At 57.6% G+C, this 113667-nt stretch carries 110 protein-coding genes (2 of these 110 running past the window's edge); 56 read left to right on the forward strand and 54 right to left on the reverse strand.

Annotated features, from left to right (window positions below):
* Positions 1-759: the 5' portion of an argininosuccinate lyase gene (gene argH / locus QWI16_RS13130; protein WP_302713831.1), read on the reverse strand. 630 nt of this gene lie to the left of the window's left edge; the window shows 759 of its 1389 coding nt (coding positions 1-759); its start codon is at positions 757-759; its stop codon lies off the left edge, out of view.
* Positions 760-874: 115 nt separating this feature from the next.
* On the opposite strand from argH, the gene QWI16_RS13135 reads away from it, so the two are divergent.
* From QWI16_RS13135 to QWI16_RS13165, 7 genes are all read left to right on the forward strand, one after another.
* A complete protein-coding gene (locus QWI16_RS13135) occupies positions 875-1969 on the forward strand; it encodes a sensor histidine kinase (protein WP_302713832.1) in 1095 nt (364 codons plus the stop codon).
* 4 nt (positions 1970-1973) lie between these two features.
* Positions 1974-2696 carry a LytR/AlgR family response regulator transcription factor gene (locus QWI16_RS13140; protein WP_302714202.1) on the forward strand — a complete coding sequence of 241 codons (723 nt, stop codon included), beginning with the start codon at positions 1974-1976 and terminating at the stop codon, positions 2694-2696.
* Positions 2697-2795: 99 nt separating this feature from the next.
* On the forward strand, positions 2796-3743 hold the full coding sequence (gene hemC / locus QWI16_RS13145) for a hydroxymethylbilane synthase (protein WP_302713834.1): 948 nt from the start codon (positions 2796-2798) through the stop codon (positions 3741-3743).
* The gene (locus QWI16_RS13150) at positions 3740-4525 is read left to right on the forward strand and encodes a uroporphyrinogen-III synthase (protein WP_302713836.1); all 786 of its coding nucleotides are present in this window, start codon (positions 3740-3742) and stop codon (positions 4523-4525) included. Before hemC ends, QWI16_RS13150 begins: the two co-directional genes overlap by 4 nt.
* A gap of 45 nt (positions 4526-4570) precedes the next feature.
* Entirely contained in the window at positions 4571-5725 is a 1155-nt protein-coding gene (locus tag QWI16_RS13155) for a uroporphyrinogen-III C-methyltransferase (protein WP_302713838.1), read from the forward strand.
* Positions 5722-6951 (forward strand): heme biosynthesis HemY N-terminal domain-containing protein, encoded by a 1230-nt coding sequence (locus QWI16_RS13160; RefSeq protein ID WP_302713840.1) that lies wholly within the window; start codon positions 5722-5724, stop codon positions 6949-6951. The genes QWI16_RS13155 and QWI16_RS13160 overlap by 4 nt, the downstream gene beginning before the upstream one ends.
* Positions 6948-7295, forward strand: a complete 348-nt coding sequence (locus QWI16_RS13165) for a cupin domain-containing protein (protein ID WP_302713842.1) — start codon at positions 6948-6950, stop codon at positions 7293-7295. The genes QWI16_RS13160 and QWI16_RS13165 overlap by 4 nt, the downstream gene beginning before the upstream one ends.
* A gap of 27 nt (positions 7296-7322) precedes the next feature.
* Here the strand turns inward: QWI16_RS13165 and QWI16_RS13170 are convergent, their stop codons facing one another.
* The 4 genes from QWI16_RS13170 to QWI16_RS13185 form a co-directional block, all read right to left on the reverse strand.
* The gene (locus tag QWI16_RS13170; protein WP_302713843.1) at positions 7323-8855 is read right to left on the reverse strand and encodes a cytochrome-c peroxidase; all 1533 of its coding nucleotides are present in this window, start codon (positions 8853-8855) and stop codon (positions 7323-7325) included.
* 147 nt (positions 8856-9002) lie between these two features.
* Positions 9003-9245, reverse strand: coding sequence for a DUF5062 family protein (locus QWI16_RS13175; protein ID WP_302713844.1), 243 nt, complete (start codon positions 9243-9245; stop codon positions 9003-9005).
* A 17-nt stretch (positions 9246-9262) separates the two neighbouring features.
* The gene (locus QWI16_RS13180) at positions 9263-9865 is read right to left on the reverse strand and encodes a CPBP family intramembrane glutamic endopeptidase (protein WP_302713845.1); all 603 of its coding nucleotides are present in this window, start codon (positions 9863-9865) and stop codon (positions 9263-9265) included.
* Between the two features lie 227 nt (positions 9866-10092).
* Positions 10093-10272, reverse strand: coding sequence for a hypothetical protein (locus QWI16_RS13185; RefSeq protein ID WP_302713847.1), 180 nt, complete (start codon positions 10270-10272; stop codon positions 10093-10095).
* A gap of 22 nt (positions 10273-10294) precedes the next feature.
* Here QWI16_RS13185 and QWI16_RS13190 point away from each other — a divergent pair, with 22 nt between their 5' ends.
* On the forward strand, positions 10295-12496 hold the full coding sequence (locus QWI16_RS13190; RefSeq protein ID WP_302713849.1) for a PQQ-dependent sugar dehydrogenase: 2202 nt from the start codon (positions 10295-10297) through the stop codon (positions 12494-12496).
* Between the two features lie 28 nt (positions 12497-12524).
* Here QWI16_RS13190 and QWI16_RS13195 read toward each other — a convergent pair whose 3' ends face one another.
* Positions 12525-13055, reverse strand: a complete 531-nt coding sequence (locus QWI16_RS13195; RefSeq protein WP_302713851.1) for a P-loop NTPase family protein — start codon at positions 13053-13055, stop codon at positions 12525-12527.
* Between the two features lie 177 nt (positions 13056-13232).
* Between QWI16_RS13195 and QWI16_RS13200 the strand changes: the two genes are divergently transcribed.
* Together QWI16_RS13200 and QWI16_RS13205 are read left to right on the forward strand one after the other, a co-directional pair.
* Positions 13233-14165, forward strand: coding sequence for an alpha/beta hydrolase (locus QWI16_RS13200; RefSeq protein ID WP_302713853.1), 933 nt, complete (start codon positions 13233-13235; stop codon positions 14163-14165).
* Positions 14166-14451: 286 nt separating this feature from the next.
* Entirely contained in the window at positions 14452-16620 is a 2169-nt protein-coding gene (locus QWI16_RS13205) for a TonB-dependent siderophore receptor (protein WP_302713854.1), read from the forward strand.
* A 54-nt stretch (positions 16621-16674) separates the two neighbouring features.
* Here the strand turns inward: QWI16_RS13205 and QWI16_RS13210 are convergent, their stop codons facing one another.
* Entirely contained in the window at positions 16675-17514 is an 840-nt protein-coding gene (locus QWI16_RS13210; protein ID WP_302713855.1) for a 3-keto-disaccharide hydrolase, read from the reverse strand.
* Positions 17515-17607: 93 nt separating this feature from the next.
* Entirely contained in the window at positions 17608-18642 is a 1035-nt protein-coding gene (rsgA, locus tag QWI16_RS13215; RefSeq protein WP_302713856.1) for a ribosome small subunit-dependent GTPase A, read from the reverse strand.
* 281 nt (positions 18643-18923) lie between these two features.
* On the opposite strand from rsgA, the gene QWI16_RS13220 reads away from it, so the two are divergent.
* Positions 18924-19313, forward strand: coding sequence for a septal ring lytic transglycosylase RlpA family protein (locus tag QWI16_RS13220; protein WP_302713858.1), 390 nt, complete (start codon positions 18924-18926; stop codon positions 19311-19313).
* A gap of 4 nt (positions 19314-19317) precedes the next feature.
* Entirely contained in the window at positions 19318-20037 is a 720-nt protein-coding gene (locus tag QWI16_RS13225) for a 3-keto-disaccharide hydrolase (RefSeq protein WP_302713859.1), read from the forward strand.
* A gap of 72 nt (positions 20038-20109) precedes the next feature.
* On the opposite strand, the gene pdxR is transcribed toward QWI16_RS13225, so the two are convergent.
* Positions 20110-21558 carry a MocR-like pyridoxine biosynthesis transcription factor PdxR gene (pdxR, locus tag QWI16_RS13230; protein WP_302713860.1) on the reverse strand — a complete coding sequence of 483 codons (1449 nt, stop codon included), beginning with the start codon at positions 21556-21558 and terminating at the stop codon, positions 20110-20112.
* Between the two features lie 129 nt (positions 21559-21687).
* On the opposite strand from pdxR, the gene QWI16_RS13235 reads away from it, so the two are divergent.
* From QWI16_RS13235 to QWI16_RS13285, 11 genes are all read left to right on the forward strand, one after another.
* Entirely contained in the window at positions 21688-22470 is a 783-nt protein-coding gene (locus tag QWI16_RS13235) for an aldolase (protein ID WP_302713862.1), read from the forward strand.
* 27 nt (positions 22471-22497) lie between these two features.
* Positions 22498-23382: a 4-hydroxy-tetrahydrodipicolinate synthase gene (gene dapA, locus QWI16_RS13240; RefSeq protein ID WP_302713863.1), complete on the forward strand. Its 885-nt coding sequence runs from the start codon at positions 22498-22500 to the stop codon at positions 23380-23382.
* A 299-nt stretch (positions 23383-23681) separates the two neighbouring features.
* Positions 23682-24092 (forward strand): transposase, encoded by a 411-nt coding sequence (locus QWI16_RS13245; protein WP_302713865.1) that lies wholly within the window; start codon positions 23682-23684, stop codon positions 24090-24092.
* Between the two features lie 260 nt (positions 24093-24352).
* The gene (locus tag QWI16_RS13250; protein ID WP_302713867.1) at positions 24353-24640 is read left to right on the forward strand and encodes a hypothetical protein; all 288 of its coding nucleotides are present in this window, start codon (positions 24353-24355) and stop codon (positions 24638-24640) included.
* 123 nt (positions 24641-24763) lie between these two features.
* Complete coding sequence (locus QWI16_RS13255; RefSeq protein WP_302713869.1) at positions 24764-25045, forward strand: hypothetical protein; 282 nt, start codon at positions 24764-24766, stop codon at positions 25043-25045.
* Between the two features lie 386 nt (positions 25046-25431).
* Positions 25432-26151 carry an HNH endonuclease gene (locus QWI16_RS13260; protein WP_302713871.1) on the forward strand — a complete coding sequence of 240 codons (720 nt, stop codon included), beginning with the start codon at positions 25432-25434 and terminating at the stop codon, positions 26149-26151.
* Between the two features lie 521 nt (positions 26152-26672).
* Entirely contained in the window at positions 26673-27689 is a 1017-nt protein-coding gene (locus tag QWI16_RS13265; RefSeq protein WP_302713873.1) for a T6SS phospholipase effector Tle1-like catalytic domain-containing protein, read from the forward strand.
* 146 nt (positions 27690-27835) lie between these two features.
* Positions 27836-28144: a hypothetical protein gene (locus tag QWI16_RS13270; RefSeq protein ID WP_302713874.1), complete on the forward strand. Its 309-nt coding sequence runs from the start codon at positions 27836-27838 to the stop codon at positions 28142-28144.
* A 72-nt stretch (positions 28145-28216) separates the two neighbouring features.
* Positions 28217-28657: a sugar 3,4-ketoisomerase gene (locus QWI16_RS13275; RefSeq protein WP_302713876.1), complete on the forward strand. Its 441-nt coding sequence runs from the start codon at positions 28217-28219 to the stop codon at positions 28655-28657.
* A gap of 115 nt (positions 28658-28772) precedes the next feature.
* Positions 28773-30002, forward strand: coding sequence for an FAD-dependent oxidoreductase (locus QWI16_RS13280; RefSeq protein WP_302713877.1), 1230 nt, complete (start codon positions 28773-28775; stop codon positions 30000-30002).
* Positions 30003-30098: 96 nt separating this feature from the next.
* Complete coding sequence (locus tag QWI16_RS13285; protein ID WP_302713878.1) at positions 30099-30422, forward strand: hypothetical protein; 324 nt, start codon at positions 30099-30101, stop codon at positions 30420-30422.
* Positions 30423-30561: 139 nt separating this feature from the next.
* Here QWI16_RS13285 and QWI16_RS13290 read toward each other — a convergent pair whose 3' ends face one another.
* The 4 genes from QWI16_RS13290 to QWI16_RS13305 all read right to left on the reverse strand — a co-directional run bounded on the left by QWI16_RS13290 (position 30562) and on the right by QWI16_RS13305 (position 34138).
* Positions 30562-31602, reverse strand: a complete 1041-nt coding sequence (locus QWI16_RS13290) for an alpha/beta hydrolase (RefSeq protein ID WP_302713880.1) — start codon at positions 31600-31602, stop codon at positions 30562-30564.
* A gap of 107 nt (positions 31603-31709) precedes the next feature.
* On the reverse strand, positions 31710-32924 hold the full coding sequence (locus QWI16_RS13295) for an AraC family transcriptional regulator (RefSeq protein WP_302713882.1): 1215 nt from the start codon (positions 32922-32924) through the stop codon (positions 31710-31712).
* A gap of 108 nt (positions 32925-33032) precedes the next feature.
* Positions 33033-33806, reverse strand: a complete 774-nt coding sequence (locus tag QWI16_RS13300; protein WP_302713884.1) for an SDR family oxidoreductase — start codon at positions 33804-33806, stop codon at positions 33033-33035.
* 5 nt (positions 33807-33811) lie between these two features.
* Entirely contained in the window at positions 33812-34138 is a 327-nt protein-coding gene (locus QWI16_RS13305) for a nuclear transport factor 2 family protein (protein WP_302713886.1), read from the reverse strand.
* A 94-nt stretch (positions 34139-34232) separates the two neighbouring features.
* On the opposite strand from QWI16_RS13305, the gene QWI16_RS13310 reads away from it, so the two are divergent.
* Positions 34233-34577: a winged helix-turn-helix transcriptional regulator gene (locus tag QWI16_RS13310; protein ID WP_302713887.1), complete on the forward strand. Its 345-nt coding sequence runs from the start codon at positions 34233-34235 to the stop codon at positions 34575-34577.
* A gap of 101 nt (positions 34578-34678) precedes the next feature.
* The gene (locus QWI16_RS13315) at positions 34679-34957 is read left to right on the forward strand and encodes a hypothetical protein (protein WP_302713888.1); all 279 of its coding nucleotides are present in this window, start codon (positions 34679-34681) and stop codon (positions 34955-34957) included.
* A 95-nt stretch (positions 34958-35052) separates the two neighbouring features.
* On the opposite strand, the gene QWI16_RS13320 is transcribed toward QWI16_RS13315, so the two are convergent.
* From QWI16_RS13320 to pelA, 7 genes are all read right to left on the reverse strand, one after another.
* A complete protein-coding gene (locus QWI16_RS13320; RefSeq protein ID WP_302713890.1) occupies positions 35053-35820 on the reverse strand; it encodes a ThuA domain-containing protein in 768 nt (255 codons plus the stop codon).
* 175 nt (positions 35821-35995) lie between these two features.
* Positions 35996-37462 carry a 4-hydroxy-3-polyprenylbenzoate decarboxylase gene (ubiD, locus tag QWI16_RS13325; protein ID WP_302713891.1) on the reverse strand — a complete coding sequence of 489 codons (1467 nt, stop codon included), beginning with the start codon at positions 37460-37462 and terminating at the stop codon, positions 35996-35998.
* Positions 37463-37561: 99 nt separating this feature from the next.
* Positions 37562-38821, reverse strand: a complete 1260-nt coding sequence (gene rho / locus QWI16_RS13330) for a transcription termination factor Rho (protein WP_302713892.1) — start codon at positions 38819-38821, stop codon at positions 37562-37564.
* 371 nt (positions 38822-39192) lie between these two features.
* On the reverse strand, positions 39193-39522 hold the full coding sequence (gene trxA / locus QWI16_RS13335; RefSeq protein WP_302713893.1) for a thioredoxin TrxA: 330 nt from the start codon (positions 39520-39522) through the stop codon (positions 39193-39195).
* 215 nt (positions 39523-39737) lie between these two features.
* Entirely contained in the window at positions 39738-42146 is a 2409-nt protein-coding gene (locus tag QWI16_RS13340; protein ID WP_302713894.1) for a response regulator, read from the reverse strand.
* A 78-nt stretch (positions 42147-42224) separates the two neighbouring features.
* The gene (gene hemW, locus QWI16_RS13345; RefSeq protein ID WP_302713895.1) at positions 42225-43391 is read right to left on the reverse strand and encodes a radical SAM family heme chaperone HemW; all 1167 of its coding nucleotides are present in this window, start codon (positions 43389-43391) and stop codon (positions 42225-42227) included.
* Between the two features lie 64 nt (positions 43392-43455).
* Positions 43456-44652 carry a pectate lyase gene (pelA, locus tag QWI16_RS13350; RefSeq protein WP_302713896.1) on the reverse strand — a complete coding sequence of 399 codons (1197 nt, stop codon included), beginning with the start codon at positions 44650-44652 and terminating at the stop codon, positions 43456-43458.
* A gap of 355 nt (positions 44653-45007) precedes the next feature.
* On the opposite strand from pelA, the gene QWI16_RS13355 reads away from it, so the two are divergent.
* Complete coding sequence (locus QWI16_RS13355; protein ID WP_302713897.1) at positions 45008-45406, forward strand: winged helix-turn-helix transcriptional regulator; 399 nt, start codon at positions 45008-45010, stop codon at positions 45404-45406.
* 88 nt (positions 45407-45494) lie between these two features.
* Positions 45495-46175 carry an FMN-dependent NADH-azoreductase gene (locus QWI16_RS13360; RefSeq protein ID WP_302713898.1) on the forward strand — a complete coding sequence of 227 codons (681 nt, stop codon included), beginning with the start codon at positions 45495-45497 and terminating at the stop codon, positions 46173-46175.
* 57 nt (positions 46176-46232) lie between these two features.
* On the opposite strand, the gene QWI16_RS13365 is transcribed toward QWI16_RS13360, so the two are convergent.
* The 9 genes from QWI16_RS13365 to QWI16_RS13405 all read right to left on the reverse strand — a co-directional run bounded on the left by QWI16_RS13365 (position 46233) and on the right by QWI16_RS13405 (position 55947).
* Entirely contained in the window at positions 46233-48608 is a 2376-nt protein-coding gene (locus QWI16_RS13365; RefSeq protein ID WP_302713900.1) for a TonB-dependent receptor domain-containing protein, read from the reverse strand.
* A gap of 107 nt (positions 48609-48715) precedes the next feature.
* On the reverse strand, positions 48716-49318 hold the full coding sequence (gene rdgB, locus QWI16_RS13370) for an RdgB/HAM1 family non-canonical purine NTP pyrophosphatase (protein ID WP_302713902.1): 603 nt from the start codon (positions 49316-49318) through the stop codon (positions 48716-48718).
* Positions 49315-49806: a DUF4426 domain-containing protein gene (locus QWI16_RS13375; protein ID WP_302713904.1), complete on the reverse strand. Its 492-nt coding sequence runs from the start codon at positions 49804-49806 to the stop codon at positions 49315-49317. The genes rdgB and QWI16_RS13375 overlap by 4 nt, the downstream gene beginning before the upstream one ends.
* A gap of 21 nt (positions 49807-49827) precedes the next feature.
* Positions 49828-50415: a methionine biosynthesis protein MetW gene (gene metW, locus QWI16_RS13380; protein WP_302713906.1), complete on the reverse strand. Its 588-nt coding sequence runs from the start codon at positions 50413-50415 to the stop codon at positions 49828-49830.
* Positions 50416-50417: 2 nt separating this feature from the next.
* Complete coding sequence (gene metX, locus QWI16_RS13385) at positions 50418-51563, reverse strand: homoserine O-succinyltransferase MetX (protein ID WP_302713908.1); 1146 nt, start codon at positions 51561-51563, stop codon at positions 50418-50420.
* 90 nt (positions 51564-51653) lie between these two features.
* Positions 51654-53642 (reverse strand): dynamin family protein, encoded by a 1989-nt coding sequence (locus QWI16_RS13390; RefSeq protein ID WP_302713909.1) that lies wholly within the window; start codon positions 53640-53642, stop codon positions 51654-51656.
* Between the two features lie 141 nt (positions 53643-53783).
* Positions 53784-54371: a YggT family protein gene (locus QWI16_RS13395; protein ID WP_302713911.1), complete on the reverse strand. Its 588-nt coding sequence runs from the start codon at positions 54369-54371 to the stop codon at positions 53784-53786.
* Positions 54368-55204, reverse strand: coding sequence for a pyrroline-5-carboxylate reductase (proC, locus tag QWI16_RS13400; RefSeq protein WP_302713913.1), 837 nt, complete (start codon positions 55202-55204; stop codon positions 54368-54370). Before proC ends, QWI16_RS13395 begins: the two co-directional genes overlap by 4 nt.
* On the reverse strand, positions 55201-55947 hold the full coding sequence (locus QWI16_RS13405; RefSeq protein ID WP_302713915.1) for a YggS family pyridoxal phosphate-dependent enzyme: 747 nt from the start codon (positions 55945-55947) through the stop codon (positions 55201-55203). Before QWI16_RS13405 ends, proC begins: the two co-directional genes overlap by 4 nt.
* Positions 55948-56035: 88 nt before the next feature.
* Here QWI16_RS13405 and QWI16_RS13410 point away from each other — a divergent pair, with 88 nt between their 5' ends.
* Both QWI16_RS13410 and QWI16_RS13415 read left to right on the forward strand, forming a co-directional pair.
* Positions 56036-57070 (forward strand): type IV pilus twitching motility protein PilT, encoded by a 1035-nt coding sequence (locus QWI16_RS13410; protein WP_302713917.1) that lies wholly within the window; start codon positions 56036-56038, stop codon positions 57068-57070.
* Positions 57071-57133: 63 nt separating this feature from the next.
* Positions 57134-58279, forward strand: coding sequence for a PilT/PilU family type 4a pilus ATPase (locus QWI16_RS13415; RefSeq protein WP_302713918.1), 1146 nt, complete (start codon positions 57134-57136; stop codon positions 58277-58279).
* A gap of 30 nt (positions 58280-58309) precedes the next feature.
* Here the strand turns inward: QWI16_RS13415 and ruvX are convergent, their stop codons facing one another.
* The 4 genes from ruvX to gshB all read right to left on the reverse strand — a co-directional run bounded on the left by ruvX (position 58310) and on the right by gshB (position 61311).
* Positions 58310-58744: a Holliday junction resolvase RuvX gene (gene ruvX, locus QWI16_RS13420; RefSeq protein ID WP_302713920.1), complete on the reverse strand. Its 435-nt coding sequence runs from the start codon at positions 58742-58744 to the stop codon at positions 58310-58312.
* Complete coding sequence (locus QWI16_RS13425; protein ID WP_302713922.1) at positions 58737-59327, reverse strand: YqgE/AlgH family protein; 591 nt, start codon at positions 59325-59327, stop codon at positions 58737-58739. Before QWI16_RS13425 ends, ruvX begins: the two co-directional genes overlap by 8 nt.
* A 107-nt stretch (positions 59328-59434) precedes the next feature.
* Positions 59435-60349, reverse strand: coding sequence for an energy transducer TonB (locus QWI16_RS13430; RefSeq protein ID WP_302713924.1), 915 nt, complete (start codon positions 60347-60349; stop codon positions 59435-59437).
* A complete protein-coding gene (gene gshB / locus QWI16_RS13435; RefSeq protein ID WP_302713926.1) occupies positions 60346-61311 on the reverse strand; it encodes a glutathione synthase in 966 nt (321 codons plus the stop codon). Before gshB ends, QWI16_RS13430 begins: the two co-directional genes overlap by 4 nt.
* Positions 61312-61641: 330 nt before the next feature.
* Between gshB and pilG the strand changes: the two genes are divergently transcribed.
* The 9 genes from pilG (at position 61642) to QWI16_RS13480 (ending at position 74435) form a co-directional block, all read left to right on the forward strand.
* Entirely contained in the window at positions 61642-62037 is a 396-nt protein-coding gene (pilG, locus tag QWI16_RS13440; protein ID WP_302713928.1) for a twitching motility response regulator PilG, read from the forward strand.
* A 57-nt stretch (positions 62038-62094) separates the two neighbouring features.
* On the forward strand, positions 62095-62457 hold the full coding sequence (gene pilH, locus QWI16_RS13445) for a twitching motility response regulator PilH (RefSeq protein WP_302713929.1): 363 nt from the start codon (positions 62095-62097) through the stop codon (positions 62455-62457).
* A 57-nt stretch (positions 62458-62514) separates the two neighbouring features.
* Positions 62515-63057 (forward strand): chemotaxis protein CheW, encoded by a 543-nt coding sequence (locus tag QWI16_RS13450; RefSeq protein WP_302713931.1) that lies wholly within the window; start codon positions 62515-62517, stop codon positions 63055-63057.
* A 118-nt stretch (positions 63058-63175) separates the two neighbouring features.
* Positions 63176-65371 carry a methyl-accepting chemotaxis protein gene (locus QWI16_RS13455; protein WP_302713932.1) on the forward strand — a complete coding sequence of 732 codons (2196 nt, stop codon included), beginning with the start codon at positions 63176-63178 and terminating at the stop codon, positions 65369-65371.
* A 33-nt stretch (positions 65372-65404) separates the two neighbouring features.
* On the forward strand, positions 65405-66268 hold the full coding sequence (locus QWI16_RS13460; RefSeq protein WP_302713933.1) for a CheR family methyltransferase: 864 nt from the start codon (positions 65405-65407) through the stop codon (positions 66266-66268).
* Between the two features lie 12 nt (positions 66269-66280).
* Positions 66281-72424, forward strand: a complete 6144-nt coding sequence (locus tag QWI16_RS13465) for a hybrid sensor histidine kinase/response regulator (RefSeq protein WP_302713935.1) — start codon at positions 66281-66283, stop codon at positions 72422-72424.
* A gap of 1 nt (position 72425) precedes the next feature.
* Complete coding sequence (locus QWI16_RS13470; protein ID WP_302713937.1) at positions 72426-73436, forward strand: chemotaxis protein CheB; 1011 nt, start codon at positions 72426-72428, stop codon at positions 73434-73436.
* Entirely contained in the window at positions 73414-73893 is a 480-nt protein-coding gene (locus QWI16_RS13475) for a chemotaxis protein CheW (RefSeq protein ID WP_302713938.1), read from the forward strand. Before QWI16_RS13470 ends, QWI16_RS13475 begins: the two co-directional genes overlap by 23 nt.
* A 14-nt stretch (positions 73894-73907) precedes the next feature.
* The gene (locus QWI16_RS13480; protein WP_302713939.1) at positions 73908-74435 is read left to right on the forward strand and encodes a hypothetical protein; all 528 of its coding nucleotides are present in this window, start codon (positions 73908-73910) and stop codon (positions 74433-74435) included.
* Between the two features lie 93 nt (positions 74436-74528).
* Here the strand turns inward: QWI16_RS13480 and QWI16_RS13485 are convergent, their stop codons facing one another.
* The gene (locus QWI16_RS13485) at positions 74529-75254 is read right to left on the reverse strand and encodes a 16S rRNA (uracil(1498)-N(3))-methyltransferase (RefSeq protein ID WP_302713941.1); all 726 of its coding nucleotides are present in this window, start codon (positions 75252-75254) and stop codon (positions 74529-74531) included.
* Between the two features lie 100 nt (positions 75255-75354).
* Here QWI16_RS13485 and QWI16_RS13490 point away from each other — a divergent pair, with 100 nt between their 5' ends.
* A complete protein-coding gene (locus QWI16_RS13490) occupies positions 75355-75903 on the forward strand; it encodes a glutathione peroxidase (RefSeq protein WP_302713943.1) in 549 nt (182 codons plus the stop codon).
* 7 nt (positions 75904-75910) lie between these two features.
* Here the strand turns inward: QWI16_RS13490 and QWI16_RS13495 are convergent, their stop codons facing one another.
* Genes QWI16_RS13495 through sugE form a run of 5 tightly spaced genes read right to left on the reverse strand, consistent with a single transcriptional unit; the run spans position 75911 to position 77700 of the window.
* The gene (locus tag QWI16_RS13495; protein ID WP_302713945.1) at positions 75911-76096 is read right to left on the reverse strand and encodes a zinc ribbon domain-containing protein; all 186 of its coding nucleotides are present in this window, start codon (positions 76094-76096) and stop codon (positions 75911-75913) included.
* The gene (locus tag QWI16_RS13500; RefSeq protein ID WP_302713946.1) at positions 76096-76668 is read right to left on the reverse strand and encodes a porin family protein; all 573 of its coding nucleotides are present in this window, start codon (positions 76666-76668) and stop codon (positions 76096-76098) included. Before QWI16_RS13500 ends, QWI16_RS13495 begins: the two co-directional genes overlap by 1 nt.
* Before the next feature lie 25 nt (positions 76669-76693).
* On the reverse strand, positions 76694-77002 hold the full coding sequence (locus QWI16_RS13505) for a hypothetical protein (protein ID WP_302713947.1): 309 nt from the start codon (positions 77000-77002) through the stop codon (positions 76694-76696).
* Positions 77003-77007: 5 nt separating this feature from the next.
* Positions 77008-77376 (reverse strand): PH domain-containing protein, encoded by a 369-nt coding sequence (locus tag QWI16_RS13510; RefSeq protein ID WP_302713949.1) that lies wholly within the window; start codon positions 77374-77376, stop codon positions 77008-77010.
* Positions 77377-77385: 9 nt separating this feature from the next.
* On the reverse strand, positions 77386-77700 hold the full coding sequence (gene sugE, locus QWI16_RS13515; protein ID WP_302713951.1) for a quaternary ammonium compound efflux SMR transporter SugE: 315 nt from the start codon (positions 77698-77700) through the stop codon (positions 77386-77388).
* A 148-nt stretch (positions 77701-77848) separates the two neighbouring features.
* On the opposite strand from sugE, the gene QWI16_RS13520 reads away from it, so the two are divergent.
* The 4 genes from QWI16_RS13520 to QWI16_RS13535 all read left to right on the forward strand — a co-directional run bounded on the left by QWI16_RS13520 (position 77849) and on the right by QWI16_RS13535 (position 82515).
* Positions 77849-79423, forward strand: coding sequence for a cation:proton antiporter domain-containing protein (locus QWI16_RS13520; protein ID WP_302713954.1), 1575 nt, complete (start codon positions 77849-77851; stop codon positions 79421-79423).
* Positions 79424-79443: 20 nt separating this feature from the next.
* Entirely contained in the window at positions 79444-80142 is a 699-nt protein-coding gene (locus tag QWI16_RS13525; protein ID WP_302713956.1) for a response regulator transcription factor, read from the forward strand.
* Positions 80126-81361, forward strand: a complete 1236-nt coding sequence (locus tag QWI16_RS13530) for a sensor histidine kinase (protein ID WP_302713958.1) — start codon at positions 80126-80128, stop codon at positions 81359-81361. Before QWI16_RS13525 ends, QWI16_RS13530 begins: the two co-directional genes overlap by 17 nt.
* Positions 81362-81432: 71 nt before the next feature.
* A complete protein-coding gene (locus tag QWI16_RS13535; RefSeq protein WP_302713960.1) occupies positions 81433-82515 on the forward strand; it encodes a type 1 glutamine amidotransferase domain-containing protein in 1083 nt (360 codons plus the stop codon).
* Positions 82516-82541: 26 nt separating this feature from the next.
* Here QWI16_RS13535 and QWI16_RS13540 read toward each other — a convergent pair whose 3' ends face one another.
* The 7 genes from QWI16_RS13540 to ftsY form a co-directional block, all read right to left on the reverse strand.
* Entirely contained in the window at positions 82542-83363 is an 822-nt protein-coding gene (locus tag QWI16_RS13540) for a CPBP family intramembrane glutamic endopeptidase (protein WP_302713962.1), read from the reverse strand.
* A gap of 4 nt (positions 83364-83367) precedes the next feature.
* Complete coding sequence (gene trmB, locus QWI16_RS13545) at positions 83368-84066, reverse strand: tRNA (guanosine(46)-N7)-methyltransferase TrmB (RefSeq protein ID WP_302713964.1); 699 nt, start codon at positions 84064-84066, stop codon at positions 83368-83370.
* A gap of 9 nt (positions 84067-84075) precedes the next feature.
* Positions 84076-84450 (reverse strand): DUF423 domain-containing protein, encoded by a 375-nt coding sequence (locus QWI16_RS13550; protein WP_302713966.1) that lies wholly within the window; start codon positions 84448-84450, stop codon positions 84076-84078.
* Positions 84451-84530: 80 nt separating this feature from the next.
* Positions 84531-85391, reverse strand: coding sequence for an RNA polymerase sigma factor RpoH (gene rpoH, locus QWI16_RS13555; RefSeq protein ID WP_302713968.1), 861 nt, complete (start codon positions 85389-85391; stop codon positions 84531-84533).
* A 179-nt stretch (positions 85392-85570) separates the two neighbouring features.
* Positions 85571-86569 (reverse strand): permease-like cell division protein FtsX, encoded by a 999-nt coding sequence (gene ftsX, locus QWI16_RS13560; RefSeq protein WP_302713970.1) that lies wholly within the window; start codon positions 86567-86569, stop codon positions 85571-85573.
* The gene (gene ftsE, locus QWI16_RS13565) at positions 86566-87234 is read right to left on the reverse strand and encodes a cell division ATP-binding protein FtsE (protein WP_302713972.1); all 669 of its coding nucleotides are present in this window, start codon (positions 87232-87234) and stop codon (positions 86566-86568) included. Before ftsE ends, ftsX begins: the two co-directional genes overlap by 4 nt.
* Positions 87231-88286 carry a signal recognition particle-docking protein FtsY gene (ftsY, locus tag QWI16_RS13570; RefSeq protein WP_302713973.1) on the reverse strand — a complete coding sequence of 352 codons (1056 nt, stop codon included), beginning with the start codon at positions 88284-88286 and terminating at the stop codon, positions 87231-87233. The genes ftsE and ftsY overlap by 4 nt, the downstream gene beginning before the upstream one ends.
* 75 nt (positions 88287-88361) lie before the next feature.
* Between ftsY and rsmD the strand changes: the two genes are divergently transcribed.
* Together rsmD and coaD are read left to right on the forward strand one after the other, a co-directional pair.
* Positions 88362-88955 carry a 16S rRNA (guanine(966)-N(2))-methyltransferase RsmD gene (gene rsmD / locus QWI16_RS13575; protein WP_302713975.1) on the forward strand — a complete coding sequence of 198 codons (594 nt, stop codon included), beginning with the start codon at positions 88362-88364 and terminating at the stop codon, positions 88953-88955.
* 46 nt (positions 88956-89001) lie between these two features.
* Positions 89002-89478: a pantetheine-phosphate adenylyltransferase gene (gene coaD, locus QWI16_RS13580; protein ID WP_302713976.1), complete on the forward strand. Its 477-nt coding sequence runs from the start codon at positions 89002-89004 to the stop codon at positions 89476-89478.
* 16 nt (positions 89479-89494) lie between these two features.
* Here the strand turns inward: coaD and QWI16_RS13585 are convergent, their stop codons facing one another.
* Positions 89495-90361: a transporter substrate-binding domain-containing protein gene (locus tag QWI16_RS13585; protein WP_302713977.1), complete on the reverse strand. Its 867-nt coding sequence runs from the start codon at positions 90359-90361 to the stop codon at positions 89495-89497.
* A 212-nt stretch (positions 90362-90573) separates the two neighbouring features.
* Between QWI16_RS13585 and QWI16_RS13590 the strand changes: the two genes are divergently transcribed.
* A complete protein-coding gene (locus tag QWI16_RS13590; protein ID WP_302713978.1) occupies positions 90574-91719 on the forward strand; it encodes an AGE family epimerase/isomerase in 1146 nt (381 codons plus the stop codon).
* On the opposite strand, the gene QWI16_RS13595 is transcribed toward QWI16_RS13590, so the two are convergent.
* Positions 91716-92717, reverse strand: a complete 1002-nt coding sequence (locus QWI16_RS13595) for a LacI family DNA-binding transcriptional regulator (protein ID WP_302713979.1) — start codon at positions 92715-92717, stop codon at positions 91716-91718. The two genes, QWI16_RS13590 and QWI16_RS13595, sit on opposite strands and share 4 nt — an antisense overlap.
* Before the next feature lie 280 nt (positions 92718-92997).
* Between QWI16_RS13595 and QWI16_RS13600 the strand changes: the two genes are divergently transcribed.
* The 5 genes from QWI16_RS13600 to QWI16_RS13620 all read left to right on the forward strand — a co-directional run bounded on the left by QWI16_RS13600 (position 92998) and on the right by QWI16_RS13620 (position 99999).
* Complete coding sequence (locus tag QWI16_RS13600) at positions 92998-94866, forward strand: sodium:solute symporter family protein (protein WP_302713980.1); 1869 nt, start codon at positions 92998-93000, stop codon at positions 94864-94866.
* Positions 94867-94982: 116 nt separating this feature from the next.
* A complete protein-coding gene (gene mgp130 / locus QWI16_RS13605; RefSeq protein ID WP_302713981.1) occupies positions 94983-96164 on the forward strand; it encodes a 4-O-beta-d-mannosyl-d-glucose phosphorylase Mgp130 in 1182 nt (393 codons plus the stop codon).
* Complete coding sequence (locus tag QWI16_RS13610) at positions 96161-97378, forward strand: AGE family epimerase/isomerase (RefSeq protein WP_302713982.1); 1218 nt, start codon at positions 96161-96163, stop codon at positions 97376-97378. Before mgp130 ends, QWI16_RS13610 begins: the two co-directional genes overlap by 4 nt.
* 50 nt (positions 97379-97428) lie before the next feature.
* The gene (locus QWI16_RS13615) at positions 97429-98742 is read left to right on the forward strand and encodes a glycoside hydrolase 5 family protein (protein ID WP_302713983.1); all 1314 of its coding nucleotides are present in this window, start codon (positions 97429-97431) and stop codon (positions 98740-98742) included.
* A gap of 33 nt (positions 98743-98775) precedes the next feature.
* On the forward strand, positions 98776-99999 hold the full coding sequence (locus tag QWI16_RS13620; protein WP_302713984.1) for a glycoside hydrolase family 27 protein: 1224 nt from the start codon (positions 98776-98778) through the stop codon (positions 99997-99999).
* Positions 100000-100183: 184 nt separating this feature from the next.
* Here QWI16_RS13620 and QWI16_RS13625 read toward each other — a convergent pair whose 3' ends face one another.
* Together QWI16_RS13625 and QWI16_RS13630 are read right to left on the reverse strand one after the other, a co-directional pair.
* Positions 100184-101905 (reverse strand): bifunctional protein-serine/threonine kinase/phosphatase, encoded by a 1722-nt coding sequence (locus tag QWI16_RS13625; protein ID WP_302714203.1) that lies wholly within the window; start codon positions 101903-101905, stop codon positions 100184-100186.
* Positions 101906-101997: 92 nt separating this feature from the next.
* Positions 101998-103473, reverse strand: coding sequence for a NarK family nitrate/nitrite MFS transporter (locus QWI16_RS13630; protein WP_302713985.1), 1476 nt, complete (start codon positions 103471-103473; stop codon positions 101998-102000).
* A 294-nt stretch (positions 103474-103767) separates the two neighbouring features.
* On the opposite strand from QWI16_RS13630, the gene QWI16_RS13635 reads away from it, so the two are divergent.
* The 3 genes from QWI16_RS13635 to QWI16_RS13645 all read left to right on the forward strand — a co-directional run bounded on the left by QWI16_RS13635 (position 103768) and on the right by QWI16_RS13645 (position 107638).
* The gene (locus tag QWI16_RS13635) at positions 103768-105525 is read left to right on the forward strand and encodes a DUF1631 family protein (RefSeq protein ID WP_302713986.1); all 1758 of its coding nucleotides are present in this window, start codon (positions 103768-103770) and stop codon (positions 105523-105525) included.
* A 21-nt stretch (positions 105526-105546) separates the two neighbouring features.
* Positions 105547-105906: a PilZ domain-containing protein gene (locus tag QWI16_RS13640; RefSeq protein WP_302713987.1), complete on the forward strand. Its 360-nt coding sequence runs from the start codon at positions 105547-105549 to the stop codon at positions 105904-105906.
* A 157-nt stretch (positions 105907-106063) separates the two neighbouring features.
* Positions 106064-107638, forward strand: a complete 1575-nt coding sequence (locus QWI16_RS13645) for an MFS transporter (protein ID WP_302713988.1) — start codon at positions 106064-106066, stop codon at positions 107636-107638.
* 383 nt (positions 107639-108021) lie between these two features.
* On the opposite strand, the gene QWI16_RS13650 is transcribed toward QWI16_RS13645, so the two are convergent.
* The 3 genes from QWI16_RS13650 to QWI16_RS13660 all read right to left on the reverse strand — a co-directional run bounded on the left by QWI16_RS13650 (position 108022) and on the right by QWI16_RS13660 (position 110525).
* The gene (locus QWI16_RS13650; protein ID WP_302713989.1) at positions 108022-108378 is read right to left on the reverse strand and encodes a cupin domain-containing protein; all 357 of its coding nucleotides are present in this window, start codon (positions 108376-108378) and stop codon (positions 108022-108024) included.
* A 195-nt stretch (positions 108379-108573) separates the two neighbouring features.
* Positions 108574-109821 carry an ABC transporter permease gene (locus tag QWI16_RS13655; protein WP_302713990.1) on the reverse strand — a complete coding sequence of 416 codons (1248 nt, stop codon included), beginning with the start codon at positions 109819-109821 and terminating at the stop codon, positions 108574-108576.
* Complete coding sequence (locus QWI16_RS13660) at positions 109818-110525, reverse strand: ABC transporter ATP-binding protein (protein ID WP_302713991.1); 708 nt, start codon at positions 110523-110525, stop codon at positions 109818-109820. Before QWI16_RS13660 ends, QWI16_RS13655 begins: the two co-directional genes overlap by 4 nt.
* Before the next feature lie 70 nt (positions 110526-110595).
* Here QWI16_RS13660 and QWI16_RS13665 point away from each other — a divergent pair, with 70 nt between their 5' ends.
* Complete coding sequence (locus QWI16_RS13665) at positions 110596-111150, forward strand: DUF3299 domain-containing protein (protein ID WP_302713992.1); 555 nt, start codon at positions 110596-110598, stop codon at positions 111148-111150.
* A 63-nt stretch (positions 111151-111213) separates the two neighbouring features.
* On the opposite strand, the gene QWI16_RS13670 is transcribed toward QWI16_RS13665, so the two are convergent.
* The gene (locus tag QWI16_RS13670; protein ID WP_302713993.1) at positions 111214-111627 is read right to left on the reverse strand and encodes a DUF4174 domain-containing protein; all 414 of its coding nucleotides are present in this window, start codon (positions 111625-111627) and stop codon (positions 111214-111216) included.
* A gap of 207 nt (positions 111628-111834) precedes the next feature.
* Between QWI16_RS13670 and QWI16_RS13675 the strand changes: the two genes are divergently transcribed.
* A protein-coding gene (locus QWI16_RS13675) for an acyltransferase family protein (RefSeq protein ID WP_302713994.1) crosses the window boundary here: on the forward strand, positions 111835-113667 show its 5' portion. The gene runs 69 nt beyond the window's last position; 1833 of the gene's 1902 nt are visible here — the first part of the coding sequence; it begins with the start codon at positions 111835-111837; its stop codon lies beyond the right edge, outside the window.

Raw genomic sequence — 113667 nt, forward strand, 5'->3', positions numbered from 1 at the left:
TGTCAGCAAAATGCTGGCAAAGGCGCAAAACTCAATGGCAAAGTCCCGGTCCGATACCGAGTCCAGGCTGTTGGCCGTGGGGCGGTCAAAACCCAGCAGCTCGGCGGTCATGGCGCGGTCGATCGGGTAGGTGGTACCGGCCAGCGCTGCAGCGCCCAATGGCGATTGGTTCAGCCTTGCCCGGCAGTCGGCCAGGCGTCCGGCGTCGCGAGTGAGCATTTCAAACCAGGCCAGTAGATGGTGGCCAAAGGTCACTGGCTGGGCGGTTTGCAGGTGGGTAAAGCCTGGCATGATTGTCTCGGCCTCGCGCTCGGCGACATCGAGAATACCGGTTTGCAGGCGCTTGAGCTCGGCGGCAATGATGTCGATTTCATCGCGCAGATACAGGCGGATGTCCGTGGCCACCTGGTCGTTGCGCGAGCGGCCAGTGTGCAGCTTTTTGCCGGTGATGCCGATTTTGGCGGTGAGCGCCGCCTCGATGTTCATGTGAACATCTTCCAGACTCACTGACCAATTGAACTGGCCAGCGTCGATATCGGCGCGTATCTGCTCGAGCCCGGTGACGATCTGCTGTTTTTCATCAGCGGTGAGCACGCCGACTTTTTCCAGCATTGTGGCGTGGGCAATGGAACCGTTAATGTCGTGGTGATACAGTCGCCAGTCAAAGCCAATGGAGGCGGTAAAACGCTCCACGAAGGCATCGGTCGCTTCAGAAAAGCGCCCACCCCAAGGTTTGGCGGTCTGATCGTTATCGCTCATAGTGTCTCTCGTAGCCAGTGTGGGCAGCGGCAGCACGCAAATACACGGCAGCCGGATGCCGTTAGAATAAAGTGGCGGCATTATAGCCAATAACGACAGGGGCAGTAAGGGAACCATGAGGCAAGCCGGACCAGAAGACAGCACTGAGCACATCGCCAGCGGGCCGCCGCGAGCGAGCCTGTTGCCCAACCTGTGCTCGGTTAACGCGCTCTTTTTACTGGTGGTGGTCGCCGAGCTTCTGGCTGTGCTCCTGGTAGTGACGGATCAGGGCTTGGCCGGACTCAGTTGGGTGCAGCTCGGCTTGGTGTCGTTTTTGGTGCAGTGGGTTGTGCTCGCCTGCGCCGCCGTACTTTGTTTCTTGCGCCCCTACCTGCTGCGCTTTAGCCCCATGGTCGCCGGCGTATTCAGTTACCTGCTGGTGTTGTTGTGCACCGCCTTGTTCTCGGTGGCCGGCCAGTGGTTTCTCAAGGGCCTGGGGCGCGGCTTTATCGACTGGTGGCAGGTCGCTACCCATCTGGTCATTGCCGCAATATTGGCGGGCATTCTTCTACGCTACCTCTACCTGCAGCAGCAGCTCTACTGGCAGCAGCAGGCTGAGCTGCGGGCGCGCATCCAAGCCTTGCAGTCGCGCATAGAGCCGCACTTTCTTTTTAACAGCATGAACAGTATCGCCAGCCTGATTGCCGTGGAGCCGGATTTGGCCGAGCGGCAGGTGGAGGATTTGAGCGATCTGCTTAGAGCGGCGCTGGCCGAATCGGCGCTGGTCAGCGCCGAGCGCGAATTGGAACTGTGCCGCAGCTATACTCATATTGAACAGGCCCGCCTCGGCGAGCGTTTGCAGGTGATCTGGCAGGTGGGGGCTATCCCCCCCAGGGCCGTCTTGCCAAGCCTAGTGTTGCAGCCCTTGGTGGAAAACGCTATCTATCATGGTGTGGAGCCAAGCGCGCGCGGCGGGCAGGTGCGCCTCAGTGCTCACTGCGATGAAAAAACACTGACCATTCAGATCGACAATACACTGCCGGAAGCGCCTCAGCCGTCCCGGCGCCGGGGCAACCGCATGGCGCTGGACAATGTGCGCCACCGTTTGGCGGCCCACTTTGGCAGTGATTGCACGCTGGCGTTTGATCGCAGTGAAGACAGCTTTACCGTTAAAATTACCCTGGCACTCACCGCCTGCGAGCGGGCCAGAAAAAACGAAAGTGAACGCTGACATGTTGGAAGTACTGATTGTTGACGACGAACCTCTCGCCCGCGCGCGTCTGGAGCGAATGATCGGCGAGCTTGAGGGCTACCGCGTGAGCGCCGATGCCGCCGGCGCCGAGCAGGCGATGAAAGCGATTGCCGAGGTGGACCCGGATATCGTCCTGCTGGATATTCACATGCCGGGGGACGACGGCTTGACACTGGCGCGCCGGCTGGGGGAGATGGACGATCCACCGGCGGTGATTTTTTGCACGGCGTTTGATGAACACGCCCTGGACGCTTTTGGTACCACTGCCGTCGGTTATCTGCTCAAGCCTGTGCGCAAAGAGCAGTTGGCAGCGGCGCTGGAAAAGGCGGGGCGGGTCAATAAAATCCAGCGCTCCGCTACCCATGCAGGCCCTGCGCGCAGCAGCATCACCGCCAAAACCCATCGCGGTTTTGAGCGCATCCCTGTGGAGAATATTCGCTTTTTCCTCGCCGACCAAAAGTACGTCACTGTCTACCACACCGGCGGCCAGCATTTGTTGGACAACACCCTGAAAGAACTCGAGGAAGAGTTCGGCGAGCAAATGGTGCGCGTGCACCGCAACGCCCTGGTCGCGGTGCGACACATAGAGGCGCTGGAGCGCTGCGCCGAGGGCGGTTATCGCGTTCGTCTGGCCGGTATTGCCGACACGCCCATGGTCAGTCGTCGTCACGCCAGTGCAGTGAAGGCATTGCTGCAGAGGCTTTAGCCCCAACCCTTTGTTATCATGTAGCCCTTTTGGGCCAGAGAGCTGTCGCGCACCGTCTGAGGCCAGCGGCTCGCCCCCCGTTTTTATCCAGAGAGCACTATGAGCCAAGCGACTTCCCGCACCATACGTATCGCCACCCGCAAGAGCCTGTTGGCACTGTGGCAGGCCGAGTACGTCAAACAGCAACTGCAGCATCACCACCCGGACATCGCGGTCGAGCTGGTGCCGCTCAAAAGCAAAGGCGACAAGATTCTCGACGTGCCCCTGGCAAAGGTCGGCGGCAAGGGCCTGTTTGTCAAAGAGTTGGAGCAGGCCATGCTCGATGGCAGCGCCGACATCGCCGTGCATTCCATGAAAGACGTACCCATGGAGTTTCCCGAGGGGTTGGGCTTGCCGGTGATCTGCGAGCGCGAAGACCCGCGCGATGCGTTTGTCAGCAACCGTTACACCACTATTGACGACATGCCCGCCGGCTCGGTGGTGGGCACATCCAGTCTGCGGCGCCAGTGCCAGGTGCTCGCCAGCCGGCCGGATTTGCACGTCAAATTTTTGCGCGGCAATGTACAGACGCGCCTGCAAAAACTGGATAATGGCGACTATGACGGGATCATCCTCGCCAGTGCCGGGTTGATACGCCTGGAGCTTGAAGCGCGTATAGCCAGCCACCTGACGCCCGAGCAATCACTGCCAGCGGGCGGTCAGGGTGCCGTCGGCATCGAGTGTCGTACCGACGATACCGAACTGCAGGCTTTGCTGGCGCCCCTGCACCACCCGGCCACCGCCGAGCGGGTACAGGCCGAGCGCGCTATGAACCGGCGGCTCGAAGGCGGCTGCCAGGTGCCTATCGCCTGCTACGCCGAGCATGTGGACGAGGGCCTGTGGCTGCGCGGTCTGGTGGGCTCAGTCGACGGGACGAGTATCTTGTTCGACGAGATTCGCGGGCCGGTGGCCGAGGCCGAAGCCATGGGGGTCCAGTTGGCCGAGCGCCTTCTGGCCGCCGGCGCCGACCGCATTCTGGCCGAGGTGTACGGCCGCGAGGTGCAATGAGCGCGGCCCGTGTGTTGATCACCCGCCCCGAGCCCATGGCGAGTCGCTGGCAGCAGTGGCTTGCCAAAGGCGGTATCCAGGCGCAGGTGATTCCCTGCATGGCCATAGAACCCTTAACCGATGAAGACTCGGTTCAGGCCATTAAAAACCGGGTATTGGCGTTTGATCACTACCAAAAGGCGATTTTTATCAGCCGCAACGCCGCCTCTGAGGCGCTTAAGTGGCTGGAAGACTACTGGCCCCAGTGGCCGGTGGGCGTGGGCATTTACGCCGTCGGCGAGGCCACCGCCGGCGAACTGACCAAGGCGGGATTGGCGGTGAATGCGCTGGGCAGCGCGCGCGGCGCCATGAACAGCGAAACCCTGCTGGCCGAGCCCGACCTGCAATCCGTCGCCGGAGAGCGTATTGTTATTTTCAAGGGCCAGGGTGGGCGCGAGACCCTGGCGCGCACCCTGACCGAACGCGGCGCCCGGGTGGATCACTGCGAGCTATACCGCCGGGCGATTCCGCGGGGGGCCGAGGCCTCTTTGCGCCGCTGGTTGGCAAGCAGTAGCGGACAAGCATTGATCATCGCTCACAGCGGTGAGAGCCTGGCGAATCTGTGTCTGCTGGCGCGCCAGGGCGGGTGCGAGAGCGCCCTTTTGCGCCATCCGCTGCTGGTGCCGGGCGAACGGGTCGCTGAGCTGGCGAAAGTGCAAGGGTTTGAACGCATAGCCGTGGCGCTGAATGCCGGTGACGAGGCTATGCTAGAGCAGATAAAACGCTATCAGGCCGAGCAATAATCACGATCAAGGCGGTGCGACACCGCAGGCGGGAGAAGACCAAGTATGGCTGACACTTCAGACACATCCACCGATCTGGCGCTGAGCGAGCAGGAGCCGCCAGCGCCAAAAGACAGCGAAAAGCCACCGGCCGACAAGCCCAAAGCCAAGTCGGGCGGCGGCCTATTGGCGGCCTTCTGCCTGTTTTTACTGGTGGCTCTGGCGGGCGTGGGCGGCTGGTACGGTTGGCAAATGTGGCAGCAACTGCAAGCCTTGCAGGGTCAGCTGAGTGCTGGCGATGCTGAACCGGCAGCGCCGTTTGATCCGGCACCGCTGGAGCGGCAGCTCGCCGAGCTCTACGAACAAATCAACGAGCTGCGCACCGGCGTGCGAGAGCTTGGCAATGCTCAGCCGGCCATTGACGTGGACCTGATTGACAATATGGCGCGCGAGCTGGCCTCGGTGCAAAACCGCCTAGAGTCGCTTTCCGACACCACCCGCGATGATTGGAAACTGGCGGAGGCGGCCTTTTTGCTGCGCCTGGCCAACCAGAAGGTTTTGGTTGAGCACAACAGCGCCGAGGCCCTGGCGCTGACCCGCGCCGCCGATGACATCTTGAAGGGGCAGGATGACCCCAACCTCTTCGCCATCCGTCAGATGCTCGCCCGCGAAATGACCGAGCTGAAAATGATTGAGCCAGTAGACCGCGAAGGCGTCTACGCTCGCCTGCAAAGCGTGATTGACGAGGTGGCTGACCTGCCGCTGCTGGAGTCCTTCGAACGCGACTTACCCGAGGCGTCGGCGGGCGAGGCCCCGAGTGCCGAAGGCGGCTGGGAGACGGTCAAGGCCAGTTTGTTGCACGGCGCCCGCACCCTGGGCAGCCTGATTCGCGTGCGCGATCACGACGAGAGCATTGCACCGCTGATGGCCCCCGAGGAGCAGTGGTTTTTGCGTCAGAACCTGAGACTTATGCTCGAGCAAGCGCAGAGCGCGCTGCTGCGCGAAGAGCCGCGGCTCTACCACCAGAGCCTGGCCAAGGCTGAGCAGTGGCTCGGCGATCATTTTGCCCTCAACCCGCAAACACAGGCGCTGCTCGACACCCTGGGTGAGCTGCAACAGGTACAGGTAGAAGTGGAGCTGCCGGATATCAGTGAGGCGCACAATCTCTTGCGTCAGTATCTGGAGCGGCTGCATCAGGTCGAGGCGGGGGATCGCTCATGAAACGACGGCTGATCCTGCTATTGGTGTTTATGCTGGCAGGCGCGCTGCTCTATCAATTGATGCGCAGCGACAGCGGCTATGTGCTGCTGGCCTACGGTGCCACCACGGTTGAAATGAGCCTCTGGACCGGTCTCGCTCTCTGGCTGCTGGGCTTTGTCATCTTCTATTTTCTGTGGCGCCTATTTCGCGGCGGGCGCAAGGTGGGCAAGTTGTTGACCGGCGAGCGCCGCCTCTCGCCCCGGGCCCAGAGCCGCACCATGGCTGCGCTGGTGGACTTTATCGAGGGCAACTGGCAGGTGGCCCGCAAGCAACTGGTCAAAAGCGCCGGAAAGTCGGTGAACCCACTGGTCAATTATCTCGCCGCCGCGCGCTGTTCATACGAGCTCGGGGATTTTCCCGGCGCGCTCGATCTTCTGCACAAGGCCGAGAAAAGCCGCGGCAGCAGTGAGTTGGCCGTCGCCCTGACGCAGGCGCGCATGCAGCTTGGCAGCAAGCGGTTCGAGCAGTGCCTGGCCACCTTAAAGCGCATCAAACGCCTGGCGCCCGAGCATCCGGTGGTGTTGGATTTGCTCGCGGACGTCTACTGGGCACTGGATGATATCGATGCGCTGGAAGAGCTATTACCCGCTTTGCGCGAGCTGAACGTGCGCTCCGGCGAGGGCCTGAAAAAACTGCAGATAGACGTTTACCTGCGTCAGTTACAGCTGGTGGAAAAGCGCCATCAAAAACAACCTGACGCCGCCGCCTGCAAGCAGGCGCTGGATGACATCTGGGCGCGCATTCCTGCCTCGCTGCACAAAGAGCCGGAGCTGATGGCCGGCTTTGCCGCCGCGCTGCACCGGCTCGGCTGCGACGAGCAGGCCGAACCGCTGCTGACCCAGGCGCTGCAAAAGCACTGGCAGGATGAGTGGGTGGCACTCTACGGTCTGGTACAGGGCAGTGACCCCAAAACGCAGCTGAAGATCGCTAACACCTGGCTGCGCCAGCACGACGCAGACGCCACGCTCCTGGCAACCCTTGGGCGGTTATGTGTGCGCAACCAGTTGTGGGGCAAGGCGCGGGATTATTTCAGCGAGTCGCTCGATATGCTGCCCGCCGCTGATGTCTATGCCGACCTCGCCCGTCTGCTCGATCAACTTGGTGAGTCCGAAGCCAGTGCCCGCTGCTATCGCGAGGGGCTGGAGCACGCCGCGCGCGAGCGCCAGGCGCGAGTGCAGACTCTGTGAGTGCACCGCTGGACAATTTGCTGGCGCAGATACCTGAAGCTCTGCCCCGCGAGTTAAGCGATACACTCTTGGCGGTCTCGGGTGTGCGCATCGAGCGCATTGTCTCCCACGGCCATGCCAGCGAGCCCGGTTTTTGGTATGAACAGAGTGAGCATGAGTGGGTGGTTCTGCTGAGCGGCGGTGCGGTGTTGCGCTGGGAGGATGGGCGCGAACGGGCGCTCGCGCCGGGGGATTTTGTCTTTATTCCGGCCGGTGAGCGCCACCGGGTAGAGGGCACACTAGCCGATGAGCACTCGGTGTGGCTGGCGGTGTTTATCCCGACCAATGAGCCTGCACAGCTCTAAACGACTAACGCTGCAGGCTCACAAGCCTTATAAATAGTTGCCGTCCAGATCCATTCCGTCTAGTCGCATGTCGTCCGGGTCTGGCATGGCCTCATCGGGTATCCAGGGCGCCATGCACTCGCGCACTTCCACGCAGGGGTCGGTAAGTGCCTCCATAAAATTCACCAAGTCCGTGACCTGCCCATCGTCCAGCGACACCACTGGCAAGAGCGATTGCCCACTTTCCAGTAGCGCCAGCCAGTGATTGAGCGCCTTGAGCGAGTTGCGTTCAGCGTGGGTGACCTGCACATTGCCGTCGAGTTGCGCCCAGTCGTACTCGTAAAAGCCGCGCTCCGGATCCAGGTGCTGGCGAATAAACCCTTCCATGGTGGAAAAAGCACCCGCGTGGCCCCAGGGGCCCGTCGCCGTAACGTTGAGCAGTGTCGGTGTGCGGAAAGCGAAGCGATCTTTCTCTTCGCCGGTCTCGCGGAAGCGGCCAAAGTCTTCACTGCCGTCCTCGCCATTGCCCTTGCCGCGGCCGATTTGAATCATCGCCACATTGTGGAATTGCTCGTCGGTAAAAAAGTCGCCGCTGTGGCAGGCCGCGCAGTCGGCGCCGCCTTGCTCCACCGAGCGGTAAAACAGCAGGGCACCGCGTTTTTGTGAGGCGGTCAGAGCCTCTTCGTTACCCTGCACGTAGGCTTTCCAGGGGGTATCGACAAACACTTGCGAGCTCTCGTAGGCGGCGAGGGCATCGGCAACATTGGCAAAGGTAATCACCGACTCGGGCGTGCTCTGGGCATTGCCGTAGGCGGCGACAAACAGCTCAAGCCAGTGGTTGGTGCTCAGGTGGCCGCCGGGCGGATTGCCGTAGCCGCCGAGCCGTTCCTGCAGGTATTGGCGCACCTGCTGGTTGCTTGCCCCGTCAAACCAGCCGAAGTTTTTCATTTCCTCGGGCGAGGTCACCGGAAAGCGCGCTTGCGCCACGGCGAGGCTGGTGCCGGCATCGGGGTCGGCGCTGCCGTAGGCAACATCCGGTGTACGAATGCCCGCGCCATCGGCGCCGCCTTTGCGTGCGGTGCCGCTCAGGCTCTCGACCCGGCCATCGTGAAACAGGACTTTGTCCCACATGCCGATGTTGAAGGTGGTGGGCGCGTTGCGCGGCACGGTGGGGCCGCCGTCAAAGTGATCGCCATCCTGACTGTGCAGGCGGCCAAGTCCGAGCAGATCCTGATACTCGGCGTCCACGCCCACGGACAGTGCCAGGTCATCGCCACCGCCCAGCATCGGGTGATGACAGGTGACACAAGCGGTGTCCATGTCGCCGCTCAGGGCTTTGCTGTAAAACAGCTGCATACCCAGCTGCGCCTTGGGCGAGTCGATGCTCGGCAGCTCGCGGCCGGTGCTTGGGTCGCCGGTAAGTTGGTGGGTGTTGATTTCGGTGCGCAGCTCGAGATCCAGCTGGTTCGGAAGCTCGGACGAAGATGTGGAATCACTGCCGCCGCAGCCGGTAAGACCGACGGCAAGCAATAGCCCCCACACCAGGCCAATCCTGCCCGGCAGTGCATTAACAATGGTCACGGTGGTAAGTCTCTTGTTGGTATTGTGTTTTTTAGTATCACTTTGTAACAGGAGAAGTGTGAACAAGGTCACAAAGTGCTTGGCGCGGCATTTTACCAGCGCCTTGTGGCAATACCAGTACCTTTTTAGGGGGTATCTAAATTCGAGTTAGGGGGTATCCAGCTTTGAGGCCCAGATGGCCAGCTTGTGTTGAATGGATTTTTGCGAGACTTGTTCTTCGGGCAGAGGTTGAATGAGTTTGTCGTGCACCAGCAGGCGATAGATATAGAGCATCCGATCGGCGGCGGAGTCCGTGGGTTCGAATTGGGCGGCGCCGCGCTTTTCGGCGTACACCGAGCCGACCTTGAGGGCTTTTTTGACCAGCTCTTTTTCGTTTTCCAGTTTCTTCACGTCGATTGGTCTCTCGGTCAATGGGTCTGTGTGTTGGGTGAGGGCGGTGAGGCCTGTGAAAAGCCGAGCCACTGTGGGCAGCGGCTGACAATCACCAAGGCAATAAAATCATAGACGCCATGCCAGCTGGCCACCAGTACAAAGCTCTGGGTGGTGTGATAGACAATACCAAAGGCGAGGCCGACCACCAGGGTGACCAGAAAATAAGTCAAAGACAACCAGTGCAGCGCGGCAAACACCAGCGATGCCAGCACAATAGCCACGCTCGGATAACCGAACCCGGCCAGCCAGTTTTGCAGCAGTACGCGAAATAACAGCTCTTCACCCACCCCGGCGAGCAGGGAGATAAACGCCAGCTGCCAGAGCGAAAGCGGCGTAAAGAGTTGTTGCATCTGGCCAATGTGTGGACGCAGTCTGGCCCGAAAGCCCGGTAGCCAGCGCACGCTGAGCGCCATGGCACCATAGGTTGCCAGTGCCGCCAGGCAGCCCCAGAGAAGCGCACCGGCTCCGGCGCTGCCGGGCGGATTAATGACTATAGTGGTAAAGGACAACAGCAGTAGGGCGATCACCGATAAGCCGCCTTCAAACAGGGACATGGTGACAAAGACGCTGTGTTTCATGGCGCGAGTTTAGCAGCAAGAGCGCTCGAGCGTGAACGGGCCGACAGTTTCGGGCGCCTGGGCAGAGTAGCCTGTCATCAGGATATTTGTGGCAACTGGCCTTGGGAGACGATTATGCGCGTATTCATGCTGGTGGGAATTCTGGCTCTGCTGACCGCTTGCGGTGGTTCGGGGGGTGGCTCGGGCAATGATGCCTCGTCTTCAAGCGCCGCTGACAGCTCCGGCAATCAGGCGTCCACCTCTTCATCCAGTGTATCCAGCCAGAGCAGTTCATCGTCTTCGAGCCTGTCCAGCCAGTCGTCTGTGTCTAGCAGTGTATCGTCCAGCGCGTCCTCATCCAGTGTGTCGTCGAGTGTCTCAAGTTCATCGAGTGTGGTATCGAGTGCGTCGTCGAGTGTTTCGTCCACATCTTCAAGTAGTGTCTCCAGTGTGTCGTCTTCAAGCAGCGAGAGCAGTAGCTCCAGCAGCTCCCAGAGCAGTTCGAGCAGTCAATCCAGTGAGCCCCCGCAAGCGGGTCTGGATGTCCGGCCCAGCAACAGCAGCTGCCTGGCTGGTGAGTCGCCCCAGCCGGTCACCGGGGTGGCGCTTGAGCGTGCCTACCCGAATCTGAGTTTCAGTGAGCCGGTGGCGATGGAGTACCCGCCCGGCGACAACAGTGTCTGGTATCTGGCCGAGCAGAGTGGGCGCATTTACCGGTTTGCCAACAATGAATCGGTCACTAGCCGTGAGCTGTTTGCCGATTTGCGCGGGCGCGTGAATGACAGTGCCAACGAGGCGGGTTTTTTGAGTTTTGCTTTTCATCCCAACTACGCTGGCAACGGTGAGGTCTATGCGTTTTACCAAGCCTCAGAGCCCGGCGGTGGTTGCTGCGACTCGGTACTGTCGCGCTTTACCCGCGACGCCGGTACCGGATTGTTGGATGAAGACTCCGAAGAAATACTGATCCGCTACACCGCCCCGTACACCTCCAAAAACCATTTTGGCGGTCGGCTGGGCTTTGGCGCCGATGGCTATTTGTATTTGAGTATCGGCGACGGGGGCTCGGCGGGCGATCCGGATAATCGCGCGCAGAACACGGCCAACCTTTGGGGCAGCATGATTCGCATTGACGTGGACGGCGCCTCTCCCTACGCCATTCCCGCAGACAATCCCTACGCCGATCAAGCCGGCTTTTTGTGCAATACCGACGAGCAAATGCTGCAAAAGCAGGGCGCGGGTGGCAACTGCCCCGAGCTTTATGCCTGGGGGCTGCGCAACCCCTGGCGCTGGTCGTTTGACCGCGCTACCGGTGATCTGTGGCTGGCCGATGTGGGCCAGGGCAGCTGGGAGGAGGTGAACATTATTTCCCGCGGTGGCAATTACGGCTGGCGCATACGCGAAGGCGCGCATTGTTATAACCCCTCCAGCGGTTGCCAGACGGCGGGCCTGATCGACCCTGTGGCCGAAGTGCCCCAGCCCGATTTTCAATCCATCACCGGTGGCTATCGTTACCGCGGCAGCGCCATTGCCTCACTCAGTGGTCGCTATGTGTTTGGCGATTACGTCACCCGGCCGCTCTACGCGCTGACCCGCAGCGGTGGCAGTTGGCGCAGTGAGGTGCTGATTGAAGACACCGGCCAAAACATTGCCTCATTCGCCGAAGACGAAGATGGCGAGCTCTATATCTTGAGTTTTGGCGGCGGTATTTATCGCTTGGTCGAGGGGGGTGAAACCGGTGAACAAATCAATGCCCCCGAAACGCTCTTGTCGGCTACCGGCTGCGTAAACCCTACCAACCCGCGCCAGGCGGTATCGGGTTTGATTCCCTATCAGGTGCAGGCGCCGTTTTGGTCCGATGGCGCCTACAAGCGCCGCTGGCTGGCACTGCCCAATGGTCGCCGCATGAGCGTCGCCAGCGGCCAGGACTGGCAGGTGCCGGCCGGCAGTGTGCTGATGAAACACTTCTATTTGGGCGGTGAGCTGATTGAAACACGCCTGCTAAAACACCACACTGACGGCCAGTGGGCGGGTTACACCTACGCCTGGAACGATACCGGCACCGATGCTGAACTGGTCGAGGGCGGCCTGGTGAGCGAGCGCCAGGGCCAGAACTGGATCTACCCCAGTGGCGCCGAGTGTATGCAGTGCCACACCGAGGCGGCGGGCTGGTCGCTCGGCTTGGAAACGGCGCAGTTAAATGGCGAGTTTACCTACCCGTCCACTGGGCGCAGCGCCAATCAGGTGTTCACGTTAAAAGACATCGGTGCTCTCACCGGTTCCACTAACGCCAGCGCGCTCGCCTATCCGCAAGATAGCAGCGCCGGGCTGGATGAGCGGGCGCGGGCCTACTTGCACACGAACTGCGCCCAGTGCCACCGCCCCGGCGGCGGCACCAACGTGAATATGGATTTGCGCTGGCAAACCGATTTGGGTGACACCCGCCTATGCAATGTGCCGCCGCAAAACGGCACTATGGGTATAGATGGTGCCATGCGCCTGCTGCCCGGCAACAGCGATCACTCGGTACTGGTGTTGCGCATGGCGCTGCGCGATCACGCTGAGCAAATGCCTCCGGTGGGGAGCAATCAGGTGGATACCGAAGGCGAAGCGCTGTTGCGCGAGTGGATTGATCAGTTGCCCGGCTGCAATTGAGCGGTAGAGTTGCAGGCCTCCAGGCCGACTAAGGTGAACACTCTGCCAGAAACGCCTGGCACTGCGTTGGGCTGCGTAAGCGCACACAACGCAGGTGTGCGTATTGCGGGTTTTGTATCAGCGCGCGGTAGCGCTTTTTATTCACCCGGTAGGTTTTCAGCGTCCAAAGCAAAATAGAGTCGCGCGAAAAGAGCATACGCAGATTCTCGCGGTTGCCGCTGCCGGACCAGAGTTCGCGTTGATCTCTCACGCGTAAGACCGCGCGCTTGACGGCCTGCCACATGGTGCGGGCAAAGCCAAAATCCACCCAGATAATCGTGTCGACGTCCTTCCATTTAATCGCTGTGGTGCGGCTATAGTTACCATCCAGCACCCAGGTGTCACAATCGAGTGCTTCGGCGAGCTTGGCAAAAAATTCGTCGTCAGTGCTTTGGGTCCAGCCGGGCTTCCAAAAGAGCGCGTCCATTTCAATGCAGGGGACGTTCAGGCGCTGCGCCAGGGCGCGAGAGAAAGTGGTTTTCCCCGAGCCACTGGTGCCGACGACGTTTATTTTTTTCATGGTGGGCTCCCTGTCGCCAGCGCTATGAATTTGCGCTGTGATATTCGCACTGTGGTATTTTAGTGCCGCAGTATAAAAGGGTTGTGTGCATCTCGCGACTGCGGGATAACGCAGCGGATGCCTGCAAGCTCAACCTGCCCACCAAAACCACACACAATAAAAACAGGAGCCCAAGCCATGAACCACCGTTTTATTTACCCATTATGGATACTCGCGAGCGCGTTGATGTTGACCGGAGCCAGTTTTACTCACGCGACTACGGCCGAGCGCCAGACAATACCGCTTTACGATGGAGCCATACCCGGCTCGGTGGCGAGCGAGGATCTGGAAAAAGTTCGCGACCCCAGTCACCCCGATACGTTTTTACAGCGCGTCACCTACCCAACGCTCACACTCTTTTTGCCCGCGAAAGACAAGGCCACTGGCACAGGCGTGGTGATTTTACCCGGCGGCGGCTACCGGGGCGTGTCCGTCGTGAAAGAGGGCTATCAGGTCGCCGAGCGCTTTAATGAGCAGGGCATTGCCGCCTTTGTTGTTAAATACCGCGACCCATTGGACGCCAACATGGCCGACAAGAAAGTCGGCCCGCTGCAGGACGCACAACAGGCATTGGTGCTGGTCAGAAACAAGGCCGCCGAGTGGGGGATTGACCCGGCCAAAGTGGGCATCATGGGCTTCTCTGCCGGTGGGCACCTGGCCTCTTCGGTGGCGGTGCATTTTAACGACCCGGTACTCAGTGATTGGACGGCCGCTCAGGTAAGGCCGGACTTTCAGATACTCGTTTACCCGGTTATCAGCTTTGATGACAGCATTGCACACACGGGCTCGCGCACGAATTTGCTCGGCGAGCCAGCCGAGCCCCAGTGGCAAGCCTACTTTTCCAATGAAACACAAGTGACGGCGCAGACACCGCCGGCGTTTTTAATCCACGCCAGCGACGACACCGCGGTGGTGGTGGAAAACTCCCTGCGCTACTACGAGGCCTTGCGCGCGAAAGACGTCAGCGCTGGTATGGTGATTCTCCCAAGCGGCGGCCACGGTTTTGGTATGCGCAACCCCATGGATTGGTTTGCGGTGATGAGCGAGTGGCTGGCGGTGGAGGGGTTTTAAAGATCTACCCTGGCATCTAGCTTCTGCCAATTGAGAGGTTTTGGCTCTTTTGCGGACTAATCTGCCGTTGCCCTCTAGCTTGCCAACCAACAGCCCAGCCAATGTAGCTTCGTTCTATGGCAAAAGCGGAGTCTACGTCCGACAATTTTTCTTTTAAAAATCAATCTATTACCTCATGCTCTAGTGAAGAAGCGCAGTATTCTGCGCTTCTTGCTATTGCTACCTAACTGCCAATTTTGTAATAATAATGATAATAATTCGTAATTGCATTTGCTGGGGGGGTGGTATGAAATTCACGCGCAAGTATGGAGCGGGTGCTTTGGTGTTGGCTGGATTGGTTGGTAGTGGCGGTGCCGCTGCCGACTTGCAAGAAGCGGATTCCAGTAAAGAGGTTGCAGCGAATAAGGCGGGTTATGAAGAGATTTTTGTCGAGGGGCGTAACGCCAAGCGTGGCACGACTCTCGGCCCTTGGTCTGGTCGCAGCTTACAGGATACGCCTTACTCCATCAGCGTGGTGCCCGAAGAGCTGATTGAGAACCTCCAGGCGAGTGTTGCGGATCAGGTGTTCAAGTTTAATCCGGTCACTCAGTTCCACTGGCCGCAAACACAAAACGATAATCCCTACGTGTTTTTGCGTGGCTTCCAGACAACCACCTTCGCTCGTAACGGTATTACCCGGCAGAAATGGAACTACGCCCACGGCACCACTATGGAAGAAACGGCCAGGGTGGAAGTGCTGACGGGTTTGTCCGGTTTTCTGTACGGTGGTGGTAATGTCGGCGGCATGGTCAACTTTGTGACCAAGCGGCCTACGGAAGAACGGCTCAACTCCATTACCCTGGGCAATACCGGCGGTGAAAACCTGCTCGCCCACGGCGACTTTGGTGGACAGTTTGATCGCGCAGGGAAGTTTGGCTATCGCGTTAATGTGGTGGCGCAAGACGGTGAAACGCCCATTGAAAACCTCAATCACGAGCGCCAGTTTATCAGCGGCTTTTTTGACTGGCAGGTGACGGACAAATTGGTGCTGGAGTTGGACTTGTCCCGGAGGGAGTACTTTCTTGAGGGACGCAACGCGTACTGGTACATGGCCGATGGTGTTGCAAGGCCCGATGCCGATGAACTGGATACTTCCGTTAGCTGGGGGCAGCGCTGGACCAATCAGGACATTGACTCAGAGCGTGTGGGTGTCAACGCCTACTGGGAAATTACCGAGGGCATTAACTTTCGCGCTGGTTTCCTTGATGAGTACAATGAGCGCCGCGGTGCTCATGCGTCAAATACCATCCAGGCTGACAATACCTATAACCAAGAAATTTACAATAGCGAAAACGCGCCGCAAACTATCTATGGTGAAGGTTACTTTGCCTTCCTGGACTTCGCTTTTAATACAGGCGCGATTGGGCACAACCTGACGCTCGGCTATCAGCTGAGCAAGAGCATCTGGGATCTTTACCCCGATGGCAACACCAATACGGCCGGCAACCCAGCATTTGAGGGGCTCTCCCTGGATGGTCCCACCTACATTGAAGAGCCTGAGTGGGGCAGCCATGGTACTCAACCCGTTTACCAAGCCTATGACCAGAGAACGGAGACGATTTCACTGGGCGATGATATTAGCCTCAACGAGCAATGGTCGCTCTTGGTTGGTATCAGCGACAGCCGTATTTACTACAAAAATTTCAATGCACAGGGCGAAGAAACAGCCAACTATGATGACAGTGAACTCACGCCTACCCTGTCTCTGGTTTACAAGCCCAAGGCGAATATCACCAGCTACTTCAGTTACATCGAAAGTTTGGAGCAAGGCGGTGTGGCCAGTGAAAACTACGGTGAGCGACTGGTGATCAACGCCAACGAGGTCATGTCACCGCTGGTAAGTGACCAACTCGAACTGGGCCTAAAAGCAACGCTGGGGCAAACCCTGTTAACGGCCGCTGTGTTTGAAATTGATAAACCGCTGGAATACTACGAAGTGATTGACGAGACCAGCGCCGAATTTGTTCAGGCCGGCCGCCAAGTTCATTCCGGTATAGAGCTGACCGCTACCGGTGAGCTGATGTCAGGCTTGACTGTGGTTGGTGGTATTACCCTTTTGGATGCGAGGGTAGAGAAAAACGAGCAAAATCCCGAGCTCGAAGGGAAAACACCCCGAGGTGTTTCTGAGCAAATGTACAAGCTCTATTTGGAGTACGATATTACCGGTGTGCCCGGCCTTACGGTGAACGGCGGTGCCAGCTATACCGGTGATTTCTATGGCGATAATGAAAACACCGACCGCATAGATGGTTACGCGTTGCTGGATCTGGGCGCTCGCTATGAAATGTCTCTTGCGAAAAAGCCGCTAACCTTGAGGCTCAACATCAATAATCTCACCGATAATCATTACTGGGCCAACCAGTATTTCCTTGGCGACCCAGGGGCAATAGTTTTTTCGGCAAACGTCAAACTGTAGTAAAGAGCGGCCTTCGGCGAGTCCTTATCCGGATTCGCCGGAGCTGATCTACTCTTAGTGCTGACAGGTTTGTGGATCGTCGGCGACGTAATAGGATTTATAGTTGCTGGCTTTAGGGTCCATACAACCTTTTAAATTCAGTAGCTCGACTTTGCGAAATTCAATGGGCGCGCTTTCCGCTTGCAGGGCGATGTAACCTTCGGTGAGCGGCGTGCCGTCATCGAGCTGCATGCCGCTGTAGCGAATCACTTCTTCACCTTCTACGTAGTGAATGGCCAGCTCGTCGCCGTGCACTTCCACTTCGGCCTCGACCCACTGATCACCGTGATAGGTCTTGCTGGTGGATTCAATAATATGGTCGGTGCGAAACTCGCCCTGGTAGAGCGCGTGCGAACCCGGTGTGACTAAATTCGAGGTGTGGCGCTCTTCCGAGCCGTTGCCGCCGAGCAGTTGCACTTCCATGCACGCGGGGTAGCCTTGCTCCAGTGCCATGCTCTGGGGCGACTGGGCGTGGTACATGATGCCGTTATTGCGCCAGGCCCAGTCGGGCGCGCCTTTGGCCTGCTCGCCGACAAAGCGATACTCCACTTTGACGCGGTAATGGGAGAAGGGTTGGTTGTAAAAAATATGGCCGTTGCGCCCCTTAAACTCATCGTACTGGTCGTAGTTGACGATCAGCTTGCCGTCTCTTACCAAAAAGGTGTCTAACGCATTCTCGTTCAGTGGGTAGCCGGCAATTTTGATGGTCCAGCCGTCCAGGTTCTCGCCGTTAAAGAGCGTTTGCCACTGCGGGGTGTCTGCTGAGTGTGCGGCTTGGTCTGTGGAGGGATTTTGGCTACAGCCAGCGAGGGCGGCGGATAAGGCACAAAAGGCCAGGTGTTTTATCGTGGGCATAAATAAAAAGGTTCCAGGCTATCGTTTTTATAGGTAAGCCCGATTTTATAAGATAAAAGGCGGGTGCACGAGCATAGGCACCCGCCTTTTGATTTATTTACCTTTGTACCGTCGGCTCTCTGCCTGCGTGCGCCGGTAGAGTTTGCCCAGGGCTTTGTCCGCCTCGTGGCGCTCGGCCAGGGTGGCCTCGTTGCGGGCCTGCTCCCGGCTGAGTTTGATAAAGCTCTGATAACGTCGCTCGTCCAGCAAGCCCCGCTCTAAGGCATCCAGCACGGCGCAGCCGGGCTCCTGGTGGTGCTGGCAATCGCCAAAGCGGCAGCGCGCGGCCAGCGAGGTAATCTCGCTAAACGTGGCTTCTATAGCCTCGCTGCCTGTTGCCAGCTGCAGTTCACGCAGCCCCGGCGTGTCGATAATCAGCGCGCCGCCGGGCATCGGCAGCAGGGTGCGGCCGGTGGTGGTGTGCCGGCCTTTGCTGTCGTCTTCGCGAATAGCGCCTGTGGCCTGGATATTGGCGCCGAGCAGCGTATTGGTGAGCGTGGATTTTCCCGCCCCGGAGGAGCCGAGCACGACAATGGTTTGCCCCGGCCGGCACCAGGGCGAGAGCGCGGTGGCACTGTCGGCGTCCAAGCCGTTAATGGTCTCGACGCACAGCAGCGGGTCCAGCTCTTGCACCTGCCGGCGCTTGTCATCGGCCTGGTTGCATAAATCCCGCTTGGTGAGTACCACCACAGGCTCCGCGCCGGCCTCGTGGGTCATTGCCAAATAGCGCTCTATGCGATTGAGATTAAAGTCGTCATTGAGCGAGCAGACAATAAACGCGGTGTCCACATTGGCGGCCAGTAACTGTTCCGCGACTTTGGCGCCGGATGCTTTGCGTGAGAAAACACTGTTGCGCTCCAGTAAGCGGCTAAAGTGGCCGTCGTTGAGCAGCAGCCAGTCGCCCACGGTCAGCACCGGCATGGCCGGTGTGATGGGGAGGGTGACAGTGCCGGTATCGCCCATGGCGAGCAGCTGCGAGCGGTGTACGGCCAACACTCGCACCGGCGCAGTGGCCTCCCACTCGTCCAGCGTCAGTTGTTGTTGAAAAAAAGTGTGCCAACCCAGGTTGGCCAGAGAAATAGCGTCCACAAAAACCCCTTACGGCAATGAAACCGCAATGTAGAAAGACAGGAGCTTTTTACAGCCCCGGTTGAGCAACCGGGCGTGGCGGGTTTAAGCGGCGCGCGCCCGGCCAGGGGTGGATACAATCATCGTAAGACCTCCTCACCGTGAGTAATTGATCGGGAACTTTAGCAGGGTTTTCTCGTCAGGACCATAGTCAGCCGAAGCGGCCGTTGCCACCTGGGTCGCAGCAGCGCCATAAGGTAGACTAGACTTCTTTGAATCGACGGACATCATCAAGAGAGCCTATGCGCCCGAGGCATTATCTTTTTATACTCTTCTTCGCCCTAAGCCTGGTGGCGGCGTGCAGCAGTATTACTGCAAAAAGCTCCGCGCACTTGGTGGGTTATTCCGAGCAGGGCAAGGCCTCGTTTTATGCGGCCAAATATCAGTTTCGTAAAACCGCCAGTGGCGAGCGCTTTAATCAGCTGCTAAACACCGCGGCGCACCGCACCTTGCCCTTTGGCACCAAAGTCAGAGTCACCAATAACATCACTGGCGATGCGGTAACGGTAAAAATTAACGACCGAGGCCCGTTTATCGACGGCCGGGTGATTGACCTGTCGCGATCGGCCTTTGCCGCTATTGCGGATACAGACCTGGGATTGGCGGATGTCACCCTTGAAGTGGTGCGGTAATTCTATGCGAGCCAATTTGGGTGTATGGGTGGGGTTACTCCTCTCATTTTCAGCCCGCGCCGGCAGCGTTGATGTCACCGACAACCCGCAACTGTGGATGAACGTCAGCGCCTTTGGTGAAACGCGTTGGGCGGAGGGTGAGATTCACCTGATCTCTACCGATAACTGGTTTTTGCTCAGTAAAAAGCGTTACCGCGACTTTGAGTTAGAGCTGGAGGTTAAATTGCCACAGCCAGAGGAGTACGTGAACTCCGGCGTGATGTTTCGCGGGCAAATCGCCTATGACCCGGCGATAGAAAGCTACTACGCCTATGGTTATCAAGCCGAGGTGGACCCTTCCGAGCGGCGCTGGAGCGGTGGGCTTTATGAGCAAGCCACCGAGCGCGAGTGGCTCTTTCCGCGGCACCCGGAGCGCTCGGCGCCGGGCGAGCACTTTAAAGCCAATCACTCACCGCAGTGGACGCCGGCAAAAGCCAAAGCCTTTAACCCAGGTGCCTGGAATCACTACAAAATTCGCGCCTTGGGGCCAGAGATCACCGTCTGGGTCAACGGCGTGCTCACCACAGCGGTAACGGACACCAAATTTGCCGAGGGGCACATTGGCCTGCAACACCACGGCAGTGCCGCCTACGCCAGCAGTGGCGATACCGCCAATACCATTCAGTTTCGTCGCATTCGCATCACCCAATTGCCGCCACCTGAGCCGAAAAATCCAAAGCATTAATTTTTTAGGGCTTAGTAACAGGCCCCAGCGCAATTGTTCACTCCATGGCGTGGCTGTGCCGGCATCGTCTTTTTATTCTCGCTTAAACGCCTTCGCCAACAGGGCAATCGCGTGATCAAATTCACCGCTGTTCATGCTGGCATAGCCGAGTCGCAGTGCCGGTATGTCTTCACCGCGCCCCGAGAACCGGTAGCCGGGCAAAATACCCAGGCCGGCATGCTGGGCTCGCGCTTCAATCTCCCGCATGGGAGTGGCCGGGGGAAAGCGCAGCCAGAGGGCAAGCCCGCCGGGCGGAACGGTAAACTCTGCCTGGGGCAGATGCTTTGCCACCTGGCCGACGGCGTGGTCGCGCCTGGCTTGATAAATTTTTAACGCACGGCGGATATGGCGCTTTACCTCGCCGTCGCGCATCAGCTCTTCAACGGCCAGCTCGGTAATGGCATTGCCCTGGCGGTCGATCAGCATAATCTGCTCGGCGCAGCGATCTACGATGGGTCTGGGCGCTACCAAATACCCGACGCGCAAACCGGGTGCGAGCACCTTGGACAGCGAGCCGATATGAATAACGTTTTCGGCCGCCTGCGCGCTAGCCAGTGGCAGCATCGGGCTGTGGGAGAAGTGAAACTCGTGGTCGTAGTCGTCTTCAATAATCGTGAAACCGTACTTAGTCGAGAGTTCCAGCAAGCGCATCCGCCGCTCCACGGGCAGCATTACCGTCGTGGGAAACTGGTGGTGGGGCGTGGTGTAAACCGCGCCCAAGCGGTGTTGTTGGCAAAGCTTTTCCAGGTGGTCTAAATCCATGCCCTGCGCATCCTGCTGCACATCGATCACCGTCAGGCCGCAGGCGCGAAAGGCCTCACGCGCAGGCGGATAGCTCAGGGTTTCCAGCGCGATACTGCGCCCGCTGCCCGCCAGCAGTTGGGCGCTCAAGTAAATGCCCATTTGGCTGCCCCGGACAATACACACTTGCTCGTCCGCTACCGCCATGCCCCGTTCGGCCCGCAACATTTGCGCAACCGCTGCCCGCAAGCGTGCGCTGCCGCGCGGATCGCCATAGGCGAGCTGGTTGGCCCGCGAGGAAGACACAATGGCATGGCGAAAAGCCCGTGATATAGCGTTAAAGGGAACCAGGCGGGTGTCGGGCACGCCGTCGCTGAACTGCAAAAGGGGTTTATCCTCATCGGCGTTTAGCGCTGAGCGGCTGGTTAGTGGCGCCGCCAATGGCTCCTCACTTGGCGGGTTCAGGCTGTGGCTGACATTGGGCAGGGCGGCACTGACAAAGGCGCCCTTGCGCGGGCGCGTTTCTATCCAGCCCTGCGCCAAAAGCTCCTCATAGGCTTGCACCGCCGTTTTGCGGTTAATGCTCAGGGCATTGGCCAGCGCCCGGCTGCCCGGCAGGGCATCGCCCGCCACCAATCGCCCCCGGCGAATCTCCTGAACAATGGCCTGCACAATCTGCAGGTGCAGGGCCAGCTCGCCCTTGCGCTCCAGGGTGATGATCAGCTGCCAGTTACGAAGCACGGTTTACTCCTCCCAAGTCTGGACCCTTATTAATTAAAAAACTGGATGTTTTTCTGGTCCAGAAGCTTGGCGCACTATTGGCCACCAAGAGGCCATTGTCAACCTCGCCACAGCCAGAAGGAGGAGCAAATGACATCCACGTTAAACATGCCAAAGAGTGAACTGGTAAAACAGTCGCAGCAGCTTATGGAAAAAACGCAAGCCGCGCCCACCTGGAGCACGCGCGAAAAGCTGGCGCTCACCTGCCGCATTTTGTTCGACGCCGGTCACGACTCCGGCCTCGCCGGTCAGATTACCGCACGGGCGAGCGCCACTGACACCTACTACACACAGCAACTGGGCCTGGGGTTTGATGAAATCTCGGCGTCCAATCTGCTGCTGGTGGATCAGGACCTTAACCGGCTGGAGGGCGAGGGCATGCCGAACCCGGCCAACCGCTTTCACACCTGGGTCTACCGCGAGCATCCGGCGGTGAACTGCATCATCCACACGCACCCGTTTTACGCCGCCACCCTATCCATGTTGGAAGAACCGCTGGTGGTCTCCCACATGGATACCTGCCCCTTGTTTGACGACTGCGCCTTTCTCGGCAACTGGCCCGGTATACCCGTGGGCAATGAAGAGGGCGTACTCATCTCCCAGGCGCTGGGCAACAAGCGCACGCTTTTGCTCGCTCACCACGGGCTGCTGGTAACAGGAAAAAGCGTTGAAGAAGCGCTGATGCTTGCGCATCTGATCGAGCGCGCCGCCAAGATGCAGCTCACCGCCATGGCAGCCGGTGCCATACAGCCCATTGACCCGGCCCTGGCCCGCGAGGCACATGGCTGGATTTCCACCGAGAAGCGCTACCAGGCGTTCTTTTCTTACTACGCACGCAGAGCGCTGCGCAGCCACCCCGATTGTTTGAACTGACTCAACACCCACTGGAGACACAACGAAATGCAAACCACCACCTTTGAAGGCATTATCACCTACCCAATCACCCCCTTTGATGAGCAAGGCAAGATTGATGTTGCCGCGCTAAACAGGCTGATCGACCGGCTGGTCAGTACCGGCTCCAACGCCATAGCGCCGCTGGGCAGCACCGGCGAAAGTGCCTACCTCAATGACGATGAATGGGTACAAGTCGCCGAGGCCAGCATCAAAGCCGTTGCCAAGCGGCTACCGGTGATCGTCGGCGTATCGGACATCACCACCCAAGGCGCCGTCAGCCGGGCGAAAATAGCTGAAAGCCTGGGGGCGGATGCCGTAATGGTATTGCCCGCGTCCTACTGGAAGCTCTCGGACGAAGAAATCTTCGAGCACTACGCCGCCATCGCCCAGGCGATCTCGGTGCCGATTATGGTCTACAACAACCCGGCCACCAGCGGCATCGACATGACGCCGGAGCTGATCTGCCTTATGTTTCAGTCCATCGACAATGTCACTATGGTGAAAGAGAGCACTGGCGATGTTCAGCGCATGCACAAAATCGCCGCACTCACCCAAGGCGACCTGCCGTTTTATAACGGCAGCAACCCTCTGGCACTGGAAGCCTTTGCCGCCGGTGCCAGCGGCTGGTGCACCGCCGCGCCTAACCTAATTGGCGATTTGCCCCTGCGGCTTTACCGGGCGGTTAAAGACAACGACCTCGACAGCGCACGCGAGCTTTTCTACCAGCAACTGCCGCTGCTGCAATTTATTCTTAAAGGCGGGCTGCCTACCACCGTGAAAGCCGGCCTGGCGCTCAAAGGGTTAAACGTCGGTGTACCGCGCAAACCGCTGAGTCCGCTCAGCGCCTCTAACACCGAACGGCTGGAAACCTTGCTAAAAGCCTTTGGGTAAACTGCCGGAATACGGAGTGGGGGCAGCCCCCTCCGTATTTTGTATAAGCGTATCATTCATGCAAAGCGTCTAAACCACCATTTCAGGCATGTGCAGGTATACAGTGATATTCAGATGTTGCGGCCTAACGTGCACGCATTGCCCGTTGGATGTCCACGCTTTACAGTTTTCAATATACAGAAAAACGTTTATAGTCAAACGCTTAACCAGTTCGGAAGGTGAGATAACAAGACCGCCGTGCGCGATATAATGCGCACGCACGCTTTGCTTCCCCTTCCCAGAACTCAAATACCGATTAAATGGCTGAAAAGTCAAAAGCTTGCGCAGCTCTCCTAAAGTTTTTTCAAGGAGTGATAACGCGCATGCGCGATATACAAATGGCGACAGTGGGGCGGGCACAATCATTTAAGTCTGGCCGTCAATTCTCGGCTTGGTTGGGCCTGGTACCAAGGCAGCACTCAACGGGAGGGAAGCCTCGGCTGATAGGGATCAGTAAACGAGGTGATGCCTACTTAAGACGAATGCTGATACACGGTGCTAGAGCGGTTCTAAGACATATGAACCCACGACGACCGGTCACTGCTTGGCTGAGGCAGCTGCAGACCAGGTGTCATAGAAACACGGTGATCGTGGCGCTGGCCAACAAGTTGGCCCGAGTCGCATGGGCTCTATTAGTGAAAGGCGAGCGATATCGAGAAGTTACCGCTTAGAACTTCGAGGCGATCTTGGTTTGCGCAGGTAAAATTACATTGATGACTAATAGGTACACTAAGGTTCGGTCAACCTGGCCCTAACAACGTTCTTTTAAGAACGCTACAAATGATTAGGTCCGAATCAGCGGCTCTCATCCAGTGATCGGAGCAAGTCTCCAACTAGAATCCGTATAGATGGCTGCAAACCTAAACTGTCACCATATTTTGCTTGCACAAAACGGGGCGTCCATAGATGTTATGCGGCAATAGAGATCTAGATGGAACGTAACGTAAATGACATGATAGATGGCTGGGATATTTCGTTACAGCGAAATGTTCATATGTATACTCATGCTCTATCAATACAAAGTGGACAATCTAAATTCAGCATAGATTGCGAAGATTTACCAACTGAAGAAAAAAACATTGGTATATGGTTGTACACATCAACCATTCCTGAATCAAGAGTTGGTGAGGTACAAAAAGTATTGCTCAAATGGGCAAAGCAATACCCAATTAAGTTTCAAATTTATGCAAGCAAAGATGATTTCGTCACAAACAAGTAAAGCGCATAACAAACGGCTGCATCGGACAAATTTCCGCTGTCACCTTTTTTGCAAAAACACGCAAAAAAGCCACCATCAAAAATTTGCTCGGTGAGCCGGGCGTTACATGCATATGGAGATTGAGTGAATAAGAAACTTCTCACAAAGAATTTTCTTGCTCTTGAAAAGGTATTTTTTCATTTCTATCTGTTATCAATCTCAGATACAAATAAGAGCGCTTTCCTTTCTGCGTCTACTCAATGCAAAAGTATTTTAAATCTGATCGACGAAGATGATTATGAAAAAGCAACTCAAGAGTGGTATACATTAATGCATTTTTCTGATGACTCAGTCCCAATAAGTGAAGAATACTTAGAAAAATATACGCCCCTTAAACAAAGAATAATTAATTCAGGGTTGCAATGATCTATTTAGAATATACAAGGTTTAGCTGTCCAGTATGCAACAAAGCCTTAGATGTATCCAAAATCAAAGATCAAGATTTAATACGAAGGCTTGAAAAGCCTAAATATTTTAATTGCCCTAATTGCAATGAAAAAATTATTTTTAGCCCCCATGCAAACCTATTCCGCGCTGGGCTTGTTGCCGCTTTCATTGGCTCATTCTTTGTAAACTATTTTTTTCAAAACGAGCTCTTAGTATGGTTAATGATACTCATTGGTGTTTCTTGTACGATCTATAGCTTACTTTCAAATAAACTGGTTAGATGCAATGACTAAAACACATGTAACAAGTCAAGTCAGAAGGACGCGCTAAAGCGCGCCTCCGCTTGAGGCGTCAGGCCACAAAGAATGCCGAGTAATATTGAAAGATTAAGAGCTGCCATTGAAGAATGGCTAATTCGTAACGATTTAGACATCGATACAGGATTTTATTCGATTGAAGAGTGGCGCTTGAGAAATGAGGACTATCTAAACGATTCTGATCTGGTTCTTGTATTCGAGGGTGGGCTTCACACAATGCTAAATTTTGGCGGAGACACAGAAGAGTTCGACGATTATATCGAATCATTTGGATACTATTATGAACAAGGACATTCATGGAATATGGGGTTTTACCCGATTCCAGATTATGACTATACCCCGTTAGGAGGAAGTTACTCGCAAAAGCTAAGAGATCCGAGATGGAAAGAAAAATCGAAATTAGTTAAAGAGCGAGCAGGATGGAAATGCCAAGATTGTGGTGGTACAGATAGGTTAGAAACACATCATTGTTATTACACTGTAATGCGCGAAGGTAATGAACCATGGGAATATCCACTTAGTGCGCTAAGGTGTTTGTGTCACTCGTGCCACGAGGATAGAGCAAAAACTGAAAGCCGAATAAGAGCATACATGGCTAGGCTAACCAATGTTCAAATGAAGTCGCTTAAAGAAGGGCTAGATAGTGCCTTTTACTGGTTTGAACCAGATGCCGTTATCGACTTGCTTTCGAAACTTGGGCACAGCGATGAAAAAGTCGTTCTGGCTATAAATGATCTTCTTACGCGAAGAAATGAAACAGGACACTAAAGGCCTAACCAGTGCATCAAGATCGCTCACTCTCGTTCACTGGGACGCCGCTACCGCGGCGCCCCTTATGCAGGTCGTTATACAGATGGTGATCTAAGCGTTAAGTGTATTACGAGTGTCGAGCCATAATTTATGGACAGCGAAGTAAAAATTGGAAGCTATGTAAGGCTGTTAGAGGTGGAGTCTCATTGGTTTGAGTATGAGCCACCTGAATCGTACGAAGTTCTCCAGGATGCTTGTAGAGGCCCTCTTGAGGTAACTGATATGTATGACGGAAAAATTGAACTAAAGCTTCCGGCTACAAAAGATCATGATGGAAAGATCGCTGGTAATTGTATTACTACAATTACTGAAAAAGTCGAATTTGTACGGTAGTAAAAATGAGAATCATCCACTTAGCAAGTCACGGAACGCGAAATGTGAACTTAACCCGCTAAGGCGAACACCTCAGTATCGTGTGAAGTCCAGATAAAAGTGATGTGGATTTTCACTGGCAAACAGAGAATAGGAGAACAGGGAAGATGAAAAGAATAGCGATTTTTGCCGATGGAACATGGAATTCGCCAGAACAAGGCGAGCCAACAAATGTATTGCAAATGGCGAGATCGGTGAGGCCGCATGTTGCAGGTGTCGATCAGGTCGTATTTTATGATTGGGGAGTGGGCACAGATCGTAAGAAGCTATCCGGCGGTATTTCGGGCGAGGGCATAGATAAGAATATCATCGATTGCTATCGCTTTTTGGTTCATAACTACAACAAGAAAGACGAGCTGTATTTTTTTGGTTTTAGCCGTGGTGCCTACACCGTGCGCTCTTTATGTGGGTTCATTCGAAACTGTGGATTGTTGCGTCGTGAACATGCAGAAAAAATTAACGATGCCTATGAGCTCTATCGCAAGCGCACTAAGAAAAGCAGCCCCAACGAGTCCGAGGCAGTTAATTTCCGGAAGAAATACGCTTTAGAAGATATTACGGAAATAGATTTTGTTGGCGTGTGGGATACGGTGGGTGCATTAGGTATACCCGTGCCATTTCTAGGGAGTCTCGATACCAATAAGTATTTATTTCACGATACTGAGCCCAGCAAGATAGTTCGCCATGCCCGGCACGCGGTATCTATTGATGAAAACCGCGAGGATTTTGAGCCGACCCTCTGGGACGAAAAGCCGGGGTTGGATCTAAAGCAAGTCTGGTTCTCTGGCGTGCATTCTGATGTCGGTGGTGGCTACAGAGAAAAGGGGCTAAGTCATTGCGCTAGTGAATGGATGCTGAAAGAGGCCCAATCCACAGGCCTTAAGTTCGAAAAGCATTTTTTGGACGCCTTGGCTCCTGATCACACTGACAAACAGCACAATGAACGTAAACATTTCTATAAGCTTAGACAAAATTTCATCCGCACCATAAGCGGCCCCATCCATCTCTCAGTTAAAAAGCGCTGGGACTCAAATGCGTATAACTACCAGCAGAAGAGTAATGCCATTAGAAAGCTTCTGGAGTCAGTTGACGGGGATTGGTCGAAAGTACCGATAGTCAATTAGTTTTGCTAAATTATAACGGCCATCAAAAAGGCTTCGAAATTCCTATACTTATGGCAAAAACAGATTCTCTTTGGCCGGAGAGGCGCTGTTCGCAACTCGCATCGGCTTGCCAGCTTACACGGCGCTTGAGACGAAGGCTAAACTATATGGCTGGCCAAAAATTTGAACCCATTGATCCACCGATAAAGGTACAAGTTTATTTGTTTCCAACAGAAATCGGCGGTCGCCAAACGCCTGTTGTCCAGGGTGAGAAATTTCGGCCCGATATGTGTTTTGAGAAAAGCAATCAACAGTTTTGGGGGCAGCTGGACGTCACCTTACCAATACCTCCTGGTGGCCGTGGTGAAGCCTTTTTGGTTGGCAGCTATCCCCCTGACCTAAGCGCGAGCTTTAAAAAGGGTAGTGTTATTAAGCTAATTTATCAGCGATGTATCGGTACTGCGACCATACAATGAGACGTGCCTAACTCGAAGAGGGTAAATTGGGTTACCCTATGCCCAATAGATCACAGCAAATGACTTTTCGCTATGCCATCCCATAAAAACACAGCGCCTGGTGACCAGCCAAAGCCAACAATCATTCACTTGGAAGGACTGGCAGATAACCGTGGCTGCTTGTTGCCGGTGGACTTTTCCAGCCTGCCATTTGAGCCTAAGCGTATGTTCGTTGTCAGCGATGTGCCGGTCGGGTGTGTGCGTGGCGGCCACGGGCACCACACGGAGCACCAGTTGCTGATTGCGCTGCAGGGTGAGATCGACGTTGTGACACGCGATAGTTTTGGTGCCGAGGTGTTGCACCCGCTCAATACCCAGACGGTGGCGCTCTACCTGCCGCCCAAGTATGTTGCGTGGCAAAAGTATCTGAGCTGCCATGCCAGCTTGCTGGTGTTGGCCAGTAATTGCTATGATCCTGCGGATTATCTTTATTCAGACCTACCCTTGTCTGATTCGGCATGGGATAGATCTTAACCACCATGACTCCCCTGATAACGGTGTATCTCCCCGCGTGGCAGGGCATAAGCGTGTTTAAACGCGCGATGAGCTGCACTATCGTCCAGCGTATTGCCGGTAGCGGGCAGTGCTGGTGCGCCTGCCCACTGGCTCTCAAGCGATGAAGCGTGTTGCGGTACTCGGTGGCGGCATTATGGGTTGCTGCACTGCCCTGAGCCTCGCCCGCCGGGGCGCGTCGGTCACGCTGTTTGAGCAGCATCCCCGAATCATGGGTGAGGCAAGCCGCTGGAATGAGGGCAAGATTCACCTCGGTTATCTCTATTCCGGTTCGCGGGCGCTGGAAACGGCGAAAAAGGTACTGACCGGTGGCTTGCGGTTTCGGCCGATTGTCGAACAGCTTCTGGAAACCTCTATTGCCCCCTGGATAACCCCGCAAGCCGATAATTACCTCGTACACAAAAACAGCGTGGTGGGCCCTGATGCGGTGTGGGACTATTGCGCGCGGGTGACCGATCTGGTGCTTGCCCACCCGGATGTGGGCGATTATTTGCGTGGTATTTCGCGCGGGGATTTACGCCGTCTCGCCGCCTCTGACATCGACTTTGACTATAACCCTGAGCTGATCTGCCAGGCGATTCGCGTGCCGGAGTATTCCATTGATACCAACCTTTTCGCCGATGCGCTTGTGCGGCGGGTGTTGGCGGAGCCCTCCATTACCGTACTTACCGGGCAAGTGGTGCAAGCGGTTTGCACCGAAGACGAGAAGCTCAATCGCTACGGTGTGCAGACGGATCAAGGCCCGTTTACGGGGTTTGATGTCGTGATCAACGCCTTATGGGCGGGCCGGCCGTCAATCGATAAAACCCTGATGGGGCGCACCGATGTGAGTATGCATCATCGCTATCGGGTTTCCGCGTTTGTGGAATGCCCGCCCGACACGCCGCCTCACGCTTCGGCGGTGATCTGTGCCGGGCCCTTTGGCGACATCAAGCACTACGGCAATGGCCGCTATTATGTGTCCTGGTACCCGGCAGGCTTGCTCGCCGAGGGGCGGGACGCTCAGCCGCCCAAGACACCGCAGTTGTCTGTTGAGGGCGCAGACGCCGTTATCGCAAAGATTAAGGGCGGATTAAAAGACATTCTCCCTGGCGCGGCACGAATACTCCAGCAGGCGGAGAGGGCCGAGGTACAAGGTGGTTGGGTCTACGCCCAGGCGACGGGGAGCCTGGAAGACCCTAAATCGAATTTACACAGCCGGGATAAACTGGGCGTACTTCGTCACGGCAACTATATCTCTGTCGATACCGGAAAGTTTTCTGTGGCGCCCTATCTGGCCGAAGCGATTGCCGAAGCTTTGATTTGAGATCGGGGCGAAAAAAACTGCTTGATGGTTCTCTACTTAATTGAAGCAAGACGATATTATTGGCCTTGGCAATAAGTCATATGGAGTGGTAACGGTATGAAACCTTCTAAAGTATTGATGGCGGCGCTCTTACTTAGCATTTGTGTTGGAGTAAGTGCCGATGGGTCTTTCCGGCTGGAAAATGGAAAGTTAATTCAGGCGGGTGCGAGCAAACAGGAGGTCATATTGATCGCCGGGGCGCCCGCCTACCAAGAGGTAGAAACCATTGCGGTCGATGACGGCTCTGCCGCAGCGCCGTTAAAACGAGAAGTGCTGACCTACCGCCTCTCCAACTCGGCCGGTAGCGCGTCGCTGGTTGTGATTACCGTTGAGAACAACGTGGTGGTGTCCGTGCAGTCAAAACAAGATGATCGAACCTGATCGGTGTGACTGTGTGTTGAACGCTGTACAGCGCTTTTAGTCTTGGTGCACGTGTCGCTTCTCTGCAGTCATTATCGTTTAATAAAAGTTCAGTGCACCGCCTGACACATATTCTGTGCAGGCGGTTTTCAACAGTCTGCTAGGTCTTCAGGCATTTCCCCAAAAAGGGCAGAGCCCGCTCGGCCATACGGCCCTGGAGCCCCCAGTTTCTGTCCCAGGGGCCGCCGCCGTGTTCCTCGGCCATGTGTTCTATGCCGTAGTCGGCCAGCAAACGGGTAAAGTCCTGGTTGCCGTAGACGTGGTCCGGGTTCGGGTCCATACGCCCCCAGTCAAACCCCAGTGCGCACAGCTGCTTCAGGTTGGCGGCGTAGTCGGGCAGCATTTCATTGAGCAGAAAGCCGCGGCGCAGATTGCGGGTGTGCTCAACGTTGACCTGTAGCTTGCCGTCAATGTCTTCCACCATAAGGTCGGCGTAAAACGGCGGCTTGTTGGGGTTGGGCAGGTAGCCCTGGGCCATCAGCATAAACACTTCAGAGTAAACGTTGCTTTTCAGATCATCCCAGCTGGTGGCTGCGTTCATTTGCGCCCAGTCGGGCCGCGAACGCATGAGCACTTCACCTATGCCATTGGCCACCGGGTGCAGGGCATAGACGCTGGCAAAGGTGTCTGGGTAAAACATGGCGAGCTTGAGTGCGCCGTAGGCGCCCAGCATATCGCCACTGAGGGCGCGGCCTTTGGCACTTTTTACGGTGGGGTAACGAGCGTCGATCAAGGGCACCAGTTCATTTTTGATGTGGTCGAGCCAGCGACCGCTCTCACGCGCATTGCCTAGCATGGTGCCCATGGTATTGGTAGTGAGGTCGGGTACGACCGCGATAACCGGTGGAATATCGCCGCGCTCAATGGCTTGGTCGAGTACTTCATTGAATTTATTCACGCTGAAGACCCTGTCGCCAGACCAGCCCAAGTTGTGCAAATAGTAGATAACCGGATAGCGGGCGGAGGGGGTGTAGTTGGCCGGTGTGTACACCATGATCCGCCGGTGTGGGCTGATGCCGATGATGTTCTCAGCCAGCACCGCTGACTCAAACTCAAGACTTTCTACCTTGCCCGCAGCGACGGCCGGCGGTGGCAATAGCAGGGCGATAAGCGTGATCAAAATGGCTAACGTGGGTTTCATGGTGTGCTCCTTAAGACGAGGCTGGATCGGAGCTTTAGGCTAGGCGTAAGCAGGGGGCGGCGCGTCCGGCCCGCGCGGGGCGGACCCTATCCGCTGCCTTGCACGTGTTAGCTGTTGCGGTACTCGCCGGGCGTCATGCCCAGTTCGCGCTTAAAGGCGGAGTGAAAGGTGGATTTGCTGTTAAAGCCGGCGGCAAAGGCCAGCTCGGTAATGGCGCTGGCCGGCTCTGCTTTTAGTTGGTTGGCGACATGTTGAACCCGGTAGCGGTGCACAATTTCATAGAAGCGGGTGTTGAGACTTTCATTGATGACTTGGGTGACGTAGCGCGGAGTTTCGTTAATGTGCTGGCTGAGCAGGCGCAGGCTCAAATCGTCGCGCAAATAGAGCTGGTCAACTTCAAGTGCGTGCTGGATTTTATCGGCGATACGTGTGGCGTCTTTGTCACTCAGCCCCGAGTGGCGGTAGCGGGGTTTTGGGTTACCGGCTTCGGAATCACCGGATGGGCCCAAGGTATCCAAAAGCGCCTGGTCTGCCTGGCTGAGGGGCAGGGTTTGCCGGATAACCAGTAGCAATACGGCGCAGGTGGTGAGGACCTCCACGGCGGTAAACAGCAAGCCGAAACCAAAATCCTCGCCCAGCAGCAGGCAATGTAGCGTGCGCCCCAGGCTGATCAGCCAGTTGGTGGCGACCACCACAACCAGCCAACGCAAAGCCAGCAGTGGGCCTTGGGGCGCTTTGGCAAACAGGGTGCGTACGCTGTGATTGTGGCGCTCAAGCACGCGGGAGATTCGCCGCAGATAGTAGGGCACTTGCAGGGTAAAAATGGCGATGGCAAGCAGCATGGTGCCGTGTATCCACAGTGAGTTGGCCGGTGAGGCCGGCGCCTGAGGGTTGGCGAAGGTCGCCCCCCAGTGGCTCTGCAATAACAGCGGCAGGAGCAGCGCCCAGGCGGCGAGGACGGGGAGACAATGCCCGGGCCAGAGCTCGGTGAGCTGTGGGCGTTTGCGTTCGGTGAGTTCGCGCGCCAGTAACCACAGGCAGGGCGCCACCAGCAAAGACAGGCCCATTACCAGGGTTAGCCAGAGAGCCTTAAACGGGCTACCGGGGTGGAGCATCAGCCACTCGGCGATAAAGCCTGCCAGCTCCAGCGCCAGATAGGCGACGAAAAACCGTGTGCGCAGGGGTGAGCCCGACCGCGCCGCAATCGCTGAGCACAGCGCGCAAACGGCCAGGGCGATGGCAAACAGAGAGCTTTGCACTACCAGCATGGCAAGAGCGTCAAGTGAAAACGAAATAATGCCGCCTTGTTGCAGAGGAATCAACTGTGCTTCCCGCCACCATCGCGGGCGCCGCTAGACGCAAAGCCGCCCCTGCATTCAATCGGGTCTATCTTGAGCCGTTGCACTGAAGTTGAGCCGTACGCACGGCGCTTAAGCCGTAGGCACAGTGCCGCCATCAATCACGTACTCGGTGCCGGTGATGGACGCCGCCAGGGGTGAGGCGAGAAAGGCGATCAGGTTCGCGACTTCAGCGGGTGTAGAGGGGCGTCCCAGCGGAATGCCGCCCAAGGATTCCATAATGATTTTCTTACCGCCCTCAAGGTCGGTTCCCGCCTGATCGGCAAGCCGTTTTATTAAATCCACCGATGCCTCAGTTTCCACCCAGCCAGGTGATACGCGCACTACCCTGACGCCTTTGGGCGACACTTCTTTTGACAGGCTTTTACTGTAGGTCGACAGGGCGGCTTTCGCGGCTGCGTAGGCGGTGGTTGATTCTGGCAACGGCAGCTCGTGTTGAATGGAGGTGACATGAATGATCACGCCAGCGCCCTGAGCAAGCATGGCGGGCGCCAAGGCGCGGTCCAGGCGCACCGCCGGGAACAGGTTGAGGTTAAGCTCCTGTTGCCAGATCTCTTCGCTTAACGCCGTGAAGCCGCCTGCCGGTGCAGCGGAGCCGCCCAAAACATGAATGATGATATCCAACCCACCCAGGCGCTCATTGACCTCATCGGCAAGCGCATTACAGCCCTCGATGGTGGTTAAGTCCGCGCCGATAAACAGCTCCTTTGGAAAGTCCGAGGGCTGCGACCTTGCGGTGGCGAGCACCTTTGCGCCCTGCTCGCGAAAAAGCTCGGTGACGGCTCTGCCAATGCCTTTAGTGCCGGCGGTTATCAGTACGCGTTTGCCGCTAAGTGCTAAGTCCATGCCCATTAGCCAATCTCCAGTGAGTGGATTTTTCGGTCAGCGAGCAGAAAGTGGTAGTTGAGGGATATGGGGCTGCCGGGGAAGTTTCCGGTGACTTTTGCAGTGACCACGGCCGTGTTGTTTTCGTGCACTATGGTGATGGGCTCGGCCGTGTAGTTATATTTTTCCCGTGTTTCGAGCGCCCAGGATTCAATGGCGGTATGGCCCTGATAATGGCCGCCCTCGTCTAGGACAACGGCGTCTTGGGTGAAGCACTCTTTAAGCCGATGTGCAACTGACTGGTTGCTGGCGATGAAATAGGTTTCGATAGGTTCGGGTAAAACAAGTGTCATGATTATTTCCTCCGTTGGTACTCTTGCTCAGGCAAAATAATCTTCCTAGACTTACTAATAATCAAGAACGCACTAAAAAGTAAGTGACGAACCCATGAGAAAGATTTATACCCCGTCTAGCGCGGCGAGCGATGTGTTGGAGGTGATTCAGATATTGGAGGGGCGGTGGAAGTTACTGATTCTCTTCCATCTGTTTGACGGCAAAGTGCAGCGCTATTCCGACTTCGAGAAACTGATTCCGGGGATTTCGCAGAAGATGCTGGCTCAACAACTGAGAAAGCTCGAGGCGGATGGAATTGTGGCGCGCAAAGTCTATCCGCAGGTGCCGCCCAAGGTTGAGTATAGGCTGACCGATTGGGGCCAGGCGCTGTGTCCAGCACTGGACGCGCTCTTGAGTTGGGCTGAGCAAAAGGATCACTTCGCTCCGCCAGCGAGTTAAACCGTTTTTGCGCGTGATGCGCTGTCAAATTTATGGGGGTTCTTTATACGGCTGCACTAGCTACCTGAAGTCGTTCTAAAACCGTTCAAGAGGAGTCAGAAGTGAAACCATATGGACATATTCAGTCGAAGAATCTGAAGGTAATGCTGTTTGTGGCACGTCTGCTCGTATTCTTAAGTGGCGTTTTATGCGTGCTTGGAATCGCGTATTTGATCTTGAGTGCTTTTTCTTTGAACGGCTTTATCGCTGGGCTTGCCGTTGGACTGAAAATAATTCTATTGTCTTTAGCCCTGTTAACGGCATCTTCTATTCTGGCTGCCATCACTTCATTTGAAGAAAGCTATAGGATAAAGGTGCAGTATCTGATCAGCAACAATTGAACATAAGCCTCTAGCCTGCATGGCTAAAGCGCGGTGCTCTGGAAAAACAAAGCCCGCAAAAAGCGGGCTCATTAAACGCCAAAGCGAAATCAGGTCTACTTGCGCATACCTTTACCGGTAGCGGCCCAGTAGAGCCCACCGTAAATGTGCTCCAGAAACAACTTGTCTTCAAAGGTGGCGGGTACGTGGCCGAGGCCCGTGTAGAAGGCGCGGCCGCCGTCGTACTCGTGATACCAGGCAATGGGGTGGAAGTCGCCCATGCCCTTGCCTTTAACTTTACCCCAGTCGGCCGCAGGGTCGTAGGTACTCTCATCAATAGAGAGAATGTAGTTCAACCCCTCTATGCGCTCGGCGCCGAACTCGTAGAACTCATCGGTCCAGAGGAAGGTATCGGGCATGCGCTCCACGCCGGGGAATGTCCGATCGATAACGTCGATTTCCGCGGTTTGAATGGCCGGGTGAATGTGGAAGGTGCGGCCTACCATTTTGGTGTACCAGTCCCACTCGTATTCGGTGTCGGAAGCCGAGTGGATGCCGACAAAGCCTTTGCCGGATTGGATAAAGCGCTCCATGGCGGCTTGCTGCTCATCGTTGAGGATGTCAGCAGTGGTGTTGAGAAACACAATGGCGTCGTAGCTTTTCAGGCGCTCGTCGTTAAAGACGCTGGACATTTCGTGCCATTCGAGCTTGAAGTGATGACGCTCGGCCATTTTCTTCATGGCGGTGACGCCGGCGTTAATGGATTCGTGGTGCCAGCCGCCGGTTTTGGTAAACAGCAGTACACTGAATTGTTCAGCCAGAGCGGGCAGGGCGGCCGTGAGTAGACTGGCCAACAGGGCCAGCCGGGCGGTGAGTTTTTTCATGGCATTCTCCGTTATTGTCTTATCGATCAGGGCGTTAAGTAAAAGTTGTTGTGGGCCCTGGAGCAACCTATTACCGGCCTAAGATAAACGTCACCCGTAGGGCAGACAAGACCGCGGCCGGAACCTTAGCACTTATTAACCTGAGCAGCGGCGCTGTTAACGCACTGGACGCGCGCTAATCAATACCCAGCTCGGGCCATAGCGCGTCGACCCGGTCTTTGACCGCCTGACCCATGACGATGGGTTCGCCCCATTCGCGCTCGGTTTCACCGGGCCATTTGTTGGTGGCGTCCAGCCCCATCTTAGAGCCCAGGCCGGAGACGGGGGAGGCAAAATCCAGATAATCGATGGGGGTGTTTTCCACCAATGTAGTGTCCCGCGCCGGGTCCATACGGGTGGTAATGGCCCAGATCACGTCTTTCCAATCGCGGGCATTGACGTCGTCGTCGGTGACGATCACGAACTTGGTGTACATAAACTGCCGTAAAAACGACCACACACCCATCATGACCCGCTTGGCGTGGCCCGGATACTGTTTTTTCATGGTGACCACCGCCATTCGGTAGGAGCAACCTTCTGGTGGCAGGTAAAAGTCCACAATTTCCGGAAACTGCTTTTGCAGCAGCGGAATAAACACCTCGTTTAATGCCAGGCCGAGCACGGCTGGCTCATCCGGCGGGCGACCGGTGTAGGTGCTGTGGTAAATGGGTTCTTTGCGGTGGGTGATACGGGTAACGGTAAACACCGGAAAGGTGTCCACCTCGTTGTAGTAGCCGGTGTGGTCGCCGTAGGGCCCCTCGGGCGCGGTGTCGTCCGGGGCAATGTGGCCCTCTAAAATAAACTCGGCCGAGGCGGGCACTTGCAGCTCGTTATCGCCTGCTTTGATCACCTCGGTTTTCGCGCCTCTTAACAGCCCGGCGAAGGCGTATTCGCTCAGGGTGTCCGGCACGGGGGTGACGGCGCCGAGAATGGTGGCCGGATCGGCGCCCAGGGCAACGGCCACTGGAAAGGGCTCGCCCGGATGCGCCTGTTGCCACTCGCGAAAATCCAGCGCGCCGCCGCGGTGGCTGAGCCAGCGCATGATCAGGCGGTTCTTGCCGATTTTCTGCATGCGGTAGATGCCGAGGTTTTGCCGCTCTTTGTGCGGGCCGCGGGTAATCACCAGGGGCCAGGTCACCAGTGGACCGGCATCGCCAGGCCAGCAGGTTTGAATGGGTAACTGGTTCAGATCAACCGCATCGCCTTCAAGCACGACATCCTGGCAGGGCGCTTTTTTTAACACCTTGGGCGCCATGTTCAGCACTTGCTTGAAAATAGGCATTTTGTCCCAGGCGTCTTTTAACCCTTTGGGGGGCTCCGGCTCCTTTAAAAAGGCCAGCAGCTTGCCTACCTCGCGCAGCGCAGCCACGGAGTCTTCACCCATGCCCAAGGCCACGCGTTCGGGTGTACCAAACAGGTTGCCCAGCACCGGAATATCGTAGCCCTTGGGGTTTTCAAATAGCAGGGCGGGACCACCGGCGCGCAGAGTGCGATCGCAGATTTCGGTCATCTCCAGATTGGGGTCAACCTCGGCGGTGATGCGTTTGAGCTCGCCGCGCGCTTCCAGCTGAGAGATAAAATCGCGAAGGTCGGTGTATTTCATGGCTAATCCGAGGTTCGGGCGTGGGTAAGAGGCGAAAAGTATAACGAAAAACGGGGAACACCTGGTTCCCCGTTTTTTTGTGAGCCGCTTAGCGGTTCATTACTTTCTCTTCATGGACAGGAAGAACTCATCGTTGGTCTTAAAGTCTTTGAGCTTGTCCACCAAAAACTCGGTGGCGGCTACGTCTTCCATATCGTTGAGCAGGCGGCGCAGAATCCAGGAGCGCTGCAGCTCGTCTTCTTTCATCAACAGGTCTTCGCGACGGGTGCCGGAGCGGCGCACGTTGATGGCCGGATAAATTCGCTTCTCGGCAATCTTGCGGTCCAGGTGCAGCTCGAGGTTGCCGGTACCTTTAAACTCTTCGTAGATGACCTCATCCATTTTCGAGCCGGTGTCGACCAGTGCGGTAGCGATAATCGACAGACTGCCGCCCTCTTCAATGTTACGGGCCGCACCAAAGAAGCGCTTGGGGCGCTCCAGTGCGTGGGCGTCCACACCACCGGTGAGTACTTTACCGGATGAGGGGATAACGGTGTTGTAGGCGCGCGCGAGACGGGTGATTGAGTCCAGCAAAATAATCACGTCTTTTTTGTGCTCTACCAGGCGCTTGGCCCGCTCGATCACCATATCGGCCACTTGCACGTGACGGGCCGGCGGCTCATCAAAGGTAGAGGCGACCACTTCACCGCGCACAGAGCGTTGCATTTCGGTGACCTCTTCCGGACGCTCGTCAATCAGCAGCACAATCAGGTGACACTCGGGGTTGTTGCGAGTGATGGCCTGGGCAATGTTCTGCATCATGATGGTTTTACCGGCCTTGGGTGGCGCGACGATCAGACCGCGCTGGCCTTTACCGATAGGGCTGATCAGATCGATGATGCGGCCGGTCAGGTCTTCGGTAGAGCCGTTACCGGCTTCGAGCAGCAGGCGCTCGTTGGGGAAGAGGGGAGTCAGGTTTTCAAACAGGATTTTATTGCGGGAGCTTTCGGGCTTGTCAAAGTTAATCTCGTTAACCTTGAGTAGGGCAAAGTAGCGCTCGCCTTCTTTTGGTGGGCGAATCTTGCCCGCAATGGTGTCACCGGTGCGCAGGTTAAAGCGGCGGATCTGGCTCGGTGAGACGTAGATGTCATCTGGCCCTGCGAGGTATGAACTGTCGGCCGACCGCAAGAAGCCGAAGCCGTCCTGCAGAATTTCCAATACGCCGTCGCCGTAGATGTCTTCACCGCTTTTCGCGTGGCGCTTGAGGATATTAAAGATGATGTCCTGCTTGCGCGAGCGGGCGAGGTTTTCCTGCCCCGTTTCGCGGGCGATATCAATCAGTTCTTCAATGGGTTTCTTTTTAAGATCGGTAAGGTTCATACAGTTGGACTTAAGGTTGAGTAGATTGTTTATGCAGGGGTTAGGGCCGAGAGGCCTTGGCATTGTTTGGGTTGCGGCGCGATAACGCCTGTTTCAGCCGCGCGTATATTGTTGTTTTGTCGCGCAAACTGCAATTACGTTTTTGTTACAGCGTACCCGGTTCGCCGGATAACCCACAGAGCGATCGACTGAAAGCTGGAGTAAAAATGCAGGGAATCTTTGAATCGGCCCAAATCTGGCGGGTTTGCGTGACGCTGATACTGGGCTGAGCCAACGAGAGCTGTAACAGGTGTTCTGGAGTATAGCGGTAAAAATCCGCAAGTGCAAAGTTTCCTGCAGATGGCTTAACCATCTGCAGGAAAGCGGGTGACTCAGAGCACAGATTCGATAAATTCTACCAGCTGAGGGCGCGACAGGGCGCCGACTTTGGTGGCTTCGACGCTGCCGCCTTTAAAGACGATGAGTGTCGGAATACCGCGAATGCCAAACTTGGCCGGTGTTTCCTTGTTGGCGTCCACGTCCATTTTGGCGATTTTGATTTTGCCCTGATATTGATCCACCAGCTCGTCGAGCACGGGGGCGATCATTTTACAGGGGCCGCACCAAGCTGCCCAAAAATCGACCAGTACAGGCAGGTCAGACTGCAGCACATCGGCGTCAAAGGAATCGTCGGTAACGTGAACAATGGCGTCGTTACTCATAGTCAAAAAGTCTCCAAACCCGCAGTGGGGTGTTTAAGTGTTCTGTGCATTGGCAATGCCCTGCACCAGTAGATGGGGACGGAAGAGCGGATTTAAAGCTCTTCGATAGGGCTGAATAATAAGGACTGGATACAAACCGATCAAGCCGCAATAGGCTATAGCGGTAATATAGCTGGCCTATTGGGTGCTTGGCCGGCTGAATGGAGTGGCGCCGCTCAGGATTCGGCGGCGCGCGAGTCAATGCCCCCGCCGGGCGCCAGGCCGAGTTTATCCAGTGCGCGCGAGAGGTTGTCGAGGGTGATGGGCTTGCACAAAAAGTGATCCATGCCGCAGGCAAACACCGCTTCGCGATGCTCTTCAAGCGCGTGAGCGGTGAGCGCCACAATGGTCGTGGCCGGAAGGCCGTTGCTTTTTTCAAACTCGCGAATGGCGCGGGTGGCGGCAAAACCGTCCATTTCGGGCATTTCGCAATCCATCAGAATCAGGTCAAAAGCGGGTTCGGCGGCCATCACCGCGTCAAAAGCCTCGCTGCCGTTTTCTACCATTAGTGGGTCCACCGAGAGCTTGCTCAACAGCCCTTTGATCACCATGCGGTTCACGGCATTGTCCTCGGCCACCAGGACATTGAGGTGCGCGAGCGAGCGGTGGCTGTCTGGCGCTTTATCGGGGCGAGCCGTGTCGGCGCGGGCGGGCACTATGCCCAGCGCCGCGCACAGCGCAGAAAACAGTTGGCGCTCAATAAGGGGTTTGCGCAAGGTGCGGGTGATGGCGAGGCGCTCAAGTGCCTGAGGGTTGATGGGCTCGTCCGAGCCAGTGAGCAGGATGATGGGTAAATCGTCATCAGAGTGATGGCGGCGAACGCGCTCGGCCAGCTGCAGTCCGGACATGGCCGGCAGCTGCTGGCAAATCACGGCAAAATCAAAGGCGCTGTCCCCATCCAGATGTTCGAGCGCGCTGCTGGCACTCGGCAGGCTGACCAGCTCAACCTGCCACTGGTCGCAAAGTCGCCGTGCCAGCTCGCGCAAGGCCTCGCTGTGATCGACCAGCAGCAAGCGGCGCCCGGCCAGCGCTGTGTCGGTGTCGAGTTTGGCCGCCTGAGTTTGCGAGGGGGCAAAGCAGGCGGTAAACCAAAAACGCGAGCCCTCGCCTTTGGTGCTGGTGACACCAATGTCGCCGTGCATAAGCTCGGTCAGGCTCTTGCAAATGGCAAGACCCAGGCCGGTGCCGCCGTAGTTACGGGTGGTGGAGCTGTCGGCCTGATTAAAGGCGTTGAACAGGTGCACCTGAGCCTCGGGGCTGATACCGATGCCTGTGTCGGTCACTGCAAATTCGAGTGTGGGCAGGGCCGCCGTGGAGCCGCTGGCCTCTTTGACTTCAAGGGTGACCGCGCCGGCGGTAGTGAATTTAAAGGCGTTGCCCACCAGGTTGGTGATGATTTGCCGCAGGCGCGTGGGGTCGCCCCGCAGGCGGGTGGGCGTGTCGGGTGCAATGTGGCAGTAGAGCTCGATGCCGCGTTTGTTGGCGGTGGCGCCAAACAGTTGTATACAGTCTTCCATCAGCGCCTGTAGATCAAACTCGGCGGTTTCCAGCTGCATCTTGCCCGCCTCGATTTTAGAGTAATCGAGGATGTCATTAATGATGTCCAGCAGGGTTTCACCCGAGCGGTGAATCACATCCAGGTAGTGTTTCTGGTTGTCGTCCAACGGGGTGTCGCGCAGCATATCCAGCATGCCGATCACCCCGTTCATGGGAGTGCGAATTTCATGGCTCATGGTGGCCAAAAACTGACTTTTGGCCCGGCTGGCGTCTTCGGCGGCGAGCTTCTGGCGCCGGGTTTCGAGCTTTTCTTCTTTTTCGGCGAGCAGGGCCAGCTCAATGGAGCGGCGCTGCTCAATGTCATCGAGCAGGGTTTCACGCATGTGGTTGATGGCATCGGTGACGTTGTCCAGCTCGTCCGGATGCTTGTCGGTTTTGATCCGGCTGAGGGTGAGCGGGGTGGCCAGTTTGTTCAGATTAAGCTGGCGGGCGTACTGGGCAATGGTGTCCATATGCCGGGTGAGCAAGGTGTGAATCAGCCAGAGAATCAGCAGCGAGACCAGCAGGGTCTTAGTGAACTGAATCAGCGCGATAAACAGCGCGCGCTCCCAGAGCTTGTCGTAAATGCTAGAGAGGTTGGCGGTGATGGTGAGAGTGCCCAGGTGCTGAGGGGCGGTGGTGTCGTCCTGGTAGATCAGGTCGTAGTGTTTGGTGAGAAAGCGCGCCGGGCTTTCGGCGATTTTGTCGGCGTTGATGCCGGGCTTGGCGGCGATCAGGGTTTGGGGCTCGTTGTTCCAGTCCTGCCAGTCCACCTGCACCTGTACCACGTCGATCACATCGAGCACGCTGTAGACCTGAATTTGCAGCTGCTCCTGATCAAAGCCCCAGAGGCTTTTTGTGATGCTCGCAAGGGTGCTGACACGCACTTGGTCCAAGCGTTTTTCCAGCGCCGAGACATCGTCGTTAAAGCTGGCGTACAGCTGCAGGACAATGGCAATCAGGGTGATCAGTGAGCTGCAAAGAATAATGAGCCCCAGCAGGCGGGTCGCGATGGGATTGTCGCGGGCATAGCGGGTAAAGGGCAGCATTGATTCGACAACTTACCTGTTCAATAGCGTTTTTCTAAGTGTAGCAGGCGACGCCAAAAGTGCCGATAGTGTGAAAGACTAGGGTGTGTAGGCTTCGAGCACATCGTTGAGAAAGCGCATGCCGAGTGCCGTGGTGCCGATGCGCCTCTCCTTGGGTAGGACCAAGCCGCGCTGCTGCAGCTGGACCCACTGGGGGTTGAGGGCCGACAGTGCCAGGCCGGTGCGTTCGCTGAACAGAGCGCTCTCGCAGCCGTCGGTCAGGCGCAAGGCGTTGAGCAGAAACTCCAGGCCGCGGGCCGGCACTTCAATGGGCTCGCGCCCGGCAATGGCCGGGTTGGCAAAGCGCCCCGGCCCCTGCCAGGCGGCCAGATAGCGCTCGGGCTGGCGGGTTTTCCACTGGCGAATGATCTCGTCGTTTGCCGGCAGCGTCAGCTTGCCATGGGCGCCGGCGCCTATGCCGAGGTAGTCGCCAAACTCCCAGTAGTTAACATTGTGCCTGGCGCGCGGGCCGCGGGCGTAGGCGGAAACTTCGTAGCGCCGGTAGCCGGCGGCCTCCAGGGTGTCGTGCCCCTCGTCCTGAATGTCGGCCAGAGTGTCCTCACCGGGCAGCTCGGGCGGAGCGTTGTAGAAGACGGTATTGGGCTCAATGGTGAGCTGGTACCAGCTGATGTGCTCGGGACCAAAGTCGATGGCGGTGGTGAGGTCTTGCAGGCCGGCGGCCCGGCTCTGCTCGGGGAGGCCGTGCATCAGGTCGAGGTTAATGTTGTCAAAGCCGGCGCGCCGGGCCGTAGCTAGGGCGCGTTTGGCCGCGGCGCCATCGTGGATACGCCCCAGAGCTTTGAGTTGGGCGTCGGCAAAGCTTTGGATGCCGATGGACAGCCGGTTGACACCGGCGGCGCGAAACCCAGAAAACTTGTCTTGCTCAAAGGTGCCGGGGTTGGCTTCGAGGGTAATTTCGATGTCGTCCTCAAAGCCGATGATGCGCTCGGCGGCCTCCAGGATCCGGCCGATGGCGTCCGCCGAAAACAGGCTGGGTGTGCCGCCGCCAAAAAAGATACTGGTGAGGCGTCGCCCCTGGGCCAGCTCGCTGTCGAGCCGCAAATCCTGGGTCAAGGCCCGAACATAGTCGTCTTCGGGCAGCTGCTCATCGCGCTGGTGCGAGTTGAAATCGCAGTAGGGGCATTTGCGCACGCACCAGGGTATGTGGATGTACAGCGACAGCGGTGGCAGGCAGAGGGCAGACACAAAAGTACCGGGGTTATGAATAGCGCGGCGGCATTATCGCACGGTGAAACGGCCGCGGGGAACGTCAATTGGTGTTGTCAGGGCGAGGCAAGTGTTTGGCGCTCCACGCGGGATAGTCTTTGAGTACCTCTTTGGGCTTGCCTGTGAACCAGGCGTAGCCATCGCGCCGCTCCTGGGAGATCTCGCTGACGTCGTAGTGCACCGAGCCGTCTCGGTCGCCAAACACGGGCCGATTGCTGCCGATCTCACAAAAGCGTGCCCAAATAGGGCCAGCGCCGTCCTTTTTGAACAGTTCATTGTGCCCGCGCGATGTTTGCTCCCACGTGTAATCGTCAATGCGGTTGGTGGCAAACCAGTTGTGCGCGGCGACAATCGCCTGCTTTAGTTCGGTACTGGGCTCGTCCAGTTCCATCAAAAATTCCACCAGCTCGGCGCTTTCGGCCGTGGCCAGCGCCAGGGGTTCAAACTTGCGGGCGTTGAGGGGCGCCAGCGTTTGCGGGTGGTGCTGGGCCCCCCAGATGGTAGGTGTACCATCCACGATCACTTGTGTATCCAGCACCGCCTGGATGCCCCGGTCAAAGCTTTGCCTAGCTTGGGTGACCAGCGGTTCGGGTAGAAAGTCCAGCGGCGGTTGCCGGCGGGCCGCGGCATGGAGCACCTTAAGCAACTTGCCCATGACCTCGTCGTTGTAGGTGATGTAGTCATGGTAGCCGCCGGTGAGAGGAAAGTTCTGCGGCCAGCCGCCACCCGGGTACTGGGCCAGGGTAATAAGCCGCACGGCGCGGGCGACGGCATCGGCGTAAGCGGGTTCGTCAGTGGCCTGATGGGCTTTGGCGAGCAGCCAGATTTGGGTGGTGGTGGCGCCGTTATCAAAAGTGGGGATGTAGTGAGACTCCACGCCGTAGGCCTGCCCTGGCTGGCGAGTCTCCACGCTCATATCGGTACGCTTAGACCAGCCGCCGGAAGGCGTTTGGTAGGAGAGCACAATCTTGGCGATGCGCTGACCCTCGGCTGTGGTAAAAAAGTCCACCGGGGCGTCCGGGTCAAAGCCAAATTTGCTGGTGGGGGGCGCCGGCAAGGGTTCGGTCCGGCCGCTGGATTCGAGCTCCGCCGTCATGGCCTGGTGATCGTATTGGCGCACTTGTTCTGAGAGCCGCTGGTAGGCTTGCGGTGAGCGGGCGGGTTCCAGCGTCGCGAGCTCAAGAGCGCAGGGTGAAACCGACAGGCACGCTAGGGCGATCAGGCAGAACAGGCGTTGCATAGAGAAACTCCGGCGGAGGTGATTTTATGGACGCAAGAATACAGTATGGTCAGGCCAATTATCAATCCTGGTCAGGCAGTGGCGGTGTGTTCGTAAAGCGTGTCGCCTGGCTTCGGTCATGTTGGGCTCCTTGGCGGTGATTCGCGGTCTGTCGATCTTAGCTAAGTTTACCGACGGTCCACGCCTCGCCAACCGCTTTATGTGCATCTATGTGCTTCGCGAAGGGCGGTGCTGCTTGCTTGCCGGACAACTCATGAAAGTTTGGAGCAGTGGAGTCCAAAGGCTATGATAGAGCCTCAGTAAAGATTTTATGGTGCGATGCCGCCTGGGATCGCCACACTACGTTGGATGCATTATGAGTGAATTGCCCAGCCCGGTGTCGGGTACCGCGCCCGACACGCTCGATCCACACCGCAAGCACATTGGCCCGCTGGAAAAAGAGTGTCCGGTGTGGGCGGCCATCAATGTACTGCGCGGTCGTTGGAAACCCTCTATTTTGTGCGAGATCGTCAAGCAGCCGCAGCGCTACTCGGATATTCGCAAAGCCCTGCCGCATATTTCAGCCCAGACCCTGACGGTGCAGTTGCGCGAGCTTGAGGCCGACGGTCTGGTGGTACGCGATGTCTATGCCGAGGTGCCGGTGCGGGTCGAGTATCGATTGACGCCTTTGGCCGAGTCGCTGTCCGAGGTGATGGATGAGTTGGAGCAATGGGGTGCGCGCTACCTGCAAGAACGTGCCGGGTCTGGTCACTAAAACCTGAGTTGCTCAGATAATTGGTTCTGGATGCGCAGAAACGGCCTGTGACACAGTGACGCTACTTTAATGTCACAGGAGACACACCGTGCACAATCTGCTGATCCTTCATTCCAGTGGTCGGGTAAACCGCTCGATTACCCGCCAGCTGGCCTCGCAATTTCGCCAGCAGTGGCAGGACGCCTTTGCCGATGCCCACATCCTCGAGAGAGACTTGGTGGCCAGTCCTTGCAGCTTAGTTGACGAGCCTTGGATTGCCGCTGCTTTTACCCCTGATTCCGAGCAGACCGCTTTCATGCGCCAGCGTCTGGAGCAGAGCAATACGCTTGTGAAGGAGTTGATGGCTGCAGACCATGTCGTTATAGGCGCCCCGCTGTACAACTTCGGTATGCCGGCAGCGCTCAAGGCCTACTTTGATCAAATCGTGCGGGTGGGTAAAACTTTTGCGTTCGATCCGGCGCAGCCGGAGCCCTACACACCCCTGCTCGGGCAGACACCGGTAACCGTGATCATCAGCGCTGGCGACGGCGCCCTCTTGCCTGGCGGGCCGCTCTACCACCTCAATAGTCTTGAACCCCACCTGAAAACCCTGGCGGGATTTATCGGCCTGGCGGAGCCGGATTTTGTACGCGTGGGTTACGACGAGTATCAGGATGACCGGCACCTGGATTCGAAAGAGCGGGCAGCGAAAGCCTTGTCGGATCATGTGCGAACGGTGGTGGCGCGGCGCCGTTCGCAGGCAGGTATGTTGGAAAAAGTAGTGGGGTAATGAAGGGGCTGGACTCAGTAGCCGAAAACTCGAGTTTTCGGCTACTGGTTACCCGGATTAGAAACTCAACTGCACGCTGACCCAAAAGTTGCGGCCGGCGTCTTTGACGTTGTAGTGGTCGGTGAAGATCACTTCGCTTACCGCACCGCGGCCTGTGGCCAAGGTGTAGACGCCGTCGCCATCGAGGTCGACAAAGTCGGTGGAGTAGGCGGTGAAGTCCTCGTCCAATAGGTTGTTGACCCGGGCGAAGAAGGTCAGGTGCTCGGTCAATTCATAGGTCAGCCCCAGGTTATAGAGCTCGTAGTTTTCGTAGTAGCGCGCCTCGTCCAGCACCGTATCCCAGTCGCGGTAGCGATCTGAGCGCAGCTCGGCCTGCAGCGACAGGGTCAGGTTGCTGAGCAGGGCCCAGTCCAGGCTGGCATTGGCCATGTGCTCGGCGGTGTTGGTCAGTGGCTGACCTTCCTGCGGCCCGCTTTTTTGTTCGCTGTCGGTCCAGGTGTAGTTGGCATTAATGGACCAATTGTCACTGATCAGGTAGCGGCCCGCCGCCTCGACACCCTGAATGTCCACCTCGTCGATGTTGATCTTCTGACTGTAGGTGGTGTAACCCAGCGCGTCGTAGCTGCCAAGGTTCACGCAGGGGCGTACGCCGCCGGTGGTTTCACAACTGTAAACGGTGTCGCCTCTGGCGATTTTGTCGTCAAACCGAGTGTTGAAGTAGGTGATGTTGAAGTTGTGTCCCTGCTCGCCAGTCCAGTAGAGCGCGATCTCGCTGTTGACGCTGGTCTCAGGTTCGAGCTCCGGGTTGCCGGCAAAGGGCGAGGTGCCCTGGCCGCCAAAGCCGGTGATGCCGTCGTAGAGATCGGTGGTTTGCGGTGTTTTGTAGCCGGTCGCGACGCCGCCTTTGACTGTCCAGTTATCACTGAGGGTGTAGACACCGTAGAGCCGCGGCGATACCTGGCTGCCGAACACATCGTGTTCGTCGTAGCGCACGCCGGCGGTCAGGGTAAAGGGCGTGATCGGGCTCCAGCTGTCTTCGACAAACAAAGAGTACATCTGCTGTTCCTGCACGCCACCGGGGTTGCCGCTCTCCATGCCGAACACGCCGTCTTCCAGCTCGCCGTCAATCACCTGGCTGCCGATGACCAGCGTGTGTTTACCCATTGCCTCAAAGGGAATGTCAACGCGCGCGTCCAGGGTGTACTGGCTGCTGTTGAGCGGGCGTGCCGGGCGCGGTAGGAACGTGCGCTCGGCGAGATCGCGTCGCTCGTCTTCGCTCATGCCGGCGTAGTCGCCGGTGCCGTCGTACATTTCCTGCAGCAGCAGGCGCTCGGTAACGGTCAGGGGTAGGGTACGGCCATCGTTGGCCGTATCCACGTAAGACAGGGCCACATAGCTGGTGCCAAAGCGCCAGTCGCCATCGTGACTCAGCGACCACCACTCGCGATTAAACTCCTGGTCGGCGGCGTAACCGGCGCGCGGGTTGACCTGGCCGCGGCTGTCTTGCCACAGAGCCTCGATATTGTCCTTGGTGCCCAGCGGGTAGGAGAGGGTGCCGGTATCCGGGTCGATAAAAGGTGTGTTGTCGTACACCTGGCTGGAGTGGTCGTAATCAAAGCGCAGGGTGTTGCTGGCATTGGGGGTGTAGGTGAGGCTGACACCGTACTCCTGGGTCTCGGCGTCGACCGTTCGGCCGCCACCGCCAAAACCGAGGCTTCGGTAGTGCACTTGACCGTTGGGGTCGACAGCGGGCTCAAACTGAGGTGACGAGGCCTCTGAGTCGAAGTAGCTGCCGCGCAGGCCGAGCGCGAGCGTGTTATCGATGAGTGGGCCGGCCGCGGCAAAGTCCGCCTGCGCCGTATTGCCAAAGTCGCTGTTTTCCTGAAAATTGCCGGCCAAGTTAAGCGTGCCGAACCAGCGGTCGGTGACCTTTTTGGTAATGATGTTGATCACCCCGCCCATGGCGTCGGCGCCGTAAAGGGTGGAGGCCGGACCGCGAATCACTTCAATACGCTCAATGGCTTCGGCTGGTGGCATATGACCGAAGGCGTTGCCGCCAAAGTTGTTGGGGTAAATGTCGCCGTGGTTGTTTTGGCGTTTTCCGTCGATCAGGTAAAGGGTGTACTCCCCGGTCAAGCCGCGCATACTGACGCTGCCCTGGCCAGTTTTATCGCGAGTGGTGCCGATATCAATACCCTCTTGATACTTGAGCATATCCAGAAGGTTGACGTGAGGGCGGGTGAGAATCTCGGTTTGATCAATCACCGAGATACTGGCCGGCGCGTCGGTAAGCTTTTGTTCAAAGCCAGAAGCGGTAATGACGATTTCTTCAGTGATTTTGGGCTTTTCGTTCGCGTGAGCCCCTACCGTTGTTATGAATGCTGCTGCGCCCAAGTGGAGCGCTGCTCCGCGATACCCCGTTGTTCTGGCCAAAATCCACTCCCCCAAACTGATAATATTAATAAGGGTGAGAATTATTCACATTTGGGAAGAAATTTCAAGCTCTATGTTAAGTGACAGGCTGGTGGGTGGCGCCGGCCTTAGGGCTCTGTGCGGGGTAGGGCATGTAGAAGTGCGCTCAGGGCGAGCGCGCGGTGGCTGATGCGGCCTTTTTCATCTTTGCCGAGCTCGGCGGCCGAGCACTCGTGGGTGGGAACATAAAACAGAGGGTCATAGCCAAAGCCGCCATCGCCTCTGGAGGCGTTGAGTATGCGACCCTCCCAGCTACCTTGGCAGATCAGTGGGGTGGGGTCCTGGGCATGACGCATATACACCAACACACATTGATAACGCGCCGTGCGTTCGGCGTCGGGCACGCCCTTTAGTGCTTCGAGCAGGGCGGCGTTATTGCGCTCGTTGGTGGCGCCCGGCCCGGAAAAGCGCGCTGAATAAATCCCGGGGCGGCCATTGAGGGCGTCTACCTCTATGCCCGAGTCGTCGGCGAGCGCTGGCAGGCCGGTGCTCTGGCAGGCATTGCGCGCCTTGATGATGGCGTTTTCGACAAAGCTGAGGCCGGTTTCCTCGGCGTCCACCACATCGAACTGCGACTGGGGCAACACCTCAAGCTTGGCGTGCGCCAGCAGTTGCTGAAACTCCTTGAGCTTGCCTGGGTTAGAGCTGGCGAGAACGATGCGCCGGCTCATGAGTCTTCTCCCCGGTAGAGCTTGCGGGAGAAGTTAACCGTAAAGCTCTGTTCTGCGCCCTCGGGGGCCACATCAATGGCAAAGTGATACATCTCTTCGTTGCTGTGTTTGAGAGGTGCAATGTAGTAGGTGGCATTGCCCTCGTCGACCTCGCGAAATTTAAGCGTCTGCAACTGCTGAATCAGGTTTTTTGCCGTGCCGCTTACCTGAGCCGGCAGGCCCAGGCTGGTTTGGCCGCTCTCAGTTTTGGTGACGCTGATGTTGATCAGCGCCTGGTCGCGGGCGCGGGTGATGCCATAGGCCTGCGCCACTTTGGGTGGAACAAAGGCGCTGTTGAAAACACTGAAGTGAACCGTGTAGGAACCAAACTGTTGGCTGCGCTCACTTTGCTCAATCTCTCTCGCTTCGGGGATTTCCCGCTGCGGGTCGGCATGACTGGCGCCGGCCAACACAGCCGTAAGCAGTAATACACCCTGAAAAAAACGCATGACCGTCTCCCGTAAGTTAGTTTATTTACTCAAATGGTATACGGCGGTTTCGCCAAACAAGTTGGGTGCGAGGTTGCCGAGCACCTGCGCCGAGCGCTCATTGACGACCTGGCGATGCAGGACGTTGATGTGCTTTTCCCGGCAGAGCACCTCAAAATCCTTGAAGGTACAAAAGTGAATATTGGGTGTGTCGTACCACTCGTAGGGCAAGAGGTCGGACACCGGCATACGTCCCTTAAACGTCAGGTGAAAGCGCGCTTTCCAGTGGCCAAAATTGGGGAAGGTGACGATGCACTCTTTGCCGACTCTGAGCATTTCATCCAGGACTCGGTGCGGGTAGCGCATGGTTTGTAGCGCCTGGGTCATGAGGACGGTATCGAAGCTGTTGTCTTCAAAGTTTTCCAGACCGCGGTCCAGGTTCTGGTTGATCACATTCACACCGCGGCTGATGCAGGTTTGAATTTGCTGGGGGTCAATTTCCAGCCCGTAGCCTACCACCTGCTTGTTGTCAGCCAGCAGTTTGAGCAAGGTACCGTCACCGCAGCCGAGATCGAGCACGCGGCTTTTTTCGCCAATCCAATGTTGCAGTTGATCAAAATCGAAGCGCATGGTTACTCCGTGGCGATGCTGGCCATGTAGCGGGTGAAGGACTCGCGGTAGTGGTCATTGGGCAGTAAAAAGGCATCGTGACCAAAGGGTGACTCCACCTCGGTGTAGCTGACGTTTTTGTGGGCAGAGATAAGCGCGTCGACAATTTCCCGCGAGCGCTCGACCGGAAAGCGCCAGTCGGTCGTAAATGAGGCGACGTAAAAGTTGCATTGGGCGCGGCGAAAAGCCACAGACGGGTCGTCGTTGTATTCACGGGCCAGATCAAAATAATCCAGCGCCCGGGTCATTAGAATGTAGGTGTTGGCGTCGAAGCTGTCGGAGAAAGTATCGCCCTGGTAGCGCAGATAGCTCTCTACCTGAAACTCCACCAGATCGTCCAGGCCCTGCTCAAAGCTGCCGCTTCGCAGTTCCCGGCCGAATTTTTCACCCATCACGTGATCGGACAGATAGGTAATGTGACCGATCATGCGCGCGACCGCCAACCCGCTTTTGGGGTAGGTGTCGTGCGCCAGGTAATCACCGTCGTGAAACTTGGGGTCGTTGATGATCGCCTGACGCGCGGTTTCGTTAAAGGCAATGTTCTGTGCCGACAGCTTGAGCGCCGAGGCGATCACCACGCAGTGGCGCAGCCGGTCCGGGTACTCCAGAGCCCAGCGCATGGCCTGCATACCGCCGAGACTGCCACCCACCACAGCGGCCCATTGGGCAATGCCCAGTTTGCCCGCCAGGCGTGCCTGAGAGTGCACCCAGTCGCGCACCCGCAGTTTGGGAAAGTCGGCTCCCCAGGCCTTGCCCGTCTCCGGGTTAATGCTACGGGGGCCGGTGGAGCCGTTGCAGCCGCCGAGGTTGTTGAGGCTCACCACAAAGAATTTATTGGTGTCTATGGCTTTGCCGGGGCCGATGTAACCATCCCACCAGCCGGGCTTGCGATCCTCGGTGCTGTGAAAGCCCGCCGCATGATGGTGGCCTGAGAGTGCGTGGCAAATCAACACCGCGTTGGATTTGTTCGCGTTTAACTCGCCATAGGTTTCAATCACCAGCTCGTATTGCTGGAGGGTGCGGCCGCAGGCGAGCGTGAGCGGCTCGTCGAAAACCAGGGTTTGGGGGGCCACCAAGCCCACCGAATCGTCCGGGAAAGGGTGTGTCATGCAAGGGTCTCAGGCTGCGGATCTATGCAGGCAAAGGCGCAAGTCTAAAGTCGCGCCTGCCGGGCTGCAAGTCAGCGAGCCCGGGGCGGATCAGATTTGTGCCTGTTGGCGGGCGCCGTGCAGCGAGACGACTTCGGCACTCGGCGCGGGCCGGGCACTGGGCGCTCGGGTGACTTCCGCAAACAGCGGGGCTAGGTCGTCGCGGGCACCGGTTAAGCTTTGCAGGCTTTTGCCCAGGGTTTGCAGCTGTTCGCTGTGGCTATGGGTCTGACTGCGCAGCTCGCCCAGGCGCATCATATGATGCTCAAGCAGCTGCTTCTGGTGCTGGTTGTGATGGGTCAAGGGGGTGAGCGCCTCGCCGAGCCAGTGATCGATACTGGTTTGCAGGTCGGTAAACAGGGTTTTCACCTCTTTGACTAAGGTGCCGATAAAGCGGTTGATCAGCGTGTTTTTGGTGGCCAGCACACTGCCCAGTGAGCGGCGCAGGCGCTCGGCGTTCGCTTCGAGGTTACGCAGTTGGCGACGCTGGCGGGTAATGTTGAGCTTGTGCTTGGCCGCCATCTGGCTGGACTCAAGGCCGTGCTCGGGTCGCTCGTAGATGCTGTTGAGCACTTTGTTGGCCCGCTCGATTTCGCGCAGCAGGTGGTTGATGCTGGCATCCACGTTTTCAAAAAAATCGCCGATGGCGCGCGACAGACCAACCGTGGTCCAGCTGTCGCTCAGGCGCGCATTGGTTTCATCGATCATACTCTGCAGCTTGTTGCTGGCAATGGGTGCCAGCAGCGAGGTGCGCTGGTTATTGAGCATGCGTTGGCTGGTGCGCAGCGACAGTGATTGCTTGTGATAGCGATGGTGGGCGGCGCGAATTTTTTCGCGCTGGCGCTTGAGTTCGGCATCCACGTCTTGCTCGCGGGCCTGTTGCAGCGCTTCCAATTCCTGTTCGCTCTCTTCAATGCGCCGGTTAAGACTATTGAAGGTGTTGACGATCATTTCATGACTGTTGCTCACCAGCCGGTGGCTGATGATTTGTTGCTGCGAGCGCAAAATGCATTCGGCCAGGCGCTGCTCCAGTTGCGGGAAGTTGCTGCGCAGCAAGGCGCCGCTGCGCCGGCAGGTCTTCGCCACCAGGGCCTGCTTGGCCGACAGTGGCAGCACATGCTCCGTGGCCAGCTGTAAGTGGCGCGCAGTCTGTGCGCGAACCCGCTCAATATTGGCGGCAATTTCGGCCGGCGGGGTCAACTCGTCCCACAGGGTGTCGATTTTGTTGAGCAAGGCCAGCACGGCGGTGCAGTTTTCATCGCGCAGGCCGGCGATGTGATCGCGCCATATGGCCATGTCGCTGGCGCTGACGCCACTGTCGGCCGCCAGCAGAAAGAGGATCGCCTGAGCTTCAGGCAGGGTTTTCAGCGTCAACTCTGGCTCGTTGCCCAGGGCGTTGAGCCCAGGCGTATCGACGATGCGCAGCCCCTCGCGCAGCAGCGGGTGGTCGAGATTGATCAGCGCGTGGCGCCAGGTGGGCACTTGCACCAGGCCCGTCTGGTCATCGGCCTCCAGCTCGCGGGTGTCAAATCCAAGGCGGCCGGCCTCTTGGCGGCTCACTTCTTTACTCGCCGACACTTGGCCGATGGCCTGTGCGAGGGATTCCGGATTGTCCGGGTCAAAGTTGATGGTGAACCAGTTTTGCGGGATGCGCTTGAAGCTTTGCATGCTGGCCGCGCTGCGGCGGGTTTCAATGGGCAGCAGGCGCACGCAGTTGCGCGGTTGGGTTTCATCCCAGAAGATCTCGGTGGGGCACATGGTGGTGCGCCCGGGCTGTGATGGCAGTAGACGGCCCGTTTGTTCGCTGTAGAGCAGGGCGTTGATCAGCTCGGTTTTGCCGCGGGAGAACTCGCCCACGCAGGCGACGGTGAACTGGTCGCCGTCGAGCAGTTTGCGCGCGCGCTGCAAATAGCGCAGGGCGTCGCTCGTGACCATTTTGTGCGCATCGCTCCAGGCACAAAACGCCTCCAGGCGCTTATCCAGTTCGCGCTTCCAGGTATTGTATTGCGCCATTTGCCGATGCAGAGCCTTAATATCCATTTGTGCTGCCGTATCCTGAGCTGATTGTTGTGATCAACGGCCATTAAAGCGCAAATTTACCCGCCGTGCCAGCAGTGGTGCCTCGCTGGCGGACTGGCGGGTGAATTTGGCGGACTTGCGGTCCTGTGCGTCAGCGCCGCTTTAGAACCCGAGCAAAATATGACGCACGCCAAGACTCTGGGCCAGAGCCGGTATCAAAAACTGGTTAAACAGGTTGAGTATCAAGAACAAAAAGATGGGGGACAGGTCAATGGGCCCCAAGGGTGGAATGATTTTGCGAATCGGCGCCATGACGGGCTCAATCAGCTGGCGCAAGAGCATCAGCGCCGGGTTGTGGCTGAAAGGCGCAACCCAACTGGCGATGATGTAGATCAGCATGCCGACAAAGTAGATTTGCACCAGCATTTTCAAAATGCCGATCACGCCCATGGGCAAGACCAGCAAAGGATTGAGGAGCCCGCCCCCGGCCACCAGATAGATCAGCTGGCCGGCAATCCACTGCAGTAGCAGCGCCAGCACCAGTGAGGCCATATCCACCCCATAGACGCCGGGAATCACCCGTCGCAGCGGTAGCAGCAGCGGATTGGTTGCCTTGCTGATGCCCTGGGATATAGGGTTGTAAAAATCGGCGCGCACCAGCTGCAGCAAAAAGCGCAGCAGGATGATCAGCATGTACAGCGACCCGAGTGTGCGGATCAGGTAAATCAGAATTTCCTGCAGGGTGTTCATCGAGTCTCCTCAGTCGGTTGTACCAGTTCTTTGGCCAGCGCCTGCGAGCGGGCAGCGCAATCGCTCATAGCCTGTTGAATAAGCGGGCGCAAACCGCCCTGCTCAAACGCGTGTATGGCCCGCTCGGTGGTGCCGCCCGGAGACATGACTCGGCGCTTGAGCTCATCCACTGGCACATCCACCTTGCCGGCCAGTTGGGCCGCGCCCAGGGCAGTTTGCAGCGTCAGCGCCCGCGCGCTCTCGGGGGAGAGGCCCAGGGAGGTGCCCGCCTCAATCATCGCCTCCATAAAGAGAAAGTAATAGGCCGGGCCCGAGCCGGATACGGCTGTGACTGCGTGCATCAGCGCCTCATCTTCTACCCAAATGCACAGACCTGTGGCCTCGGCAATTTGCTGGGCAAAGGCCCGGTCGCCCGCCTTCGCTTTGGCGTTGGCGAACAGGCCGCTGGCGCCCGCGCCCACCTGCGAGGGGGTATTGGGCATGCTGCGCACGATCGCCAGTGCCTCGCCCAGCCACTGGCTCAAAGCCTGAGTATCGATACCGGCGGCCACCGAGATGACCAATTGTTGGTCCAGCGCGCTGGTCAATTGCTGGCAGGTGTCTTTCAGCATCTGTGGTTTGACGGCTAGGACGATGACCTCGGCCCAGCGAGCCGCTTGCACGTTGTCGGTGCCGACTTCTATGTTCAGTGCCGCGGCCGCTTTTGCAGCGCTGGTATCGCTGCGGGTGGTGGCGCGGATGGCGCTGGCGGGGTAGCCGCCCTCAATCAGGCCCTTGATGATGGCCCCGGCCATGTTGCCGGCGCCAATAAAGGCAATATTCTTAACAATCACGGGTTGTCCTTTGTCGTGGTAGCGGTGGTGTTGGTTGCGCTGGTGGCTTTGCTCTGACGAGGGCCGAACAGGTCAGTGCCTATGCGCACCATGGTAGCGCCGCACTCGACGGCGGCTTCCAGGTCGGCGGACATTCCCATGGACAGGGTGTCCAGCGGGGCCGCCAGGCCGAGAGGCTTGAGTTGCTTGAGTGCCTCGGCCAGCTGGTTGAAAGGCTGGCGCTGTGCTTCGGGTTCGCTCGCCGGAGCCGGTATGGCCATGAGCCCCCGCAGCGACAGGCCCGGCAGTGCGGCCACCGCGCGGGCCAGCGCAGGCAGCTCGGCCAGATGGACGCCGGCCTTGCTGGGCTCGCGGTCGATATTGACCTGCAGACAGATGTTCAGCGGTGGCAGGTGCTGCGGGCGCTGCGCCGAGAGGCGCTCGGCGATTTTCAGCCGGTCGACGCTGTGCACCCAGCTAAAGTGCTCGGCGATGGCGCGGGTTTTATTGGATTGAATGGGGCCGATAAAGTGCCACTCAATGCCGGCCAGATCGGCGAGCGCATGCTGTTTGTCGAGGGCTTCTTGCAGGTAGTTCTCGCCGAAACGGCGCAGGCCCGCGCTATAGGCCTCGCGCACACGCTCCGGGCTCTGGGTTTTACTGACAGCAATCAGCGTGATGTCGCCGTCGGGGCGCGAGGCCGCAGCGGCCGCTGCTTGCAATCGGGCGGTGACATCGGCGAGCTTCTCGTCTATCTTGTGCATCTGGTTTCCGAAATTAATCGCTGCGCCTGGCTCTGGTCCCGGCCTTCACAGAACGACAAAAACTGATTGAGATTAAGGGTTTAGCTGTATGGATATCACGGAGCTCCTCGCCTTTAGCGCCAAACAGGGCGCCTCGGACTTACACCTCTCGGCGGGCCTGCCGCCCATGATTCGTGTGGACGGTGACGTCAGACGCATCAACCTGCCGCCTATGGAGCACAAGCAGGTGCATAGTTTGATCTACGAGATCATGAATGACAAGCAGCGCAAGGACTTCGAGGAATTCCTGGAAACAGACTTCTCGTTTGAAGTGCCGGGGGTGGCCCGTTTCCGGGTTAACGCCTTTAATCAGAACCGCGGCGCCGGCGCGGTGTTTCGTACCATTCCCTCCAAGGTGCTGACCATGGAGGAGCTGGGGATGGGGCAGGTGTTCCGCGATATCTGCGCCGTGCCCCGAGGCCTGGTGTTGGTGACCGGACCCACGGGCTCGGGCAAGTCCACCACCCTGGCGGCCATGATGGATTACATCAACGACAACAAGTACGAACACATTCTCACCATTGAAGATCCCATCGAATTTGTTCACGAATCGAAAAAATGTCTGGTCAACCAGCGTGAAGTGCACCGCGATACCCACGGCTTTTCCGAGGCCCTGCGCTCGGCTCTGCGGGAAGACCCGGACATTATTCTGGTGGGCGAGATGCGGGACTTGGAAACCATTCGTCTGGCGCTGACCGCGGCGGAAACCGGGCACTTGGTGTTCGGTACCCTGCACACCACCAGCGCGGCCAAAACCATTGACCGGGTGGTGGACGTGTTCCCCGCCAACGAGAAGGCCATGGTGCGCTCCATGCTTTCCGAGTCCCTGCAGGCGGTCATATCGCAGACACTGCTGAAGAAAAACGGTGGCGGCCGTGTCGCGGCGCACGAAATTATGCGCGGCACCCCCGCGATCCGTAACCTGATCCGTGAAGACAAGGTGGCGCAGATGTACTCGGCGATTCAAACCGGCGCCTCTGTGGGCATGCAGACCATGGATCAATGCCTGGAAGACATGGTGGCCAAGCGCCTGGTGTCGCGCGAAGTGGCCCGCGAAAAAGCGAAGATGCCGGAAAATTTTTAACAGCGCCGAACGCGGGGCGTTTGCTTTATACAAAAACGACAAACTTATTGCTGAGCGATAATTATGGACTTCGATCGATTACTGCAATTGATGGTGGATAAGGGGGCTTCGGATCTTTTTATAACGGCTGGTGTACCGCCGTCCATCAAACTGCACGGTAAAGTGGTTCCGGCCACGGCGACGCCTCTTGCGCCCGAAAAAGCCCGCGAGCTGGTGCTGTCAGTGATGAATGAAAAGCAGCGCAAAGAGTTTCTGGAGGCCAAAGAACTCAACTTTGCCATCAGCGCCCGGGGCATTGGTCGTTTTCGGGCCAGCGCCTTCTACCAGCGCAACCTCGCCGGCATGGTGCTGCGGCGTATTGAAACCAACATTCCGAAAATTGACGACCTGCATCTGCCGGATGTGATTAAAGATCTGGCTATGACCAAGCGCGGCCTGGTGATGTTTGTGGGCGCCACAGGTACCGGTAAGTCCACCTCGCTGGCGGCCATGATTGGTCACCGCAATCGCAACTCCAAGGGTCATATTATTTCTATTGAAGACCCGATTGAATTTATCCACCAGCACGAGGGCTGTATTATCACCCAGCGCGAGGTGGGTATTGATACCGATTCGTTTGAGATCGCCCTGAAAAACACCCTGCGCCAGGCGCCGGATGTGATTTTGATTGGTGAGGTGCGCTCTCGCGAAACCATGGAGCACGCCATCGCTTTCGCCGAGACCGGGCACCTTTGCTTGTGTACGCTACACGCCAACAACGCCAACCAGGCGCTGGACCGGATCATTCACTTTTTCCCCGCCGACCGTCACCGCCAGTTGTGGATGGACCTGTCGTTGAACCTGCGGGGCATTGTCGCTCAGCAGTTGATTCCGACACCCGATGGTAAGGGCCGCCGGGCGTGTCTCGAGGTGTTGCTCAATACCCCGTTGATGTCGGATTTGATTCGCAAGGGTGAAGTGGGCGAGCTGAAAGAGCTGATGAAAAAGTCTACTGAGCTGGGCATGCAGACCTTTGACCAAGCGCTCTACGCGCTCTACGACAACGGCGAAATCACCTACGAAGACGCGCTGTCACACGCCGACTCGCCTAACGATCTGCGCTTGATGATTAAGCTCGGTTCGGAAACAGACGCTACCTATCTCTCGAATGCGGCGGATTCATTGTCGATTGAAGAGGAAGACAAAGGTCGCGGCGGCAGGATGTTTTGACGGTGGATGTGGGGGAGCGGGTGGCTGGTGCTATTCGCTCCTGGTTGAGCGCTCGCTGAACCAGGTTTCCAAAATAAGCCGTGCAGCTATGGCATCGACGGGATCACTTTTGTAGTGGCCGGAGCCGCCGGCCGCCCGGTGCTCTTGCTTGGCCTCAAAGCTGCTGAGCCTCTCATCCACCATTTGTATCGCCACCCCGAAGCGACCGTGCAGGCGGTTGGCAAATTTGCGCGCCCTTTGGGCAAAGTCGCTGTCGCTGCCATCCATATTCAGTGGCAGCCCTACCAGTACCAATTCTGGCTGCCACTCGTCCAGCAATTTTTTAATGTCGTTCCAATCGGGGGTGCCGTCGCGCGCGCGCAGCTCACCGAGGGCACTGGCACTGCCGGTTGCGGTTTGCCCGGTGGCAACGCCAATACGGCTGGTGCCATAGTCAAATGCCAGCAGGGTGCGAGGCTCAGGCATGGCCGGCGGTGTTGGAGATCAGGTTGAGGTCTATGCCGAGATCCTTGGCGGCCGCGGCCCAGCGCTGCTCGGCCGGCGTGTGAAAGAGAATTTGCTGATCCGCTGCGACGGTCAGCCAGGCGTTGTCGGCAATTTCTTGCTCCAATTGGCCTTGATCCCAGCCGGCATAGCCCAGGGCTACCAGATAGTGGCTTGGGCCTTCACCGCGGGACATGGCTTCGAGGATGTCCTTGGACGCTGTCAGGTAAATCTCTGGTGAGACTTTTAGCGTGGACTGCCATTGGCGGCCGTCCTCTGCCGGGTGCAGTACAAAGCCCCGCTCCACACTCACCGGGCCACCGGCGAGCGCTGGCAGGTGGGCGGAGTCGTGATCAGTGGCCAGCTCCAGCTGCTCGTAAATGTCGCCAAGCGAGAGCTCCATGGGCAGGTTGATGATCAATCCCATGGCGCCGTCATCCGAGTGCTCGCAGATGTAAGTAACGCTGTGGGCGAAGGTGGGGTCACTCATGCCCGGCATGGCAATCAGGAACTGGTTGCGCAGCGAGCCGAGTTCAAAGTTGTTCGTATCCTGTCGTTCGGTCATATCATCAGTATTGGGTCGGAGTGAGACAAACTCAAGTAAAAACAGTGGGGTTTCGCTCGCCTTGGCTGCTTGTCAGGCGCCGTCTTGCCGCGACGGGTCAACAACCTCTAGAGAGCGTTACGAGCGGCGCTGGTGGTTAGACCATCGATCTCGAATGACCAGGTGCGAATGATTTGCAGCTGATCGTACTTTTCCCGCACCTCGGGGGGGATAGGGTCAAAAGGGGCGGCCATGCGGACAATCTGCAGGGCCGCTTCGTCGAGAATCCCCACGCCGGACGACTCCGATAGCTCCAGCTCGCGAATGGTGCCGTTGGCATTGAGGGTCACGGCCATGCGCAGGCTGCCGGTCAGGCGCTGGGCCAGAGCTTGTTGCGGGTAGTTGGCGTTGCCCATCTGCTCGACCTTGCGACTCCAGTTGAGGAGGTATTGAGCCTCGGGAGCGGTTTTGGTGGCCACTGAGGTCAGTCGGCGGATGCGCGGGCGCTTGGCGTATTCCTGGCGCTGGCGGTCGAGCTTGGCCTGGAGGCTGGCGATTTCCGGTGTGATCAGCGGCTGCTCGTCCGGCAGGCCGATGCGCTCGTCCTCTTTTTGTTCTCGCTCTTCATCGCGATTTTGCAGAATACTGCGCTCGGCATCGAGCGTTGTAACCATGCGGGTGTTTTGCTCGGCCGTAGGGGTGGCGGCCTGTATCTGCGGTACCGGGTTGACCTCATTGACGTCGGGCGCGGCGAAGTCGGCCTCGCGCTCGGTGGTCAGCTCCTGGTTGGCCAGTTCGGTGCCGCTCGCCTCCTGGTTGTGCTGGGCGAGAAAACTGGCGTCTTCGGGCGCGCGCTCTGATTGGTGATTGGCCAATGTAATTTCGAGCGTCGGTGCCAGCTCGTCGGGCTGGGGCAGGGTAAAGGTCAGCCCGAAAATCAGCATGGCGTGGGCGACTATGGCAATAAACACGGTAAAGCTCAGCCGGTCGGCACTTTTGACGCTGGTATCGACGCCGACGGCAATGTTGGCGCTGGCGGTCATCGGCCCTGGTCCCGCTCGCTGAGCATGGTTTCAATGGCGCTCATCAGGGCGGCACCGATACGGGTATTGTAGGCCTTGTCGATTTCGCGCACGCAGGTGGGGCTGGTGACGTTGATCTCAGTCAGGTAGTCGCCGATAACATCCAGGCCGACAAACAAAAGGCCGCGCTCGATCAGCTGGTCGGCCACCTGGCTGACGATCCAACGGTCCTTGTCGGTGAGTGGCTGGGCGACCCCTCGGCCTCCGGCAGCCAGGTTGCCCCGGGTTTCGCCCTCGGCTGGAATACGGGCCAGGGCGTAGGGAATGGCCTCGCCGGCGACAACCAAAATACGCTTGTCGCCGTTGCTGATTTCGGGGATGAATTTCTGTGCCATGGTCAGGTGGCGGCCGTGGCCGGTGAGCGTCTCAAGAATAACACCCACATTGGGGTCGCCTTGCTTGCAGCGGAATATGCTACTGCCGCCCATGCCATCCAGCGGCTTAAAGATGACGTCTCCGTGCTCTTTGTGAAAATTCTTGAGCTGGTCCATCCGGGCGCTGACAATCATCGGCGGGCAGCACTGGGGAAACTGGGTGGCAAACATCTTCTCGTTGCAGTCGCGCAGGCTGCGGGGGTCATTGACGACCATGGCGCCCTGGCGCTGGGCGGCCTCGAGAATGTAGGTGCTGTAAATATAATCTGTGTCAAAGGGCGGGTCCTTGCGCATCAGGATCACGTCCAGCTCCCCCAGCGCAATATCCTCCGGGGCTCCCAGCTCGTACCAGCACTCAGCGCTGTCGAAGACTTTCAACGGCCGGGCGCTGGCTCGCGCCCGATCCCGTGCGAGATAGAGGTCGGCCGGCTCCATATACACCAAGTCGTGGCCCCTCTCGGCGGCGGCCAGAAGGAGTGCGAGGGTGGTGTCTTTGTAGTAGGTGATGCTTGCGATGGGGTCCATCACAACGCCGATGGTCAGGCTCATGAAACTGCGTCCGGCTTGTGTTTGGGGGATGGCGTCGGGCGGCTTGTTTGGGCAGCCCTCGTGCGATGCTAAAGTTATCCGCTTGCACGGCCGCGCGCAAGCCCTCAATTGCCATAATCGGGAGTAATATCAAACTGCAAAATCCGTATATTTATGTATATATTCAGCCATTTATAGATAAAGCTTAAAAACTATGTTAAAAGTTGGTCATATAAATTAACCCGACGGGTTTATTGCGGGCGGGCCAAATGCGTATTAAGGTGCCTGAACTGTGAGCCGTGTCGCACTTTGGCGTTTCCTACACAAAAAACAGCGCAAAGGTCAGCATGTATGGACGTTAGCTTGGAAAGTCTCAAAATAATGGTGATCGACGACAGTAAGACTATTCGTCGCACCGCCGAAACCCTGCTGAAAAAGGCCGGTTGTACGGTTATCACCGCGACGGATGGCTTCGATGCCTTGGCCAAAATCGCCGACTCCCGCCCGGACATCATCTTCGTCGACATCATGATGCCGCGCCTGGATGGCTACCAGACCTGCGCCCTGATTAAAAACAACACCGAATTCAAGTCCACCCCGGTGATCATGCTCTCCAGTAAAGATGGCCTGTTTGATAAGGCCAAAGGCCGGATTGTGGGGTCGGATCAGTATTTGACCAAGCCGTTCAGCAAAAGCGAGTTGCTGGGGGCCATTGAAGAGCACGTAAAACAGGCTCAGGCGTCCTGATCGGGACCCGTAAAAATTTTAATAATTGCTTGATAGACTGAGACATTTGGGGATCCTATGGCCAGAGTACTTATCATCGACGATTCGCCTACCGAAACTTATAAACTGACCACCATGCTGGAGAAGAGCGGCCACGCCGTACTCACAGCACCCAACGGGGAAGAGGGCGTGGCTCTGGCGAGAAAAGAGCTGCCCGATGTGGTGCTAATGGACATTGTCATGCCGGGCTTGAACGGCTTCCAGGCGACCCGCCAACTGACCAAAGCCCCAGAGACCGCCAATATTCCGGTGATTATCGTTACCACCAAAGACCAGCAGACCGACAGAGTCTGGGGCATGCGCCAAGGTGCGCGCGCTTATCTGGCCAAGCCGATTACAGCCGACGTGCTGATGAATGCCATCAACGAGGTGATCGCCTAACGCATTCGGCGACCTGAGGTGCGGGTCGTGCTGCAGCGCTAACAACGGATTCGGATTATGTCAGAGCAGTCGAGCGCATTCCTGGCCCTGGCCCAGCTGGCCCAAAGCAGTCGCAACGCGGCGCGCGGCCTGCCGGCACAGTTGGACGTCCGCGAGCAGTGGAGCGGCGTCGGCTTTACCTTGCTGGGTAGCCACTTTGTCGCGCCCATGGACGAAGTGGCCGAAATGCTGGAAGTGCCCAGTTTTACCCACTTGCCCGGCGTTCAGCCCTGGGTGCGCGGCGTTGCCAACGTGCGCGGCCGCCTGCTGCCACTGTTTGATATGGCGGCTTTTTGCGGCGGTCGCCTTGTCGGTGGTCGCAAGCGCCGGCGGGTGCTGGTGCTGGAGACTGAGACCCTTTACACCGGCCTGATCGTGGATCAGGTGTTCGGTATGCAGCACTTTCCCGCCGATGAGTTTCAGGGGGAGTCGGGCGATCTGGTTGAGGCCATCCGGCCCTATGTGCGCGGCAGCTATATCGGTGAAGAGCATCAGTGGAATGTGTTTCGCCTGTCGCAACTTGCGCAGGATCAGCGTTTTATAAACGCCGCTAAAAACTGACTGCCAAGGCAGTCGCAATTTAATTGAGAACAAGAGGGATTTTGGTCGCAGGCTCGGCGAGTCGGCCATTTGCCCATCTACCTACAACAAGTTACAAAAGTCGGTCGGGAGTGAGTCAATGAAAACTGAGTCCAGAACTATCGCTGCGACGATTAAGAGCAATCCCGCGATTGTTCTAGCCGGCGTGCTCTTCGTGATCTTTTTGATCGCGGCGGCCGTCGTGTTTACCATCGTCCAACGCAACGCTGACAACGATCAGCGCTACCTGCAACAGACCGCGGAATTGCGGGCCCAGGCATTCCGGCTCACATCGCTCGCGCGCGATGCCACCGCCGGTAACGAAGAGGCGTTTACCGAACTGTCCTCGGTGGTGGATACCATGTCCGCCACTTGGGAAACTCTGCGTACGGCCGACCCCAAAACCCGCACGGTACTGACCGAAGAGTTCGGTGATTACGGTAGTCTCTGGGCTCAGCTAAAAGGCAATGCCGAGACCATTCTTGAAAACCAGGAAAACATCGTCTTCCTGAACCGGGTGGGTAACGAGCTGAACGATAACCTACCCACTCTGCAGTCCCAGCACAATATCATTGTGGAAATTCTGCTAGAGAGTGAGGCCCCCGCCGAGCAAGTGTCCCAAGCGCAAATGCAATCCTGGCGCGCCGAGCGTATCGGTCGAAACGTGGATAAAATGCTCCGCGGTGGTGATGAAGATGCCACCAAGGTTGCTGACCAGTTTAACCGCGACGCCAACATCTATGGTCGTGTACTTAACGCGATGCAGCAGGGCGATGAAATGATTGGCATCTCGCGGGTAACCGACCCCGACGCGCGTGCCAGTCTCGAAGAAATTGCCACTTTGTTTGAAACCGTCAGTGGTTCAGTACAAACCATTTTCGAAGGGGCCCCGGCGCTGTTTGAATCGCGTCTGGCCGAAGAGACCATTCTCGACCTGGCGCCGCAGCTGCTGCAAGCGCTGAGTGATATCACCGACACTATTGCCTCGCTCGAAACCGAGCGCCCAATGAACGATGCCGTATGGCTCGGTTTGGTAGCCGCAGCGGTGCTCTGCGTGGGTGTGATTGGTGTGTTGGTGTTCCTCGGTACTCGTCGCCGCCTGGCTGTGACAGCCGAAACCAACGAGCGCAACCAGACGGCTATTTTGCGACTGCTGGACGAACTGGCCGACCTCGCTGACGGTGACTTGACCACCACCGCCACGGTAACCGAGGACTTCACCGGTGCCATTGCCGACTCTATTAACTACACCATTGACCAGCTGCGGATTCTGGTGGCGCGAATCAACGATACGGCAGTAAATGTATCGGCTGCCGCCCAGGAAACCCAGCAAACCGCTCTGCACCTGGCTGAGGCCTCTGAGCATCAGGCACAGGAAATTGCCGGCGCGTCGGCGGCTGTTAACGAAATGGCCGTGACCATTGATCAGGTATCGGCCAACGCCTCCGAATCGGCGGCGGTAGCGGAACGAGCGGTATCCATCGCCAGCAACGGCGCCAAGGTGGTACAGAACACCATCCACGGTATGGATACGATTCGCGAACAGATTCAGGACACCTCGAAGCGGATTAAGCGACTGGGTGAATCGTCACAGGAAATTGGTGACATCGTATCGCTGATTAACGACATTGCTGACCAGACCAACATCCTCGCCCTTAACGCCGCGATTCAGGCCTCTATGGCCGGTGACGCGGGCCGCGGCTTCGCGGTGGTTGCGGATGAGGTGCAGCGCCTTGCGGAACGCTCGGCCGCTGCCACCAAGCAGATTGAAGCGCTGGTAAAAACCATTCAGAACGATACCAACGAGGCGGTTATCTCGATGGAGCAAACCACCTCTGAAGTGGTGCGCGGAGCGCGCCTGGCGCAAGACGCCGGTGTGGCTCTGGAAGAAATTGAGAACGTATCCACCAGCTTGGCTGAATTGATTCAGAACATCTCCAACGCCGCCCGTCAGCAAGCCTCTTCGGCGGGCCATATCTCCAACACGATGAACGTGATTCAGGAGATCACCACTCAGACGTCTGCCGGTACCAGTGCTACGGCCCAGTCGATTGGTAATCTCGCCGCCATGGCCATGGATCTGCGCGAATCCGTTGCCGGTTTCAAACTGCCTGAAGAGGACAGCGGTGAAACTCCGAGCTATGGGGCTACGCCCGCTATGGGCACATCGATAGCACCGGACTACGACGATGTCGTGGATCTTGAAGAGTCCGACGTGGTTGATCTCAGCGATGAGGTGGAGATTGATATTGATGACGACGATCTGGATGTTACCGCCAACCGGCAGACGGTGTAACTGACGGCCGCAGGGCGTCGGGCAGACTGATCTATGGGCTGGTCTTTGCGGACAATTGCCGATCTCAGCGACAGCGAGTTTGGCCAGTGGAGCAAGCTGTTGGAGGAGCGGGCCGGTATCCAGCTCACCTCTATGCAGAAGTCACTGCTGCAATCGCAACTGTCTATTCGCATGCGCGAATTGGGGTACGACAGTTATAGCGATTATTACTCGCTCGTCACCGACGGTTTGCAGGGGCGCCTTGAGTGGTCCATTCTTATCGACCGGGTAGCGGTTAAAGAAACCAGTTTTTTCCGTCATCGCGCCTCTTTCGAGTACGTTCGCCGCTACCTGCAAGACAAAATCAATAATCGCCAATTGACCGACAGCTTCGATCTGTGGAGCGTAGGCTGCTCAACCGGGGAGGAATCCTACTCTCTGGCGATGGTTGTCAACGACTGTTTTGAGTTGGCGCAGCTCGACCCCTACTACGGCATTACCGCACTGGATATCAGTTCAACGGCACTGGCAAAAGCTCGCTTGGGCCGCTATTTGCCACGCGCTATTGAACAGATGACCGCCGAAGAAGCCAAACGTTATTGCACTGTGTGCAACGACGGCAGCTACGAAATTGTGCGCAAATTGCGCGACAGAGTCTGCTTCACGCACGGTAATGTGTTGCAAATACGCGACATGCCGGAAGTTCAAATGGACGTGATTTTCTGCCAGAACCTGCTGGTGTATTTTCGCCGCTGGCTGCGCCGCGATATTCTCAATTCGTTGGTAGAGCGCCTCAAGCCCGGCGGCATCCTGATTATCGGCCTCGGTGAGGTGGTGGATTGGGAACACCCCAAAGTGACGCGGGTGAATAACGAGACGATCCAGGCCTATATCCGGCACGAGCAAAAAAAACAATGAGGAAGGCGCTAGATGGCTGACAATCGCAACTTTGCGGCTCTCGACTGGGTTATTCATGAAATAGCCGAGACGCTCAAGCAAGCCAGACAATCGCTGGAGTCCTATGTACAGGACACCAACGACAAGGCCCGGCTGCGGTTTTGTCTGACGCATATCCATCAGGTGCGAGGTAGCTTGCACATGGTGGAGTTCCATGGCGCTGCCATGCTGGCCGAGGAAATGGAACAGCTCACCCAGGCTATGATCAACGACAGTATTGCCAACCCCGGAGAGGGGGCGGAAGTGCTGATGCGGGCCATTTTGCAGTTCCCTGTCTACCTTGATCAAGTCAAGTCCACCCGCCGGGATAATCCGCTGGTGGTCCTGCCGCTGCTTAATGATTTGCGCACTGTGCGCGGAGAATCCCTGCTTTCGGACACCAACCTGTTTATGCCGGATTTGGCGCCGGCGAGAGTGGTCACTGGCGAGCGCATTGAGCTATTGCAAGACGATGCCCAGTTCAAGGCAACGGTGCAAAAGCTGCGGCAAATGTATCAGTACGCGGCGGCGGGTTTTATTAAATCGGTGAACGCCGATGAAAACCTCTCATACCTGCAAAAAGTATTTCAGCGGTTGTACCGCCTGACGTCGGGAACGGCGCGTCAAAGTGTCTGGAAAATTGCCGTTGCTCTCGCCGAGGCTTTGGAAATGGATGCGGTGGAGTCCAGCGTCTCGGTGAAAAATCTGCTGCGCCGTCTCGACCGCGAAATCAAGGTGTTGGCGGTTCACGGCACCAAGGCACTGAATGCCCATACCGACGAAGAGTTGCTGAAAAATTTGCTCTATTATGTGGCGCGCTCTGGCAAGCACGCCCCGGGCTTTCACAGCGGCTCGTTTTTAAAGCAAGTCTACGATCAGTACAGTCTTGAGTCCGCGCTGCTTGAAGGAAAAGAAAGCGGTGATAGCGACAACAATATGCTGGCCTCTCCCGACCCCGAGGCGATGCGCTCAGTGGTCACCGCCCTGAAAGGCGAGCTCGAGGGCGTGAAGCACGCGCTGGATCTGTGTCTTTCCGGAGCTGATGCCCGCCAACCCCTGACCGAGGCGGTCGGCATTATCAAGCGTGTCGCCGATACCATGGCGGTGTTGGGAATTGGTGAATTGCGCCGCGCGGTGCTCGACCAGGGCGCTGCTCTGGAGATGGCAGCGGGCTCCGACACGGCACTGTCGAGCGATCAGCTTATGTCGGTGGCCAGCCGCATCATCGACATTGAGGGCGAGCTTGATGTCCTCGCCGCCAATGCGGGAAAGAGCCCGGGAAAAACCGTCAAAGATCAGGCCGGGATTACCCTGTCCGATGCCAAAGCGTCGGTCATGCGCGAATCGCGCAATGGTCTTGAGCATGCAAAGGATGCGATTGTCGAATACATCGCATCGCAGTGGAATCGCGAGCACTTAGCTAATGTGCCTCAAATGCTGCGAGACATTCGCGGCAGTTTGGAAATGGTGCCCTTGCCGCGGCCTGCACGTATTCTCGGAGCCTGTGCCCGCTACATTGAAGAGCAGTTGCAGCAAAACGAGTTGACCCCGGAATGGTCCACGCTCGACACCTTGGCCGATGCCATTACCAGTGTTGAGTATTACCTGGAGCGTTTGGGCGGTGAAAGCAGCGAAGAGGAAAATGATTTGCTGCTGATGGTGGCCGAAGAAAGCGTGGCCGATTTGGGCTATGCGGTGACCAAGTTTTCCGGCAATCAATCCGCTCAACAAAAGCCGCCGCAGGGGGCTGCGTCTGAACAGGCGGACGAGATTGAGGCGGCGGAGAGCGCTGAAGCCCCAGTCGCGCAGGAGCCTTCTTCCGATGACTACGCCGATCAACTTCAGGATGCCTACGCGGCTGCGTTAAGCGAAGCGGCTGAAGGCGAGGCCGTGGAAGAGCTGCCGGTTGATGAAGAAATCGCTCTTGAGCCGGTGGCAGACACCGCTGATGATACCCCCGCTGCTGAGGCCCCAGAACTTGCGGTAGACGAGGATGATGACGACGGGGTCGATGATGAAATTCTCGAAATTTTCATCGAAGAAGCCGGCGAAGTGACGGAAACGATTAATGAGTATTTTCCGCGCTGGGCGCAGAATTTTGAAGACGCCGAGTCCTTGACCGAATTTCGGCGTGCTTTCCATACACTCAAGGGCAGTGGCCGCATGGTCGGTGCCGGCGACATCGGTGAGCTGGCCTGGTCAGTGGAGAACATGCTTAACCGGGTAATTGATGGCACCATCGTGCCTGAGCGTGCCCATATTACCTTTATTGAAAATGTTCGGCTGTTGCTGCCGGGCATGATCGAGGCTTTTGCCCGCAAGCAGCCCACTCCCGAGCCCGAGCTGGTTTCCCGGATGCGCGAGCAGGGTGAGCAGCTGGCGCGCGGGGAAACACCTTACGACCTCACGCCATTGACCGGCCTGGCTGCAGAGGGCGCTGCGCCCGAGTCGAATACAGACGAAACAGAAACCTTACCAACGGCTTCGGTGGATGAGTACCTTCCGTCGGAGGGGCTGCTCGTTGATGAAGAAGATGACGACAGTCAATTGTGGGATATCTTTGGCAGCGAAGCTCTGGCGCATCTGCAAATTGTCGAAGACTACATTGAACGTATGGAGCAGTCGCGCCCGCTGTTTGAGCCGCCCAGCGACGACATGCAAAGAGCGCTGCACACACTCAAGGGTAGCGCTCACATGGCGGAAGTCACGCCTATTGCCGAGCTCGCGACGCCGCTGGAAAAGTTCGTCAAAGAGTTGCGCAGTTACCAAATCAATATTAACGACGATATCCTGCAGCTGCTGCGCGATGGTGTGAACTACACTCAGAGCGCTCTGGAAGACATCAGCCTCGGTCGGGAGTTGGAAATTCCGCGCTTGGGTCAGTATTTGGCGCGCGTGGCTGAGCTTCGGGAAATTTATGTGGCGCCTCTGGCCCAACTGCAAGAAGCGGATATCCATGGCAAGCACCCGGTAGATCCCGAGCTGCTGGAAATTTTTATGGCAGAGGAGATGAACCTGCTCCTCGATGCCGATCAGCTGATCGATTCCTGGAAGCAAGACCCGGCGCAAATGGATCAGCTGTTGCCGGTTGTGGAAGAGCTGAAAAATCTCACCCGCGGCGCGGCCCACGCCAATCTTCCGCCCATGGCGAGCCTCGGGGACAAACTCCACCAAGTTTATCAACGCATACTGCGCGGCGAGCTCTCTTGCAGCGAAGCGCTGTGCGATGATTTGGTACGCATTCACACAGCGCTTCTGGATATGGTGGACGCCATTGCCGCGGGGCAGAATCTGCAGCCCATTCCGCCGGAAATAGACGCGGCCTTGGCGCAGTGGCTTGACGGCGCCGATATGAGCCGTAGCCTGTTAGCCGAAGCCGAAGCCGAAGCCGAAGCCGAAGCCGAAGCCGAAGCCGAAGCCGAAGCCGAAGCCGAAGCCGAAGCCGAAGCCGAAGCCGAAGCCGAAGCCGAAGCCGAAGCCGAAGCCGAATTTGAGGGTGAGCCGGGCGCTGAAGACTCAGAGCTGGCAAGCGAAGAGATAGTCTACGATCCGCTGCCGGCTGATAGCTCACCGGAGACCGCCGAACCACAAGAGCCTGAAGCAGAACTCGCCGATACCCAGGATGATGGGAAAAGCCTTCCCGACACCGATGACTTCGCCGCCGATGTCGAAGTGGAAGACGAGCTCGATGAAGAGATCATGGAAATCTTCATGGAGGAGGCCGACGAGCTCAACGAAGAGATCGAGCGTGCCCTGCACGACTGGCAGGAAGATTGGTCCAATACGGACTGCGTTGAAGAGCTCAAGCGCTGTCTGCACACGCTTAAAGGTGGTGCCCGCCTGGCGGGGCTGACCGAGCTCGGCGACTTGACCCACGAATTTGAAACCAAGCTGATCGAGATGAACATTGAGCAAATTGATCAGCCCACCTTTACCGAGTTGATGCGCTATCAGGACCGCATCCACCACGGCGTCATGGTGGTGCGGGCTAAACTCAGTGGTCAGCCTCTGCCTTCAGCGCCCACAGCCCCTTCGGCGCCTGCTGCTACGACCGAGCAGACACAACCGGCCGACAGCGAAGGCGCTGGGCAGCAAGGCAAGGCACAAGCACAAGCACAAGACTCCGCGCCCAAGGGCTCCCCCGCAAGTGCTGATCCGGGCAATATTCTGCCGTTTGCACCTAAAGCCAAACCTCAACCGGCCTTTGGTGGCGGACAGTCCCAACCCGGCGGCGGTGGTGGTCAGGTGGCCTCAACGGCCGCACAGGCGCTGCATCTGGCGGCTAAACGCAGCGGCCCGCAAGAGGTGGTAAAAGTCTCCGCCGAACTGCTTGAAGAGCTGGTTAACCTCGCCGGCGAAACCTCCATCGCGCGCTCGCGAATTGAGGAGCAGGTGGGTGATGTGGGCATGGCGCTCGATGAGATGGACTCCACCATTGAGCGCTTGCAGGAGCAGCTGCGCCGGCTTGATATTGAAACCGAGGCCCAGATTTTGTTCCGCCAGGAGCAAATGGCTCAACACGAAGACTTTGACCCGCTGGAGATGGACCGCTATTCGGCCCTGCAGCAGCTCTCGCGCTCGCTGGTGGAGTCGGCTTCGGATTTGCTGGATTTGCGACTCACCCTCGCGGATAAAAACCGCGATACAGAAACCCTGCTCTTGCAACAGTCGCGTATCAATACCGATTTGCAGGAGGGGCTTATGCGTTCGCGCATGGTGCCCTTCTCGCGCCTGGTGCCACGCTTGCGCCGTATTGTCCGCCAAGCCGCGACTGAGCTCGACAAAGACGTTAGCTTCGAGCTCGACAACGTGGAAGGTGAACTGGATCGCTCGGTGCTTGAGCGGATGATTGCGCCGCTCGAGCATATGCTTAGGAACGCCGTCGACCACGGCATTGAATCCAAAGACGATCGCCGGGCCGCCGGCAAATCCGAGACAGGCACAATTTCCCTAAGCCTCGCGCGCGAGGGGGGCGATGTGGTGCTGCGCCTGCTGGACGACGGTCGCGGTATCAACCTTGAAAAAGTGCGGGCCAAAGCCTTGGAGCGCGGGCTGATGAGTGCAGACGCCCAGTTGTCCGACCAAGACGTCATGCAATTTATCTTGCACGCCGGGTTCAGTACGGCCGATAAAGTGACCCAGATTTCAGGCCGCGGAGTGGGCATGGATGTGGTGCACTCGGAGATCAAGCAGCTCGGCGGCGCTATGTTTATCGCCTCGCGCTGGGGCGAGGGCACCGAGTTTACCGTGCGCCTGCCGTTTACCGTATCGGTTAACCGGGCCTTGATGGTGGAGATTGGCGACGACCACTATGCCATCCCACTCAACACCATCGAAGGTATTGTCCGCGTCAGCCCCTTTGAGCTTGAGCATTACTATCAGGATGAAAACGCCCGTTTTGAGTACGCCGGTGAAAAGTACTTGGTGCGCTACCTTGGCTCCCTGCTCGACAGCGACGCCTTGCCAAAACTGGATGGACAGTCACTGCCATTGCCAGTGGTTCTGGTGCGCAGTGCGGAAAATACCGTGGCCCTTCAAGTGGATAAGCTGATGGGCAGCCGCGAGATCGTGGTGAAAACCCTCGGTGTGCAGTTCAGCACGGTGCGCGGTGTGTCCGGTGCGACCGTGATGGGGGATGGTTCGGTGGTTGTGATTCTCGATCTGCACGCGCTGATTCGTGAGCAACTGGCGCTCGGCTTGGCAGAAGCTACCTTGCTTGAGCCGCTGGCGCAGGCGGCGCAGAGGAAAACCGAAGAAGATGAAAAAACCGTTATGGTGGTGGATGACTCGGTGACTGTGCGCAAGGTAACCGGCCGCTTCCTCGAGCGTGAGGGTTACAATGTGATCACCGCCAAAGACGGGGCAGAAGCCATTTTGCTGCTGCAGGATCATATCCCCGATGTCATGTTGCTGGATATTGAGATGCCGCGCATGGACGGCTTTGAGGTGGCAAAGAACATTCGCACCAGCTCGCGTCTAAAAGCGCTGCCAATCATTATGATTACCTCGCGCACGGGTGAGAAACACCGCGAGCGGGCGCTGGCGCTGGGCGTGAACCGCTATATGGGCAAGCCCTATCAGGAAGATGCGCTCTTGCAAAATATTGAACAATTGATTGAAGAGCACGAGGGAAAGTGACGTGGCTGCGCCACTGCGCCTCGGTGTGCTGGTGGACAGTGAAGCCAAGCTGACACTACTGAAAACGGCTGTTAGCCAGGTGGGGCAGAGGATTGACTACTGCGCCCTGGTACCCGGGCCCGACGCATCCGAGACTATGTCGGTGCTGTCACTGGACGAACTGGAGCAGGTGTCCGATTTGGATGCTTGGCTGGTGGACATTACTCATGCCGAAGACGACACCCGCCTGTCGCCCGGTGCGGCCATTTTAAGCGCTCTGCTATCGGCGCCGAGCCCAGTGCTGTTGAGCGACAGCAGTGAGCTTGGCAGCGGTCCGGCCGAACGGATGGCCTGGGTAGCGCGCCTGAAAAGCCGCCTGCAGCGGTTGATTGGTGAGGTCAATCTGCAGAGCCAAAAGGCCGCCAACAGCGTCTGGGTGCTGGCCGCGTCCACGGGAGGCCCGTCAGCTGTCAGCGACTTTTTGAGAGCGCTGGCGCCCGATTTGGGTGTGGGCTTTTTGTATGTGCAGCACATCAATGAGGGCTATTCCCCGGCATTGATGAACATGATCTCCAAAGCGGGCCATTATCCGGCGGGTACCGCCAAGCAGGGCTCGGTGATCGGCGCCAACACGGTGACCATCGTCGACCCGGTCAAGCGGGTGGAAATCCAGGAAAACTCGACCTTGGTGCTTCACGACGAGCCCTGGGGCGGTTGTTATCAGCCGTCGATTGATCAACTGGTGGCGAACCTCGCCCGCACCCATCGTCAACGCAGCGGTCTAATTGTGTTTTCCGGCATGGGTAATGACGGTTCGGCCAGTTGCCGGTTTATCCGGCAGCAGCGTGGCCAGGTTTGGGTACAGGATCCGGATAGCTGTGTGTTGGATTCCATGCCCGCCGCAACCTTGCAGACCGGCTGCGTGGATCGTATCGGCACGCCAGCGGATCTGGCACAATCGCTGGAGATCTTCCTGCGACAATCCAATTTTGATGAGGAGCCGCAAGCTCATGAGAGCTCAGCAACACATTGAGTCCGATCAGTACCGCGAGGTAGCCAGCCTGCTAGTGCCGCTAGCGGAAAAGCAGCTGTTGATGCCAAACGTGACCGTGGCGGAAATTGTGCCTATGGGCCAGATTTCCCCTATTGAGGGCGCGCCCGATTGGCTCTTGGGTGAGTTCACCTGGCGTGAGCTGTCTGTGCCGCTACTGTCGTTTGAGGTGATCAACGGCCACGGTCGGCCGGCACTGACCGGGCGCTGCCGGGTCGCGGTGCTCAATACCACGGGCCTGAGTGATTCGCTGGGCTTTATTGCCCTGCTGACTCAGGGGCTGCCAAGGCTGGCGCGGGTGACTCCGGAGGAAATCGCCGAGCGCCAGGGGGCGAGTTGCGACCCCTACGACGAAATGGTCGTCAGCTGGGCCGGCGAGACAGCCATTATCCCTTCGGTCGCAAGGCTTGAGCAGGCCTACTTGGATTTTTGCGGTTAACGTTAAGGAGAAGTATGAGGTTTCAGGGGTGGTTATTTGCCGGGCTTGTTCTGGTGTTGGCGGGCTGCGGCTCGGAGCGGGACGAGCCATTTGATCCGGGCCCTGGTGCGGGCGAGGAACCCGGCGAGGGTGATCCAGAGCGCATCAGCGTGCGCAAACTGCTCGATGGCGAGCAGACACTGCTGGATATCGACGGCGAGAGGCAATTGCTCGTGTTTCGCGATGAAGACGAATACTGGCTGTTTCTCGACCGCTATACCGATACACTACCGGCCAATGAACCGGATTTTGAGCAGGGCCAGGTGGCGCTGATCGACCTCGGCGAGCGCGAAGACAATAACTGCGAGTACTACCTGAGCCTGGAAACCGTCTACGCCGAAGAAGTGGATGATGACGCCGCCCGGCTGGTGCTTGAGTACGATCCGGTGAGTGTCGATACCGGTGTCAGCTGCCCGGAGGAAGATCCGCAGATCATCCGGCCATACTACTTTTACTACATCGATTCTCGCCGAGAGTTGGTGATCTCTGAGTCGGTGGAGTAAAGTCCTTGCACCAGGCGGGCGGGCGTCCGGCCCCTGTGCGTGTTGATACTCACTGCGCCCGCTGGATCGCAAAGTAACCTAGCACCTGAGCCTTTAGAAGTCCCCCCAGAGATACTGTACAAGGCTAAGGGCGACGGTGGGCGCGGTTTCTGTGCGCAGTACCCGTGGGCCGAGGGTCAAAGGGGCAAAATCTTCCCGGCGCGCGATCTCGATTTCGGTCTCACTTAGTCCACCCTCGGGCCCTATCAGCAAGGACAAACTGGCCGGTGCCGAACCCGCGGCCAGTTTCTGGCTATCGCGGTGATGCAGAACAAACTTGCGCTCGCCAACAGCCCTGGGCAGATAGGCCTCTAAGGCAGTTACCTCGGTAATTTCGGGCAGGCGATTACGTTGGCATTGCTCGCAGGCGCTGATACAAATTTGCTGCCAGTGATCGATTTTTTTCTGCAGCCGCTCGCCCTTGAGCTTAACCTCGGTGCGCTCGGTGAGCAGCGGCACAATTCGGCTCACACCCAGCTCTGTGGCTTTTTGCAGCACATAATCCCAGCGCTCGCCGCGCGACAGGCCAATCGCCAGCTCGATGGTCAACTCGGGTAAGCGGTCGAAGCTGCTGTACTCGTCCAGTTGAACCTCGACCGACTTTTTATCCATCGACACCAGAGACCCCGAAAACTCGCCGCCCTCGCCGTTAAACACAATAACGGGCCTGCCCGGGGAGAGCCGCAGCACGCGGCTGAGGTAATGGGCCGGCGCATCGCGCAGCTCAATGGTCTGGCCTGTGGCGAGCGGTTGGGGTGTGTAGAGGCGGGGTATTCGCATAAGCTTGGCTGTAACCACGGGTTGAATCGGAGTAAGATCATAGCAAAAGTGACCCAGCGTCGTCGGCAGGACGTATCGGACAAATTTGAGGAGATACCTAATGAACAGAGTAAAAGTCATGATACTGGGGGCGTTGAGCTGCGCCGCCGCGATCAGCCCTTCGGTATGGGCGGCGGAATGTCCGGCGTATTTGCAGGGCGAATACCGCAAGCTGCACGCCTCTGAATCCGCCAATCTCTGCGAGCTGCTGAACGGTAAATCCGCGCTGGTAATAAACACGGCGAGCCACTGCGGTTTCACGCCGCAATTTGAGGCGCTGGAGGCAGTGCACCAACAATACAAAGACAAAGGCCTGGTGGTTGTGGGTTTTGCCAGCGACGCCTTTAAGCAGGCGGCCAAATCAGAAGAAGAGGCTGCCACCATTTGCTACACCAACTATGGCGTGACCTTTACTATGCTGGCACCTACCGAAGTCACTGGCGACAACGCCAATGCGCTCTTTCGGTGGCTGGCGGACGAGACCGAGGAGCCCGGCTGGAATTTCAACAAATACGTGATTAATGGCAAAACTGGTGAGGTGACCCACTTTGGCAGCAGCGCCAAACCCGACAGTGATAAGGTGGTCCAGGCAATAGAGGCGGCGCTTTAGGCGCCGTCTACTCCTGCTCGACCGTCACGCTCAGCTCGCCGTCCATGTCTTCGGTGATGATCACGTCCATAGGCTGGCAGCAGACGTGGCAGTCCTCGGTATAGCGCTGAGCCCCGACTGACTCATCAATCAATAAAGTCAGCCGGGCATCGCAGAAAGGGCAGTGAATGCTTTTCTCTGCCAGAGGCTCCATCAGAAGCGATAGTCAAGAGACGTGGTAATGGTGGTAAAGCGGTATTCGTTTACATCCACCAGATTGCGGTATTCGAAGTTCAGGTTCAAACGAGGCCGAATAATAAACCCTGCCCCCAGACCCCAGGAAAAATCGTCTTCGGAGAGAGTAGCGCTGGTGCCGGCGCCTTTCATGGTGAATTCCACGTCGGCGTAGCCGAGTAGGGCATAGAAACGGCCGGTCTGGTTGACCGCTTCAGCGCGGTAGTAAATGGCGGTGTAGTTGTCGATGTCCATCAGCACTTCTTCGCCGGCTGCAGTCACCAAATCTTCCAACGGTTGTTCCAGATACAGCTTCTCATCACCCAGGCCCGTGCCATAGCGAATTTCACCGCCAAGCCAGGGGTTGAACTTATAGCCGCCAAAAACTTCGCCCATCCAAAGGTTGGCTTTGTCGAAAGAGGGGCTGTCATCCACGTTAATGGCAGAGGCGCCAACGCCGGCAAAGAAGCCGCGGTTGTTGTCGGCCTGAACGCCGCTAGCCGCTAGGGCCAGCGGCAATACCAGTAGGGGAAAAAGCTTGGTCCGTTTCATAGTCGGTAATCAGCCTTGTTGAGGGTTAGAAAATCCAGGCTATCATTAGCCAGATCACAAGAAAAAAGGAGAAAAAGCCTCCGAGTACAAACTGGATTTCGCCGATTAGCCCGTCGCCTGAGGTGATGGCAAACACCACCAGTAGAGCAACCGTGACGAAAAACGCAATCACAGCGGCATCTTTCAGGCCCAGGCCTTCGCTGAAGACGCCGTCCGTCATTTCGCCCAGCAGTGGCAGCATAAACACTGTCGCAGCGATGGCCAGCACCAGAACGACAACAATGGCGATAAGCGTGCTGCGCGCCTGGCGCTTGTCCTGATCGTCGCTACCCATAGTGATTAATCGTTAGCCTTGATGATGTCGCGCACGGTATTGGGATCGGGCAGCCCCTTGGCGACGATTTCCGGGCTGTCGCCAGCGGTATAAAGCTCCACTGTGCCTGTGCCGAAGACCCGGTTCCAGAAGGACTGTTTGACCTTCACCGTGCGGATACTCTTGATCGTCAGTTCCGAGCGCTCTTTGCTCAGTAACCCCTGTTCAAAGAGCACGTCGGAGTCGGTGATAATCAGCTTGGAGGATTTGTTTTTCAGGTGCCACACCAAAAAGATAATAATCCCGACGCCAAAGGGGACGAGGATCAGTGCCGCAATAAACCCGAGGGGATTGTTTTTAAACATCACCGGGTTGGCTGAATAGAGTTCTTTCATTAGCCCCGCCTAGCTGGTCAGTTTGAGTCCAATAATGCCAAGGAGTATAAGGGCAATGCAGCCGAGGCGCAAAGCGCTCAGGTGTTCGCCAAACACCAGGGCCCCCACCACGACAGTGCCCAGCGCGCCTATGCCCGACCACACGCTGTAGGCGGTGCTTAACGGCAGCTGGCGTAGGGCGAGCCCCAGCAGGCTCAGGCTGAGTGCCAGCGCCGCTAGGGTAGCCAGCGAGGGCCAGAGGCGGGTAAAGCCTTCGGCGTACTTGAGGCCAGTGGCCCAAACGATTTCAAACAGGCCGGCGAGAAACAACAGTAACCAGGACATCAGAAAACCTTTGTAGGGCCGTCCCCGGTGTTTCTGCGCCTGAAGGGTCGTCCCGTCAGGGCGTGAATGCGGCAGATGCCGCCTTGGGATGATAATCTAGGGTTGTTAGCGTCAAACTTCAAGCCGTAGCAAGGGAATTATTGAGTTCATGTTGGAAGCCATCTGGATTGCCTGTGCGTTTACTCTGGGATTGTTGGTGCGGGGCCTGGGCCTGCCGCCGCTGGTGGGTTATTTGGCCGCGGGCTTTGCCATCAGTGCCCTGGGTCAGTATGTCCACCTCCCCGAGCACGGCGGTGAGGTGATCGCCCATCTGGCGCATCTCGGGGTGTTGTTGCTGCTGTTTACCGTTGGGCTCAAGCTTAGGGTGCGCAACCTGGTGCAGCCCGAGGTGATCGGGGGCGGGCTCCTCCATTTCGCCTTGTCTGTGACTCTGCTGAGCCCGGGGGTTTATCTGCTGCTCGATGTGACAGCCTACGAGGCGCTGTTGTTGGGCATTGCTCTGTCGTTTTCCAGTACGGTGCTGGCGGCCAAAGTGCTCGACTCCAAACGCGAGCTACGGGCTTTCCACGGCCGGGTGGCCATTGGGATTCTGGTGATACAGGATCTTCTCGCCCTTTTGGTGATCAGCCTGGCCAGCGGCACCACTCCCTCACCCTGGGCGCTTTTGGTGTTGGGTTTGCCGCTGTTGCGGCCGCTGTTGTTCCGTTTGTTGGATGTCTGCGGTCACGACGAGTTGATGGTGCTGCTGGGGTTGTTGTTAGCGCTCGTGGTCGGCGGACTCGGCTTCGAGGCTCTGGGACTCAGCTCAGAACTTGGAGCCCTGGCGTTTGGTGTGTTGTTGGCCAAGCACAAGCGGGCCACGGAACTATCGAACTCTCTTTGGAGTATCAAAGAGGTGTTTTTGGTGGGCTTTTTTCTGCAGATTGGCATGAGCGGGCTGCCCGGTATGGACGCGCTGATTCTCGCCGCTGCCGCCAGCATCGTCCTGCCGCTCAAAGGGGCGCTGTTCTTCTTACTGCTGGTGCTCTTTAAACTGCGTGCTCGCAGCGCTTTTCTCTCCTCGCTGGCTCTGACCAATTACAGTGAGTTTGGTCTGATTGTCGCGGCCATTGTCTTGCCACAGTGGCTGGTACCGCTGGCGCTGACAGTGGCGATTTCGTTTGTGATCTCGGCGCCGCTCAACCGCATTGCCCACCCCTTCTACGAAAAACTCTCCGGGCGCCTGATGCGCTTTGAGCGCAATATCCATCACCCCGACCAGCAACCGATTTCACTCGGCGGTGCCCAAGTGCTGATTTTTGGGATGGGCCGTACCGGCACCGCAGCTTACGACCAGCTCAAAGACCGGGTACCCGGGCTGATTGCTCTGGATTCGGACCCGGGCAAGGTCGACCGCCACCGGCGCGAGGGGCGCAATGTGCTCTTTGCCGATGCCGAAGACCAGGTGTTCTGGCAGGGGCTCAAAATGGACAGCATCCGCGCTGTGATCCTCAGTATGAGCGACATTGAGGCCAAGATGATTGCCGTTCGTCAACTGCGCCAACGCGGCTTTGACGGGTTTATCGCCTCGCACACGCTGTTTCAGGACGAGGCTGACAAGATCAATGCGGCCGGTGCCAATGAAACTTACCTGACCATGTCCGAGGCCGGTGTCGGCCTTGCCGAACACGTGCAAGAGCGGATGCTTAAGCACGGCGCTGGCGTGGTGACAGAGGCGGGCTAAGTTCGCGGCGAGGCAAACGAGTGCGACTGTCCATACTGCTGATTGAGGATAACCTCGCCATAGCACGGCAGCTGACCGAGTTTTTAACCGGGCTCGGTTGGGCGGTAGCACATGTTAGTCGCGGCAAAGCCGGTGCCGACAGCGCCATTCGTGATGCCGGCGATTACGATCTCGTACTGCTGGATTTGAATTTACCGGATATGGATGGCTTAGAGGTCTGCCGCCTTATCAAAGGCCAGGCGCCGGTGGTTCTTCCAGTGTTGATGTTGACGGCGCGCGATGCCTTTACCGACAAAGCCGCCGGTTTCGGTCAGGGGGCTGACGATTATCTTGTCAAACCGTTTGATTTTCGCGAGTTGGCGCTGCGCTGTGAGGCGTTGACGCGGCGCGAGCGCTTGCACTCTCATGAGACCATGGACATTGGTGAGTTGCGCCTCAATCTCAGAGAAAAAACCGCCAGCCGCCAGCGACAACCTCTGGCATTAACGCGAGTGGGCTTTGCCGTTTTGCAGGCACTTGCAGAGGCCTATCCGCGTGCGCTGACCCGCTCGCAGTTAATACACAAAGTCTGGCGCTCCGAGCCTCCCGACAGCGATGCGCTGCGCTCCCACATTTACAGCGTACGCCGTGTATTGGACAAACCCTTCGCCCGACCGATGCTGAAAACCATCGTCAATGTTGGCTACAAACTTGAAGTCTACGATGATGATTCGTTCTAGCCTGGCGCGCCGTATCACCCTGCGGTTTGTGGTATTCACCCTGGTGTTATCGCTGGTTTACAGTGCAGCGGCGGTCGTCATCGCCTACATCGCCGAGGACCAGGTTATCGACAACCTTCTAGAGCGTGAGGCGCAAGCTTTGGCCCAGGGTTACACGGCTGCAGGGCAAGAGCCGGTGCCGAGCAGCCCGATGATGCAGTTGTTTATAGCACGCGAAGCACCGCAGTCGTTCAAGGCGCGTATGGGTGAGGCGAGCGCCGGTGAGTTCTCCCTCGAGGGACGCCACTATCATTTCCGCCGAATCCGTTTTGCGCTGGGGGATGCGGGAGTGCTGGTGGCGGATGTGACCGACCTCTTGTCATTTTCCGGTATTCGCAGTGACCTTATATTGATGTCAGTGCTGGCATTGGTGGTCTCGGTGGCCCTGGCCGTCCTATTTGCCTATAGATTGGCGGCTTATACCACTGGCCCCATCCGCAAACTCACCGAGTCGGTATTGCGTTTGTCTCGTCAGTATCAGATTGAGGAGCTCGCCGGTCACAATCGTACCGAGCTGGATGATTTAGTGGCCGTGGTGGAGTACTCGCTGACAAAACTCAATGCATTGCTCGAACGCGAGCAGGCATTTAACAAAGACGTGAGTCACGAGCTGCGCACCCCCTTGACGATTATTCGCAATCAATTGGCGCTGGCAGACTCACGCAATATCCAACCGGGCGATGTGGCACAGATGCAAGAAGCTGTGGCCGATATAGAACGAATCGTGCAGAGTTTATTGGCCCTCGCTCGGGCTGAAACCTCCGAGCGCGAAGTCTTTGAACTCACTGCGGTGATCGAAGAGTCCATCATCGTGAGGGAACCGCGAGCCGCCGGCATCACCGTGACACTGCCCGAGCGCATCATCGTGCAGGGGAATCGGCAGCTGGCCGCACTGGTGATGGGGAATTTGATCGACAATGCGTTGAACCACAGCGCGGATGGCTCGCTGGATATTTTCTATGAAGACGGCCATCTTCGGTTTGCCAATCCCGCCACAAGCCTGCCGACGGGTGACCCCCTGCAGCCGGGTGTTGCGCAGCATGGAAGCCAGGGCATCGGCCAGGGGCTTTATCTGGTGCAGCGAATTTTACAGGCAATGCACTGGCAATGCCGTTTGGAGGTGGCCGACTCCAGGTTCTGCGTATCGGTCGAGCCTACCCCTGGCGGCGACACGCGGTAAAAAACGCTCGCAATTCACACGCATTTCACACCCGATAAATCATCCTGCTCCAGGCTAAACAGGAGGCTGAGATGATTAAGAAAATAGGTAGTGTTGTTCTTGCCGCGTTCGCGGCTTTGTTGATCTTGGGGCTGTGGTTAAGCAGCCTGTTGGAGGACGACTCACACAGGCAGACGCTAGAGCAAACCCGGCCGGAGGCGTTGGCGTATTTGCGCTCGGCTATAATGCCATCACGGGGAAAAATTCTCGCTGTCGTCACCAGTACTGATTCCATGGGGGCAAGTGGACGCTATACAGGATACGAGTTGACCGAACTCGCCAGGGCGTACTATGTGTTTACCGCCAATGGCTTTGAGGTGGATATCGCCAGCCCGGCCGGTGGTGAACCGCCCGCTGTGATCGACACCGACGATATGGGCGCTTATGACTACGCGTTTATTAACGATGCTCAGGCACAGCGCAAGCTCACCCACTCACTGCCATTGGCAGAGGTGAATGGCGATGTCTACGAAGCGGTGTACTTTGTCGGCGGGAAGGGAGCCATGTTTGATTTTCCCGGCAATGGGGCTATTCAGGCATTGGTCCGGCGCTATTTCGAAACGGGAAAAGTGATCGGTGCCGTCTGCCACGGGCCGGCCGCCCTGGTTGAGGTGACATTGTCCAATGGCCGGCCTCTGGTGGAGGGGCGGCGGGTGAGCGGCTTCACCAATGAGGAGGAGCTGTTGCTGATTCCGGGCGCGCGCGAGATATTTCCCTTTCTCTTGCAAGAACAGCTGACAGCGCTGGGTGCCAGATTTTATTCCGGGCCTGTGTACCTGAACACCATCAGCCAGGATAAAAACCTTCTGACCGGACAAAACCCCTGGTCGGTGTGGAGCCTGGCCGAAGCGATGATCAGTCAGCTGGGCTACCGGCCGCTGCCACGGGAGCTGACCGGGGAAGAGCACGCCGTTGCTGTGCTTGAACGCTATGAAACTCTGGGGAATGGCGCAGCGCGTGCCATGCTAACCGAGCTGTCCGAACAGCGCCGGCCGCTGACTCGTAACCTGATTGCCATGCACAGTATCGTGGCGCTTATGCAGCTAAAAGTGGGCAAGGCCATCGATCTGGTTGGCCTGGTTTGGCGCGCCAAACAGTTGGACTTGTCGAGCTGAATATCGAGCCGGGTTTCGCTGCCCGGCTAAAAACCGAGTGGGTATTCAAGCAAGGTAAAGTGCAGTACGTTGACGCTCCAATGGGTCAATAGGGCGGCGCTAAAGCGGCGCGTTAGCGTGTAGACCAGCGCGTAGCAGCCGCCGGCAAACAGAAAGAGCGCAAACGCCGGGTGGGAAGGTGGTGCGTGCGCCAGGGCAAATACCGCGGCACTGATGCCCAGTGCCAACCAGGTGGCGCCGCAGCGCTGAGGGAATAATTTCTCCAGCTGTCTTTGCAGCAGCAGGCGAAAAAAGGCCTCTTCGGCCAGCACGGCAATGGCTAGGTTACAGAAGATAAACACCAGAGCCGCTGCGGGCCATTTCGGTTGCGCGGCAAGATCAAAGATAAAGTGGGCTGTAGCAATAACCGCGAGCGCGAACACCAATGATAGACCAAGGGCTACGGGGAGCGGTCGTTTTGCCCCTGCGCTCCAGAGCCAGAGCAAGGTCAGGTAACCGGCCAGCGCTTTGCCGAGGTTGGCAAACAAACTGAAGTCCAGTTCGCTGTAATCATAAACCAGTGGGTAGTGAAAGCCTGCCGGGCGGAAAATCGCGGTAAAAAATCCCAGTAGCACACAGCCTGCCCATAGCGCGGCAAACAGTAAGCGGCTTAAGTGAGAAGTCGTTGGGGTCAGGCTCAGGGCCGCCAGTCCCGTGCCCATAAGCGTCAGGCTGACGAGGTTGGCCAGAGGCAGCAGCCCCGAGTAACAGAGAGCTATGGCAAGCCATAGTAGGGCAAGACTCAAGCCGAATTTGTGCTTGAGGGAAAAGCTCCGGTGGCAAAGGCGCGAGGATGGTTTGGCCATCATCTTTTCAGCGTTTTGCGTACACCAGGTCCCAGACACCGTGGCCCAGCCGCTCGCCGCGCTTTTCAAACTTGGTAATGGGGCGGTAATCCGGTCGCGGCGAGTAACCGCCATCCGCCTGGGTGTTGCTGTAGCCCTCGGCCGCGTCCATCACTTCTTTCATGTGCTCGGCGTAGTTTTCCCAGTCTGTCGCCAAGTGCAATACACCGCCCGGTTTGAGCTTGCGCAGAATGTGCTGCACGAACTCCGGTTGCACAATACGGCGTTTGTTATGCTTTTTTTTATGCCAAGGGTCGGGAAAATATATCTGCAAACGAGTGAGGCTGTTGTCGGCAATACAGTCACTGAGCACATCGGTGGCGTCTGCCATATACACTTTCAAATTGGTCACACCTGCTTCGCCGGCTGTGTGAATCAGGCGGCCAACGCCCGGCGGGTGAACCTCTATGCCGATAAAGTCCTTATCGGTTTCCTGCTCAGCCATAGTGCGCAGCGAGTCGCCCATGCCAAACCCGATTTCCAGAACCAGCGGCGCCTCGCGGCCAAACGCCTCCCTGGGCTCAATCGGACCACTGAACAAACTGAGACCGTAGACTGGCCAGTAGCGCTCAAAGGCTTTTTTCTGGCCGTCGGTCATGCGTCCGGCGCGGATCACAAAGCTGCGGATGGATTTCTTTTTGTATTCGGGGCGAAATTCTTCGGTCATGGACGGGACTTATTTAACGTGTTTGAAGGCGGCGATAAACAGGCTGATCCAGCCGAGCAAAAAACAAACGCCACCGATGGGTGTGATAGGGCCAAAAAAGCGCAGACCGGTTAGCGCGAGCGCATAGAGGCTGCCGCTGAACAACACGGTGCCGGCGATCATCAGCCAGCCGGACGCGCTCAGCCAGGCACTGCTGAAGTGGCGCAGCAGTAGCGCAATGGCCAGCAGTGCCAGGGCGTGGTACATCTGATATTGTACACCGGTCTCAAAGGCCGACAGCAGCTTGGGGGCAAGTCGCGACTTCAGGCCGTGGGCGGCGAAGGCGCCCAGGCCTACGGCCACAAAGCCGGAGGCCGCTGCCAAAACGAGAAAAATCTTAGCCATCAGAGAGTCCGTGAAAAAGACAGTGACATAAAAAAACCGCGCGGAAGCGCGGTTTTACAGCCCATGTGGCTGGATGCCGATCAGGCGGCCTCAAGCATCATGGTTTTAACTTTTTTCATGGCGTTTTTTTCCAGCTGGCGAATGCGCTCAGCGGAAACACCATACTCGGCAGCCAGATCATGCAGGGTTGCCTTGTCGTCGTTGAGCCAGCGGCGCTGCAGAATCGTTCGGCTGCGCTCGTCCAGTTGCTCCATGGCTTTCTCCAGACCATTGACGCTGGTTTCTTCCCAGTTGGCGGCTTCCAGCTGCAGGGCCGGGTCCTGCCGTCTGTCTTCGAGATAGTGCGCCGGAGCGACGTAGTGGCTGTCTTCATCGTCGCCCTCGGGGGCGTCAAAGGCCGCATCGTAAGAAGACAGGCGACTCTCCATTTCACGTACGTGCTTGACGTCTACGTTCAAATCTTCGGCAACGGCTTTGGCTTCATCGTTGGTGAGCCACGCCAAGCGCTTTTTCGCACCGCGCAGATTGAAGAACAGTTTGCGCTGAGCCTTAGTGGTGGCCACTTTGACGATGCGCCAGTTCTTCAGAATAAACTCGTGAATTTCCGCCTTGATCCAATGCACGGCAAAGGAGACGAGACGCACGCCTTTTTCCGGGTTAAAGCGCTTGACCGCTTTCATCAGGCCGACATTGCCTTCCTGAACCAGATCGCCCAGAGGCAGACCGTAGCCGTTGTAAGAGCGGGCGATGTGTACGACAAAACGCAGGTGCGCCATCACCAGTTGGCGGGCGGCGTCGAGATTGCCGTTGTAGTAAAGGTCTTCAGCGAGAGACTGCTCTTCCTCTACGGATAAGACGGAAAAGCTGCTGACAGCCTGCACATAGGCGTTGAGGTTCGCGCCCGGCGACAGATTCCCCAATGGCTGTAGGCTTGTGCCCATAGTGTCAACTCCCAATAATAACCTTGATACCTCCCGAAGCACCGCCTCGGGGTCGATTAGTCTAGCACTACTGCTTAGAGACTTCCAATAACCTAAAGTTCCCGGTAAACCTCAAAGAAAACAGTGGCTTACCCAACTTAACATTTGTGTGGCGGGTGCCTGCCCAACCCGCGTTGTCGCTACCGGGGTTTGATGGCGGACAAATGCCTGCCCACGGCCAGCCAGGCGCCGGCGAGCCCCACCAGACCGGCGAGCAGCACCAGCTGCGCACTGCTTATAATGTCGAGTCCGCGCAGGCGGAAATCGCTTTGATACAGGCTCGCCAGGCTGGCCACCGGGTCGGACAGCCAGTGCAGGCCGGTCGCGAGCAGCAGTAGCGCTGCAAGGCCCCCACCCAGCCCATACCACAGGCCGGTGTAGAGAAAGGGGCGACGAACATAGGCATCGGTGCCGCCCACGAGCTTAACCACCAGAATTTCCTCCCGCCGGCTCTCGATGGTCAGGCGGATCGTATTGCCAATCACCAGTAACAGGCCGAGTACCAGCAGCAGCGCCAGGAAAAATACGATGCGGCTGGCCAGCTCGATCAGCTGCTCCAGTCGCTGGACCCAGAGCATGTCCAGCCTCGCATCGTCGGTGAGCGGGTTGGCCTGCAACTGTTGCAGCAGCGCCTGCAAGGGTTCGCCCTGGCTGGCGCTCAGGGTGGGCTGGACCAGTAGCACCGCAGGCAGCGGGTTTTCCTCCAGATCATCCAGCACATCGCCCAGGCCAGAGTGCTGGCGAAACTCCTCAAGTGCCTGCTCGGGATTGATCAGCGTGACCTCGGCGACGCCTGTGTGGTTGCCAAGTTGTCGCTGCCACTGCCCGACGGCATCGGCGGCGGCATCGCGTTTGAGAAACACCGAAATCTGGCTGGAATCCTGCCACTGGTAGCCCAGCGAGCGGACATTATCGAGTGCGACAAACAAGGTGGCGGGCAGGGCGGTGGCGATGGCCACCACCAGCCAGGTGAGCAGGCTCTGCAGGGGGGTGCGCAGCAGCCGCAGCAGACTCTCGATGGCGCAGGTGCTGTGGTGGGCCTGCCAGGCCGCCAGGCGGTCGCGCCAATGGGTTTTGCTCTGCACCGCGCCCTGCGGGCGCGAGTGGCTGCGTTGATTGGCCCGCGCCGCCCGAGTCATGACGGGTTACCACCTGCCAGTACGCGGCCGTGCTCAAGGCTCATGACCCGCTTGTTCATTCGCTGGGTGAGCTCGATATCGTGAGTGGCAATCATCAGGGTCATGCCCAGTTCATTAAACTGGCGAAACAGCGTCATGATCTCGGCGGACAAATCCGGGTCCAGGTTGCCCGTGGGCTCATCGGCCAGTACCAGCGCCGGTTTGTTCACCACGGCCCGGGCAATGCCTACGCGCTGCTGTTCACCACCGGAGAGGGTAATAGGCTTGAGCTTTTCCTTGTGCAGCAGGCCGACTTTGTCCAGCGCCGCGCGTACGCGCCGGCCGATGTCCGCGGTCTGAAACCCCGCCACCTGGAGGGGCAGAGCCACATTGTCAAAGACGCTGCGGTCAAACAGCAGCTGGTGGTTTTGAAACACCACGCCTATGTCCCGGCGGTAGTGAGCAATGCCGTTGCCGCGAATGCGCTCGGTGTTGCGCCCACCGACAATAACCTGTCCGCTGGTGGGCCGCTCCATCAGCATGATTAACTTCATCAGGGTGCTTTTGCCGGCCCCGGAGTGGCCGGTGAGAAACACCATCTCGCCGCGCTCAATGTGGAAATCCACCCGGCTCAAGGCCTCCTGCCCGGTGTCGTAGCGCTTGCTGACCCCGTGGAAACGAATCACCGGTTAAACAGGGCCTCCACAAAGTCCCGGGCGGCGAAGGGCTGCAGATCGTCGATGCCCTCGCCCACGCCAATAAAGCGCACCGGCAGGCCAAACTGTTTGGTGAGCGCGAAAATCACGCCGCCCTTGGCGGTGCCGTCGAGCTTGGTCAGCGCCAAGCCGGTAACGCCGGCCGATTCAATAAAGTGCTTGGCCTGGCTAACGGCGTTCTGGCCGGTGCCGGCATCCAGCACCAACAGAGTTTCATGCGGCGCGCTGGCGTCCAGTTTACCCATCACTCGGCGTACTTTCGCCAGTTCGTCCATCAGGTGGTCTTTGTTGTGCAGTCGGCCGGCGGTATCGGCGATGACCACATCGACACCGCGGGCCTGGGCGGCCTGCACCGCATCAAAAATCACCGAGGCGCTATCGGCGCCAGTGTGCTGAGCGATAACCGGTACGTTATTGCGTTCGCCCCAAATCTGCAGCTGCTCCACGGCGGCGGCGCGAAAGGTGTCCCCGGCGGCGAGCATGACTGACTTGCCCTGACTTTGCAGGCGCTTGGCCAGCTTGCCGATGGTGGTGGTTTTGCCCACGCCATTGACACCGACAATTAAGATCACAAAAGGCTGCGTTTCGGTATGAACCACCAGCGGCTGCTCGGCGGGTTTGAGCAGCTCGCCCAGCGAGGTCTTAAGCGCGTCGAACAGTGCATCGGGGTCGGCCAGCTGCTTGCGCGCCACCCGGTCGGTGAGGTCATCAATAATCTGCTCCGTCGCCTCCATGCCCACGTCAGCCACCAGCAGCTGCGATTCAATGTCCTCGAGCAGCTCGTCGTCGATTTCCTTTTTTCCCAAAAAGAGGTTGCCGAGCCCCTCGGAAAAGTTGCTGCTGGTGCGGCTCAGGCCGCGCTTGATTCGGTTGAAAAAGCCCTCTTTGGCCGGCGCTTCGGGCGCTTGGTTGTCGACGGCGGCCGGTTGTTCGGCGGGCGCCTCGGAGATGTCCTGTACCGGCTCTTGCGCCTGCGCCTCGCTGCTTTCAGGGGCGTCTTTCTTAAAGCGTTTAAAAAACATGGGGCGTTGGTAACCCTTATCGCTGACAAATAAAGGCGCTATCCTACCACTTCTCAAGACGCTGGAGAGAGACAGGTGGCCAATTCCCGCGCCCGCGCGAACAAATCCGCAAACCCGCCGCCAAGGCTCAGAATCATTGGTGGGCGCCACCGCGGTCGCAAGCTGCCCATCGCCGATGTGCCGGGGCTTCGCCCGACCGGCGACCGCATACGCGAGACACTCTTCAACTGGCTGGCGCCGCACTTGCCGGGTGCCCGGGTATTGGATCTGTTCGCCGGCTCCGGGGCGCTCGGCCTTGAGGCGGTCTCCCGCGGTGCCGGGGAAGTGGTTTTGTGCGAGCTGGACTCAAGAGCCGCCGAGCACATCGCACAGGCGCTGACGCTCTTGCAGGCGGCCAATGCCCGCTTGCAACAAGGCGACGCTCTGGCGTTGCTGCGCCGCGCGCCTCACCAGAGCTTTGAGATTGTGTTTATCGACCCGCCGTTTGCCGCAGGGCTCTGGCAGGCCTGCATTGATTTGCTCGAGCCCTGGCTGGCCCCGGGTGCCCTGGTCTATATTGAGTCGGACACCGAGGCGGTGTACCGGGTGCCCGAGCACTGGCGCAGTCACCGGGACAAACGCACCGGCCGCGTGCACTATTGCCTGTACCGGGTGGAAACTGCAGAGTGATTTTTGTAGTATCCGCCCCCACAAGTCGCCAAACGAGAAAAACACTATGCGCAAGGTCGTGTATCCGGGTACCTTCGACCCCATTACCAATGGCCACAAGGATCTGGTGGAGCGCGCCTGCCGTCTCTTTGATCATGTGATCGTCGCCGTGGCGGCCAGCACCCGCAAGCAACCGCTGTTTGATCTGGAAGCCCGCGTGGCCCTGACGCGCCAGACGCTGGCGCACCTGGACAATGTTGAGGTTTGCGGCTTTGACAACTTGCTGGTGGAGTTTGTCCACGATCGTGGCGCCCATGGTGTTTTGCGCGGACTGCGGGCCGTGTCCGACTTTGAATACGAGTTTCAGCTGGCGAATATGAACCGGGCGCTGGATCCGCGCATGGAGAGTTTGTTTCTGACGCCCGCCGAGCATTTGTCCTACATATCCTCATCCATCGTGCGCGAAATTGCCGCTCTTGGTGGCGATGTCAGCAAGTTCGTGACGCCTGAGGTGCAGCAGGCGCTGAAGGAAAAGTTTGCGTAGGGTCTGCTAACAGGTCTTAGCTCTCAGGCAAGGGCGCCAGAGAAATGCGCCGGTAGTCGCTGAATTTTTCCATCAAGGCTCCGTAGTGCGTCTCAAAAAGTGCATCCAGCGAGCCATCCTCCTGGGCGTTTTTCAGCCCGTACGCCAGCCTCTCGGCCAGCTCGGGCCGGTTGACGCTGACCTGCAGGTACACCGGTAGCGGGTAGTCGATGATCAGGTTGTCGACGATAGCCAGCTGGTCGGCCATCCCCGAGTGTTCCAGCGCAGACTCGGCCTCAAGCATTCCCAGTGGCAGGTAATCAAAGCGCTGATGCAGCAGCATGTTGAACAGCTGCGTGGTGTCGGCGCCGGTGGTATAAGCCAGTCCGTTGTGTTCAAAGAAGTGCTTGTCGATCCAGTCAAAACCAATGCCCGCCGACTTTTGCTGCAGTTGCTCAAGGGTGCGTATCTGATTGAATTCGGCCAGCCGATCGCGTCTGACGATGGCAAGCCGCTGGCCGAGGGTGCCCTTGAGCAGCGGTACCGGAATCACAATCAAGGGTTGCTGAGTCGACTCCACCTGAAAGCTCATCTTTGGTGCCGAAACTGCGTTGATGGTCTCGCCGACAAAGAGGCTGCGCAGCGCCCGCGAGCGGCTGTAAATGGTGGTGTGAACATCCAGGCTGTAATCGCCATAGCGGTCGCGACTTTTCTCAAGCGCCAGGCGGGTGATGGCCGTTTCGTGCTCAACACGGCTCTGGGTCATGCTGCCCATAGACAGGACAACCCGGTCGATGGCTGCTGGTAATGTGTCACCAGCGGCGAGGCCGACCTGGGAGAGCACGGGCAGAGTGCAGCTCAGCAGGGCGTGCGCAAAGCGCTGGCGCAGAGAGTGGGTGATCACAGGTCAATCCGTTGTCAGGTCGGTATTTTTATTCGCTAGCTCAAGTTTACTGCATTGCCCCGGCTCGCGCGAGGCGAAGAACCTCGGGCGCCGGGCGTTGACCGCTCATAGGGTGAAGGCGCGCACGCTTATCCGCCATTGAAACCGGTTACAGGTTGGTGCATTATCCCCGCCTGCCGATACAATGCCCTCCCGGAAAAAGAGCAATGATCATGAGCCATGAGTTAACCGCCCAAACAGACCGCTTGCAGCACTGGCTGCAACACGAGGCTTTGCCCCTGTGGCGTGAGCGCGGTATTCACCCTGAGTTGGGTGCCAGCGTCGAGCGTCTGCTCGCCGATGGCTCGGTGGACGAGGCGGCCAACACCCGGGTGCGGGTGCAGGCGCGCCAGGCGTTTTTCTTTACCGCCTGCGAAGACCTCGGCTGGTGCTCGCAGGGGACTGCCATCGGCCGTCGTATGCTGGCGTTTGTCGAACAAAATGCGGCGCATCCCACCGCCGGTGGTGGCTTTACTCATCTGTTGGACCCGGACTTTGCGGTGATTGATCAGCGCCAGGACTTGTACGACCACGCCTTTTTTCTTCTGGCTTATGCCTGGCAGTACCGCGTGAGCGGTGAGGCGCGCGCACTGCAAAGCGCCCACGATCTACTCGCCCATTTTGATCGCGCTTTTGCGGCGGACAACGGCGGTTGGTTGGAGGGTGACTATCCGTTTAGCTGGCGCCGGCAAAACCCGCACATGCATTTGTTTGAAGCCTTTATGGCGCTCTACGAGGCCAGCGGCGAAACAGTCTGGCTCGCGCGCGCCGGGGACATGTATCAGCTGTTTCAAAGCGTCTTTTTCAGCCCGCAAGAGGGTGTTTTGTTTGAGTTTTTCAATCGCGACTGGTCGTTGGCGCCGGACGATGCCGGGCAGGTGGTCGAGCCCGGGCACATGATGGAGTGGGTCTGGCTGCTCGACTGGTACGCCCGCTTGAGCGGCGAGGACGTCTCGGCGTCTATTGAGCGGCTCTACCGCCGGGGCCTCGAACTGGGACTTGCGGATTCCGGCCTGGTCTACGACTCGGTCAGGCCAGACGGCACTGTGTTGCAGGCGACCAAGCGCTGCTGGGGGCTGACGGAGCTAATCAAGGCCTCGCTGGTCATGGCTGCGCGAGGTGAGCCTGAAGCGCAGACGCGGGCAGCCGACTCGGTGGCCGCCCTGTTCGATTACTACCTTTGCGCCAGCACGCCCGGCAGTTATGTGGATCAGCGCGGCGGCGCGGATGAGGTGGTCGTCGATACCGCGCCCGCGAGCACCCTCTATCACTTGCTGGTGCTGATGCAAGAGTTGTTGCGCTACCGAAGCGGGGCTTAATCTTTGCACGGTACCCCTGTGCTTTTACGGATTACAAACTCCGCAGGCAGCACGTTTTCTTCCTGGGCCAGTTCTTCGCCTTCGATCAGTCGCAGCAGCATGTCCATGGCCAGTTTGCCGATTTCCTCGGCCGGCTGGGCGACGGTGGTCAGGCTCGGGTCGCAGTAGCGCGCGTAGCTGATGTCGTCAAAGCCGGTAACGGAAATATCCTCGGGGACGCGCAGGCCGTGCGATTTCAGCGTTTGAATAGCGCCTATGGCCATCTCATCATTCATGCAGAAAATCGCGGTGGGGCGCTCGGTCATGGTACAGAACTGCTTGGCGCTGTTCAGGCCCGACCAAGTGGTGAAGTCGCCCTCGGCCACCAGCGATTTATCAAAGGCAATATCGGCGCCGGCCAATGCTTCTTTGTAGCCCGCCAGGCGGTCGATGGTGTGGGGGTTGTCTTTCAGTCCGGAGATAACCCCGATGCGCTTGTGACCGAGAGAGATTAAGTAGTCGACCACGGCTTTGGCGGCGCCGCGATTGTCGATGCGCACCCGCGGGCCTTTTGTCGACTCGCAGCCACAGGCATTGACGCAAACCACCCCTTCGGGCATGTAGGAAGATTGCTTTTCCGGTTCGTCCGGGCGCAGCTGAATGACCCCGTCGGCCAGGCGGGTTTCCACCCGGCGGATGTATTCTTTTTCCCGCTCTAAAATGCCGCGGGTATCGCCCAGTAGCACGGCGTAGCCTTTTTGCTGGGCGCGATCTTCAATGGAGCGAATTACCTGAGAGAAAAAGGGGTTGGTGATGTCCGGCACCAGCACCACCACGGCGTAGCTCTTGGCCGAGCGGAAGCTGCGCGCCAGCATATTGGGCCGGTAACCCACTTTGTCGATCGCGCTGTGCACCTTGTTCAGACTGGTTTGTGAAACCTTGTCTGGATCGCTCAGTGCGCGGGAGACAGTGGCGACGGACACGCCGGCTTCGCGCGCTACATCTCGGATATTGGACACTCTTTTCTCTCTTTTGTCGTTCTGTCAGGCGGAATGGCGATACTAGCACACCGCCTGACAGGGCATAAGTGGATAAAAGTGCTGGAAAACCGATCTGTAATCGGTTACATTGCGCTTCTTTTCCGGCGTAAATCCGGTACAAAAGAACCTGCGCCATGGGCGAGAAGTCGTGGCCCTAAAGTGCCACTTGGCAATATTGGGCAAACAGTGCGGTTGAGACCGATGGCAGGCGCCTTGCGCAATCGATCTCAACAGACCCTAGAATAAAACGGACAACAGCATGCAACTCGCTTTTATCGATGTGGTGGTGATCCTCGGTTATATCTTGGCCACCATTGTCATTGGCTTCTGGATTTCCAGTCGCGCCTCCAAAAATATTCGCAGTTACTTTCTCGGTGGCAACAAGCTCCGCTGGTATACCCTCGGGTTATCCAATGCCTCAGGGATGTTTGATATCTCGGGCACCATGTGGCTGGTGTACCTGCTGTTTGTCTACGGTCTATCCAGTGTCTATATCCCTTGGCTTTGGCCGGTGTTTAACCAGATCTTCCTCATGGTGTTTCTCTCGGTGTGGTTGCGCCGTTCGGGTGTGCTGACCGGCGCCGAGTGGATCACCTTCCGCTTTGGTGAGGGCACCGGTGCCAAGTTGTCCCATCTCATCGTGGTGCTCTTTGCGCTGGTCAATGTGGTGGGGTTTCTCGCCTACGGTTTTATCGGCATCGGCAAGTTCGCCTCGGTGTTCTTGCCCTGGGAGCTGTCCTCCGACCCCACCACCAACGATATTTATTACGGCTTGATCATCACCGCGCTGACCACCGTGTACGTGGTCAAAGGCGGTATGTTCTCGGTGGTGTTTACCGAGGTCTTGCAGTTTTTCATTATGACCGTCGCCTGCATCGCCGTGGGGGTGATTGCCATGCAAAAGGTCTCGCCCGAGATGTTGGCCGCCGTGGTCCCCGCCGACTGGACGAGCCTCGCCTTTGGCTGGGATCTCAATCTCGATTGGTCCGGTACTCTGGATGCGGCCAACACCAAAATTCTCGAGGACGGCTACTCGCCCTTTACCATTTTTGTGATGCTGGTGCTGTTCTCGGGTGTGCTAAAGAGCCTGATGGGGCCGGCGCCCAACTACGATATGCAGCGCATTCTCTCGGCGCGCACACCCACCGAGGCGGCCAGAATGAGCGGCTTTGTCAATGTCGCGCTCTTCTTCCCGCGCTATATGCTTATCGCCGGTTTAACCATTCTGGCGCTGGTGTTCTTTATGGATGAGCTCGACGCCATGGGCCCGGCGGTGGACTTTGAGCAGGTCCTACCCTTTGCCATGAAAAACTTCGTGCCCCCCGGTTTGCTCGGCCTGCTCATCGCCGGTTTGCTGGCGGCGTTTATGTCGACCTTTGCCGCGACCACCAACGCCGCGCCGGCCTATGTGGTCAACGACATTTACAAGCGCTACATCCGCCCCGACGCCGAGGCGCGCGACTACGTCAAAGTCAGCTACATCGTCTCGGTGGTATTTGTGGTCTTGGGGGTAATCATCGGTTTGTTTATCCCCTCACTCAACACCATTATCCAGTGGATTGTCAGTGCCTTTTACGGCGCCTACACAGCCTCCAATGTGCTCAAGTGGTTCTGGTGGCGCTTTAACGGTGTCGGCTATTTTTGCGGCATGCTGGCGGGGCTGGTGATGCTTATTCTTATTCAGTTGGCGCAGTGGCTGTTTGGACTTGATCTGGCGCCGGTGTACGCCTTCCCGTGGATTTTTGCCGGTTGCCTGGGCACCTGCATTATCGCCTCCTTGCTGTCGCCCGCCGATGACATGCAGGTGCTGAAAACCTTTTACGTGCGTGTGCGCCCCTGGGGTTTTTGGGGGGCGGTGTATCGCGAGGTGCTGAAAGAACACCCCGAGTTGTCGCGCAACCGCGAGTTTGGCCGCGACTGCGCCAATGTGCTGGTGGGTATTATCTGGCAAACCGCCATGGTGGCGGCCCCCATTTTTATGGTAATTCAGCACTGGTTTGAGTTTGCAGTTGCCGTGGCTGTGGTGGCCCTGTGCAGCTTGTTTTTATGGAAATTTTGGTGGTGCAACTTGCGGGACTATCCCGCAGACACGCCGCAGGAGTATTTGCCGAAACCGGCAGCCGACTAGCCCGGCCGCCTGGCGAGCGACACCGGTTGGCGATAATCCGTAACCGGTTTCTCGCGCCTATTGAATTGTATAGACCGATGGAAATGTCCAGACCTATTGCAGGAACCCGTAACACTATGAGTGATTTTAAACAAAGAGCACAGCAGCTACTGCGCGATCACGACGCTCTGCTGGCCAGACCCAACCGTGAAATCTTGCCGGGTAACGGCATCTACAGCCGCTGGGAATACCCGGTTCTGACCGCCGAGCACACTCCAGTGTTCTGGCGCTACGATCTCAACGAAAAAACCAACCCCTACTTGATGGAGCGCCAGGGGGTGAACGCCGCTTTTAATGCCGGTGCCATTTACTGGCAGGGCAAATTCCTGCTGGCTGTGCGGGTGGAAGGTAACGATCGCAAGAGCTTTTTTGCCATTGCCGAGAGCCCCAACGGCGTCGACAATTTTCGCTTTTGGGATTACCCCATCACCATGCCCGAAACAGAGCGCCCGGACACCAACGTCTACGATATGCGCCTGACCCAACACGAGGATGGCTACATCTACGGCCTCTTCTGCACCGAGCGCAAAGACGAGTCGCAACCGGGCGATCTGTCCGCCGCTGAGGCCCAGTGTGGCATCGCCCGCACCAAAGACTTGGTGAACTGGGAGCGATTGCCGGATCTGATTACCTACTCCGGCCAGCAGCGCAACGTGGTCTTGCACCCTGAGCTTATCGACGGACACTACGCCCTCTACACCCGTCCGCAAGACGGGTTTATCAGCGTGGGGGCTGGTGGCGGTATTGGCTGGGGGCTGACGCCGTCCATGGAAAACGCCGAAATCAAAGAAGAAACCATTGTCGATGGCAAGGTCTATCACACCATCAAGGAAGTCAAAAACGGTCAGGGCCCAGCGCCCATTAAAACCGAGCACGGCTGGTTGCATATGGCTCACGGTGTGCGCAATACCGCCGCTGGTCTGCGCTATGTGCTCTATGTGTTTATGACCGACTTGCACAAACCCTGGGTGGTGACCCACAGGCCAGCCGGCCACTTTATCGCGCCTCAGGGCAGCGAGCGTGTGGGCGATGTGTCCAACGTGACCTTTGCCAACGGCTGGATCGTCAATGAACAGCAGCAGGTGTTTATCTACTACGCCTCATCGGACACTCGCATGCACGTCGCTACCAGCACGGTGGCAAAACTGGTGGACTATTGCATGAACACCCCCGAAGACGGTCTGCGCTCAGCGGCCTCGGTGCAAACGCGCAATGGCCTGATTGCCGCCAATCTGGCCATTCTGGACACGCTGAAATGAGTCAGGCACTGCAACACACCAATGCAATCAGCGCTTGCAATTTTGCCGGTGAATGTCGGGCCGAGCTCGGGCGCATCGCCCGATGGTGGCTGGACCTTGCGCAGGATCCAGCGCAGGGCGGCTTCTACGGCGAGATCGATGACGACGGCCGGCCGAATACCGCTGCCGAGAAAGGTGTGGTGCTCAATACCCGCATCCTCTGGTTTTTCAGCGAGGCGGCACTGTTTACCGGCGAGGCCGACTACCGGCGCGCCGCTGAGCGCGCCTACCGCTATTTACGCGAATACTTTTTCGATGCCGAGTACGGTGGCTACTACTGGTCGCTGCGCGCCAATGGCCAGCTCGCCAGTGGTAAAAAGCAAGTCTATGCCCAAGCCTTTGCCATCTACGCGCTCTGCGCCTACTACCAACTCACGGGCGAAGGGTCGGTGCTGCAAGAGGCTTTAGATTGCTTTGAGCTGATTGAAGCGCGCTGTGTGGACCGCGCCGGCGAGGGTTACCTTGAGGCCTACACCCGCGAGTGGGGCGAAATTGATGACGTCCGTCTGAGCGAAAAAGACCTTAATTTCCCCAAAACCATGAACACCCACCTGCATGTGCTGGAAGCCTATACCAGCCTCTATCAGGTGCACAAAGGCGAGCGCGTGGCCCGTGCACTGGGCTACACCATTGATTTGTTCGATCGCTATATGATTGACCGCGACAGCTACCACCTGCGCAGCTTTATGGATGCCGACTGGAGCGATCACTCCCCCGCGTTCACCTACGGTCACGACATCGAGTGCGCCTGGTTGCTCTGCAAGGCGCTCTCCGCTCTGGGCGATGCCGAACGCAGCGAGCGCCTCGGCCCGGACATTCTCCAACTGGCCCGCACCTGCCAGAGCGAGGCCATAGGCTCGCTCGGAGAAGTGCTCGACGGCCGCGACAAACGCAGCGCTCACGTGCACGGTGAGCGCATCTGGTGGGTACAGGCCGAGGCCATGGTGGGTTTTCTGGTTGCCTGGTCAGTGAGTGATGAAACCGCGTTTTACGCCAGTGCTGCCAATGTCTGGAATTTTATCAAGACCTATCAGATCGATAAGGAGCGCGGCGAGTGGCTTTGGCACTCGCGCCTGGACGCGCCCGATGGCGCACGCGATTACAAGGCGGGCTTCTGGAAAGGCCCCTACCACAACGGCAGGGCCATGATAGAGGCGATCCGTCTGCTTGGATAATGTCGCAGCCGGATGCCCATTAATAAAAACCGATAAAGAGGTAAGCATTTATGAAGCGTCTGTGGCTTCTCGTTGTATTTTCAATGTCGCTGGCCGGGTGCACGGCGCCCGCACAACAGACGGATAGTCTGCGAGACTTTGTCAGCGTTCAGGGCACGACCTTTGTGCTTAACGGCGAGCCCTACCGCTTTGCCGGTGCCAACATGTGGTATGGCGCCTATCTGGGCGCGCCGGGCGAGCTCGGAGATCGCGAGCGCCTGCTACGCGAGCTGGACCTCTTGCAAAGCTACGGCATCAATAATCTGCGGGTACTGGCCGCCTCCGAAAGCAGCGAGCTGATGCGCGCTGTGCGCCCGGCTATTGTCGAAAATGCCGAGGGCGATCTCAACGAGTCTCTGCTGCAGGGGCTGGATTTTCTTCTCGCCGAAATGGCCAAGCGTGATATGAAAGCCGTGCTCTACCTCAACAATTTCTGGCAGTGGTCTGGGGGCATGTCTCAGTACGTGGCCTGGTTTACCGGTGAGCCGGTGTTTGATCCGGATGTCACCGGCCGCTGGAACCCTTTTATGCAGAACTCGGCGCGCTTTTACCGTTTACCCGAGGCGCAGGCTCTCTACCGGCAGGTAATCGAGTCAGTGTTGACCCGGGTCAACTCAGTCAACGGTGTCGCCTACAACCGCGATGCGACCATTATGTCCTGGCAGTTGGCTAACGAGCCGCGCCCAGGCAGCGACGCCGAGGGTCGGCCTAACTACCCGCACTTTGAAGCTTGGGTGCACGACACGGCAGGCTTTATCAAAGCGCTCGCGCCGCACCAGCTGGTGAGCACCGGCAACGAGGGCGCCATGGGAACCTTGGGCGATGCCGCGCTTTTTGAGCGCTCACACGCCAGCGATAACATCGACTATCTGACCTTCCACATGTGGATTAAAAACTGGAGCTGGTTTGATGTGACCCGCGCCGAGCAAACCTATGAGGCTGCATGGGAAAAAGCACGGGCGTATATGCAAACCCATATGGCCATTGCCGATCGCCTGAACAAGCCCATTGTGCTCGAGGAATTTGGCGTGGAGCGCGATGCTGGGGTTTTTGCGCGTGGCAGCTCCACTGAATACCGTGATCGGTTCTACGGGCAGGTGTACGATTTTATCGAGCACAACGCCGAGGCGGATGGCCCCTTTGCCGGTTCCAATTTCTGGGCTTGGGGCGGCTTTGGTAAAACCGAGCGTGCCGATTTTATGTGGCAGCCCGGCGACGACTTCTTTGGCGATCCGCCGCAGGAGCCGCAGGGTTTGAACTCCGTGTTCTCCGACGATACCTCCACCCTTGAATTGATAAAGGCGCACGCCCAGCGCTTGCAGTAGCAGGCGCCTTGATAAAAAAATAAGAGAGAAAACATGAACCGATTCTTAAGCAAAAGTCTGTGCATTTTTCTGGCGCTCAGTGTCAGCGCGCTCGCTTCGGCACAAAAGTTTGACGGCCTCGCCGACACGCCCGCCATGGGCTGGAACAGCTGGAACACGTTTGACTGCGACGTAGACGAAACCATGATCCGTGAGATGGCCGATGCCATGGTGGAAACCGGCATGCGTGATGCGGGCTATACCTATATCAATATCGATGACTGCTGGCACGGTGAGCGCGATGCCGCGGGCAAAATTCAAGTGAGCAAAGCGCACTTTCCCTCGGGCATGAAAGCGCTGGCCGACTACGTGCACAGTAAAGGCCTGAAGCTCGGCATTTACTCTGATGCCGGCAACACCACGTGCGCCGGGCGGCCAGGTTCGCGCGGTCACGAGTATCAGGATGCCCAAACCTACGCCGAGTGGGGTATTGATTATCTCAAGTACGACTGGTGCGATACCGAGAACATCAATCCTATCGGCGCCTACACCACCATGCGCGATGCTCTCTACAAAGCGGGCCGCCCCATTTTGTTCAGTATTTGCGAGTGGGGTGACAATCAGCCCTGGGCGTGGGCCAAAGACATCGGCCACAGCTGGCGTGCCACGGGCGACATCTATCCGTGCTGGGATTGCGCCTACGGCTGGGGCAGCTGGCAGAGCCTGGGTGTACTGAAAATTCTCGATATTCGCAAAGATCTGCGCCTTCGCCAGTACGCCGGCCCCGGCCACTGGAACGACTACGACATGATGGAGGTGGGCAATGGCATGAGCGAGGCGGAAGACCGCTCGCATTTCTCCCTCTGGGCCATGCTCAACTCGCCGTTGATTGCCGGCAACGATCTGCGCAACATGTCCGAGACAACGCGTAAGATCCTCACCAACAAAGACATTATCGCGCTCAACCAGGACCCGGCTGGCGTAGAGGCCATGCGCTACATAGACGCTGGGGATTTAAACGTCTTCTTAAAACCCCTGGCCAATGGCGAGTGGGCCTTTTTGTTTTTAAATCGCGGCGACGAGGTACTCAACTATACCCACGACTGGCCGTTTAATCTCGTCAAAGACGACCTGACCGGGCGTAGTATAGATTTTAATCGCGAGATTTTTACCTGGCGAGATCTATGGACGGGGGACAAAGGCGACACCAAACGCAATCTGAAACTGGCCATCCCGCCGCACGACGTGGTGGTCTTGCGGTTGACGCCGGTGAAGTAAAAGGAAAAAGCGTCAGGCTTCCTCGTGACTGGCAGACGCTTACTTCATATGAGCAACACAATGATGTGTCGGGCTGTTGCAATCGCAAAAAGGCGCTTTCGATAGCTCGACTTATAGACCGCGACATGCGCGGTATTTTCTTTGTCCTGCGGCCCGGCCCATAATGGCCGACGTTTAAAAGCCGTTACCGACTAGCCACAAACACCAATAGCCCCGCGGCGACGGCCCAGCCGGTTAGCGCGAGTAGTTTCCACACGCGCTCCGGGTGGCGCTCGATCAGCGGTTTGTGTCTCGCGTTCAGCCAGTTGGGGTTGGGGCGTTTGATGTCCTGCAGCCACTCCGACAGAGCTTCGTAGCGCTGGCCGGGTTGGATGCTCAGGGCTTTTTCCAGTGCGCGGTCGAGCCAGACGGGAACCAGAGGGTTAAATTGCAAAGAGGAGCGGTAGCTGAGCTTTTGAAATTGGTTCAGTGACATGGCTTTGCCGTAGGCTTCGCCATAAGGGTGTTTGCCGGTGAGCATTTCGTAAACGAGCACGGCCAGTGAAAACTGGTCGGAGCGCGGGCCGGTGGCGCCGCCGTAGCGGTATTCAGGTGCAGAGTAGTCCAATGTGCCGAGGATTTTGTCGCCGGCAATGGGCGAGGCCATTTCCTCGACACCGGCGACCCAGCAGGAGCCGAAATCCACCAGGCAGGCGCCCTGAGTGCCGATGACGATGTTGTCGGGTTTTAAGTCCTGGTGCAGGGTGTCTTTGCGGTGTAGGGCACGCACGCCGGCGACCAGTTGTTCCGCCAGTTCGGTGGCATCGGCTACCGCAAAAGGCGCTCGCTCGCGTATCAACTGGGTGAGTGTGGGCCCGGGGATAAACTCAGTGAGGTAGTAGAGGCAGCTGCGTGTTTGTGGCGGTTCTACCACGCGCACGACGTGGCGGTTGCTCAGGCGTGCGCCTATCCAGCTCTCGCGGACAAAGCGTTCGATGTAGGCGGCATCGTCCGAGTAGTTGGGCGAGGGGGTTTTCATCACCAGCGGCACGCCCTCGCGATTTTTCACCAGGTAGACTTGGCTGCGCTCGGATTCGTGGAGAATTTTCTCCACAGTTAAACCATCGAGACACTGGCCTTTGTTTAAAATTGGCGGAAAGGGCAGGCGCGACAGCACGGTAATGGCATCGCTCTCGCTGGGCGTACCAATATTGTTTACCCGTGCGAGCTGAAGTGAGACATTGTCTTCGCTGCCTCTGGCCAGGGCCGTCTGGTACAGCGTTTGACACAGTGCGTCCAGATCGTCGGTTTGCGTGAGCATCTGTGTCAGGGTTTTATCGTCAACGGCATCGTGCAGGCCGTCGGTGCTCAGCAAGTAGAGATCGCCGCGCTCGATTTCCAGCGATTCCATATCCACTTCCAGTGTCAGGTCAGCGCCTAGAGCGCGGCTGAGGTAAGTGGTGTTTTTGTCGATGCGCTGGTTGTGGTCGCGGGTCAGCTGCTCGAGCTGGCCGTTGCGTAACCGGTAGATGCGGCTATCGCCCACGTGAAAAACAAAAGCTTTATCACCTTTGAGCACCAGCAGGGAAAGGGTAGTGAGATAACCCTCCTGGCGCACGTTGTTTTGGCTCTGACTCCAGAGGTAGCGGTTGAGCGATTGAATCACCCGGTTGGCAGACTGGCCGGTGCGCCAGGTGTCGGGGGTAGCGTAGTAGTCGGTCAGGATACCGGTCACGGCCGTCTGGCTGGCTTGACGGGCGGCGCTGGAGGAGCTGACGCCATCGGCAATGGCAATGGCTACGCCCTTGGTGACCAGCGCCGCGCCCTCGGGAAAGCGGGCGCCCACGGTGTCCTGATTTTCCGGCTTTCTTCCGGCCTCGCTCAGTTGTGCAAAGCTGATATCGAGCGAGGGCTGCAAGTGTTCCATAGACGCGCGTGGGGCCTTATTGTTTTCGGCCATGGTAGCGCGTTTGTCCGCGGTGGCAAACCGCTCGTGCAGCGCCTCGTTCGGTGCCGTCATCAGGTCAGCTCAATCTGGGCAATGGTGCCGTCTTCGTTGACTTCGTGCATGTGGCCGGCGGGCTCTTCGAGAAACTGCACAATGCCAAAGACCACCAGCGCCGCGGCCGCAATCACCAAAAAGAAAGTGCTGGCATCGACAAAACTGTAAACGGTCAAAAAGGTTACTGCACCTACATTGCCGTAGGCCCCGGCCATGCCGGCGATCTGCCCGGTCATGCGGCGCTTCACCAGCGGCACCATGGCAAATACCGCGCCTTCACCGGCTTGAACAAAGAAGGAACAAAACATCACACTGATCACGGCCAGCGAAATGGGCCAGGCGCCTGAGACTTGTGAGAGGGCGAAATACCCCAGAGTCAGGCCGACAATAAAAATCGACATGGAGCGGCGGCGGCCAAACTTATCGCTGATGTAACCGCCACCGGGGCGGGCCACTAGGTTCATAAACGCATAGGCGGCGCCAAGCGCCCCGGCGGCGGCCAGGGTCATACCCTCAAAGGTTTCCAAAAAGAAGGCGGGCAGCATGGACACCACCGCGAGCTCCGAGCCAAAGGTGACAAAATAGGCCCAATCCAGAATCGCCACCTGCTTGAACTTGTAGTGATCGTGGGCGGGTACCGGTGTGCCCTGCAGCATGTCTTTGTTTACGCGGTAGATCTGGCTGAACTGATACACACACAGTACCAGTAAAATCACGTACATCAGGTAGGTCGTGCCTTGCGTCAAGAGCCCCACGCCCGAGGGCGAGAGTTTCCAGGCCAGCACAGCCAAAATGAGGTACATGGGCAGGTTCATGGCCAAGTAAAAATAAAAGTCCTTTTTGTTGGTGACTTCCAGGCCGCCGCTTTTCTTGGGTTTAAAGTAAGTGGAGCCCTTGGGGGTATTGCGCGCACGCAGGTAAAACACCACCGAGTAGGCCATGGCCATAAGTCCGGTCATGCCAATGGCGTAGCGCCAGCCGTCATCACCACCAAACACCAGAGCCAGGGTGGGTAGGGTAAAGGCCGCCGCGGCCGAACCAAAGTTGCCCCAGCCGCCGTAGACGCCCTCGGCCAGGCCTACGTGGCGGGCGGGGAACCACTCGCCCACCAGGCGAATACCAATGACAAACCCGGCGCCGACAAAGCCGAGCAAAAAGCGAAACAGCGCGAGCTGCTCGTAGCTTTGTGCACTGGCAAAAGCCAGGCACATCATACCGCCTGCTGCCAGCAGCAGGGAGTAGACGATACGTGGGCCGAACTTATCCACCAGTATGCCCACCACAATACGTGAGGGAATGGTGAGCGCCACGTTGAGAATCAACAGAGCCTTCCACTGAGCGACGCTCATATTGAAGGTTTCCATGATCAGCGGCTTGAGCGGAGCGTGAGAAAACCACACCACAAAGGTTAAAAAGAACGCAAACCAGGTTAGGTGCAGCAGGCGTATGTTGGCCCGCGTCACATCCAGTAAATTGAGTTTTTCTGAGCTCATGAGGTCACTTCCGTCTAAAATGGCGACTGGGTCTTGCCGTCGTCAGGCGTTTTCGGTGAGGGCAAAGGGCCCGTGTGGCAGTGCAAGAGCAACCGCCGTGCCAGAGTCCAGGCGCTATTTTGTGGTGCAGGTTTTTTGGCCCCGAGCGCGAAAATGCACGGATAATGTCTGCGTGTGGTGCGCGTGCCCGACGTTGGAGGGCATTTTGTTGCACAATTGTGCATTGTATGGGCGCCGAGGGAGTGCACGTTTACGGTGGCGTGCACACAAGTGGTTCGCAAATTGAGGATACTTATGAAGCCAGAGTCAGACACAGCCCGGCCCGAAGACCGGCTGGTCAGAATTCGCGAACTGCTTGGTTTGCCCCGTGAGATTACCCCCGCGAGTGTCGCTCAGCTGCAGAGTTTGAGCCCGCAGCTGCTGCAAGCTCAAAACCCCTGGGTGGACTATGCCGTCGCTGATTTTTCGCGAGCGGCGGGCCTGCCGGGGCTGTATGGCTATTGGCTATGGCAGGCGTTGGGGGAGAATCTACAGTGTGCGCCGGAGCTGGCGGACGCCGTGGATGCTCTGTGCCAGCGGCTGGTGGAGGCCGTCTGCGCCGACCCGGATATCGCTTTGGTGGAGATCAAGCAGCAGCGACGCGCTTGGGATCAGTTATTTTTTCACTTGCACACCTGGTGCGCGGCGCTCGGCCCACAGGCAAGGAAGTTTACCGAGCGGTTGGATGCTCTGGTAAGCGCGCTGGCGGCGCCTCCCGCCGAATGGCAGGAGCCATTAGAGGCACTTAATCAAGCCTGCGACCGGGAGTTGGACCGCGCCGCACTGCTCGCTGAGAGAATGCAAGTGTCGGAGCTGGGGCGTATCAAGGCCGCCCACGCTGAGAGTCGCGTGGCTGAACTGTACAATCAGACGGTTGCAGGGCGCGGGTTGCCTGAGGCAGTGCTGATGTTTATCAATGAGGCCATACTGCCGGCGCTGCAATATGTGCTGATTAACGAATCCGAGCAGGCGCCGGACTGGAATTTCTGGAATCGAATGCTGCGGCTGCTGGTGTGGTCATTCAATCCGGAAAAAACCGCCGAGGAAAAACAGTCTTTCTACAATAAGGGTCCGGCGCTGCTCTCCCAGCTGGAACAGGCCGAGCCACCGCACAGTTGCAGCGCGGCCCACTATCAGGGGTTTCTCGCTGAGCTGTCGGCCATGATCATCGCGCTGCTTAAAGGCCAGACGGTGGAAACGGCGCCGGCCCCAACCCGCGACGTCAATAAAGAGGCACGACTGTTGAGCCAGCTGCAAAGCAGCGGACCCGAGCATCACTTCACCACCGGCGACTGGATCGAATTTAGCGGCGATGACACCCTGCGCTGCCAGTTTTTATTGCAGGTGCCGGGCACAGACCAGCTCCTGTTTATCAACCGCGCCGGTCATAAGGTGTTGCAAAAATCCGCCGCGCAAATGCGTGTGTGCCTGGAGGCGGGCATCGCCCGCGAAATTCCGCAGGTGCCCGTGTTTTCGGCCGCGCTCACCGCCGCCAACGCCCGCCTTGCTCACCTACAGCAAATCTGTGAGGCGCAGGCGGCCTCCGAGCGTGAGGCCCGGGCCGAGGCCGAGCGCCAGCGCCAGGAGGTGCAGCGGCTGAAATCTCTGGAGCTGGCCGCTCGGCGCGAAGCCGAGGCCAAGGCTCGCGCCGAAGCCGAGCGCCTGGCCGCCCAGCGCGAAGTGCGCGAGCGCGAGGAGCGCAAGCGGCGCGAGGCCGAGGTGCTGGCGCAGCGCGAACAGGACGCTCGCGAGTCGCTGGACAATCTCACCCTCGGCACCTGGGCGGATCTGCCACTCGCCGAGGGCAAAACCATCCGCTGCAAGTTGGCGGTAAGCATGCGCTCCACCGGCAAGTACATTTTTGTCGACCGGGTGGGCAGCAAAGTGGCCGAGCTGCAGTACGATCAGCTATTGGCGATGCTGCTGGCCGATGAGGCGGTCTTCTATCAGCCCGAACAGCGCTTTGAAAACCGCCTTGAATCTATTGTTCGCGGCCTGCGCCGCACCGAGTAACTCACGCGTGGAGCAAGCACTATGACGATGAAAACCGCCGAACAGCGTCAGGAATATCGGCTCAGCGTCTCGGAAAAAGTCTATATTGAGCTCGAGGCCGAGCACGGCAGCGAGCCCGGACGCATCCTGTTGAGCCGCTCCACCGACCTCTCGGCCAACGGCTTACAGGTGGTGCTGGATCGCGCCCTGCCCACCGGCCATATCTACCCGCTGTGCGTGCAGCTGCAAGAGCCCGAGGTGCGCTTTCTGCTCACGGGCGAAATCAAGTGGTGCCGCTCCCAGGCCGGGCGCTATCACATCGGCATCGCCCTGTTTGAGTCTGACGATACCGCCATTCTCGCCTGGAAAGAGGAAATTGCCCGGCGCCTGCGCACGGGCTGAACGGCCCGGCGCAATCGTCCGAGGATCGATCAGCTTGAGACAAGGTTACCGGTATCGATAACGCTGGATTAACGCTGTACTTTTTTTAGGGCGGCTCTTATGCTTGAGCCGCTCTTAGCCCGGAGCCAACTTATAACGACAAGACCCGAGGTGACACGTGGCCACATCATCCCCGCAAAAACTCTCCGTTCTCGAAAAATCCGGCTACGCCATGGGCGATGCCGCCGCCAACCTGGTGTGGCGCGGCGCTCTGGCCTATCTGGCTGTGTTTTACACCGATACCCTTGGCATTACTGCGGCCGCCGCGGCTGCCTTGCTGTTGCTGGTGCGGGTATCGGACGGGATTACCGACATTATCATGGGGATGATTGCCGACCGCACCCAGACCCGGCACGGCAAGTTCCGCCCGTGGATTTTGTGGTCTGCGCCGGTGCTCGGTCTGTTTATGGTGCTGTCTTTCACCGCGCCGGATATCAGCCCCGAAATGAAGCTCGTGTGGGCCTACTTTACCTACATCGGCCTGACACTCGCCTACACGGTAAATAACGTGCCCTACTCGGCCCTGATGGGGGTCATGACCTCAAGCCACGAGGAGCGCAGTGTCCTGTCCGGCTACCGCTTTGCCGGTGCGTTCTTGGGGGGCGCCTTGGTGATGGCGGGCACGCCCTATCTGGTGGAGTATTTCGGCCAGGGTAATGAGGCCAAGGGCTACCAGCAAACCATGTATGTGTTTGCCGCTTTGTTGGTCGCGCTGTGCGTGTTTACTTTTGCCACCACCAAAGAGCGTATTGTCCCTACCAGTAAAGAGGGCTCGTTCAAAAAAGAGTTTAAAGACCTACTGTTTAATCTGCCGTTTATTATTCTCCCACTGCTGTCGATCTCGCTGCTGTTTTTCAGTCTCACCCAGTCCGACGATGCCACCTACAAGCTCAACCCTTGGTACATGGGCCTATTCTGCGCCGTGGTGCTGAGTGGCACTGGTTATCTGATCCGCCAGCTTATCCGCCGCCCGGAAACTGAGACCACACCGTCACAGCGCGATTTGATCAACCTGCTGACCAACAAACCCTGGTTGATGATTTTGGGGCTGGGTTTTCTCACTATGCTGTTTAACGGCATTAAGTATGTGGTCATTGCCTACTACTTTAAACACTACCTGCAAGAGCCCACGCTGACCGGCGCCTACTTTCTGGCGCTGTTGATTACCTCGATTTTCGCGGCGTTTGTCTGCGGTTATTTCACCCGCCTGGTGGGGAAAAAGACACTGTTTATCGCATCGCTGATCATCAGCGGTTTGCTTACCGGTTGTATTTCGTTTTTGGGGCAAGACAACATCACCGGCCTGTTTGTGCTCGGTTGCGCCGCTGAGTTTTTTGCGGCGTTTATGCCGGTACTGACCTTTAGCATGCTCGGCGATACCGCAGACTACTCTGAGTGGAAACACGGTCGCCGCGCCACAGGCCTGTTTTATTCGGCGGGCAGTTTTATTCAAAAAACCGGTGGCGGCTTTGCCGGCGCCCTGGTGTTGATGGTTCTGGGCGCCTACGGTTACGTGGGCACAGACCCGAGCACCATTGCCCAGGCTACCGATGGCATGGTCATGCTGATGAGCTGGATTCCCGCCATCTTTGCCTTTGTTGCCGTCTTGCTGTTGATTGTCTATCCATTGAACTCCAGCCGTATGAGTGAGATTGAAGCGGAGCTGGATACGCGGCGCAGTCAAAGTGCTTGATAGAAAATATACATTAGATAAAAAGGCCGGAACTATCCGGCCTTTTTTATGCTCGTGGTATTAAAGCACGGCGCGCTAGTGGCTTAGCGCGCTTATCACCATAACGACAAGCACAATGCCCGCCCCGTAAAGAAAATAGCGCCCGAGATTCGACCCCGCTTCTAGCTGCGGCTTGATAGTGCTCAAGATACTCGGCGAGCTCTCTGTCCGAGAGGTTTGAACAGTGCGAGCACTGCTCAGCATCTGCGGGGGAGACCAACTGACAGCGCGGGCAGGTTTTGAGCTTGTCGGGTGGTGGTACGGGTAGGTATCTCATGGCTAGTGTTCGTATCCTTGGTGTTATTGTCTGCCCGCGGTGTTCTGCAATCGTCCATTATAGGGCGTTACGCCTTGTGCTCAATGCGCGGGTCGTCCGCTTCGCTGTAGAGTGATTGGCCCGGGGTAAAGTAGATAAACTTGGCGCCCATTGGTGCGGCCGGTTTGTGCCATATGCCCCGCGGCACCACAAAGGAGCTGCCGGCGGGCGCAACATAGTGGCGCGGCTGATCTTCGAGCAGGGTGATTTCCACCGTTCCTTCAATGACATAGAAAAACTCATCGGTGTCCGGGTGCATCTCCCAGCCGGGAGATGCACCCGTGATGCTGCACGTGCCAAAGCTCGCACCATTAAAGTTGGACAGTTTTAGAAAAGAGCCGTCCGGGTGCGTAGCCAGTAATTGAATTACGTCGGTGACGTCCATTGTTGGTTTGTCCTTGGTTCATGGCGCAGAAAAATCAGTGTGTAAAGGAGTCTAGCAGAGCGTTGAAAAACTACCGACGTTGCCGCTGCGGTGTTAAAAATGGCCTCAAAATGCTCATTTCCTACGTATAAACTCCGCTCTTTAAGTCATTTTTGCCTTGAAGCGGCGGCATCGCCTACGTTTTTTAACTGCCTGCTAGCAGAATGAGCCGCTTTGCTGGCGCAAACGCCAGGCGCCCACGGCGCCAACCAAGAAACCACTGATCAGGGGGATCACTAGCAGAGCGCCGCTCAGCCAAGGCCCGTTGATTTGCAACGGCCAATTCAGGCCCCACTGGCTTTGCACCCAATGTGAGAAGCCGCGCTCGAGCGCGATGGTCAGCGCCGTGCCAGCGATTAGGCCGATGGCGATCAGCGCGGCGGTTTCCAAGCCGAGCAGGGTGTGGATAAAGCGCCGCCTGGCGCCCAGTATTTGCAGCAACTGAAACTCGCCCAGGCGCCGGTCCAGATGGCCGAGCAGGGCGCTGGCCACGCCAATGGCCGCCAGTGCTACCGCCAGCAAACCCAGACCGAGCAGGGCCGCCTCGACCCAGTCGAGCATGGACCACAATTGCGTCATGGCAACACCGGGCAGTATGGCCAGCAAAGGCTCGCTCTGCGATGGCGATGTCTGCCCTTGATTAATGGCGCGCAGAATCTGAAACGTACGGACTTTGTTGGCAAGCGTCAGGTAAAAAGCGCTGACGCTGTTCGGCTGCAAGACCGCGATATCACCGATGGCGGGTCGCTCGGGCAGGCTAGCCAGCTTTGCCGCTGGCCAGTGAATCGCCTCTATGCCTTCCACGCTGATTTGCAGGGTCTTATCGATGGGGGTGCCCGTGGCGGCGAGCACGCCGGTGACGGTGAAGGTGCGGGCGTCGTGCCGGTGGAAACTGTGGTTGCCCAGCCCGTGGCTAAGAATCAGCTCATCACCTGGCCGGTAGCCGAGCGTGCGTGCCACCTCATGGCCGAGGGTGACGTCAAATACGTGCGTAAAGGCTTCGCCCTGAGTAAAAACCTCGGCGTTATAGCTCTGTTGTAAATGATCAAACAGCGCTGAGTTGGTGCCGATAACACGAAACCCTTTGTGGGTGTCGCCGAGCATCAGCGGTACCGCGCGGGCAATGCCAGGTGCGTCGCGCCAGTGGCTAAAGCTTTGCCAGCTCAGTTCGCGGCTGGGTGCGCCGACATGAAAGGCAGAGAACAACAGCAAGTTAATATCACCGGTGGGCGCACCGACGATCAAATCAATGCCCTGCACACTGCGGCCAAAGGCCGATTGGGTGCCGCGGTAGAGCGTGTCCACCGCTAACAGCGCCAGAGTGCTGAGCGCAACCATGGCAATGCACACGGCGGCGCTGAAGCGTCGGCTGAGCAAACTCTTCACGGCGAGTCGCCAGATCATAGCGGGAGACTCACGTCATTGAGGTTAAGACGCTGGTCAAAGGCGTCGCTCAGTCGCTGGTCGTGGCTGGCAAACAGCAATGTGCAGCCGCGCTCTCGCACCAGTGCAAACAGCAGTGCCATAAAATCGCGGCTGTTGTCTTCATCGAGCGCCGAGGTGGGCTCGTCGGCGAGAATCAGTGGCGGGTTGTTGATCAGCGCCCGCGCGATGGCAACACGCTGGCGCTGGCCCAGGCTCAACTCACTGGCGCGGCGGTGCACCAGTGCCTCGGGCAGGTTGAGCCGTGCCAGAAGTTCTCGTGCAGCAGCGGTGGTATCGCTTTTACGGCGCCCGGCAAAGTGCGCTGCCAGTAGAATATTGTCAAGGCTGCTCAGGTAATCCAGCAAGTTCAGGTTTTGGAAAATAATCCCCAGCTGGCGCGCGCGCCAGGGGGCAGTTTGCGCGGCGCGGCGATGATGCAGGGGCTCGCCAAGCACCGAAAGCTGCCCAGCGCTGACCGGCAACAGGCCCGCCAGCACACTCAACAGGGTGGACTTGCCGGCGCCTGAGGGCGCCGCCAGAAAAACGGTTTGCCCAGCCGGGACTTGCCAGCGTGGAAGCTGCCAGTGCTGACCCTTTGGATGGCCGTATTCCAGTCCGGTGATGTCGATGGCCCTAGGGATGTCGGCGGTCCCAGTGGTGTTGATGGAATCGTTGCTTGGCATAGAGTGCGGCATGGATCTACGTAAATCGGTTATGTTATAACGTCTTTTTTACCGCAAGCAAGGGGGCCTGATGAGAGCGTGGCGCTGGTTTTTGGTGATAGTGGTCTGCCTGTTCTGTCTCAATGGCTGGGCGCGGGAGTACCAAACCATTGAGTGGCCCGACCTGATGCCTCAGGAAGACCTTGACGCGCTGATGAACCGCCCAGAGTGGATTGATGATGTGCCAGAGGGCGGTGAGGCAGACGTTATGCCCCCGGCCGGCGACGGTCCGCTGGGTTTGCCCGAGGACGATCCCTACAGCCGGGCGCTGCGCTCGGCCAAAACCATCCCCGAATTTGACGGCAAGTACATTCGCCTGCCGGGCTTTGTTGTACCTTTGGTATTTGATGACGAGCAGCGCATCACCGAATTCCTACTGGTGCCGTTTTTCGGTGCCTGCATTCATCTCCCACCGCCGCCGCCCAATCAGGTGATTTACGCCAAGTTCGAGGCGGGCATAGTGCTGGATGCGCTCTACGACCCCTTTTGGGTGTCGGGCAAACTGACCATTGAGATGGTAGAAACCGACCTGTCCCAGGCGGCCTATCGCATGACAGTCGATACCATGACGATTTACGAGGAGTAGGTAAAGCCTGCCCGAGAGCGTGGCTGTGTTAGGGGCATTCCAACCGCCTGCCAGATCGGTGTGCTACTGAATGTGTTGCCGCATCTCCCGGATGCGCATCGGCATGGCGTCGATTTCGCGAAACAGAGCGTCCAGCAGCAGCTCGGTATCGGACTCCTTTACGCCGCCGTCCTTGCCGATAAGCAGCACTCTCGTATCGCCGCTTTGGTACTTGCGAGTCGTCTTATCCGCAAAATCAGCGGCCAGAGCGCTTGAGTAGTTGGTCAGCACCTCATCGTCACTGAAAATAAACCAGAAAATATCCCGTTCATCGATCTCCGGCCGGGCGCGCTCGAGAGTATCTTTTACAGGCTCGGGATGGTCAGTCCACACCAGAATCACCCGGTTCTTCCAGGTTAGCTGGTCAAGGCTGGACAGCGTATCGCCTTTGGTGACAACGGTCATTCCTATCAGGGAAAGAAATAGCAGGTACCTCATGTGGCCTCCTGAATCGTGATGTCATTACAGCTTTACACGTAAGTGGGGCAGGGGGGTATACGGTGCGCCGAAAAAGGCGATCACCGTAAACTCCATATGCATCATCACGATTACATTTGAGCCCTTAGCGAGACTTCTTATTAAGTCTCCCCCAAAAAGTCCTTGTCCATGTAGAATTTACTTTTGCAAAGCTAAGAGATGTTTACAGTGAAACTAGCCTACAGACCTGAAATCGACGGATTGAGAGCAATAGCGGTGCTGGCCGTCATCATCTACCACCTTGATCTGGTAGTTGGAGGCACACAGCTACTTAAAGGGGGGTTCCTGGGCGTTGACGTTTTCTTTGTGATTTCAGGATTTTTGATTACCTCCATTATCATGTCTGAGTATCACAGTTCTCAGGGCTTCTCTCTCGTGAATTTTTATGAGAGGCGAGCCAGAAGGCTCCTCCCTGCTCTGTTTACGGTAATTTTGCTGTCTTTACCCGTGGCTTGGTACCTTTTGCTGCCATCCCAGCTTGAAGATTTTGCGGCGTCTGTGCTTAGCACACTGGCCTTTGGCTCTAACTTCTACTGGGACATTAGCCTGCAGGAATATGGAGCCGAATCGGCGCAATTAATGCCATTCCTTCATACCTGGACCTTGGCTGTAGAAGAGCAATACTATATATTCTTTCCGCTAATTTTGCTGGCCATCTATAAGTGGTGGAAGTCCCATACGGTCGCAATCCTCTTAGCGCTTTTACTGCTCAGTCTTCAGTTGGCAGAATTCGTCACACCTTTTGATCACTCGTTTTCATTCTATATGTTGCCGACCCGCTTTTGGGAATTGTTGGCAGGAAGCCTGTTGGCAAATATCCTTTACTACCATCCCAGAAAAGACAATGACACTCTTCTTAGTAAAACAATGCCAGTTTTTGGCTTGTACCTTATTGTTCATTCGCTGCTTTTTATCGATTTTGAATCGGGTCATCCGGGCTTTGTGACGCTTCTTCCCGTCGTGGGAACCGTGCTTATCATATGGTTTGCCAACAAAGATGAGCTGGTGACAAAGGTTTTGTCCGGCAGGCCATTTGTAGCAGTGGGTCTCGTTTCCTATTCGCTTTACCTTTGGCATTACCCCATCTTTGCGTTTGGCCATATCATCGATCGAAGCCCAGGGACTGATGACAAATTTTACTGGCTGTTGGTAACCTCTTTGGTCTCAGTAGGTGCTTATTATCTGATAGAGAAGCCTTTTAGGAATAAAAAACGCATTGGTAGAAAGGTATTTCTTGGGGTTATGATACCTCTAATGGTATTCCTGTCTGTGTCCGCGTTGGCTTTGCTGACGTCGGCTTCCTCAAGTCAGTTTGAAGGTGTAGATGCGAAGGCTGAAAAGCAGAAGCGAGTGACATGGAATGGGAGCTTTGAAGTGTGTCATCCCGTCAATGAAGGGACACTTGATCACAGAAAATGCAAGCTCTCGAACGACAAGAAAAATATATTGGTTGTCGGTGACAGCATGGCGCCTGATGCGGCTTGGATTGTAGGGAAGAGCTTTCCTGAACATCGATATATTATTAGTAATTGTGGTGGTTGCGTTCCTATGACGGTTGAACAACTGTCAGAGCGGAGGCGCCCTGATCGACTAGAAAAAATTAATAAAATCCGCTACTCAAAAAGTGCATTAATTGGAATAGATGGTGTTGTCATAATGACGCTTATGGCGCCACCTGAATACATTGACTCCTATGTGGATTTTCTAAAGGCTAACGGTGTTTCCAATATTCTTATTTTTGGAAACTACCTTAAGGTTAAGGATCGTGTTTCAGATTACTATGCCAGGCATAATAGTCAGGAGGCGATCGAGTCGGCCATTAGAGACCACTTTTTTACTGAGGAAAGGTTTGTGAGCTACGATGATTCAATGAAGGCGCTCGCAAGTAAATACTCAGTTGAGTTCATTAGCATTAAAAGTCATGTCTGCAGAAGCAAGTCAGAGTGTCCGGTTTTCATCAAAGATCGACCCTTTAGCTGGGATAGACATCACTACAGCGTG

Source organism: Gilvimarinus algae (genome assembly GCF_030518215.1).
Lineage (GTDB): Bacteria > Pseudomonadota > Gammaproteobacteria > Pseudomonadales > Cellvibrionaceae > Gilvimarinus > Gilvimarinus algae.

What these genes read in the sequence shown, in the direction of transcription:
- QWI16_RS13455 (WP_302713932.1), top strand. Translation starts at nt 63,176, where the DNA reads ATGAAAACTGAGTCCAGAACTATCGCTGCGACGATTAAGAGCAATCCC.
- QWI16_RS13195 (WP_302713851.1), bottom strand. Translation starts at nt 13,055, where the DNA reads ATGAAAAAAATAAACGTCGTCGGCACCAGTGGCTCGGGGAAAACCACT.
- QWI16_RS13540 (WP_302713962.1), bottom strand. Translation starts at nt 83,363, where the DNA reads ATGATGGCCAAACCATCCTCGCGCCTTTGCCACCGGAGCTTTTCCCTC.
- rdgB (WP_302713902.1), bottom strand. Translation starts at nt 49,318, where the DNA reads ATGAGCCGGCGCATCGTTCTCGCCAGCTCTAACCCAGGCAAGCTCAAG.
- QWI16_RS13265 (WP_302713873.1), top strand. Translation starts at nt 26,673, where the DNA reads ATGAAAAGAATAGCGATTTTTGCCGATGGAACATGGAATTCGCCAGAA.
- trmB (WP_302713964.1), bottom strand. Translation starts at nt 84,066, where the DNA reads ATGACCGAAGAATTTCGCCCCGAATACAAAAAGAAATCCATCCGCAGC.
- QWI16_RS13530 (WP_302713958.1), top strand. Translation starts at nt 80,126, where the DNA reads ATGATGATTCGTTCTAGCCTGGCGCGCCGTATCACCCTGCGGTTTGTG.
- QWI16_RS13655 (WP_302713990.1), bottom strand. Translation starts at nt 109,821, where the DNA reads ATGATCTGGCGACTCGCCGTGAAGAGTTTGCTCAGCCGACGCTTCAGC.
- QWI16_RS13225 (WP_302713859.1), top strand. Translation starts at nt 19,318, where the DNA reads ATGCGAGCCAATTTGGGTGTATGGGTGGGGTTACTCCTCTCATTTTCA.
- rho (WP_302713892.1), bottom strand. Translation starts at nt 38,821, where the DNA reads ATGAACCTTACCGATCTTAAAAAGAAACCCATTGAAGAACTGATTGAT.
- ubiD (WP_302713891.1), bottom strand. Translation starts at nt 37,462, where the DNA reads ATGAAATACACCGACCTTCGCGATTTTATCTCTCAGCTGGAAGCGCGC.
- QWI16_RS13205 (WP_302713854.1), top strand. Translation starts at nt 14,452, where the DNA reads ATGAAATTCACGCGCAAGTATGGAGCGGGTGCTTTGGTGTTGGCTGGA.
- QWI16_RS13310 (WP_302713887.1), top strand. Translation starts at nt 34,233, where the DNA reads ATGAGAAAGATTTATACCCCGTCTAGCGCGGCGAGCGATGTGTTGGAG.
- QWI16_RS13520 (WP_302713954.1), top strand. Translation starts at nt 77,849, where the DNA reads ATGTTGGAAGCCATCTGGATTGCCTGTGCGTTTACTCTGGGATTGTTG.
- QWI16_RS13635 (WP_302713986.1), top strand. Translation starts at nt 103,768, where the DNA reads ATGAAGCCAGAGTCAGACACAGCCCGGCCCGAAGACCGGCTGGTCAGA.
- dapA (WP_302713863.1), top strand. Translation starts at nt 22,498, where the DNA reads ATGCAAACCACCACCTTTGAAGGCATTATCACCTACCCAATCACCCCC.
- QWI16_RS13615 (WP_302713983.1), top strand. Translation starts at nt 97,429, where the DNA reads ATGAAGCGTCTGTGGCTTCTCGTTGTATTTTCAATGTCGCTGGCCGGG.
- hemC (WP_302713834.1), top strand. Translation starts at nt 2,796, where the DNA reads ATGAGCCAAGCGACTTCCCGCACCATACGTATCGCCACCCGCAAGAGC.
- QWI16_RS13600 (WP_302713980.1), top strand. Translation starts at nt 92,998, where the DNA reads ATGCAACTCGCTTTTATCGATGTGGTGGTGATCCTCGGTTATATCTTG.
- QWI16_RS13220 (WP_302713858.1), top strand. Translation starts at nt 18,924, where the DNA reads ATGCGCCCGAGGCATTATCTTTTTATACTCTTCTTCGCCCTAAGCCTG.
- pilH (WP_302713929.1), top strand. Translation starts at nt 62,095, where the DNA reads ATGGCCAGAGTACTTATCATCGACGATTCGCCTACCGAAACTTATAAA.
- QWI16_RS13275 (WP_302713876.1), top strand. Translation starts at nt 28,217, where the DNA reads ATGCCATCCCATAAAAACACAGCGCCTGGTGACCAGCCAAAGCCAACA.
- pelA (WP_302713896.1), bottom strand. Translation starts at nt 44,652, where the DNA reads ATGCAACGCCTGTTCTGCCTGATCGCCCTAGCGTGCCTGTCGGTTTCA.
- QWI16_RS13150 (WP_302713836.1), top strand. Translation starts at nt 3,740, where the DNA reads ATGAGCGCGGCCCGTGTGTTGATCACCCGCCCCGAGCCCATGGCGAGT.
- QWI16_RS13270 (WP_302713874.1), top strand. Translation starts at nt 27,836, where the DNA reads ATGGCTGGCCAAAAATTTGAACCCATTGATCCACCGATAAAGGTACAA.
- QWI16_RS13250 (WP_302713867.1), top strand. Translation starts at nt 24,353, where the DNA reads ATGGAACGTAACGTAAATGACATGATAGATGGCTGGGATATTTCGTTA.
- QWI16_RS13620 (WP_302713984.1), top strand. Translation starts at nt 98,776, where the DNA reads ATGAACCGATTCTTAAGCAAAAGTCTGTGCATTTTTCTGGCGCTCAGT.
- QWI16_RS13375 (WP_302713904.1), bottom strand. Translation starts at nt 49,806, where the DNA reads ATGCGTTTTTTTCAGGGTGTATTACTGCTTACGGCTGTGTTGGCCGGC.
- coaD (WP_302713976.1), top strand. Translation starts at nt 89,002, where the DNA reads ATGCGCAAGGTCGTGTATCCGGGTACCTTCGACCCCATTACCAATGGC.
- QWI16_RS13535 (WP_302713960.1), top strand. Translation starts at nt 81,433, where the DNA reads ATGATTAAGAAAATAGGTAGTGTTGTTCTTGCCGCGTTCGCGGCTTTG.
- QWI16_RS13355 (WP_302713897.1), top strand. Translation starts at nt 45,008, where the DNA reads ATGAGTGAATTGCCCAGCCCGGTGTCGGGTACCGCGCCCGACACGCTC.
- QWI16_RS13485 (WP_302713941.1), bottom strand. Translation starts at nt 75,254, where the DNA reads ATGCGAATACCCCGCCTCTACACACCCCAACCGCTCGCCACAGGCCAG.
- QWI16_RS13630 (WP_302713985.1), bottom strand. Translation starts at nt 103,473, where the DNA reads ATGAGCTCAGAAAAACTCAATTTACTGGATGTGACGCGGGCCAACATA.
- QWI16_RS13405 (WP_302713915.1), bottom strand. Translation starts at nt 55,947, where the DNA reads ATGCACAAGATAGACGAGAAGCTCGCCGATGTCACCGCCCGATTGCAA.
- QWI16_RS13200 (WP_302713853.1), top strand. Translation starts at nt 13,233, where the DNA reads ATGAACCACCGTTTTATTTACCCATTATGGATACTCGCGAGCGCGTTG.
- QWI16_RS13235 (WP_302713862.1), top strand. Translation starts at nt 21,688, where the DNA reads ATGACATCCACGTTAAACATGCCAAAGAGTGAACTGGTAAAACAGTCG.
- QWI16_RS13465 (WP_302713935.1), top strand. Translation starts at nt 66,281, where the DNA reads ATGGCTGACAATCGCAACTTTGCGGCTCTCGACTGGGTTATTCATGAA.
- metW (WP_302713906.1), bottom strand. Translation starts at nt 50,415, where the DNA reads ATGCGCTTCGATTTTGATCAACTGCAACATTGGATTGGCGAAAAAAGC.
- QWI16_RS13500 (WP_302713946.1), bottom strand. Translation starts at nt 76,668, where the DNA reads ATGAAACGGACCAAGCTTTTTCCCCTACTGGTATTGCCGCTGGCCCTA.
- QWI16_RS13495 (WP_302713945.1), bottom strand. Translation starts at nt 76,096, where the DNA reads ATGGAGCCTCTGGCAGAGAAAAGCATTCACTGCCCTTTCTGCGATGCC.
- QWI16_RS13320 (WP_302713890.1), bottom strand. Translation starts at nt 35,820, where the DNA reads ATGAAAAAACTCACCGCCCGGCTGGCCCTGTTGGCCAGTCTACTCACG.
- QWI16_RS13610 (WP_302713982.1), top strand. Translation starts at nt 96,161, where the DNA reads ATGAGTCAGGCACTGCAACACACCAATGCAATCAGCGCTTGCAATTTT.
- QWI16_RS13285 (WP_302713878.1), top strand. Translation starts at nt 30,099, where the DNA reads ATGAAACCTTCTAAAGTATTGATGGCGGCGCTCTTACTTAGCATTTGT.
- QWI16_RS13390 (WP_302713909.1), bottom strand. Translation starts at nt 53,642, where the DNA reads ATGGATATTAAGGCTCTGCATCGGCAAATGGCGCAATACAATACCTGG.
- QWI16_RS13160 (WP_302713840.1), top strand. Translation starts at nt 5,722, where the DNA reads ATGAAACGACGGCTGATCCTGCTATTGGTGTTTATGCTGGCAGGCGCG.
- QWI16_RS13660 (WP_302713991.1), bottom strand. Translation starts at nt 110,525, where the DNA reads ATGCCAAGCAACGATTCCATCAACACCACTGGGACCGCCGACATCCCT.
- QWI16_RS13670 (WP_302713993.1), bottom strand. Translation starts at nt 111,627, where the DNA reads ATGAGGTACCTGCTATTTCTTTCCCTGATAGGAATGACCGTTGTCACC.
- QWI16_RS13305 (WP_302713886.1), bottom strand. Translation starts at nt 34,138, where the DNA reads ATGACACTTGTTTTACCCGAACCTATCGAAACCTATTTCATCGCCAGC.
- QWI16_RS13590 (WP_302713978.1), top strand. Translation starts at nt 90,574, where the DNA reads ATGAGCCATGAGTTAACCGCCCAAACAGACCGCTTGCAGCACTGGCTG.
- QWI16_RS13450 (WP_302713931.1), top strand. Translation starts at nt 62,515, where the DNA reads ATGTCAGAGCAGTCGAGCGCATTCCTGGCCCTGGCCCAGCTGGCCCAA.
- pilG (WP_302713928.1), top strand. Translation starts at nt 61,642, where the DNA reads ATGGACGTTAGCTTGGAAAGTCTCAAAATAATGGTGATCGACGACAGT.
- QWI16_RS13460 (WP_302713933.1), top strand. Translation starts at nt 65,405, where the DNA reads ATGGGCTGGTCTTTGCGGACAATTGCCGATCTCAGCGACAGCGAGTTT.
- QWI16_RS13210 (WP_302713855.1), bottom strand. Translation starts at nt 17,514, where the DNA reads ATGCCCACGATAAAACACCTGGCCTTTTGTGCCTTATCCGCCGCCCTC.
- QWI16_RS13290 (WP_302713880.1), bottom strand. Translation starts at nt 31,602, where the DNA reads ATGAAACCCACGTTAGCCATTTTGATCACGCTTATCGCCCTGCTATTG.
- ftsY (WP_302713973.1), bottom strand. Translation starts at nt 88,286, where the DNA reads ATGTTTTTTAAACGCTTTAAGAAAGACGCCCCTGAAAGCAGCGAGGCG.
- QWI16_RS13425 (WP_302713922.1), bottom strand. Translation starts at nt 59,327, where the DNA reads ATGACCGAACGACAGGATACGAACAACTTTGAACTCGGCTCGCTGCGC.
- QWI16_RS13395 (WP_302713911.1), bottom strand. Translation starts at nt 54,371, where the DNA reads ATGAACACCCTGCAGGAAATTCTGATTTACCTGATCCGCACACTCGGG.
- QWI16_RS13510 (WP_302713949.1), bottom strand. Translation starts at nt 77,376, where the DNA reads ATGAAAGAACTCTATTCAGCCAACCCGGTGATGTTTAAAAACAATCCC.
- QWI16_RS13155 (WP_302713838.1), top strand. Translation starts at nt 4,571, where the DNA reads ATGGCTGACACTTCAGACACATCCACCGATCTGGCGCTGAGCGAGCAG.
- QWI16_RS13260 (WP_302713871.1), top strand. Translation starts at nt 25,432, where the DNA reads ATGCCGAGTAATATTGAAAGATTAAGAGCTGCCATTGAAGAATGGCTA.
- ruvX (WP_302713920.1), bottom strand. Translation starts at nt 58,744, where the DNA reads ATGCCTGAGCCTCGCACCCTGCTGGCATTTGACTATGGCACCAGCCGT.
- trxA (WP_302713893.1), bottom strand. Translation starts at nt 39,522, where the DNA reads ATGAGTAACGACGCCATTGTTCACGTTACCGACGATTCCTTTGACGCC.
- rpoH (WP_302713968.1), bottom strand. Translation starts at nt 85,391, where the DNA reads ATGGGCACAAGCCTACAGCCATTGGGGAATCTGTCGCCGGGCGCGAAC.
- QWI16_RS13650 (WP_302713989.1), bottom strand. Translation starts at nt 108,378, where the DNA reads ATGGACGTCACCGACGTAATTCAATTACTGGCTACGCACCCGGACGGC.
- QWI16_RS13340 (WP_302713894.1), bottom strand. Translation starts at nt 42,146, where the DNA reads ATGCTGCCCTTTACCCGCTATGCCCGCGACAATCCCATCGCGACCCGC.
- QWI16_RS13180 (WP_302713845.1), bottom strand. Translation starts at nt 9,865, where the DNA reads ATGAAACACAGCGTCTTTGTCACCATGTCCCTGTTTGAAGGCGGCTTA.
- QWI16_RS13300 (WP_302713884.1), bottom strand. Translation starts at nt 33,806, where the DNA reads ATGGACTTAGCACTTAGCGGCAAACGCGTACTGATAACCGCCGGCACT.
- QWI16_RS13550 (WP_302713966.1), bottom strand. Translation starts at nt 84,450, where the DNA reads ATGGCTAAGATTTTTCTCGTTTTGGCAGCGGCCTCCGGCTTTGTGGCC.
- QWI16_RS13135 (WP_302713832.1), top strand. Translation starts at nt 875, where the DNA reads ATGAGGCAAGCCGGACCAGAAGACAGCACTGAGCACATCGCCAGCGGG.
- QWI16_RS13640 (WP_302713987.1), top strand. Translation starts at nt 105,547, where the DNA reads ATGACGATGAAAACCGCCGAACAGCGTCAGGAATATCGGCTCAGCGTC.
- metX (WP_302713908.1), bottom strand. Translation starts at nt 51,563, where the DNA reads ATGACACACCCTTTCCCGGACGATTCGGTGGGCTTGGTGGCCCCCCAA.
- sugE (WP_302713951.1), bottom strand. Translation starts at nt 77,700, where the DNA reads ATGTCCTGGTTACTGTTGTTTCTCGCCGGCCTGTTTGAAATCGTTTGG.
- QWI16_RS13625 (WP_302714203.1), bottom strand. Translation starts at nt 101,905, where the DNA reads ATGGAACACTTGCAGCCCTCGCTCGATATCAGCTTTGCACAACTGAGC.
- gshB (WP_302713926.1), bottom strand. Translation starts at nt 61,311, where the DNA reads ATGAGCCTGACCATCGGCGTTGTGATGGACCCCATCGCAAGCATCACC.
- ftsX (WP_302713970.1), bottom strand. Translation starts at nt 86,569, where the DNA reads ATGACTCGGGCGGCGCGGGCCAATCAACGCAGCCACTCGCGCCCGCAG.
- QWI16_RS13490 (WP_302713943.1), top strand. Translation starts at nt 75,355, where the DNA reads ATGAACAGAGTAAAAGTCATGATACTGGGGGCGTTGAGCTGCGCCGCC.
- mgp130 (WP_302713981.1), top strand. Translation starts at nt 94,983, where the DNA reads ATGAGTGATTTTAAACAAAGAGCACAGCAGCTACTGCGCGATCACGAC.
- QWI16_RS13475 (WP_302713938.1), top strand. Translation starts at nt 73,414, where the DNA reads ATGAGAGCTCAGCAACACATTGAGTCCGATCAGTACCGCGAGGTAGCC.
- QWI16_RS13410 (WP_302713917.1), top strand. Translation starts at nt 56,036, where the DNA reads ATGGATATCACGGAGCTCCTCGCCTTTAGCGCCAAACAGGGCGCCTCG.
- QWI16_RS13415 (WP_302713918.1), top strand. Translation starts at nt 57,134, where the DNA reads ATGGACTTCGATCGATTACTGCAATTGATGGTGGATAAGGGGGCTTCG.
- QWI16_RS13245 (WP_302713865.1), top strand. Translation starts at nt 23,682, where the DNA reads ATGGCTGAAAAGTCAAAAGCTTGCGCAGCTCTCCTAAAGTTTTTTCAA.
- QWI16_RS13665 (WP_302713992.1), top strand. Translation starts at nt 110,596, where the DNA reads ATGAGAGCGTGGCGCTGGTTTTTGGTGATAGTGGTCTGCCTGTTCTGT.
- QWI16_RS13430 (WP_302713924.1), bottom strand. Translation starts at nt 60,349, where the DNA reads ATGACCGCCAGCGCCAACATTGCCGTCGGCGTCGATACCAGCGTCAAA.
- QWI16_RS13480 (WP_302713939.1), top strand. Translation starts at nt 73,908, where the DNA reads ATGAGGTTTCAGGGGTGGTTATTTGCCGGGCTTGTTCTGGTGTTGGCG.
- QWI16_RS13505 (WP_302713947.1), bottom strand. Translation starts at nt 77,002, where the DNA reads ATGGGTAGCGACGATCAGGACAAGCGCCAGGCGCGCAGCACGCTTATC.